Genomic DNA, 113,107 nt, shown 5'->3' with positions numbered 1-113,107 from the left:
AGCGTGCCGGTGGCTTCCTTGGACCAGCCGATGATGGACGGGCTAAGGAAGCCGCCGAGCAGGCCGATGCTGTTGATGAGGGCGATGCCGCCGGCTGCTGCCTCTCCTTTGAGGTACTGCGAAGGAATCGCCCAGAATACCGTGTACGAGGCCCACATGAAGCCCGTGGCGAGCGTGATGGCCGTCAGGGATAGCGCGAATTGCGTCGGCGCGGCGGTGGCGATGCAGAGCGACACGCCGGCCAGCAGGGCGGGCACCAGGGTGTGCCAGCGCCGTTCCTGCATGCGGTCCGAGCTGCGCGCGAACCACAGCATGAAGGCGGCCGCCGCGATGTACGGAACGGCGGAATAAAGGCCGATTTCCATAGTGTCCTGCACGCCGGCCAGCTTGAGCAGCGTGGGCAGCCAGAAGCTGACGGCATAGATGCCGCAGATCAGGCAGAAGTACGTCAACGCCATGCGGTAGATGGCGGGATCGCGCAGCACCTGCTTGAAGGCATGCTTCTGCTGCGCGCCGCGGGTTTCCAGGTCGGCGGCCAGCAGCGCCTTTTCGTCGGCGCTGAGCCATTTGGCCTCGGCGGGTTTGTCGTCCAGGTAGCGGTAGGCGATCACGCCCAGCAGCACGCAGGGCAGGCCTTCCAGCAGGAACATCCATTGCCAGCCGTCCAGGCCGTGCGCGCCCGAGAACGCGGTCATGATCCAGGCGGATACCGGACCGCCGACGATGCCGCCGATGGGGCCGGCCAGCATCACCACCGCCATGACGCCGGCCATGCGCGACTGCGAATACCAGTAGGTCAGGTAGAAGATCATGCCGGGCGCGAAGCCGGCTTCGAACACGCCCAGCATGAAGCGCAGGATGTAGAAGCTCCATTCGCCCTGCACGAACAGCATCGAGGCGGAGGTCAGGCCCCACAGCACCATGATGCGGCTGATCGTGCGGCGCGCGCCGATGCGGGTCAGCAACAGGTTGCTGGGCACTTCGAAGATGACGTAGCCCAGGAAGAAGATGCCGGCGCCCAGGCCGTAGACGGCGTCGGAGATGCCGATGTCCTGTTGCATCTGCAGCTTGGCGAAGCCGATGTTGATGCGGTCCAGGTAGGCAAAGACGTAACAGAGCAGCAAGAAGGGCAGCAGGCGCCACGTGATCTTGCGATAGAGCGGGGCCAGGCGCGGGTCCGCGCCCGGCGTGGTCGGATGGGGCATTGCATGTCTCCTCGCGCGGGTCTGGCGCCCGCGGTGGCTGGGGTTGGGCCGGAATCCTCATGGCTTCCGGGCCGCCATATTGGAAGACTGCGGCGTTCCGAACAATGACCGGGGTGATAAATTATCGTTGCCCTATGGGCAACACGCGAATCACTTTCAACTGGCGCGGCATAGCGCCCCAGGAACGCGGGATATGCAGGAAATCAGCCAGGTCCGCCTGAAGTACTTCAACGAGGTCATGGCCTGCGGCTCGATACGGGGCGCGGCCGACAAGCTGGATACGGCGGCCTCAGTCATCAGCCGGCAGATCCAGCTGCTGGAAAAGGAGCTGGGCGTGCAACTGTTCGAGCGGCGCTCGCGCGGACTGACGCCCACCGAGGCCGCCGACATGCTGCTGGAGTACCACCGCGGCTGCCGCGCCCAGCAGGAACACCTGAACGCGCGCCTGCAGGAATTGCGCGGCATGCAGCGCGGCAACGTGCAGCTGATGATCAGCGAAGGCTTCATCGACGGCTTGATGGAGCACGTGGTCGGACCGTTCTGCATCGAATATCCGCAGATCAACATCAGCGTCAACGTCGGTTCGGTCAACGAGGTGGTCGAGGCGGTGGCTTCGGACGCGGCCCACATCGGGCTGGCCTACAACCCGCCGGTGGACCCGCGGCTGCGCTGCCGCGCCAGCCGCAAGCATCCGGTCTGCCTGCTGGCGGGGCGCGGCCACGCCTTGGCCTCGCGTCCAGGGCCGCTGACCATCGCCGACATCATGCCGTATCCCTTCGCGCTGATGTCCGCGCCCTACGGGCTGCGCCAGGCGGTGGACCTGCTGGAATTCACCGAGCGCATCCACCTGACGCCCAGCCTCACCACCAATTCGCTGCGCGTACTGAAGCAGTACGCAATGACGGGGGCCGGCGTGACGCTGATGCCGAACCTGGGCGTGCATCATGAGCTGGCCAGCGGCGAACTGGTGGCGATTCCGATCGCGCATCCCATCCTGAGCGCGCCCGAATGCCAGGCGCTCCTGCGGCTGGGAAGGCCGCTGTCGTCCGCCGCCAATGAGGTCATGCGGCGCATCGAACAACGCCTGCCGGCGTTCTCGGGCGGCTGAGCGCCAGCGCGTCGGGCCGCGCCCGCTTACAATGGGCGCACTTTCGGAGGTATCACCATGTCGGTCACAACCGATATCAAAATACGCCCCCTGGAGCGTGGCGACCTGCACTTCGTGCACAAGATCAACAATAACGACGTCATCATGCGTTATTGGTTCGAAGAGCCCTACGAGGCCTACGACGAACTGGTCGCCCTGTATGACCGCCACTTGCACGACCAGAACGAGCGGCGCTTCATCATCGAGCACGACACCGGGCAGCCCGCCGGCCTGGTCGAGCTGGTGGAAATCGACTACATCCACCGCCGCGCCGAATTCCAGATCATCATCGCGCCCAGCTATCAGGGCCGGGGCTACGCCAAGGCGGCGACGCGCATCGCGGTGGGCTATGCCTTTCGCGTGCTGAACCTGCACAAGGTCTATCTGGTGGTGGACAAGGACAACACCGCCGCCGTGCACATCTACGAGCGCTGCGGCTTCCAGATCGAAGGGCTGTTGAAGGAAGAGTTCTTTTCCAACGGCGGCTACCGCGACGCCTACCGCATGGCCCTGCTGCAGCACGACCATCTGCGCGACGTGGGGCCTGGCGCGCCGGATGCGCCGGTGCTGCGCGACTGGCCGCAGGAAGAGCAGGCGGGCTGAGGCGGGCATGGTTGCCAGCAAAGCGTCGGGCAGAGTTGCCCGGCGCTTGTTCCTTGCCGGCTGGGCGGCTTCAGCCTTCCCGGCCCGAAACGCTTTCCCAGTTCAAGCCGAATTTCAGCAGATATTTGCGCAGGCGGTCAGCATCGTTGACCACGGTGCGTTGCGCGCGCGAGCGGTTGTACAGCTTGCGTCCCGCCTCGGACAGCGAGTCTGATTGCCGGCACACGCCGATGACGGCTTGGAGCTGCAGGCGATCGAACAGGTCGAGGCCATCGACAGCGTCGGCGGGCAGCAGCGCGTCTAGGCGCGTCCTGTCGCCGTCGCGGTCCGCGGGCGCGCCGCGCTGCCATAGCCAGTTCAGACGCTGGATCTCGGCTTCCACCAGTTCCAGCGGGATCCGGCCGCCGTCCGCCAGCGTCGCCAGCCGCGTGATACTGGCCGACAGGTCGCGGAAGTTGCCGATCCATTTGGCCTCGGACGATCTGGCGAACTTCAGGTAGCGCGTGCGCGCTTCGGCGTTGAATCGGACCACGGCGCCGGTTTCCTCGGCGGACCGCATGAGCAGGTGGTCGACGTTGGGCTCGATGTCCTCGGGCCGCTGCGCCAGTCCGGGCAGGTCATAGGACCACAGGTTGATGCGCGCATACAGGTCTTCGCGGAAGCGCCCCTGCGCGACGTCCACGCGCAGGTCGCGGAGGGTGCCGGCGATCAGCTGGAAGTCGCTGCTGGTCTCGCGGTCGCTGCCCATGGGCAGGAAGCGCTTTTCTTCCACGGCCTTGAGCAGCATGGCCTGCTCGTCCAGGCCGAGTTCGCCGATTTCGTCCAGGAACAGCACGCCCTGGTGGGCCGTGCGCAGCAGGCCTGCCCGGTCCGCGGCCGCGCCGGTGAAAGCGCCTTTCTTGTGGCCGAACAGCGTCGAGGCGGCGCCGTCGCCGCGCAGCGTGGCGCAATTGACCTCGACGAATTCGCCCTGGACCTGGTGACGGGACTTCTTCAATTCGTACATGCGGCGCGCCAGGTGCGACTTGCCCGCGCCGGTGGGGCCGGTCAGCAGGATGGGCGCCTGCGAGCGCACCGCCACCCGTTCTATCTCTTCGATCAGCGTATTGAACGCCTTGTTGCGCGTGGCAATGCCGCTCTTGAGGAATTGCAGCGCGTCCTCGCGCGCCTGGCTGAAGCGGCGGGCCAGCACGTCGTAGCGCGACAGGTCCAGATCGATCAGTGTGTACTTGCCGGGACCTTCGCCCGCCTGCTTCCTGGGCGGCGCGGTCTGCAGCAGCACGCCAGGAATGGCGCGCGACTCCACCATCAGGAACATGCAGATCTGCGCGACGTGCGTGCCGGTGGTGATGTGCGCCCAGTACTGCTCGCGCTCCGGGTCGAAACGATAGCCGCGCGTCCAGTCGTAGAGCGCCCCGTACATTTCGCCAAAATCCCAGGGATCGGCGAAGTCCATCGGGATCAGGTTCACGATGGTGTCGGGCGACAGGTTGGCGATGTCCTGCTGCATCACCTGGGCCAGCGCCTTGTAGCGCGTCGGATAGAACAGCTCGAGCCTGTGGATCAGCGTGTCTTCGTGCTGGACCAGCGATACCGTGGGCCGCCATTTCGCCCAGCGGCCTGCACCCTGGCCGGCATCCAGCTGGGTGCCGAGGAAGCCGATGACGACGTTCTTCTTTTGCATAGTTTTTTGGATAAATGACTAGCTAATATTCTATATAAATCCTAGAGACGATGAGATGAGATTTTCTTTCTGCCCGTTTTGGAAATTAATTAATAGTTAAGAATCAATGGCTTGAGAAAAATTTCCGAGCGATCTGGCAAAGTTGGCACGCCCTTTGCATAAGGAGATGCATAGACAACGAATCGCATGCAAGAAGGAGAACGCTCCATGGTCAACACGCAACTCTTCCAATCCCTGCGCGGCGCGCTGCTGCCGGCAGCCTTGGACGCCAATCAGGAACGGGCGCCGGCCTATGAATTCGGCCCGCGCCATCAACTGGCCCAGCTTGCCGTTACCGGCTGCCTGCGCCAGACGTTCTACGCCCAGGCGCAGGATCAGCTGGATCGCGTGCTGGCACTGGCCGCGAGCGTAGATCCGGCCTTCGTGGCCAAGACGGCGATCCATGCCCGCGAATCCGGCTACATGAAGGACATGCCGGCGCTGCTGGCCGCAATCCTGGCCGTGCGCGACCTCAGCCTGCTGGCCCAGGTGTTCCCGCGGGTGGTGGACAACGGCAAGATGCTGCGCAACTTCGTGCAGATCCTGCGCAGCGGGGCCGTGGGCCGCAAGTCGCTGGGCACTCGGCCGAAAAAGCTGGTGCAGCGCTGGTTGCTGCAAGCCACGGAAAAACAGTTGCTTAACGCGGCCGTGGGCAATGCGCCGTCGCTCGCCGACGTGGTGAAGATGGTGCATCCCAAGCCTGCCGAGGCATGGCGCGCGGCCTGGTTCGCCTGGCTGATCGGCAAGCCCTATGACGAAGCCGCGTTGCCGCCCGCGACGCAGGCGTTTGAGCGCTACAAGCGCGATGCCACGGGCGTGCCGCCGGATGTGCCGTTCCAGATGCTGACCTCGCTCGAGATTGGGCCGGCGCAGTGGGCCCAGGTCGCGCGGGCCGGGTCCTGGCAGATGGTGCGCCAGAACCTGAATACCTTTGCGCGCCACGGGGTGTTCGAACTGCCGGGCATGGCGAAGGCCATTGCCGCCAAGCTGCGCGATCCGCAGGCCGTGACCCAGGCGCGGGTGTTGCCGTACCAGCTCATGTCGGCCTTCAAGGCGACGGGCGAGGCGGTTCCGGCGGTGGTGCGGGATGCGCTGCAGGACGCGATGGAGCTGGCGATCGCCAACGTGCCCCGCTTCAGCGGTCGTGTGGTCGTGTGTCCCGACGTGTCGGGTTCGATGCAGTCCGCGGTAACGGGCTGGGCCGGGTCGGCGACGTCGGCGGTGCGCTGCATCGACGTGGCGGCCTTGGTGGCGGCCGCCGTGCTGCGCAAGAACGGCCGCGCCCGGGTGCTGCCGTTCGAGTGCGACGTGGTCGATGTGCGGCTGAACCCGCGCGATTCAGTCATGACCAACGCCCAGAAGCTGGCTGAAGTCGGCGGAGGCGGCACCAGCTGCAGCGCACCGCTGGCTTGCCTGAACCGGGAACGGGCCAAGGTGGACCTGGTGATCCTGGTCTCGGACAACGAGTCCTGGATGGATGCGCGGCGCCAGGGAGCGACCGAAACCATGCGCCAGTGGGAGGCGCTGAAACAGCGCAACCCGCGCGCGCGGCTGGTGTGTATCGATATCCAGCCGCAGGCGACCACGCAGGCGGCGGAGCGTTCCGACATTCTGAACGTGGGCGGTTTTTCCGACGCCGTGTTCGAGATGGTGGCAAGCTTCGCCGAAGGACGGATGGGCGCCGAGCACTGGATCGGCGAGATCGAGGCCGTGTCGCTGGGAGTCCAGTAGGCGGCCAGGCCGCCGCAGGAAATTGATGTACCGATTACGCGCGAATGCCGGCAGGACTACATCGGATGCCACGGGGTTCAAATCCCCAGGCCGGGAAACCGGAGCAGGCTACGTCTTGCCAATCTGGTCGCGCATTGTCTTGCTCCGGAGGAGGTTCCTCCGGGGCGAGTTGGACGAATGCGGGCGGGACTACATTCCAAATTGTCCGTCTCGCCCACGAACTAGTCGTCCGTTGCTTGCCTTATGCAACAGTATTGTTCAATAGAAAAGAAGAAGATCAACATGTCGAATCAGAACTACAACGTCGAGGAAATCGCTGGCGGCGTGCCGGTGAAAATGTGGACCAAGGGCGTGCCCGTCGAAGACGACGCCAAGCGCCAGCTGGCGAACGCCGCCCGTCTGCCCATCGTGTTCAAGCACATCGCGGCCATGCCGGACGTGCACTTGGGCATCGGCGCGACCGTGGGATCGGTGATCCCGACGGTCAAGGCCATCATCCCGGCGGCGGTGGGCGTGGACATCGGTTGCGGCATGATGGCCGCCAAGACCACGCTGCGCGCCGAGGACCTGCCCGACAACCTGGGCCCGCTGCGTGCGGCCATCGAGCAGGCCGTGCCGCACGGCTCGGCGCCGCGCGGACGCCGCGACACGGGCAGCTGGGAGAACCCGCCCGTGTCGGTGGACCAGGTCTGGGCCACGCTGGCAGACGAGTTCGATGCCTTGTGCGAGCTGCATCCGCGTCTGCGCAACACCAACAACCGCAAGCACCTGGGCACGCTGGGCACGGGCAATCACTTCATCGAGGTTTGCCTGGATGAGGCGGGCTTTGTGTGGTTCATGCTGCACTCGGGTTCGCGCGGCGTGGGCAACGCCATCGGCACGCATTTCATCGAGCTGGCCAAGAAGGACGCGCAGCGCCACCAGAGCAATCTGCCGGACGAGAACCTGGCCTACTTCGAGGAAGGCGCCCAGTATTTCGGCCACTATGTGCGCGCCGTGTCGTGGGCGCAGCAGTTCGCGCTGCGCAACCGCGAGGTGATGATGGCCAACCTGATCGCGACGGTGCGCAAGGTCATCGCCAAGCCCTTCGAGTCGCACGTGGAGGCGGTGAACTGCCACCACAACTACGTGCAGCGCGAACGCCACTTTGGCGAGGACGTGTTCGTGACCCGCAAGGGCGCGGTCAGCGCCAAGCGCGGCGAACTGGGCATCATCCCGGGCAGCATGGGGGCGCGCAGCTACATCGTGCGCGGCCTGGGCAACCCGGAGAGCTTCGAGAGCTGCAGCCACGGCGCGGGCCGCGTCATGAGCCGCACCAAGGCAAAGAAGATGTACACGGTGCAAGACCAGGTCCGCGCAACAGAAGGCGTGGAATGCCGCAAGGACGCCAATGTCATCGACGAAATTCCGATGGCCTACAAGGACATCGACGCCGTCATGGCGGCGCAGCGCGACCTGGTGGAAGTGGTGCACACCCTGAAGCAGGTGGTGTGCGTGAAAGGCTGACGGAGCGGGGCGCGGGCCCCATTCCCCAAGGAGAAGAACATGAAGCAGGAAAGCGTCATGAGCGCGCATCCGGTGTCGGACGACATGCGCGCGCTCATCGCCGAGAAACTCGCCGACATCGAGCGCCAGCACCAGGTGACGGTGCTGTACGCCTGCGAGTCGGGCAGCCGGGGCTGGGGTTTCGCCTCGCCCGATAGCGACTACGACGTGCGTTTCGTCTACGTGCACCGGCTGTCCTGGTACCTGACCGTGCTGCCGGGGCGCGACGTCATCGAACAACCCATCAGCGGCGACCTGGACATCAACGGCTGGGACCTGCGCAAGACCCTGGGACTGCTGCGCGATTCCAATCCGACGCTGCTGGAATGGCTGCGTTCGCCTATCGTCTATCGCGCCGTCGAGCCCTGGGCGCCGCGCCTGCGGGCGCTGGCCGAAGAGGAGTTCTCGCTGGTCCGCGGCTATCACCATTACGTGTCCATGGCCCGCAAGAATCTGCGCGAGCACCTGCTGGGCGAGGTCGTGCGCTACAAGAAGTACCTGTACGTGCTGCGGCCGCTGCTGGCGGCGCGCTGGATCAGGGACGGACGCGGCGCGCCGCCCATGCGCTTTGCCGAGCTGGCGAGCGCGACGCTGACCGACCAGGCGCTGCTCGATGAACTCAACGCCTTGCTGGCGGTGAAGATGCGCGCGGGAGAGGCCGCGACCAGCCCGCGCTGGCCGGGCCTGCATGACTTCATCCTGCGCGAGTTGGAAACGGCGCAGGCGCACGTTCCGGTTGCGGGCGACAGGCCGGACCTGTCGCGGCTGGATCAGTACCTGCACGATGCCGTCCTGCATTTCGATGCCGGACTCGAGTGAAACAGAATTGGATGTGTATGAAAGTGATAGAAATCGACGGGGCCGCCGGAGAGGGCGGCGGCCAACTCCTGCGGACGTCGCTGGCGCTGTCCATGTGCACGGGCCAGCCGTTCGCCATGACCCGCATCCGGGCGGGGCGGGCCAAGCCCGGGCTGATGCGGCAGCATCTGGGCTGCGTCAACGCCGCGGCCGAGATCAGCGGCGCGCGCACGCAGGGCGCGGAATTGAACTCGCAGTCGCTGAGCTTCGCGCCAGGCAAACCGCGGGCGGGTGACTACCGTTTCCATCTGGGCACGGCGGGCAGTTGCGGACTGCTGCTGCAGACGCTGTGGCCGGCCCTGATGATGGCGGACGCGCCCAGCCGCCTGTCGCTGGGCGGCGGCACCCATAACCCGGCCGCGCCGCCGTTCCATTTCCTGGCGCGCAGCTATGCGCCCCTGCTGGGGCGGCTCGGCGCGCGGGCGGAACTGAACCTGCGCCGATTGGGCTTCTACCCCGCAGGCGGCGGCGAGATCGACGTCTCGATCTGGCCTGCCGCCGACGCGCTGGAGCCGTTCGACCTGACCGAGCGCGGCGCGCCCGCCGCGCGCTACGCCGAGTGTTATGCGCCAGCCCTGCCGCGCGCGGTCGCGCGGCGCGAACTGGAGCATCTGGGCGAGGCGCTGGGCTGGACCGCGGAGCAGTTGCGCGTCGCGCCCGCGCGCCAGCACGAGGGGCCGGGCAACGCGCTGCTGGCGACGCTGGAGCATGAGCACGTTTGCGAGGTCTACACCCGTTTTGGCGCCAAGGGCGTGGGCGCTGAGCAGGTGGCCCAGGAGCTGGCGCAGGACCTGCGCGGCTACCTGGACAGTGACGCGGCGCTGGGGCCGTACCTGGCGGATCAGTGGGCCTTGCCGCTGGCCCTGGCCGTCTGGCGCCGTGGCCGGCCCGCGTGCTACACCTGTACCGAACTGACCGCGCATGCGCACAGCAACTTCGCGGTCATCCAGCAGTTTTTGCCGGTGAAGTTCGCCGCCGTCCCGCAAGGCGCGGGCTGGCGCGTATCGGTCGAGCCCGCCTAGGGCGGGCTGGTCCTAGTGGGCGGCAGGCGCCGCCCGCAACAGCCGCAAGCCGTTCGCCACCACCAGCAGGCTGGCGCCCACGTCGGCGAACACCGCCATCCACAGCGTGGCGTTGCCGGTCATGGCCAAGGTCAGGAACACGGCCTTGATGCCCAGCGCCAGCGCGATGTTCTGCACCAGCACGCGATGCGTGGCGTGGGACAGCCGCAGGAAGGTGCCGATCTTGCGCAGGTCGTCGTCCATCAGGGCGACGTCGGCCGTTTCGATGGCGGTGCCGGTGCCGGCCGCGCCCATGGCGAAGCCGATGTCGGCGCGGGCCAGGGCGGGGGCGTCGTTGATGCCGTCGCCCACCATGCCGACGCGGCCGCCCGACGCCAGCTTGCTTTCGATGGCGGTCAGCTTGTCTTCGGGCAACTGGTCGCCGCGGGCTTCGTCGATGCCGACCTGTTGCGCGATGGCTTGCGCCGTGGGCGTGTTGTCGCCCGTCAGCATCAGGGTGCGCACGCCCAGGGCGTGCAGGTCCGCGATGGCGGCGGCGCTGGTCGGCTTGACCGTGTCGGCCACGGCGGCCACGGCCAGCACGCGGCTGCCGTCGGTCAGCGCGATGGCGCTCTTGCCCTGGCGTTCCAGTTCATCCAGGCGCGCTTCCAGCTTGGGGCTGGAGACGCCCAGTTCGCGCATCAGGCGGCGGTTGCCCAGCTGGAAGGTCACGCCGTCCAGCGTGGCGCTGACGCCGCGGCCGGGCAGGGCGGTGAAGTCCCGCACGTCCAGCAAGGCCGTGCCGGCGTCGCGCGCGGCATTGGCCACGGCCAGCGACACCGGGTGGTCGGAGCGGGCGGCCAGGCTGGCGGCGACCAGCGCGGCCGGTTGGCGGCTTTGGTCGGACACGTCCCAATCCTGGATGTCGGTCTGCACCGGCTTGCCGTGGGTCAGCGTGCCGGTCTTGTCCAGCGCCAGCCATTTCAGGTTGCGGCCTTCTTCGAGATACACGCCGCCCTTGACCAGGATGCCGCGGCGCGAGGCCGCGGTCAGGCCGCTGACGATGCTGACCGGGGTGGAAATGACCAGCGCGCAGGGGCAGGCGATGATCAACAGCGCCAGGGCGCGGTAGATCGCGTCGAACCAGGGCTGGCTCCAGAACAGCGGGGGCAGCACCGCCACCAGCACCGCGATGCCCACCACGGTCGGCGTATAGATGCGCGAGAAGCGGTCGATGAAGCGCTGGGTCGGCGCGCGCGCGCCTTGCGCCTGTTCGACGGCGTGGATGATGCGCGCCAGCGTGGTGTTGCCCGCCGCTGCGGTGACGCGGTATTCGAAGGAACCCGCGGCGTTCACGGTAGCCGCGTAGACCGGGTCGTTCTGTGTCTTTTCCACCGGCAGGCTTTCACCGGTGATGGGGGACTGGTCCACCGCCGAGCTGCCGCTGACGATGATGCCATCGGCCGCGATGCGTTCGCCCGGGCGCACCCGCACGATGTCGCCCACCTGCAATTTGGCGGCGGGCACTTCCAGCCAGTCGCCATTGGCCTGGCGCACGGTGGCGGTTTCCGGCGCCAGGTCGAGCAGGCCGCGGATGGCGTTGCGCGCCCGGTCCAGGGAGCGGGCTTCGATCAGTTCGGCCACGTTGAACAGGAACATCACCATGGCCGCTTCGGGCCATTGGCCGATCAGCACGGCGCCAGTGACGGCGATGCTCATCAGGGCATTGATGTTGAGGTTGCCGTTGCGCACGGCGATCCAGCCCTTGCGGTAGGTGCTGACGCCGCAGGCCAGGATGGCGGCCACGGCCAGGGCCGCGGTGACGCCCAGCGGCCAGCCGGCGAAATGCGACAGTTCCGACAGCGCCGCCAGGACGCCGGCGCCGCCGATCAGCCACCAGTTCACCGGCTTGGCGGCGGGGGCGGGTGTGCCGGGGGCGTTGTCGGCCAGGGGCTCGGGCGTCATGTCCAGCGACTTGATGGCGGCCATGACGCGGTCCAGCGCGCCTTCGGCATGCACCACCGTCAGGACGCGCTGCATCAGGTTGAAGTCCAACGCGTGCACGTCGGCCATGTTGTCGAGCTTCTTGCGGATCAGCGTTTCCTCGGTGGGGCAGTCCATCTGTCCGATGCGCAGGCGCGCCAGCGACTGGCCGGGGCCGGCGGTAAGCGCGGCCGCGCCGGCGCCCGAGACGCTGAAGGGCTGGCCGTCGCCGTGGCCGCAGCAAGCGTCGCCGCCGTGGTCGTGCTTGCGACCGTGGGCGTGATCGTGGCCGGCGTGGTCGTGGCTGTGATCGTGGCCCGCGTGGCTGTGATCCGCGTGATCATGCCCCGCATGATCGTGTCCGGCATGCGCCTGGGCGTTCTTGGCGGGAGCGTCGCATGCGTCATGCGCGCAGCAGGCGCCGCCTTGCCCGGCGGGCATATGTTCGTGTTTTTTGACCGGAGGTAAAGACATCGTCCTCTGCCTTGAAATAAGCTGGTGACGCTATTCCACACCTTGGAGTTACTATAGGGTCAACCCCCTATATCAATCGGATGCGATCCGGGAGGCAGCGATGCGTATCGGCGAATTGGCCACGGCGGCCGGGACCACGGTCGAGACCGTCAGGTATTACGAGAAAGAAGGGCTGTTGCCGGCCCCGGAACGGGGGCTGAACAATTACCGCAGCTACGGCCAGCCCCATCTGGAGCGGCTGCGGCTGATTCGCAATTGCCGGGCGCTGGACATGACGCAGGACGAGATCCGCGCCATTCTGTCGCTGGCGGACAACCATCAAAGCGGTTGCGGCCCCATCAATGAACTGTTCGACGAGCACATCTCCCACGTGGACGAGCGCATCGCCGAGCTGACCCAGCTCAAGACCCAGCTCACCGAACTGCGCCAGCGCTGCCTGTCGGCCCGGCCCGACACGGAAGACTGCGGCATCCTGCATGGCCTGAGCGAAATGCAGGTCGAAGAGCGCCAGGAACGCCACACCCACCTGGGCTGACACCGGCCCTGCAAAGGGCGGCATCACGGAATACAGGCCTGATGGCCTAGGGAAAACCCGCCGCGCAAAAAGCGCGGCGGCGTCTTGTTGCGCCCAAAATCAACATATAAGATGTCCAACATCCAACAAATAATGACAAGGCGGCGCGGTTCACCCCCCAGCGACGCCGAACAGAGAGGCAGACAAGCATGGATTCCAAGCCCTTGGGCCGATTCACCGTCCTGGACCTGACGCGAGTGCGCTCGGGACCCGCCGCCGTGCGCCAGTTCGCGGACTGGGGCGCCACCGTCATCAAGATCGAAGAGCCGGGTGACGAGCAGGACGACAAGCCGGGCGGTTCCGCCCAGTTCGCCGACTACCAGAACACCCACCGCAACAAGCGCAGCGTCACGCTGAATCTGAAGCACCCGCAGGGCCGGGCGCTGTTCCTGGACCTGGTGCGCCAGGCCGACGTGGTGGTGGAAAACTACCGGCCCAACGTCAAGTTCAAGTTGGGCATCGACTACGAGACGTTGCGCCAGGTGAACCCGCGCATCGTCTACGCCAGCGTGTCCGGCTTCGGGCAGGACGGCCCCTACGCCGGACGGCCAGGGCTGGACCAGATCGCACAGGGCATAGGCGGGCTGATGTCGGTGACGGGCGAGCCCGGCCGTGGCCCCATGCGGGCCGGGATCCCGGTGGCGGACCTGACTTCCGGCCTGTTCTGCGCCATCGGCATCTTCATCGCGCTGCTGGAGCGCGAGGTGTCGGGGCAGGGGCAGTGGGTGCAGACCTCGTTGCTGCAATCGCAGGTCTGGATGATGGATTTCCAGGCGATGCGCTGGCTGATGAACGGCGAGGTGCCGGGCCAGAGCGGCAACGACCATCCCACCAGCAGCCCGACCGGCGTGTTTCCCACCAGTGACGGCTATATGAACATCGCGGCCATGGGCAACGATATCTATGCGCGCCTGTGCCGCGTGCTGGAACTGCCGGAACTGATCGAGGACGAGCGCTTCCTGACCGTGCCGCTGCGGGCGCGCAACCGTCCGGCGCTGAACGCGGCCATCGGCGCGCGCACCGCGACCCGACGCACCGCCGAATGGATCGCGTTGATGAACAAGGAAGGCGTGCCTTGCGGTCCGATCCTGGGCATGGACCAGACCTTCGAGGATCCGCAGGTGCGCCACCTGGGACTCAGCCGCGAGATCCGCCATCCCGCGCTGGGGCCGATCTCGGTGGTGGGGCAGCCGATGATCCTGAGCCGCTCGAGCGCTGGGGAAATGGCGCCCGCGCCCGAGCGCGGCCAGCACAATGGCGACGTCTACGGCGGCATGCTGGGCTTGGCGCCCGCCGACTTGCAGCAGCTGGCCCGCGAAGGCGTCATTTAAGGGATCCGTCCAGGCACCGAGCATAAAATCGCCGCCAAGGCCGCCCGCGTATCCGGCGGCCCAGACGGAGACAGCCCCCATGAACGCACCATCCACCGCCGCCGACCAGGTCTTTTCCAGCCTGGGACGCCCCGACAACCTGCCGGACGAGATCGCTTCGCAGATCCGCCAGAAGATCGTGGCGCGCGAATTCGAGCCCGGCCAGCGTCTGCCCACGGAGTTCGAGCTGGCGCAGATGTTCGCCGTCAGCCGCAACGTGGTGCGCGAGGCGATCGCGCGGCTGAAGCTGTCGGGGTACGTGGATACGCGGCGCGGCGTGGGTTCCTTCGTGGCGCAGGACGTGGGCACGCGCAATTTCGAGATCGCGCCCGAAGACCTGCTGCAGCCCGAGCCGCTGGCGCACATCTTCCAACTGCGCGTGGAGCTGGAATCCGGCGCGGCCGCGCAGGCGGCCTTGCACCGCACCCCCGAACAGATCGAAACCCTGCGCCAGGCCCTGCAACGGGTAGACGCGGCTGGCAACGACTGGCAGGCCGGCGCCGACCACGCGCTGGACTTCCACATGGCCGTGGGCGAGGCCACCAACAACCCTTACTTCGTGCGCCTGTTGGCGCACCTGCGCCACGTGTTCCGCGGCGCCGTGCGCACGCTGCGCTACACCAGCGCGGGCACCGAGCGCGTGCCGGAAATCGAACGCGAACATCACCGCATCTTCGATGCCATCGTGGCTGGCGACAGCGAGGCCGCGCGCCTTGCCATGCGCGCCCACCTGACCAATGGCATTCAACGGCACCAGACAGTCATACAAGGAAAGCAACCGTGACCATACAACGCATCCTGCAGGGCGATATCACCGACAGCATCGTGGCCGAAAAGCGCGGCGCGGTGGGCTGGCTGACCTTCAACGATCCGCAGCGGCACAACGCCGTGTCGTTCGCCATGTGGGAGGCGGTGCCGGTGGTGCTGGAAGCCTTCCGCCAGGACCCGGAGATCCGGGCGGTGGTGCTGCAGGGCGCGGGCGGCAAGGCCTTCGTCAGCGGCGCCAACATCTCGCAGTTCGACAAGCTGCGCAGCGGCGAAGACGCCGTGGTGGAATACGAACGCGTGGCCGAAACCGCGCAGCTGGCGCTGTACGACTACGACAAGCCCACGATTGCGTACATCCAGGGCTATTGCATCGGCGGCGGCCTGAACATCGCCCTGTGCTGCGACATCCGCATCGCCTCGGACAACAGCAGCTTCGCCATTCCCGCCGGCAAGCTGGGCCTGGGCTACCGCCTGACCGCGATCCGCAACCTGGTGACGGCGGTCGGTCCGGCCAACGCGTTGGAGATTTTCCTTACGGCGGCGCGTTACGACGCCCATCAGGCCAAGGAACTGGGCCTGATCCGCAGGGTGGCCCCGGCGGACGAACTGCCGCAGGTGCTGGAGACCATGCTGGCGCAGATCCAGGCCAACGCGCCGCTGACGCTGCGCGCCGGCAAGAAGATGATCCGGCAGCTCCAGCAGCTGGGGCCGGAAGTCGACGTGGAGGGCATGCGCCGCCTGGTGCTGGAGTGTTTCGAAAGCAATGACTACCGCGAAGGCCGCAAGGCGTTCGCGGAAAAGAGAGCGCCGGTGTTCACCGGCACCTGATCTCCGGCCGCGGGCCGGATTCCCTACGCGGCTTGCAGGTCCGCGCCGTCGCCGGCGCGGCCCGGGGGAGGCTTGCGTCCTGAATCCGTCGCGGACCGGATCAACCCGGCCACCGATCCCACCGGGGACGGCCAGGCCATAGACCGCGCAGCAGAAGCGCGGCGACGAGGAGACAGACATGAAAGCGGTTCATCTGAGGGCAGGCCTGGCGGGTTTGGCGGCGTGGCTGTGCGCGGCGCCGCTGCACGCGCAGGGGGCGTACCCTAGCCAGCCGGTGCGCATCGTGGTGGGCTACGCCGCCGGCGGCACCACGGACATCCTGGCGCGGGCGCTGGGCGAGCAGTTGAGCAAGGAGCTCAAGCAGCCCGTCATCATCGAAAACAAGGCCGGCGCCGCCGGCAACATCGCCGCGGCCTCCGTGCAGCAGGCCGCGCCCGATGGCTACACCTTGTTCATGGCCACCGTGTCCAGCCATGGCATCAATCCGGTCGTGTACAAGAAGTCGCTGGGCTACGACCCGGTGAGCGGCTTCACGCCGGTCAGCATGATCGCGTCCATCCCGCTGGTGCTGGTCGCCAATCCCAAGCTGCCGGTCGCCTCGGTGGCCGATCTGGTCAAGCTGGCGCGCGAGAAGCCGGGCGACCTGAACTATTCCTCCAGCGGCAATGGCTCGCCGGTGCACGTGGCTGGCGCCATGTTCGCCTCGGAGGCCAAGGTGCAGATCCAGCACGTGCCGTACCGGGGCGGGTCGCTGGCCAATTCCTCGGTCATGAGCGGCGAGACCCAGTTCAGCTTCGCCACCTTGCCTGCGGCCTTGCCGCAGGTTCGCGCGGGCGCCTTGCGCGCCCTGGCCGTGACCACGCGTGACCGTTCGGCAGAACTGCCCGACGTGCCGACGGTGGCCGAGGACCCGATGTTCAAGGGCTACGAGATCAACACCTGGAATGCGTTGATGGCCCCCAAGGGCACGCCCGACGCGGTGGTGGCGGTGCTGAACCAGGCGGTGGCGCGCTCGCTGGCGGTGCCGGCCCTGCAGACCCGCTTCAAGGGCGAGGGCGCCACGCCCGGCGCCAGCAGCCCGTCCGAGCTGGGCCAGTTCGTCAACGCGGAGCTGGCGCGCTGGGCGGGCGTCATCAAAGAGGTCGGCATCCAGATCGAATGACCTCTGGCGGTCCGGGGGGATGACGGCCCGTGGCGGCGGAGTGGCGTAATATGAATTGTGTTTCTTTCTCATTGACGCCTGATCCGATGACCACTAGCCAGAACGCCACCCCGACCGCCACCCCGTTGCACGCCCTGAATACGCGCCGTTCCTTCAAGTTCCTCCGCGCCCCGGCGCCCAAGCCCGAGGAACTCGAACAGATCCTGCAGGCGGCCATGTCGGCGCCCGACCATGGCGCCTTGCGCCCGTGGCGTTTCGTGGTGATCCAGGGCGAGGCCATCGGCAAGCTGGCCGATCTGGCGCTGGACGCCGTCAAGCGCAGCGGCGATCCGCGCATGACGCCGGAAAAGGAAAAGTCGGTGCGCGAATGGATGGCCGGCGTGCCGCTCTTCGTCGCGGTGGCGCAGAAGATCGCGCACGACAACACCAAGATTCCGGAGCAGGAACAGCTGCTGGCCACCGGCGCCGCCACCATGAACCTGCTGAACGCCGTGCACATGCTGGGCTACGGCGCGTTCTGGAGCACCGGTATCGGCACCTACGTCGAAGACGTGCAGAACGCGCTGGGCCTGGACGCGCTGGACTACCGTTTCCTGGGCTTCTTGGCCATTGGCACGCCGGCTTGCGCGGTGCCGCCGGCCAACCGCCCGGACTACCGGGAATTCGTCACGGAGTGGACCGGTCCGGTCTGAGTCCGCTGTGTTTCTCCCTGGCTGCCCGAGACGGGCGTACGCTGAAGCAGCAGCGAAGCCAGGGCAGAGACGATGCTGAGCAGCCCCGCGATCAGGAATGCCGCGTGATACCCGGCCAGTTCAGCCACTTGCGGTAATTCGCCGCCGGCCAGGTGAGCCGTCGTCACGCCATGGGCCACAGAAGCCAGAATGGCAATGCCGACGGCGCCGCCCAATTGGCGTGAGGTGTTTTGCAGACCTGCCGCCAATCCAGAATCCTGGCGGGGTACCCCGGCCAGCACGGCCTGGGTCGCGCTCATCATCACCAGGCCGTTACCTGCGCCGACCAGCAGGGTTGGTAGCAGAAGTTCGGTCGCATGCGCTGGATGCATGGGCAGCCAATAGAGCCAGATCAACCCGCCCGCAGCGATTAAGCCGCCGGTCAAAGGCAAGCGGGTGAAACCGGCATCGCGCAAAGAGCGGGAAGCCATTGCCGCGATTGCCAGGGCGAGGGCCATTGGCAACAGTGCCAAGCCTGTTTCCAGCGGGTTGCGTCCATCAATGCGCTGCAGCGCCAAAGACAGGAAGAACGCCGAGGCCGTGAGAATTGCGCCGAGCCCCGAGACCATAACCATCCCGATGGGAACATTGCGCAATCGGAAGATGCCGAATCGGACCAGCGGCTGCTTGGCGCGAAATTCCCGGAACACGAACGCCAGGAACATGATCAGTGCAAAAGCCATTGCATTGAATACGAGCGTGTCGCTCCAGCCTGCATGAGCCGATTGCGATATGGCGTACAGAAATGATGCCAAGGACAGCGTCACCGTGATGGCTCCCGGTATGTCCAGCTTGGCCCTTGGCGTATCCGGATGCAGCGGACTCAGGCTGAGCATGACCGCTACGAACAGAATCAGGCCCAGCGGCACATTGACGAACATGACCCAGCGCCAATCGACCAGACTGGTCAGCACGCCGCCGATCACCACGCCGAAAGCAGAGCCCATCGCGGCACACGCTGCCCAACAACCAATCGCGCGATCTTGGCCGGCTCCAGGGGGATGAGCAGCCACGATCACAGCCAGCGGCGATGTTGCCAGCGCTGCGGCGCCAAATCCTTGCACTGCGCGAGCAACCAGCAGGATCGCTCCTGATTGCGCCAAGCCACCCATCAGGCTGGCGCCAGTGAACAACGCCAATCCCCATAGCAACACGTTTCGCCGGCCATAGATGTCGCTGGCGCGAGCCGCCAGCAGCATGAAGCCACCCAGCAGCAAAAGATAGATATCGACCACCCATTGAAGCTGTACCGCAGATAGCCCCAGGTCGTCCCGCATCGCCGGGAGCGCGACACTCACGATGGCGCCATCCATCACGACCATGAAGGCGCACAGGCTGGCGACCAGGGTGGCAACCCAAGTTGAAATTCCATCGCGTAAAAGCGGTGGGGGCATGACTGGCGTAGAGGTGGAAGACATGTGTACTTGATCCCGAATGAACAATGGTCAATCTATCGTTGTGAAACCTGCAGATAGGCCATTGTGGTTGGCGGGAGCTAAACTGATATAACGGCAAATGGACTAAAAATAGTGAAAAATGGCCAATACGCCCGAACCGGCCCGAGTCTCTCCAACCGTTGATCTCAGCGAGTGGCTCGAAGGACCTTTCCTGATCGCGCTGAGAGGCAATGACAATCCCGACAATGAATTCCAGCTCGGGACGCGGGAGTACGACTGGCATCAGCATGCGAGAGGCCAGGTCTTCTGTGTCGAAGCGGGGATGATTCAGGTCAGGACACAGCATGGCTCGTGGCTGCTGCCCCCGCACCGTGCAGGCTGGATACCGCCGAACATTCCGCATCAGGTGCGGGTAAGTGGCGCGCTGACGGGCTGGAGCCTGCTGATCACTCCTCATGGAGGCAGACGGCTACCGAAACAGCCGTGCGTCATCGGCATTTCGGAGGTCTTGCATGCTCTGGTGCGGCGTGCCGAGAATTGGGATAAGCATGCGCTGCTGGCACCGGAGCAGGTTCGCATCGCCGCGGTCATCCTCGACGAAATCCGCCGAGCGCCGCATGAGTCGCTTCACATCCCCATGCCTTCCGACCTGCGGCTGGCCCGTGTGGCGCAGGCGATTCTGGAAAACCCTGGCAATCCGCGCACGTTGGAGGACTGGGCGCAGTGGGGAGCCATGTCGGCCCGAACCTTGAGGCGGCTGATCCTGTCGGAAACAGGCTTGAGCTTCGCCCAATGGCGCCAGCAGGCGCAATTGGGACATGCGCTGGAAATGCTGGCGCGCGGTGCATCAGTAACGGATGTTTCCGATCAATTGGGTTACGCCTCGCCAAGCAACTTCATTGCCATGTTCCGCCGCGCCTTCGGAGATTCGCCAGCGCATTACTTCTTGACCAAAAAAGGAAGCTAGAGATGGCAATGTCCTTCGCGGACTAGGCCACTGACCGCCGCGCGGCTTCAGGGCTAGTCATCGCGGTGCATTCATACTGCCCATGGTCGGCAATGCGAGGAAGACCGGCAATCGCAAGAACCAAGCCTGACCCATGGCCCCGCATGGCCTGTCTTGCTGTTGCGCGCGCAAGGAAAAACCGGGCGGCGGCAATTCTTCATGGGCGGCGTGCCTGGCGCCGGTCCCCGAACGGCCGGAAGGCCAGGCGCACGAGCCGCTCCAGGCTCCAGCCCGCGAAGTAGAAGAGGGCCAGCGTGGGCAGTCCGATCAGCAGGTAGCCGCCGACCCAGGACAGGCCTTCCAGCAAACGGTCCAAGTTCAGTTCATGCAGTAGCGCCAGTTGCAGCGCCAGCGGCAATTGCAGCAGCACGAAACGCCCCTTGTCGTCGCCGCCGGCCGACAGCGCGGCGGCAACGCAGAGGATGACGATGGCGAGGTACAGCGCGGCGAACACGATGCCGGTCCAGCTGAACCATTTCGAGGCGGTCAATCGGGGCACGTCGGTTTCCAGCGGATCAGGGACAGGCAGTATATGACGTCGCCGGCCGCCGCCACCGCGACCCCGCCAGCGCCGCATGGCCCGCGACCGGCGCGGGCAACGAGGCCCGGCGCGGCCCCTGTTTCGGGGCTGCGCCCTGTGCTACTCTGGCTGCCGGTCGTGCATGTTCATCCCTTTGCACCGGCCGACGATGGCAATGTCCGAGGTCACCCCCTTGGGCAGTGTCTTGGTAAGAAGAATGCGCATGACACGATCAAGCGTGGAGACAATACATGAGCCAATATGGGCCGTTGAAGTTGCACGTCCCGGAGCCTACAGGGCGCCCGGGTTGCAAGACCGATTTTTCCTACCTGCACCTGTCGCCGCCCGGCGATGTGCCCAAACCCCCCATTGATGTTGCCGCGGTCGATACCGGCGGACTGGCCTACAGCCTGGTCCGGGTGATCGCGGACGACGGCAGCGCCGTCGGACCGTGGGCGCCGGAACTCAGCCATGAGCAGCTGCGCGCCGGCATGCGCAACATGCTGAAGACGCGTCTGTTCGATGCGCGCATGCTGACCGCCCAGCGCAAGAAGAAGATCTCGTTCTACATGCAGAGCCTGGGCGAAGAGGCCATCGGCACGGCCCACGCCATGGCGCTGGAGCAGGGCGACATGTGCTTTCCGACCTACCGCCAGCAGAGCATCCTGCTGGCGCGCGACGCCTCGCTGGTCACCATGATGTGCCAGCTGATGTCCAACGAACGCGATCCGCTCAAGGGGCGCCAACTGCCGGTCATGTATTCCGACCGCGAACGGGGCTTCTTCAGCATCTCCGGCAACCTGGCCACGCAATTCATCCAGGCGGTGGGCTGGGGCATGGCCTCGGCCATCAAGGGCGATACCCGCATCGCTTCTGGCTGGATCGGCGACGGCGCCACCGCCGAGGCCGACTTCCACACCGCACTGACCTTCGCCCACGTCTACCGCGCGCCGGTCATCCTGAACGTGGTCAACAACCAGTGGGCCATCTCCACCTTCCAGGCCATCGCCGGCGGCGAAGGCGCGACCTTCGCGGGCCGCGGCGTGGGCTGCGGCATCGCTTCGCTGCGGGTGGACGGCAACGATTTCCTGGCGGTCTACTCCGCCTCGCGCTGGGCCGCCGAACGCGCCCGCAGCAATCTGGGGCCGACCCTGATCGAATGGGTGACCTACCGCGCCGGGCCGCACTCGACGTCCGACGATCCCTCCAAGTACCGTCCCGGCGACGATTGGAGCCACTTCCCGCTGGGCGATCCGATCGCGCGTTTCAAGAAGCACCTGATCCTGCTGGGCATCTGGTCCGACGAAGAGCATGAAGCCGTCAAGGCCGAGCTCGACGCCGAGATCCTGGCGGCGCAGAAGGAAGCGGAAAGCTACGGCACCCTGGTGGACGGCCACGTCCCCAGCGCCGCCAGCATCTTTGAAGACGTGTACAAGGACATGCCGGAGCATCTGCGCCGGCAGCGTCAGCAGCTCGGAGTCTGATCATGGCTATCGATAACAACGCTGGTCCGGCCTCCGCGCCGATGACCATGATCCAGGCTTTGCGCTCGGCCATGGATGTGATGCTGGAGCGCGACAACAACGTGGTGGTGTTCGGGCAGGACGTCGGCTATTTCGGCGGCGTGTTCCGCTGCACCGAAGGCCTGCAGGCCAAGTACGGCAGCTCGCGCGTGTTCGACACGCCCATCTCCGAAGGCGGCATCGTCGGCGTGGCGGTGGGCATGGGCGCCTACGGCTTGCGCCCCGTCTGCGAGATCCAGTTCGCCGATTATTTCTATCCCGCTTCGGACCAGATCGTGTCCGAGGCCGCGCGCCTGCGCTACCGCTCGGTCAACGAATTCGTCGCGCCCATGACCATCCGCATGCCTTGCGGCGGCGGCATCTACGGCGGCCAGACGCACAGCCAGAGCCCCGAGGCCATGTTCACGCAGGTCTGCGGGCTGCGCACGGTGATGCCGTCCAATCCGTACGATGCCAAGGGCCTGCTGATCGCGTCCATCGAGAACGACGACCCGGTCATCTTCCTGGAGCCCAAGCGGCTCTACAACGGCCCGTTCGATGGCCACCATGACCGGCCCGTCACGCCCTGGACCGGGCGGCCGGGCAGCGTGGTGCCCACCGGCTACTACACCGTGCCGCTGGACTCGGCCGCCATCGTGCGGCCCGGCAACGCGCTGACCGTGCTGACCTACGGCACCACCGTGCACGTGTCGCTGACGGCCGCCGAGGAAACCGGCATCGACGCCGAGATCATCGACCTGCGCAGCCTGTGGCCGCTGGACCTGGACGCCATCGTCAACTCGGTCAAGAAGACCGGCCGCTGCGTGGTGGTGCACGAAGCCACGCGCACCTGCGGCTTCGGCGCCGAGCTGATCGCGCTGGTGCAGGAACACTGCTTCCATCATCTGGAGGCGCCCGTGGAACGCGTGACCGGCTGGGATACGCCGTATCCCCACGCGCAGGAATGGGCGTACTTCCCCGGCCCGCGCCGGGTCGGCGAAGCGTTCAAGCGCGCGATGGAGGGTTGAGAGATGGGTATTCATGTCATCAAGATGCCCGACATCGGCGAAGGCATCGCGGAAGTGGAACTGGTCGCCTGGCACGTGAAGATCGGCGACATGGTGGCCGAGGACCAGCCCCTGGCCGACGTCATGACGGACAAGGCCACGGTCGAGATTCCCGCGCCGGTGGTCGGCCGCGTGGTCGCGCTGGGCGGGGACGTGGGCCAGGTCATGGCGGTGGGCGGCGAGCTGATCCGCCTGGAAGTCGAAGGCGAGGGCAACCTGAAGCCCGGCGCCGATGCGCCGCCGGCCAAGGCGGCTGCGGCTCCCGCGGCGGCACAACCTGCCGCCGCAGCGCCTGCTCCGCAGCCCGCGCCTGCGCCTGCGCCGAAGGCAGAGGCCGCCGCGCCCGCGAAGCCGGCCGCGCCGCCAGCCGCGCCGGTCAAGCCCGCGCGCCAGGCGACCGCCGTCCTGGCGCGCCAGCCCGGCGACAAGCCGCTGGCGTCGCCCGCGGTGCGCAAGCGCGCCTGGGACCTGGGCGTCGAACTGCGCTACGTGCACGGCAGCGGCCCGGCCGGCCGCATCCTGCACGAAGACCTGGACGCCTACCTGCAAGGGCAGGGCGGGGGCGCCCAAGCCCGCGGCGGCGTGGCCTACGCCGAGCGCAACGACGAGGAAAACGTGCCGGTCATCGGCCTGCGCCGCAAGATCGCGCAGAAGATGGCGGAGTCCAAACGCCGCATTCCGCACTTCAGCTACGTCGAGGAAATCGACGTGACCGAACTGGAAGAACTGCGCGCCAGCCTCAACCAGAAGTGGGGCGCGACGCGCGGCAAGCTCACGCTATTGCCGCTGCTGGCGCGCGCCATGGTGGTGGCGCTGCGCGATTTTCCGCAGATCAACGCGCGCTACGACGACGAGGGCGGCGTGGTCACGCGCTACGGCGGGGTCCACATCGGCATCGCCACGCAGAGCGACGGCGGCCTGATGGTGCCGGTCATGCGCCACGCCGAGGCGCGCGACCTCTGGTCCATGGCGGCCGAGATCGTCCGCCTGGCCGAGGCGGTGCGCACGGGCAGCGCCAGCCGCGACGAGCTGTCGGGGTCGACCATCACCATTACCAGCCTGGGGCCTTTGGGCGGCATCGTCACCACGCCGGTGATCAACCATCCCGAGGTCGGCATCGTGGGCGTGAACCGCATCGTCGAGCGGCCCGCTATCCGCAATGGCGCCGTGGTGGCGCGCAAGCTGATGAACCTGTCGTCGTCCTTCGACCACCGCGTGGTGGACGGCATGGACGCGGCGCGCTTCATCCAGGCGGTGCGCGCGCTGCTGGAACAACCCGCGCTGCTTTTCGTGGAGTAAGCATGAGCCAGATCACTAAGACTACGACTTTGCTGGTGATCGGCGGCGGCCCCGGCGGCTACGTCGCCGCCATCCGCGCCGGCCAGCTGGGCGTACCGACCATCCTGGTCGAAGGCGCCCAGCTGGGCGGCACCTGCCTGAACATCGGCTGCATCCCCTCCAAGGCGCTGATCCACGCGGCCGAGGAATTTGACAAGGCGCGCCACTACGCGGGCAAGTCGGCGCTGGGCATTTCCGTGTCGGCGCCCGCCATCGACCTGGCCCAGACCGTGGCCTGGAAGGACGGCATCGTCGGCAAGCTGACCGGCGGCGTGGCCGCGTTGCTGAAGAAGAACGGCGTGGAAGTGGTGCGCGGCTGGGCCCGGTTGCTGGACGGCAAGACCGTGGAAGTGGAAGGCGGCGAGTCCGGCGCCATCCGCATCCAGTGCGAACATCTGCTGCTGGCGGCGGGATCCGAACCGACGCCGCTGCCGTCCATGCCTTTCGGCGGCATGGTGGTGTCGTCCACCGAAGCCTTGTCGCCTGCCAGCATCCCCAGGCAATTGGTGGTGGTGGGCGGCGGCTACATCGGCCTGGAACTCGGCACCGTGTACCGCAAGCTGGGCGCCGAAGTGGCCGTGGTGGAAGCGCAGGACCGCATCCTGCCGACCTACGACGCCGAACTTACCAAGCCGGTGGCGGCGGCGCTAGGCAAAATGGGCGTGGACCTGCACCTGGGCCGCAAGGTGCTGGGCCTGAACGGCGCCGGCAATGCAGTGCGCGTGCAGGACGCGGCGGGCGTCGAAACCCTGCTGCCGGCCGACCGCGTGCTGATCGCGGTGGGACGGCGTCCGCGCACGCAGGATTGGGGGCTGGAAAGCCTGCAGCTGGACCGCAAGGGCAACGCGCTGCGCATCGACGACCAGTGCCGCACCTCCATGCGCGACGTCTGGGCCATCGGCGACATCGCCGGCGAACCCATGTTGGCGCACCGCGCCATGGCGCAGGGCGAGATGGTGGCCGAGCTGGTTTCGGGCAAGCGCCGCCATTTCCAGCCTGCCTCCATCCCGGCGGTCTGCTTCACCGACCCCGAGGTCGTGGTGGCGGGCCTGTCGCCCGCGGAGGCGGAAAGCGCGGGGCTGGACTGCCTGACGGCGTCCTTCCCGTTCGCCGCCAACGGCCGCTCGATGACGCTGGAATCCACCGACGGCTTCGTGCGCGTGGTCGCGCGCCGCGACAACCACCTGATCGTGGGCTGGCAGGCAGTGGGACGCGGCGTGTCCGAGCTGTCGACGGCCTTCGGCCAGTCGCTGGAAATGGGCGCCACGCTGGAAGACGTGGCGGGCACCATTCACGCGCATCCGACGCTGGGCGAAGCGGTGCAGGAAGCGGCGCTCAAGGCGCTGGGCCACGCGCTGCACATCTAGGCGCAATGGAACGCCGCGCTTGCGCGGCGTTCCAACGCAAGCCCGGACAAGTGCCTAGCGAGGGGTTACGGCTTGCGCCAATGCGGCGCTGAATCCTTCCACCGCAGGATTGCCTTGGTCGCGCAACGCCGCCAGCACCACCTGGGCCGTGGCTCCCGCCACAGCGCGCAAAGGCAGGAAGCGCAATGAATCCGAGCGCATGCGGGACAATGATTGGGGTACCAGTGCAGGGCCGACGCCGGCTTCCACCAGCGTCAGCAAAGTCGGAATGACGCTTTCCTGCGCAATTTCCGGCTTCAGCTGCGCGCGCGCGTACAGCGCCTGGATCATGCTGCGGAAGTACGGCGAGACGTCCTGGCGGTAACCCACCAAGGGATATTCCAGCAGTTCTTCCAGCGAAACATCACGCTGATGCGCCAGCGCATGATCATGGCGCAGCGCCACGCGCAGGGGCTCTTCGTAGATGACGCGGGTCACGATATCCGCATCCAGCGGATGCGGTCGCATCAGCGCCACATCGACGGCGCGCGACCGCAGCGCCGGCTCCATGTCGACGGAATTCATTTCGCGCAGATCGATGCGGACTTCCGGGTGTGCATCGCGGTAATGGCTGAGCGCCGACACCAGCGGCGAGCTTGCCGCGCTGGGCGTGATGCCTATCACCAGCGACCCGGTCTCGCCGCGGGCCGTGCGCCGCGCCTGCCGCAGCATCAGCTGGGTGTCGGCTGCGATCTTGCGCGCTCGTTCATACATGATTTCGCCAGCAGGCGTCAGCTTTACCGAGCGCGTGGTGCGTACGAACAGCGGCACGCCGACGATCGCTTCCAGCCGCTTGATCTGCTGCGTGAGGGGCGGTTGGGTCATGAACAGGCGCGCCGCCGCCCGCGCGAAGTGCAGTTCTTCCGCCAGCGCGCAGAACAGGACCAGCAAGCGACCGTCCAGGAAGATTAATTCGGATTTCGACATAATCAGGGCGAAATTACATATTGGACATAGATTAGTCGAGTTCCTAAGATGCCGCATCGCTACACACCGCCGGCATTCCGGATTCGCACATGTCCCTCGCTTCCATTCCTGCCTCAGTCGCCGCCATCGCTCAAAGCGTGAGGGAAGGCGAGGTGGCGGCGTTCGCGGCGGCGCGCCAGAGCCTGGCGGCCATTGCGCGGCAAGACCCGGCAATCCGCGCCTGGAGCCATGTGCTGCCCGCCGCGGCGCTGGAGCAGATGGACCCGGCGCAGCACGCCGTTGGCGCGCTGGCCGGCGTGCCTATCGGCATCAAGGATGTGATCGACGTAGCGGACATGCCCACAGGTTTCGGCGCGCCTGGCTTGATTACCGGCAAGGCGGCGTTCGACGCCTGCAGCGTCGGCATGCTGCGGGCGGTCGGCGCGATCCCCGTGGGCAAGACCGTGACAGCCGAGTTCGCGTTCAGGACACCGGGCCCCACCCGCAATCCCCATGCCCTGGCGCATACGCCCGGCGGCTCCTCCAGCGGCTCCGCCGCCGCGGTGGCGGCCGGCATGGTGCCGGCCGCGTTGGGCACGCAGACGGGGGGCTCCATGATCCGTCCGGCGGCCTATTGCGGCGTTGTCGGGTTCAAACCCAGCGCCGGCCGAGTGTTCCGGGACGGCATGAAGCTCACTTGCGAATCGTTGGACACCATAGGCTGGTACGCGAACAGCGTGGCGGACGCCCAGCTCATCGCGGACGTGCTCGTGGGCGGCGCGCATGCGCCCGTACCATCCGGTCGCCAACTGACCGTCGCGGTGCAATTGAACAATCCGAAAGCCGGATTGTGTGTCGAGAGCCGTGCCGAGATCGATCGCGCCCTTGCGGTGCTGGCCGCGCATGGCGTGCAGTGCGTGACCGTGCAAGCCGAACGCGAGACGGCGCTTTTGCTCCAGGCGCACGATGTGATCATGCACTACGAGTTCGCACGCAGTCTGGCGCCGGTAGTGGAGCGCCAAGGCCATGCCCTGAGCGCCGTCTTGCGCCAGGCGGTGACGCGTGGCCTGGCCATCGGGGCTGGGGAGTACCACGAGATGCTTGGGATGCAGGCAGCGCTGCGCCAGGGCTGGGGCGCGCTCTATGGCGGCGCCGACTTGGTGCTTACGCCCAGCACGCCGGGGCCGGCGCCCCTTGGGCTGGAGCACACCGGCGACGCTTCATACAACAAGATCTGGTCGGTGCTGGGGTGGCCATGCCTGCACCTGCCGACCGGATTCAGCCGCGCGGGACTGCCCATGGGTATGCAATTGGTCGGCGATCTGGGCAAGGACCTGGCCTTGCTCGCCATCGGCCGGGATTTACATCATCTGCTGAAACAGCAAGGGGAATGAAATGGGATTCAAGAAACTGAGGCAGGGCGTGCTGGCCCTGTGCGCCGCCGCAGCGGTGACAGGATTGGGGCAGGCCCACGCCGCCTTTCCCGACCGTCCGATCAATGTCGTCGTGCCCACGGCGGCCGGCGGCACGGTGGATATCGTTGCGCGCATCATGGCGGAAAAACTCGGCGCCGAGCTGGGACAGCCCGTGGTTGTCATCAACAAGCCTGGCGCCGGCGGCGTCGTCGGCACGCAGGCGTTCCTGCGCGAGCCGCAGGATGGCTACACCGTGCTGTTCACGGCGAACAGCAACCAGCTGATCGTGCCTTGGGTCTACAAAGATGCGAAGTTCGATCCGATCAAGGACTTCGCGCCGATCGCCGCGGTGGGCGAAGTGCCCAACGTGCTGTGCGTGAACCCGGCCTTTCCCGCGAAGGACATGAAGGAGTTCATGGCCTTGATCAAGGCCCACCCGGAAAAGTACCAGTACGCCTCGGCCGGCGCGGGGACCTTGAACCATCTGCTGGGCGTCATGCTGGACCAGATGGGCGGGCTGCGCATGCAGCACATTCCCTATCGCGGCGTGTCGCCGGCCATGGCGGATGTGATGGGCAATCAGGTGCCGATGCTGTTCGCCAGCCTGCCCTCGGCGGTGGAAGGCATCAAGGCCGGCAAGCTGCGCGCGCTGGGCGTCAGCAGCGAAAAGCGCAACGCCTTGCTGCCCGATGTTCCTGCCATCAACGAAGCCATACCAGGATTCCGCGGCGACCTGTGGGTAGCGTTCTATGGCGCAAAGGAGGCGCCCCGCGCGACTATCGAGACCTTGCATCAGGCCATCCGCAAAGTCCTGGCCGACCAGGCGCTGCAACAGAAGTTCGACCAGCTGGGGGTCACCATGATGCATGACGGGCCGGCCGAGCTGGCGGCGCGCCAGCAGGCCGAGTTCATGCAGTGGAAGCAGGTCGTGCAGGCCTCGGGAGCGAGTCCGGATTAAGGCCTAACGGCTGCCGTCGATGTACGGCCGGGCCTGCAGGATCAGGATGTCGTCACCCTGCACGGCCCATTCGATATCCTGGTCCGCGCCGCCCAGGCGCTGCTTGACCTGGCTGCCCACGGCAGCCAGGCGCGCCACCAGGGCATCGTTCAACACCTGGCGCGCGCCCTCGATCGGCACTTCGCGCACGCCGCCCGCGGCGTCCGCCACCAGTTGGGTGTCTTCGGCGGAGCGGGTCAGCACCTGCACCGCCTTGGACCAGCTGGAGTACATCAGCTGTTCGGCCTGCCGCTTGCCTTCCACCACCTTGATGCCCAGGCCGCGCTTGGCCGAGATGTAGGTGACGTAGCGGCGCGAGGCGTCGAAGGGATCGCGGGTGATCATGACGCCCGAGCTGTCCGATGCCGCCGCCTGTTGCACCAGCACCGCCATCACCACGCCGTCCTGGCCGATGCCGGCCGCGCGCCGGGCTTCGTATGCTTCGTAGTTGTAGACCGAGGCCCACACGGTCTGCACGGCTTGCGCCAGCGCGTCGGCCTGCGTCACGTTGGGCACGGTGGTGTAGAGCCCCGCGCCGCTGAATCCCGGCAGGTCCTCGGAATTGGACGAGCTGCGCACGAACACGCCGCGGCCCTGCAACTGCTTTTGCCAGCGTTCGCGCCAGGCGGCGGCCAAGGCCGGATCCGGTTGGGCCTGGATGATGTCCTGGCGTAGCGCGGCCAGTTCGGCGCGGCGCACGTTGGCATCGCTGGCGAAGTCCGCCCGCTGCTCCAGCGCGGCCATGCGCTGCGGCACGCCCAGCTGCGCCATGAAGGCCGCGTACTGCGCGAAGGGGATGCAGAAGCCGTCCGGCACGGTGGCCGCAGGCGGCAGCGTGGACTTCAGCGCGCCCAGGTTGGCCGCCTTCACGCCGCAATGGCGGCTGTCGCGCGTGACCATGCCGGAGAGCGGCTTGATCGCCTTGACCGTCAGGTCGGGCTTGGGCAGCGGCTGGGCAGCCCTGGGCGGCGGGGCTTCAGGCTTGGCGATGCGTTGCACCTGATAGCCGCTGCTGGTGACGGTCAGCTCGACCCATTGGCCGTCGTGCTCGCGCAGTGCGGCGACGGCATCGCGCACATAGGCGTTGGGAATGCGCCAGCCCTTTGCCAGCAGATTGACGTGGGACAGCAGGGTGGAGGGGCGCTGCGTGACCAGGCCGGCCACGGGCGGCAGCGCCACCGGAACCTCGTCCAGCACCAGGATGTCGGTCGGCGCCAGGTCCGGCGTGTCGTCCACCGAAGCCACGATGCGCAGCCGGCCTTGCGCCTGGCCGGTGTTCAGCGGCAGGAAGGTCTGTTCGCGCAGCAGCGATTCCTGCGTCACGGGCTTCAGGCCAGAATTCTGCGCGACCTGTTCGTGCAGCGTGGAATTGGCCTTGAAGCGCACGGGTTCGTAGAAGCTGGCCTGCAGTTTTTCCTCGGTCAGCTTCAACAGCTCCGGGGTGAGCCGGTCGCCTTCCCAGAATTCATAGGTGTAGCCGGGCAGGTCGCGCTGCCAACTGAGCGTGCCGAACAGCAGGCGCCGCTGCGGCTCCTTGTACTGCGCGATCAGCGTGGCCTTGTCGTTGGCGGGCAAGAGGCGACGTTCACGCGCGAAGTTCTCGTGCAGCGAGTAGCGCGGTGTATTGACGTAGTAGATCTTGCCGCCCTGTTTCCGGTCGATCACGAACAGCACGTGGGGGATCTCCAACGGCGTGCCAGGGTTGTAGACCCGGGCAAGCTGCTGGAATTCGGCCTGGGTCTGGATTTTCCCCAGGAAGGCGGGGCCGGTTTTCCTGGCGTCTTCCGCCTGCTGCGCCGCGCGCTCGTCGGCGGTCAACGGCCGCGAGTTTTCATAGGGCGAAGGCTTGCGGGCGGTTTGCGACTGGACGGGCGGGCCAAAGCTGGCCGCCGCCGCGCCCAGCGCGGCCAGGACGATCAGGCGGGTCAGGTGGCGGGACGAAAGGCGGCGGGCGGAAGATGGACTCATGAACGGGCGGGCGGGGCGCAGGGAGCCGCGATGATATCGGAGTGCCGCCGGCGTTTGTTTCTGGATGTGGCCAACTATGCGTTGACGTTGCTGCGGGGCGCAAAATACCCAATTTCAGTGATGTGCCTGGGGCCAGGAATGGCGTCTAATTCCGCCCAGGCTTGATCGCGCCCGCCGGCGCCGCGAGAAACCGGCCATCTCCGTACGAGAGGATGGAGACGGTTTTTCCGCAAGGTCTTTTTTAAGGAGCAGCTATCGCTGCTCTTTTTTTTCGCCTGCTCGGGAAATTCCCTAGCTGCTGAGGGCGTGCCGCCCGTTGACAGCGGCCTGCAGTGACTCGATACTCGGATCCAGTACGTATACGTACAAAATAATGGGCCTCGCAGCATCGGTCGACATCGGGTTCCCACTGCTCTCGCAAAGGAGTAAGCAATGAAGGACGGCGAAATTCTTTCCGGATTCCTGGCTCCCCATCCGCCGCACCTGGTGTACGGCGAGAACCCGCCGCAGAACGAGCCGCGCTCGCGCGGCGGCTGGGAAACCTTGCGCTGGGCCTACGATCATGTGCGCGAGAGCATCGAACGCCTGCGGCCCGATGTGCTGCTGGTGCATTCGCCGCACTGGATCACGCAGGTGGGCCACCATTTTCTGGGCGTGCCGCGCCTGGCGGGCCGCTCGGTGGACCCGATCTTTCCCGACCTGTTCCGCTACGACTTCGGCATGGACGTGGACGTAGAGCTGGCCGAAGCCTGCTGCGAGGAAGGCCGCAAGCTGGGCCTGGTCACCAAGATGATGCGCAACCCGAAGTTCAGGGTGGACTACGGCACCATCACCACGCTGCACATGGTGCGGCCGCAATGGGACATTCCGGTGGTGGGGCTGTCGGCGAACAACACGCCGTACTACCTCAACACCAAAGAGGGGCTCAAGGAAATGGACCTGCTGGGCCGGGCCACGCGCGAAGCCATACGCAAGAGCGGGCGGCGCGCGGTGCTGCTGGCCAGCAATACGCTGTCACACTGGCATTTTCATGAACAGCCCGAGGTGCCCGAGGACATGTCCAAGGAGCATCCGGCGCGCTACGACGGCTATCTGTGGGACATCCGCATGATCGAGCTGATGCGCAAGGGCAGGATGGGCGAGGTGTTCTAGCTGCTGCCGCAGTTCATCGACGAAGCCTTCGCTGAAGTGAAATCCGGCGCCTTCACCTGGATGCACGCGGCCATGGGCTATCCGCAGCTGGCGGGCAAGTTCCACGGCTACGGCACCGTGATCGGCACCGGTAACGCGGTGATGGAATGGAATCTTCAGGAGGCCGGGTTGTCCCGCCTCGAAGCATCCGCCGGTGCGACCGCCTAGCCCTCGAAGGACACATGCCATGACCCTCGTTTCCGCATTTCTCGTTCCCGGCAGCCCGCTGCCGCAATTGCGCAGCGACGTGGCGCCCTGGGGGCGGCTGAACCAGGCGCTGCGCGCGGCCGGCAAGTCGCTGGCGGCTTCCCGGCCCGACGTGGTGCTGGTGTATTCGACCCAGTGGATGGCAGTGCTGGACCAGCTATGGATCACCCGCGCGCGCAGCACTGGCGTGCACGTGGATGAGAACTGGCACGAGTATGGCGAGCTGCCCTTCGACATCGCCAGCGACACGGTTCTGGCCGAAGCCTGTGTGCAGGGCTGCCGCGATGCCGGCATCCATGCGCGCGGCGTGGACTACGACCACTTTCCCATCGACACGGGCACCATCACGGTCAGCACGCTGATGGGCTTCGGCACCGATCAGCTACCGGTGACGCTGGCGGCCAACAACCTCTACCACGATCATGCGCAGACGGAGCAGCTCAGCCGCATCGCCCTGCAGGCGGCCGCGCTCCAGAACAAGCGGGCAGCGGTCATCGGCATAGGCGGACTGTCCAACACCATGTTCCGCGAGCCGGTGGCGCCGGACTCGGATTGTGTGATCTCGCCGGCCGACGACGAGTGGAACCGCCGCATGCTGGCGTTGCTGGAAAGCGGCGATGCCGGACAACTGCGTGAACTCATGCCCGAGTACGCCGGGCAGGCCAAGGCGGAGATGGGCTTCAAGCACATGTCCTGGCTGCTGGGCGCGTTGGGCGAGCAGTTCCGCGGCGCCAAGGTGCTGGAATATGCGCCGCTGTATGGCAGCGGCGGGGCGGTGGTGGAATTCAAGGTGGGTTGAGGGCGCGCCGGGGCGCGGCGGGATCCAGGCTGCCCCTACCAGGACGGCTTCGACCTTCGTCGTCAGGCGGTCCCCGTCGACGCCACCGGTATTTCCCTGGCCCCCGCCGTCCGGCGCCACTGCGCCGGCCCCGACACATGCAGGTTGCCGCCTTCGGCGTCCACCGCCACGGTCACGGGCATGTCCTGGACTTCGAACTCATGGATCGCTTCCATGCCCAGGTCCTCGAAGGCGACCACGCGTGCGCTGCGGATGGCGCGGGACACGAGATAGGCGGCGCCGCCCACGGCGATCAGGTAGGCCGCCCGGTGGCGCCGGATCGCCTCGACCGCCTGGGGACCGCGCTCCGCCTTGCCTATCATCGCCAGCAGTCCCGTGCGCTCCAGCATCATGCCGGTGTAGCCGTCCATGCGCGTCGACGTGGTGGGGCCGGCGGGTCCGACGGCTTCGTCGCGCACGGCGTCCACCGGCCCCACGTAGTAGATGGCGCGGCCGCGAAAGTCGGCCGGCAGTGGTTCGCCGCGCGCCAGCATTTCGCGGATGCGCTGGTGCGCGGCATCGCGTCCGGTCAGCATGCGGCCATTGAGCAACAGGGTTTCGCCCGCGCGCCAGGATGCGACTTCCTCGCGGGTGAGCGTGTCCAGGTGCACGCGCCGGCCGGCGCTGGATCCGCGCGCGGCTCCCAGGTCGGGCCACAGGTCCAGCGACGGCGGGGCCAGGTGCGCGGGGCCGGAACCGTCCAGCACGAAGCGGGCATGGCGCGTGGCCGCGCAATTGGGGATCAGCGCGACGGGCTTGGCGGCGGCGTGCGTGGGGTAGGTCTTGATCTTCACGTCCAGCACGGTGGTGAGGCCGCCCAGGCCCTGCGCGCCCACGCCCAGCGCGTTGATGCGTTCGTGCAGTTCCAGCCGCAGCGCGTCCTCGGGCGCCAGCGCGTCGCCGCGCCGAGCCCGCGCCTGCAGTTCATGCATGTCCAGCGGCTGCATCAGGCTTTCCTTGGCCAGCAGCACCGCCTTTTCGGCCGTGCCGCCCACGCCTATGCCCAGCATGCCGGGCGGACACCAGCCGGCGCCCATGGCGGGTATCTGCGCCAGCACCCAGTCGACGATGCTGTCGGCCGGGTTCAGCATGGCCAGCCGCGCCTTGTTTTCCGAGCCGCCGCCCTTGGCCGCGACCGTGACGGCCACGCTGGCGCCCGGCACGATGCGCGTGCTGATGACGGCGGGCGTGTTGTCGCGGGTGTTGCCGCGGCCGAACAGCGGGTCGGACACCACCGAGGCCCGCAACGGATTGTCCGGGTCCAGGTAGGCGCGCCGCACGCCGGCGTTGACGGCGTCTTCCAGGCTGGCGGTAAAGCCCTCCCAGCGCACGTCCATGCCGACTTCCAGGAAGACGTTGACGATGCCGGTGTCCTGGCAGATCGGCCGGCGGCCGATGGCGGCCATGCGCGAGCTGGCCAGGATCTGCGCCATGGCGTCGCGCGCCGGCGCGCTGGCCTCGCATTCGTAGGCGCGGGCCAGGTGCGCGATGTAATCGGCCGGATGGTAGTGGCTGATGTACTGCAGCGCGCTGGCGATGGATTCGATCAGGTCGTCCTGGCGGATGAAGGTGCTCATGGCATGCGTGGGTAGGTGGCGTCAGCAGAGGATCAAGTTCAGTCGGCGTGCAGCGTGACGCCGGGCCGGTCCTTGACCAGGCTCACGGCCACGAAGGACACCAAGGCCATGGCGATGACGTAGACACCCACATGCCAGGACTGTCCGGTGGCGGTGATGATGGACTGCGCGATCATCGCGGCGAAGGCGCCGCCCAGGATGGAGCCCAGCGCGTAGCCCGCCGACACGCCCGAGTAGCGCACGTCGGCCGGAAACATCTCGGCGTACAGCGCGGCCTGCGGGCCATAGGTCAGGCCCAGCGGCACCGACAGCACGGCCAGGGCGAAGGCGAATTGCATGACGTCGCCGGAGTCGACGAAGGACCACATCGGCACCGCCCACAGCGCCAGCAGCACGTAGCCGAGCTGGAAGGTGCGCACGCGGCCGATGCGGTCGCCGAGCCAGCCGCCCAGCAGCGTGGTGCCCAGCCAGCAGGCCGCGGCCAGCGTGCAGATCATCAGCACCTGCTGCGGCGGCATGCGCAGCGCCCGGCTGCCGTAGCTGATGAAGAAGCCGACCAGCAGGTAGCCGGCCGTGCTGTTGCCCACGAAGATCAGCGTGGTCAGCAGGATCTGGCGCGGATGCTTGCGCAACAGCGTGCCCAGCGGCGCAGAGGAATGGCTGCGGCGCGACTGCATCTCCAGGAACACGGGGGATTCCTCGACCGCGCGGCGGATGAAGACGCCGACGACGATGAGCGCGATGGACAGCAGGAAGGACACCCGCCAGCCCCAGGCCATGAAATTGTCGGGGCCGACCAACGAGGTAATGCACCACAGCACGCCGGTGGCGACGATCATGCCCAGCGGCACGCCGATCTGCGGAAAGGCGCCGAACAGCGAACGCCGGTCGCGGGGCGCGTGCTCGACCGCCATGAGGGCCGCGCCGCCCCATTCGCCGCCAGCGGAGAAGCCTTGCAGCACGCGCAGCGTCACCAGCATCACCGGCGCCCAGATGCCGATCTGCGCATAGGTGGGCAGCACGCCGATCAGCGCCGTGGACACGCCCATCAGGATCAGCGTGGCCGCCAGCACCCGCTTGCGGCCGTAGCGGTCGCCCAGATGGCCGCAGACGATGGCGCCCAGCGGCCGGAACAGGAAGGCCACGCCCACGGTCGCGAACGACAGGATCAACGACAGTTCCGGGTTCTCCTTGGCGAAAGGCGCGAAGAACAGCGAGCCCAGCACCAGGCCGGCCGCCTGGACGTAGATGAAATAGTCGTACCACTCGATGGCCGAGCCGACCAGCGTGGCGGCCAGCACCTTGCGGTCGTCGGCGCTGACCAGCGGGCCGGACGCGGAACGGCCGGGGGCTGCGACGGCGGCGCCGTCGGCGGGGATTTCTGTCTGCATGATTGTCTCCGTGGGGGGAATGCGGCGGTTCAGCTTCTTATTCGGGGGTGTTGCCTAGGCCGCCGCGCTCTGCGGCGCGTCGGGTTGGTTTTCCGGACGGGCCGCTACGAACGCGGGCAGGCCGGCGCAGGCCTGGACGATGGCGCGGACCCGCTCGAAGGGCGTCAGGTCCGCGCCGTAGCGCAAGGCGTTGTAGACCTGCGGGATCAGGTAGCACTCGACCAGCGTGGGCGCGGCGCCCAGCGCGTAGCGGCCGTCCTGCGCCGAGGGCAGCGCCGCCTCGAAGGCCTGGAAGCCTTCGGCGCACCAGTGGCGGTACCAGTCCTGGATCTGTTCGTCATCCGCGCCGAACTGGGCGCGCAGGCGCTTGAGCGCACGCAGGTTGTTGAGCGGATGCATTTCGCAGGCGATCAATTGCGCCAGTGCGCGGGCTTGCGCGCGCAGCGCCGGATCGGCCGGCAGCAGCGGCGCGCCGGGATGGCGCTCGTCCAGGTACTCGATGATGGCCAGCGACTGCTGCAGGCGCAGGCCGTCGATTTCCAGCATGGGCACCAGGCCGAAGGGCGCCAGCGATCGGTAGGCGGGCTGCTGGTGTTCGCCCTTGACCATGTGCCAGGTGACCTGCCGGTAAGGCAGGTCCTTCAAGGCCAGGGCGATGCGGACCCGGTAGGCCGCGGAACTGCGCCAGTAGCTGTGCAGGGTGAGGGCAGGCGTATCGGCCACGGCGGTCTCCGGTCAGGCGGCGGCAGTTTCGGGCGTACCGGCCGATACGGCGCCAGGCATTGGGCGCGTGCCGGGAATGCGCACCTGCTGGTCGATGTCGCCGAACAGGCTTGCGCCCGCGTCGTCGCGCATGCCGATGCGCACCCGGTCGCCGTGCTTGAGGAAGGGCGTGCGCATTTCGCCGTCGCGCAGCTTTTCCCGCACGCGCGCCTCGACCAGGCAGCACACGCCGGCGGCGTCGCTGGCATTCGAAATGGTGCCGCTGCCCACCAGGGTGCCGGCGCCCAGGCGGCGCGTGCGGGCCGCGTGCGCGATCAGTTCGCCGAAATGGAATTGCATTTCCTCGCCCGCCTGGGGCTGGCCGATCTGCCGGCCGTTTAGCCACACCTGCATGGCGCGGTGCAGCTTGCCGCCGCGCCAGTAGGGCGCGAGCTCGTCGGGTGTGACCAGCACGGGCGACAGCGCCGAGGCCGGCTTGCCCTGCAGGAAGCCGAAGCCCTTGGACAGCTCGGGCAGCACCACGTTGCGCAGGGTCACGTCGTTGACCAGGCCCAGCAGCACGACGTGTTCGAGCGCCGCGTCCGGGTCCACGCCCAGCGGCACGTCGTCGGTCACGACCACGATCTCCGCCTCCAGGTCCACGCCCAGTTCCTCGCTGGCGGCGGTGATGTCTTCGCAAGGGCCCATGAAGTCATCCGAGGCGCCCTGGTACATCAGCGGATCGGTCAGGAACGAAGGCGGCATCTCGCCGCCGCGGGCGCGGCGCGTCAATTCCACGTGGTTCAGGTAGGCCGACGCGTCCAGCCATTGGTAGGCGCGCGGCAGGGGGGCGGCGCAGCGGGCAGGGTCGAAGGGGAGGCTGGCGCCGTCGCCTGCGTTCAACGACTCGTATTCGGCCTGCAACAGCGGCGCGGCGCGGGCCCAGTCGTCCAGCGCCTGCTGCAAGGTGGCGGCGATGTGCGGCACGGTGCGCATGCGGGTCAGGTTGCGGTCGACGACGGCCAGGGCGCCGTCGCGGGCGCCGTTGGTCAGGGTGGCGAGTTTCATCTTCAGGTGCTCCGTATCGGAAAGGCAGGCCCGCGGCGGGGCCTCGTCGTGCGGGGATCAGGCGGTGAGTTCCGCCCACATGTCGCGGTCGCGCTGGGCGGTCCAGACGCGCGGATCGGCGATGCCGCTGGCCTCGTCATAAGCGCGCGAAACGTCGAAGGGAATGGCGTGTTCGTAGATGACGACGTGGCCAAACTCGGGGTCCATGACGCGGCGCGTGTCTTCATAGACCTGCTTCAGGCTCTTGCCTTGCTCCACGCCCTGGCGGGCGCAGCCGTACAGCGTTTCGACCCAGCTGCGCGTGTAGCCGATGGCCTCGCGGCAGGCGGCGGGCGTGGTCAGGGCGGGACCGCGGCCCGGCACCATCTGGCGCGGTTGCAGCGCTTGCAACGCGTCCAGCGTGGCGGGCCAGTCCGACAGGTAGGCATCGCCCGTGTACACGCCCGCGTTGAATTCCACCAGGTCGCCGGAGAAACAGATGCCCTGCGACGGAATCCAGACGATGGAGTCGCCCCGGGTGTGGCCGGCGCCCAGGTGCAGCATGCGCACTTCGAGGCTGCCCAGGAACACGGTCAGCTCGCGCTCGAACACCACGGTGGGCCAGGTCAGCCCGGGGATGGTCTCGGCGGACTGGAACAGCCGCGGGAAGCGGCCGATCTCCGAGTCCATGTCGGCCTGGCCGCGTTCGACGATGAGCTCATGCGTGCCGCGGCTGGCGTACACGTTGGCCGCGCCCTCGGCCACGAAGGCGGACGCGCCCAGCACGCGCACGGCGTGGTAGTGCGTCAGCGCCACGTGGCGGATGGGCTTGTCGGTGACGCCGCGGATGGCTTGGATCAGCGCCTGCGCCATGGCCGGGGTGGCGGTCGCGTCGACCACCATCACGCTGTCGTCGCCGATGATCACGCCCGAGTTGGGGTCGCCGTCGGCCACGTAGGCGTAGGCGTTGTCGGACAGGCGCTCGAAGGAGATCTTCTTTTCCGCCAGGTCGGCCTGGGAGGCGAAGGGTTTGCTCATGGTGTTCCTTTGATGAATGGAAAGTGGGCGTTTCAGCTGGCGTGGGCCTGGCCGCGCTGCTGGCTGCTGGTGCCGCTGGCGCCGGGCATCAGCCCGGCGGCCTTGTCGCGGGTCCAGGCGGCCAGGTCGTCATGGGCGCTGCGGCGCTTGCGAGCCACGTAGTCGTCCACGGGCAGGCGCAGGGTCAGTTCGAGCCGGATGCCGTTGGGGTCGAAGAAATAGATCGAGCGGATGAAGTGGTGGTCGGTCGGCCCCACCACGTCGACGCCGTGGGACAGCAGCCGCTGGCGCATCCGTTCCAGCTCGGCTTCGCCGCCGATTTCCATGGCGAAGTGGTTGACCCAGCGCGGCGTGGCGGGATCGGGCTGGCTCAGTCCGTTGTCGCCCAGGTCGAAGAAGGCGATGTGGGAGCCGTCGGCGAATTCGAAGAACAGGTGCACGAAGGGACAGTGTTCGCCGGTGGAGGGCACGCGTTCTTCCTTGACCACATGCACCAGTGGCAGGCCCAGGATGTCTTCGTAGAAATGCCGGGTTTCCTCCGCGTCGCGGCAGCGCCAGGCGAAGTGATGCAGGCCCTGGATGGCGGGGCAGGCGGGGGGGGATTGCAGCGTCATGGCGCCGTCTCCGTGGTTCATGGAATGTTCAAGGCGGGCGAACCGGGTTGGCTCGCCAGCATCTCGTCGACCGCCGCCTGCACCCGGGCCGCGTCGTCCACGGCTTCGATGAGCAGCAGCGACAGCCGGGCCAGGCTGTCGCGCTGGGCCGCGGGGTCGGGCACGTTGGTCAGCGCGATAAGGCGCTCGAGCAGGTCGTCAAGCTGTTGCTGGGATAGCGGCATGGCTGGCGCCTCCGGTTGAGCGGTAGAGGCCGCGGGCCTCGGGCAGGGGTTCGGGACAGGCACCGGGGGCATCCAGCGCCGCGTTGATCCAGGCCTGCACGGCCTCGGGATCGCGCGTCTCGGGCGTGGCCGCGGCCATGACATGCTGGTCGGGGCGCAGCAGCCAGGCCTCGCCGTCCAGCGTCTGGCCGAGCTGGTGCGCCAGGGCGGCGCGTCCGCGCTCATCGCAAAGCGGGCCGACGGCGATCCAGCGCAGCAGGCCGTCGCCGTCCTCCGCGCCGGCGGGCAGGGCATCGCCGAACACCAGCACGGTGAACCAGGGGCCGAGCAGCCCATGCAGGGTCAGGCCGTCGCTTTGCCGCAGCACCACGTTGGGCAGCGCGCGCCCGGCCAGGGCGTGCGCGCCCCGCGCCAACGCCGACGCCGGATAGACGGCCGGCATGCACAGGCGGCCGGTGTTGATCATGCGGGCGGCGGTGGCGTGGCGCGGCGCCAGGTCGATGATGGCGTCGCGCCACAGCGCGGCCGAGGGGGCCGCGCCCGGGTAGACGAAGCGCGAGGAGCGGCGCGCCTGGCGGATGTTCTCCATCGCCGCGTGCTTGCGCTCCACGCTGTAGGTGTCCAGCAGTGAGTCGCCCGCGCGGCATTGCAGCAGCAGGGCCAGCTTCCAGCCCAGGTTGTCGGCGTCCTGGATGCCGCCGTTGCCGCCGCGCGCACCGAACGGCGCGACCAGGTGGGCCGAGTCGCCCGCGAACAGCACGCGGCCGTGGCGCAGGCTGTCCAGGCATTCATGGCGGTAGGCCCAGACGCCGTGCCAGGCGATGTCGAATTCCACGCGTTCGCCCAGCAGGTCCCAGACGCGCTGGCGCATGGCCGCGTCGGTGGCCGCCTCGGCCGGGTCTTCGTCCGCGCGCAGCTGGAAATCCAGCCGCCAGGTATCGTCGGCCATCTTGTGGCGCCAGACCGCGCGGCCATGGTTGCTGCGCGCGTCCAGCCAGGTCCAGCGTTCCTCCGGCCAGGTGGTGTCGCGCAGCACGATGTCGATGATGATCCAGCGGTCCTCGGTCTGGTCGTACACCCGCGGGCTGAGGCCCAGCATGCCGCGCACCGCGCTCTTGGCGCCGTCGCAGGCGACGACCCATTGCGCGCGGCACGGGTAGGGGCCGTCGGGCGTCTCCACCTGCAGCGTCGCCGGGCCGTCCGCTTGCGGTTCGATGCCGGCGACGCGGTTCAGCCAGCGCAGCTCGGCCAGCGGCTCGCGCATCAGCGCGTCCACCAGGAAGGCTTCCAGGTAGTACTGCTGCAGGTTGACGAAGCCGTTGTGGCGCATGTCGGGCTGGTCCTGCAGCGTGAAGGACGCCACCGCCATGTCGCGGCACAGCACGCGGCCCACGTTCCAGCGCACGCCCTTGCCGACCACGTCGCCGGCCATGCCGAGCCGGTCGAAGATGTCCAGCGTGCGCTGCGCCCAGACCATGCCGCGCGAGGCCAGGCCGCGCACGCCGACGGTGTTGTCGTCGTCCAGCACGACTACGGGGATGCCCCGCCGCACCAGGTCCAGCGCCAGCGTCAGCCCGGTCAATCCGGCCCCCACGACCGCCACCGGATGCGGATCGCGGCGCGGGCGGTCCATTTCCTCGGGCCTGACGTATGGATAGATGGGAAGCTCTTTCATCGTTTTCCCTAGTTCGATGTGGTTTGTTGCAGGCCCCACTCTAGGAGCGCCGCGCGGGCCCGTCATGTCCTCACGGAAGAGGACATCGCGGCGGCGGGGGATGACCTTAGAATCGGGAAAACACGCGCAAGCGGGGGAAAACGACACCATGGAAGAGACAAACAACCCTATGCCCGCGGGCGGGGGGCCGGACCGTTGGGCCGAGTCCGCCGTCATGGACCTGGGCGGTCCGATGTTCCATGCCGCGCTGCTGCTGGCGCTGCGCGAAACCGTGGCCGCCGACCACGTGTCGCACGTGTTCTACGGCCAGGAAGGCTCGGTGCAGTATTCGTCGGCCGCCAGCCTGCTGAACCAGTCCCTGATCGAATGGACCACCAACGTATTCGTGGACAACGAGTTCTACCGGCGCGACCCCAATTACGGCCTGCTGCGCGACATGGCCTGCCGGCCCGGCCATCATCCCGACCTGGTCGTCCAGACCGCGTCGCCCGAACGCATCGCGGATGACGAGTACCGCCGCCTGCTGTTCGAGCGCCCGGGCTTCGCCAGCAAGATCTCGCTCATCGGCTGCCGCGACGAGGGCATCAGCTACCTGAACCTGTATTTCTCGCACGCCCATTCGCCGAACGTGGCCGAGCTGATGCGCGGGCGTGCGCCCTTGCTGATCGCGCTGGCGCGGCGCCATCACCAGTTGTGCCGCGTGCAAGCGGACGCGCCGCGCGCGCCGTCCTGGTGCAGCGGACTGTCGCTGCGCGAGATCCAGGTGGCGGACCTGCTGCGCCAGGGCCATACCGCGAAGGAAGTGGGGCGCGAGCTGGGCCTGTCGCCCACCACCGTGGTCACCTACAAGAACCGCATCTTCAAGAAGAACAACGTGGCCAGCCTGAAGGAGTTCCTGATCAAGGCGCCGGCCGCATGCGCCGTGCCGGCCTGTATGCCGGAGGCGGGCAGGCGCTGAGCAACACGCCTGCGTTCGGGGTTGCAGCTGCTGCTGCCGGGTTTCCAGCCTCCGGGCGCCCGGTGGCCGCTCGTGCGATTCGGGATCAGACCTTGACGGATGGCCGCGGACGGGCGACGGCAGGAACCGCCAGGGCCGCCAGCAGCGCCACGGCCCCGGCGATATAGCCCACGCTGCCCAGCCCCCATTGCGCGATCGCCCATCCGCCCAGCATGGCGCCGGCGCCAATGCCGGCATTGGCTGCCGACACGTTCAGCGTCCCCGCCATGGCCTGGGCTTGCGGCGCGACCTGCATCACGCGCACCTGGCACACCGGATACAGCGCGGTATTGGCGATGCTCCAGGCGGCCAGCGCCGGCAGCAGCCCGGCTGGCGTCGACGCCAGCGGCACGGCGGCCATCATGCCCAGGCCCAGCAGCAGCGTGAACGCCAGGGTCGCGGCCAGCGGATTGCGGTCCGCCGCCAGTCCGCCCAGCCAGTTGCCCGCCAGGCCCGCCGCGCCAAACCCCATCAGCCACCAACCCACCTGCGCCGGCGGCACGCCGGCGATACGTTCCAGCACATCGGCGAGATAGGTGTAGGCAGTGAACATCGCGGTGAACACCGCGACGGACAGGGCGATGTGGGCCAGCATGCGAGGGTCGCGCAGTATCCGCGCCTGCTCGCGCAGGCCCGCGCGCGGCGGGCGCGGCAAGGTCGGCATGCAGGCCCACATCAAGGCGGCCAGCGCCAGGGACAGCGCTGCCAGTCCCCAGAAACTGCCGCGCCAGCCTATGGACGCGGCCGCCAGGGTGCCTAGCGGAATGCCGAACAGCAGCGCGGCGGAAATGCCCAGGTAGACGCGCGCCACCGCCTGTCCGGCACGGCGGGGGCCGGCCAGTTGCGCCGCGGCTTCGCTGGCCGTGCCCCAGAACACCGGCAGGGCCAGCGCGGGTATGAAGCGCGCCACTGCCAGCACCCAGATGTTGGGCGCGGCAGCGGCCAGCGCATTGGCGGCGGCGAAGACCAGCAGGATCGCGACGAACAGGCGCTTGCGCTCCACGTGCGATAGCGCCGCCGTCAGCAAGGGCCCCGACAGCATCACGGTGAATGCGAACAGGGTTACAAGCTGGCCCGCAGCGGATACGGAGATGGACAGGTCGCGGGCCAGTTCGGGCAGCAGTCCCACGATCAGGAACTCCGTGGAAACGATGACGAAGGCCGCGACGGCGAGGATGGCGATGGATAGCGTGGCGGAGCGGGCGGGGACGGATGGAGATGCCAGGGAGGTTTCGAGCATGGATGGGTTCAAGAGCAAGACGGTCTTGAACGATATTGGAGATAGAATTTCTTATCTCAGGTATTTATTCCTTGGATTAAGGAATCTGATTCATTAATAATCGCCGCCATGATCCCGTCCGAACGCCTGAAAGGCATCGAAGCTTTCGTCGCCACCGCGGACGCGGGCAGCTTCACCGCCGCCGCTGACCGGCTCCACCTCACCGCGTCGGCGGTGGGCAAGAGCGTCGCGCGGCTGGAAGCCCGCCTGCGCACCCGCCTGTTCGAACGCAGCACCCGCCGCCTGGCGCTGACGGATGCGGGCAGCGCCTACTACCGCACCTGCGTGCGCGTACTGGCCGAATTGCAGGACGCCGAAGCGGTGCTGGCGGCGCAGCGCCAGGAACCGGCCGGCCGCCTGCGCCTGGACCTGCCCGCGACCTTCGGCCGCAGGGTCGCGCTGCCGCTGCTGTTGCAGTTCGCCAAGCGCCATCCGCTGTTGCGGGCGCAAGTGTCGTTCACGGACCGTCATGTGGATCTGGCCGCCGAAGGCATAGACGTGGCCGTGCGCATCGGCGGGCCGCAGCAGTGGGCGCCCGGCCTGGGCCATCGTTACCTGGGTTCGGAACGCGTGATTTTCTGCGCTTCGCCGCAATACTTGGCGCAACGCGGCACGCCGCTCACCGCCGACGACCTGGCGCAGCATGACGCGGTGGCCTACGGCCGCGCGGACGGGGAGTCCCCGGTGTGGCGCATCGCGCAGGACGCCGGACCCGCCAGCCTGCGGCCGATCGACGGCGTGATGCTGCTTGACAGCGCCGAAGCCCAGGTCGACGCCGTCGCCGCCGGCTTCGGCATCGCGCAACTGGCGACCTGGCTGGCGGCCGACGCCTTGCGCGATGGGCGGGTGGTCGAAGTGCTGCCGCAATTGGCCACCGAAGGCCTGCCGCTGTACCTGGCGTGGCCGCTGGGCAAGCAGTTGTTGCCCAAGGTGGATGCGGTGGTGGAGATGCTGGGGGAGTCGCTCAGTATCGTCTAGCGGGTGGCCGCAATATCGTTCGGTCCGAGAAAGTGACACCTCTACGCCGCGTTGTCCCTACGTCTTCTACGCTCATAGCGGGAGGAGAACGGCTCAAGTAAACACTTCTGTTTATTTATTCAACATTTTTGTTTATGCTCAATCAAGCCGTGGCCATTGGTCATGAAGTACAGCGAGTTCAAGAGATGGCTGGAACGACAAGGGGCTGTGTTTGTGCCGCACAAGTCAGGCAGCAGCCATTACCGGGTTACCTTGAACGGCGTGACCACGATCTTTCCACATCACGGGTCCAAGGAAATGGGCAAGCATCTGGAAAGCGAAATCAAGAAACAGCTCGGTTTGAAATGACGTTGTGCGTTCAGCACGCCGGATGCGCGTCACGCAAACGGTCTTGCCTGGCACTCTCATCGAACAGGAAGCCTGAATGCTGACCTATCCCTACACCCTGACTCGCGACACCAACGATACGTGGCTAGTCCAGTTTCCTGATATTCCAGAAGCGCTCACCGTGGGACAGGACGCCGATGAGGCGGCGATCAACGCCGAAGAGGCGCTCGAAGCTGCGCTGGAGATCTACTTCGAGGCGCGCCGCCCCATTCCCATGCCCTCCAAGCCTGCCAAGGGTCAGGCGTCAGTAACCTTGCCCGCCTTGGTCACCAGCAAGGTCTTTCTGTCGAACGAGATGATTCTTCAGGGGGTGCGCAAGGCCGAGTTGGCGAGGCGCATGGGGGTTCACATGCCGCAAGTGGACCGCTTGCTCAACGTGCGGCACGCATCCCGGATCGAGCAAGTCGAATCTGCCCTTGGGCAGCTAGGGCGCCGTCTGGACGTGTCGATTGCCTGAGGCTGGCACACCTGCAAGTCCCGCGCTCCAATGAAAATCGGCCCCGATAACGGGGCCGATCATCTTGCATCGAAAAGCCAGGCTTATTCCGCCGTTTCCTGCAGCACGCGGCGGGCTTCCTCGGCAACGCGCTCCGGGGCGGTGCCGCCCACGTGCTTGCGGGCCGCGACCGAGCCTTCCAGGGTCAGGACCTGGTGCACGTCGTCGCCGATGCTGGCGTGGTAGGCCTTGAGTTCGTCCAGCGACAGGTCGGCCAGGTCGCAGCCGCGCTGTTCGCAGTCGCGCACCGCGTGGGCCACCACTTCGTGGGCGTCGCGGAACGGCACGCCGCGCTTGACCAGGTAGTCGGCCAGGTCGGTGGCGGTGGCGAAGCCCTGCAGGGCGGCGGCGCGCATGTTGTCGGCCTTGACCTTGATGCCGCCGGCCATGTCCGCGAAGATCGTCAGCGTGTCGCGCACGGTGTCGACGGTGTCGAACAGGCCTTCCTTGTCTTCCTGGTTGTCCTTGTTGTAGGCCAGGGGCTGGCCTTTCATCAGGGTCAGCAGGGCGACCAGGTGGCCGTTGACGCGGCCGGTCTTGCCGCGGGCCAGCTCGGGCACGTCGGGGTTCTTTTTCTGCGGCATGATCGAGCTGCCGGTGCAGAAGCGGTCGGCCAGGTCGATGAAGCCCACGCGCGGGCTCATCCAGAGCACCAGCTCTTCGGACAGGCGCGAGACGTGCGTCATGATCAGCGCGCCGGCGGCGCAGAATTCGATGGCGAAGTCGCGGTCGGACACGGCGTCCAGCGAATTGCGGCACACGCCGTCAAAGCCCAGGGTCTTGGCGACGCGCTCGCGGTCGATCGGGTAGGACGTGCCGGCCAGGGCGGCGGCGCCCAGCGGCAGGCGGTTCACGCGGCGGCGGCAGTCGGCCAGGCGCTCGGCGTCGCGGCCGAACATTTCGGCATAGGCCAGCAGGTGATGGCCGAAGGTGACGGGCTGGGCGACCTGCAGGTGCGTGAAGCCGGGCATGATGGTGCCGGCGTTGTCCAGCGCCACCGTGGCCAGGGCGTGGCGCAGCTGGCGCAGCAGGTCCAGCAGGTTGTCGATTTCGGCGCGCAGCCACAGGCGGATGTCGGTGGCGACCTGGTCGTTGCGCGAACGACCGGTGTGCAGGCGCTTGCCCGCGTCGCCCACCAGTTCCACCAGGCGCTTTTCGATGTTCAGGTGCACGTCTTCGAGGTCGAGCAGCCATTGGAAGCTGCCGGCGTCGATTTCGGACAGGATCTGCGTCATGCCGCGCTGGATGTCGGCCAGGTCCTGGGCGCCGATGATGCCCTGGGCGGCCAGCATGTCCGCGTGCGCGAGCGAACCTTGAATGTCGTAGCGCGCCAGGCGCTTGTCGAAATCCACGGACGCCGTATAGCGCTTGACGAGTTCGGAAACCGGTTCCGAGAACCGGGCGGACCAGGCCTGCGCCTTGTTGGCGAACTGGTTTTGATCGGGGGAGGGAGTGTTTGCCATGATGGACAGAATTATAGGGCCTGGCGCGCAAGGCCGGCGGCGCCGGCCGCAGGTTCCGCGGGGGCGAACCCTCGAGCCTGGCCTTTGTCGGATAATCCTGGATTAGTTTCAAGACCTTAGAGCAGGAAGAGAGTCTATGCCCCTGGAATGGGAAGAACTGGTCACCCAATTGGATACCCATCTGCCGCGCGAAGCCTGGGCGCAGACCTTGATCGGGATCGGCGCGCTGATCCTGGCCGCGTTGTTCGTGCAGTGGGTGGTGGCGCGGGTCGTGTTGCTGCTGGCGCACCGCGTGCTGGTGCTGAGCGGCCGCGGCGACTGGGACAAGGCCCTGCAACGCCGCCGCGCCTACCAGAACCTCTGGTATGCGGTGCCGTTCGCGGTGGTGTCGCTGGGTATAGACCTGGTGCCGCATGTCGAGCGGGCGGTGACCATCGTCGGGCGGCTGGCGCATGCCGGCGCCTGGATCTGCGTGTTCATGGCGTTTTCCGGGGTGCTGAGCGCCTGGCAGGATACCTATTCCGCCACCACCCGGGCGCAGACCCGCTCCATCAAGGGCTATATCCAGATCGGCAAGCTGATCCTGATGGCGGTATGCACCGTTTTGGTGCTTTCCATCCTGATCGACCGCTCGCCGCTCTGGATGATTTCCGGCCTGGGCGCGCTGTCCGCCGTGCTGCTGCTGGTGTTCAAGGACACGCTGCTGTCGCTGGTGGCCAGCACCCAGCTGACCAGCAACGACATGCTGCGCATCGGCGACTGGATCGAAATGCCGCAGTCCAACGCCGACGGCTTCGTCAAGGACATCGCGCTGCACACGGTCAAGGTGCAGAACTGGGACAACACCGTCACCACGGTGCCCACCTACAAGCTGTTCTCGGAGAGCTACCGCAACTACCGCCACATGTTCGAATCGGGCGGACGGCGCATCAAGCGCACCGTCCGCATCGACTCGGCCAGCGTGCGCTTCCTGACCGACGACGAGGCGCAGCGGCTGATGCGTTTTCGCCTCTTGCACGACTACCTGCAGGCCAAGACCCACGATATCGCCCAGGCCAACCAGACCATGGGCGAACTGGCCAGCGTGCCGGCCAACCGCCGCCGCCTGACCAATATCGGCACCTTGCGCGCCTATGCGCTGGCCTACCTGAAGCAGAATCCCGAGGTCCGCCAGGACATGGCGATGATGGTGCGCATGATGGAGCCCACCTCCGAGGGCATCCCGGTCGAGGTCTATTGCTTTACCGCCGTCACCGCCTGGGTCGAGTACGAGCGCATCCAGGGCGACATCTTCGACCATCTGCTGGCCATCCTGCCCGAACTGGGCCTGCGCCTGTACCAGCAGCCGTCCGGCGCCGACATCGGCGCGATGGGCGTCCACCTGCGCGAAGGCGCCTTGCAGGCTGCGCTGGCCGGTGAAGGCGGCCGTCCGGGCCTGGCCGCGCCGTCGGAACGCGGACTGACCGACGAGAAGATGCCGCGCTAGCGGACAGCGGGCGCGGCAAGGCGCCGGGGCGGGGCCGGCGGGTGGCCCCGTGAGATAATCCAGGCGTTGAAATCCCAGGCGATAGACCCGATGTCGAACCCGTTCTTCAACCTGTATTCCCACGGCTTTGCCCGGGTGGCCGTCGGCGTGCCCGAATGCAAGGTCGCGGACCCCGCGTTCAATGCCGCCCAGACCATCGCGCTGGCGCAGCAGGCCGCCCAGGGCGGCGCGGTGCTGGCGGCGTTTCCCGAGCTGGGCCTGTCCGCCTATACCTGCGACGACCTGTTCCACCAGAAGGTCTTGCTGGACGAATGCGAGGCCGCGCTGGCCCAGGTGGTGGCGGCAACCGCGGAAATGGACATCGCCGTCGTGGTCGGCGCGCCGCTGCGCGTGGCCCACCAGCTGTTCAATTGCGCCGTGGTCGCCGCCGGCGGCCGCGTGCTGGGCGTGGTGCCCAAGAGCTACCTGCCCAACTACGGCGAATTCTACGAAGCGCGCCAGTTCAGCGCCGGGGATTGCGCAGCCGTGTCCGAGATCAGCCTGCTGGGGCAGACCGTGCCGTTCGGCTCCGAGCTGGTCTTCCAGATGGAAAAGCTGCCGCTGTTCCAGTTCCACGTCGAAATCTGCGAAGACGTCTGGGTGCCGATCCCGCCGTCTTCCTACGCCGCGCTGGCGGGCGCCACCGTGTTGGTGAACCTGTCGGCCTCCAATATCGTGGTCGGCAAGTCCGAATATCGCCACCAACTGGTGGCGCAGCAGTCGGCGCGCTGCCTGTCGGCCTACATGTACACCTCCGCCGGGCGGGGCGAGTCCTCCACCGACATGGCCTGGGACGGCCAGGCGCTGATCTACGAAAACGGCGAACTGCTGGGCGAATCCGAACGTTTCCTCGGTCATTCCCATCTGCTGTTCGCGGACGTGGACCTCGAACGCCTGTCGCGCGAACGCATGCGCCAGACCACCTTCGGCCAGTCCGTGCGCCGCCATCAGGACGAAGTCCGCAAATTCCGCAGTGTGGCGGTGCCCGTGAATCCGCCGCTGGAAGACGCCGAGCTGCCGCTGGAGCGGCGCGTGGCGCGCTTTCCCTATGTGCCGGCCGACCCGCAGCGCCGCGATGCCCGCTGCAAGGAGGTCTACAGCATCCAGGTGCAGGCCCTGGTCCAGCGCCTGTCGGCCAGCCGCATGTCCAAGGTCGTCATCGGCATTTCCGGCGGGCTGGATTCCACCCATGCGCTGCTGGTCTGCGCCAAGGCCATGGACGCGCTGGACCTGCCGCGCGCCAATATCCTGGCCGTCACCATGCCGGGCTTTGCCACCAGCTCGCGCACGCTGCAGCAGGCGCGCAAGCTGATGGAGGTGGTGGGGTGCACGGCTTCCGAGATCGACATCCGGCCCAGCTGCCTGCAGATGCTCAAGGACCTGGGCCATCCTTATGCCGACGGCAAGCCGGTCTATGACATCACCTTCGAGAACGTGCAGGCCGGCGAACGCACCAACCACCTGTTCCGCATCGCGAATTTCAACAACGCCATCGTCATCGGCACAGGCGACCTGAGCGAGCTGGCCCTGGGCTGGTGCACCTACGGCGTGGGCGACCACATGTCGCACTACAGCGTCAACGCCAGCGTACCCAAGACGCTCATCACCCACCTGGTGCGCTGGGTCGCCGAATCCGGCCGCCTGGGCGAGGAGGGGGCGCAGGTGCTGCTGGACGTGCTGGGCACCGACGTCAGTCCCGAACTGGTGCCGGGCGGAGCCGACGACAAGCCGGTGCAAAAGAGCGAAGACTCCATCGGCCCCTACGAACTGCAGGACTTCAACCTGTACTACACGCTGCGCTACGGCTTTGCGCCGACCAAGGTGGCGTTTCTGGCGCTGGCGGCCTGGCGCGACCGCGAGGCCGGCGCCTGGCCCGAGGGCGGCCACGTGGCCCGCAACCAGTACGATCTGACGGCCATCAAGCGCAACCTTAAGATTTTCCTGGACCGTTTCTTCCGCCTCAGCCAGTTCAAGCGCACCTGCGTGCCCAACGCGCCCAAGGTCGGCTCCGGCGGTTCGCTGTCGCCGCGCGGCGACTGGCGCGCGCCCAGCGACTCCGAGTCGGCGGTGTGGATGCGCGACGCCGAACGCATTCCCGACGAGGCCTGACCGGGATTTCCCGCCCAAGGGGGACCCGGCGTCCGGGTCCCCGCGGGTGGTATTCTCTTATCCGATGCGCCCTGCAGCCATACCTAGCCAGGGCGCCGCAACAGATCAAAACCCAGGACGACCAACGTGAAACAAGTCACCGCCATCATCAAACCCTTCAAGCTCGACGAAGTCCGCGAAGCGCTGGCCGAAGTCGGCGTCAGCGGCCTGACCGTTACCGAAGTCAAGGGTTTTGGCCGCCAGAAAGGCCATACCGAGCTTTACCGCGGCGCCGAGTACGTGGTGGACTTCCTGCCCAAGATCCGCGTGGAAGTGGTGCTGCCCGACAGCCAGGTCGAAGCCGCCATCGAGGCTGTGGTCAAGGCTGCCCGCACCGGCAAGATCGGCGACGGCAAGATCTTTGTCACTCCGGTCGAACAGGCCATCCGCATCCGCACGGGCGAGAGCGACGAAGAGGCGCTATAAGTTCCACGGGACTTGCGGCTGGCCGGATCCGCCGGCGGCCGCGAGACCGCGGCAGGATGTTGCGGGCTTGGCGCGGCGAGGATCCTGCCGCACCAAGCCCGCAACGCATTTTCCGGCCTAGCGGATGAGCTGGTTCATCTCCAGGATCGGGCTCATCACCGCCAGCACGATCAGCAGCACGAATCCCCCCATCAGCAATATCAGCGCCGGTTCCAGCAGCGCCGTCATGGCCATGGCGCGCCGCTCCAGATCGCGCGACAGGTTCTGCGCGCCGCGGTCCAGCAGTTCAGGCAGGCGGCCGGTCTTCTCGCCGCTGGCGATCAGATGCACCAGCAGCGAAGGAAACACCTTTTGCGCGCCCAAGGATGCCGATAGCGACGCGCCTTCGCGCACGCGCGCCGAGGCTTCGTCCACGGCCTGGCGCAGCACATCGTTGCCCAGGGTGCGGCGCGCCGCCTCCAGGGCCGTCAGCAACGCCACGCCGCTGCCCGAGAGGATCGCCAGCGTGGACGCGAAGCGCGCGGCATTCACGCCCAGTACGAAGCGCCCGGCCAAGGGCAGCTTCAGCACGCGCGCATGCCAGGCGCGCCGCGCGGCGGGCGCGCGCAACGCGTAGCGCCACAGCGCAACTGCGGCCGCCAGCGCCGCGCCGGTCGCGACGCCCCATTCGCGCACGTAGTCCGACAGCGCCAGCATGATGCGCGTCAGGAGCGGCAGCTCCTGCTTGGCCTGGCTGAACGCCGACACCACCTGCGGCACCACATAGCCCAGCAGGAAGATCACGATGATCACCGACACGCAGGCCACCACCGCCGGATAGATGAACGCGGTCAGCACCTTGCTGCGCAAGGCGTTGCGCTCCTCGATGTAGTCCGCCAGCTTCTCCATCACTTGCGCGAGATCGCCCGATTCTTCGCCGGCGCCGATCAGCGCGCGGTAGATCTCCGGGAAGTCGCGCGGCCGCGCGGCCAGGGCGGTCGACAGCTTGTGGCCCGCGCGCACATCGTCGCGCACGCCGCCCAGCGTAGCGGCGATGTGTTTTTTCTCGGCCTGCTCCAGCGTGGCGCTCAGGGCCGCGTCCAGCGGCAGGCTCGCGGCCAGCAGGCTGGCGAGCTGGCGGGTGAGCCAGGCCAGATCCGCATCCGACAGGCGCGTGCGCAGCGATGCGCCGAAGCCTTCGGCGCGCGCCGCGAGGGACGTGGACAGCGGCAGCAGGCCGCGGCCGCGCAGCTGGTTGCGGGCGCCGCGTTCGCTGTCGGCGTCGATCGTGCCGCGCACGATCTTCCCCAACGCGTCGGTGGCTTCGTAACGGAAGGAAGGCATCTGGAAAGCATGGCCAGCGCGCATGAAAAAAACGCGCAAAGCCCCGAATTTAAAGGGTTTCAAGGCCGCTACGATGCCTGCGAATTATGACCGTAGTGTTGCACTGTCACCCCGTATACTCCGACGCGCTTTCACGTTTTTTCACACGATTTCACGTTTCAGGCACCTATCCCGTCATGCGTCATATTGCGCAATTCAGCCTTGCGGTACTGCTCGCCGCAAGCCAGCTCGGACCCGCGGCCAGCACAGTCCATGCTCAACAGACCGACAATCGCGTCAGTCTGAATTTCGTCGACACCGACATCCCCGCCGTGCTGCGCGCGCTGTCGCTGTTCACGCAGCGCAACTTCCTGGTGGATCCGCGCGTCAAGGGCAAGCTGACGCTGGTGTCGGACCGTCCCGTGGACAGCGCGCAGGCGTTGTCGATGCTGACGGGCGCGCTGCGCATGCAGGGCTTTGCCATCGTCGATGTGGACGGCGTGACGCGCGTGGTGCCCGAGGCCGACGGCAAGCTGCAAGGCAGCGTGGTGGCGGGCAGCGCACGTCCCGCGCAAGCCGTGGGCGGCGCGCCTGCCGGCGGCGCGGGCCGTGGTCCCGTGCCGGTGTCCGCGTTCGCCAAGGGCAGCAGTGGCGAAATGCTGACCCGCGTGTTCCCCCTGAAGTACGAGAACGCCGCCAACCTGGTGCCGGTGCTGCGCCCCATGGTGCCGCCCAATAACCCGATCAACGCCTATCCCGGCAACAACACGCTGGTGGTGACGGACTACGCCGATAACCTGGAACGGATCGCGCAGGTCATTGCGCGCATCGACGTGCCCAGCTCGATCGACACGGACGTGGTGCCGGTGCGTTCGGCCGTCGCCACCGACCTCGCCATCCTGGCCTCGCAACTGCTGGATACGCAAAGCAGCGATCCGACGCAGCGCATCGCCGTGGTGGCCGATCCGCGCAGCAACAGCGTGCTGGTGCGTTCCGGCAGCCCGGCGCGCACCCGGCTGGCGCGCGATCTCATCATGAAGCTGGACGCGCAGCAGAACCGCGCCGGCAATCTGCACGTGGTCTACATGCGCAACGCGCAGGCCACGCGCATCGCCGAGGTGCTGGGCGGGCTATTGACCGGGCAGGCGAATTCCGCGCCTGGCGCCACGGGTGGCGCCAGCGGCGGCGCAGGGCGGAGCGCGCACGCAGAACGCCGCGCCAGGCATGGCTGCCCAGGCGGCGGGCATGGCCGGCATGTCGGGTTCGAACAAAGGCGGATTGTCGGGCGAGCAGGAACGCATCTCGCGCGAAGACAACAGCACGCAGGCCGTGTCGTATTCGGCCGGCGGCGCCACCATCCAGGCCGACCCGGCCACCAACTCGCTCATCATCTCCGCGCCCGAGCCGCTGTACCGCAGCCTGCGTGAAGTCATCGACCAGCTCGACCAGCGTCGCGCGCAGGTGCTGGTGGAAAGCCTGATCGTGGAAGTCAGCGAGGCCAAGGCGGCGGAGTTCGGCATCCAGTGGATGACGGGCGCCGGCAACATCAACAGCGACGGCACCAGCTTCATCGGCGGCACCAACCTGGGCGGCAGCGGCATCACCGGCAAGGGGCCGACCACCATCGACGGCATCGGCAGCGGCCTGAGCCTGGGGGTGGTCAAGGGCACGGTCGACGTGCTGGGCAACAAGGTGATCAACCTGGGCGTGCTGGCGCGCGCCATGGAGAACACCGGCGAAGCCAACATCCTGTCCACGCCCAACCTGCTGACCCTGGACAACCAATCGGCCAGCATCCTGGTGGGCAAGACCGTGCCGTTCGTGACCGGGCAGTACGTGACGTCGGGCAGCAACGGCAGCACCAATCCGTTCCAGACCATCGAACGCGAGGACGTGGGCCTGAAGCTGAACATCCGGCCGCAGATTTCCGAGGGCGGCGCGGTAAAGCTGGACATCTACCAGGAAGTCAGCAGCATCGACGAAAGCCGCTCCAACTCCACCACTGGCATCGTGACCAACAAGCGCGCCATCGACACCAGCGTGCTGATCGACGACGGCCAGATCATCGTGCTGGGCGGCCTGTTGGAAGACAACGTCACGCTCTCCACCAACAGCGTGCCGCTCCTGGGATCCTTGCCCGTGATCGGCTCGTTGTTCCGCTACGATTCGCGCAAGCGCACCAAGACCAACCTGATGGTGTTCCTGCGTCCCTACGTGGTGCGCGACGCCAATCGCACGGCGGGCGTCACCATGGACCGCTACGACTACATGCGCCGCGCGCAGGCGGCGGTGCAGCCAGGCCAGCACTGGGCGCTGCCCGACATGCAGGCGCCGATGCTGCCGGCGCCGGGCTCCGCGCCTTCGGTGTCGAACAACGCCTATGACCTGCGCCCGGAACATCAGGCCGAAACGTTGCGCCGGCCGGCGCCGGTCACGGCCCAGTCCTTCGCGGTGCGCCAGTATCCCGGCACGGAGTCTGCGCGCGACGCTTCGGACGCCATCCGCGTGTCGCGCACGCTGATGCACAGCGTGGCCGTGGACCCCGATACGCTGCTATGAGCGCGCATCCCTTGCCTTATGCCTGGGCCCGGGCGCAGCGCGCGATGTTGTCGCTGCGCGGCGGCCAGGCCCGCCTGACCGTCAGCCCGCGCACGCCGGAATGGGCGGTGCGCGAGATCCGCCGCTGCCACGGCGACATCGAACTGGCGCAGGTCGACGACCAGGCGCTGGAAACCCTGCTGACCGCGGCCTACAGCCACTCGGAAGACGCGGCTTCGGTCATGGGCGTGGCCGAGAACGAGATCGACCTGGACCGCCTGATGCAGGACATGCCCGAGGTGGCTGACCTGCTGGAGGCCCAGGACGACGCGCCCGTGATCCGCATGATCAACGCGCTGTTCGCCCAGGCGGCGCGCGACGGCGCCAGCGACATCCACATCGAACCCTTCGAGACCCACTCGGTGGTGCGCTACCGGGTCGACGGCACCCTGCGCGACGTGGTGTCGCCGCGCAAGGCGCTGCATGCCGCGCTGATCTCGCGCATCAAGATCATGGCGCACCTGGACATCGCCGAAAAGCGCTTGCCGCAGGACGGCCGTATTGCGCTGCGCGTGGGCGGACGGCCCATCGACGTGCGCGTGTCCACCTTGCCCACCGGACACGGCGAACGCGCGGTGCTGCGCCTGCTGGACAAGGAAGCGGGGCGCCTGCAGCTGGAAAAGCTGGGCATGGATGCGGGCGTGCTGGGCCAGCTGGACCGGTTGATCCGCCAGCCGCACGGCATCGTGCTGGTGACCGGACCCACCGGCAGCGGCAAGACCACCACGCTGTACGCGGCGCTCAGCCGCCTGGACGCCTCTACGAGCAACATCCTCACGGTCGAGGACCCGATCGAGTACGACCTGGCCGGCATCAGCCAGACGCAGGTCAACGCCAAGATCGACATGAGCTTCGCGCTGGCCCTGCGCGCGATCCTGCGGCAGGACCCCGACGTCATCATGATCGGCGAAATCCGCGACCTGGAGACCGCGCAGATCGCGGTGCAGGCCTCGCTCACCGGCCACCTGGTGCTGGCCACGCTGCACACCAACGACTCGGTGTCCGCCGTGACCCGGCTCACGGACATGGGGGTCGAACCCTTCCTGCTGGCGTCGTCGCTATTGGGCGTACTGGCCCAACGCCTGGTGCGCAAGCTGTGCCCGGCGTGCAAGCAGCCCGCCATGCAGGACGGCGCTCGCGTGTTCCGTCCCGTGGGCTGCGACGCCTGCAACCATACCGGCTACAGCGGGCGTTCCGGCATCCACGAACTCTTCACGGTGGACGACGAGGCGCGCCGGCTGATCCACGAAGGACGCGACGAACGCGAACTGCGGCGCGCGGCGGCCGCGTCAGGCATGCGCACCATGCGCGAGGACGGACAGCGCTGGGTCGACAGCGGGCAGACTTCGCCCGAGGAAATCCTGCGGGTGACGCGGGATGCCTAGTGTCTATACCCGCCAGCGGTCTGGAAAGTCGAAGGAAAGCTGGCGGTGCTTGAGGGCCGACACCGCGCTTAGCGCGTCCTTGAGCTTGCCGGCCGCAACATCGGACAAGCTCCGGCTAGCATCGTCGATCAACAGCAGGTGGATGCGTTCCTGTTCCAGTCGCTGGTAGTGGTCCAGCCGCTCGGCGTCGATCAGCGCGACGTAGCTTTCACCTTTCTTGGTGATGATCTTCTCACCTCCGGACTTGACCTGATCAGCGAACTGGGACAAATTGGCTCGAGCTTGGGACAACGGAATCACATTGGCGGACGAGATGCTCATGACAGGCTCCGTGGGCTAATTACTTGTACCTAACAACGCATAGTCTAGTGCCGAGCTTGCCTTCTCTGGTTCATGTCCCGAAGGTCGTAACATCCCCCGAACGCCGCCCCAGCGCCGACAACAGTCCATCCAGCGCCGCCCGGTCCGCTTCACGCGCGGCGTCGGCGTAGGTCGCCTGGCCCCGGAACTTCAGGCCGCCGCGCCCGCCTGCGCTGCCCTGGCCGGTGACCTCGAGCAGGCCGCTTTCCGTGCTCAGGGCCAGCGTGGCGCCTGACTTGCCGCCTTGCACCCGCAGCAGATACGAGCCCACGGGCGCCACCGGCGTCAGCGCGGTGCTGGCGTTGCGCCAGCGCAGTTCGGCCACCGGGCCTGCGGGCAGGGCCGCGCCCAGCCGCAGCGGCTGCCAGCGGATTTCCAGCGTGCCCTGCGGGGCGATGGTGTTCCACGGCGCGCCCAGCGCGGACAGGATGGAGGCGGGCGCGCGCAGCGACTGGGCCGGCACCGACACGCCGTTCCAGGCGGGCGTCGCGCGCAAGGGACCTTGCAGCCAGGGGTGGGAGATATCCAGCGCGAGCGCGTCCCAGCGCCATTGCCACTGCACCGGTTGCGGCAACATGCGGCGCGCGCCGGGAGGTCCCAGCGCGATCCAGGCGCTGCCGCGCCACAAGGTGCCGCTGGCGTCGGCCAGCGTGACCGGCGCCTTGTCCGGCAGCACGGCCAGCAGCCAGCGCGCGGGCAGTACGGTGATGGCGGCTGCGGCGGCACAGACGGTGCCGGCCAGGAGCAGCGCGGCGGAACGTTTGGAAAGTCGGACGCCAGACATCTCAGCCACGCTCCGACGCTTGCGGCGCGATCAGGCTCACCTTGCCATTGACCAGGCCGGGCAGCGGCCGCCCGTTGACATTGGCGGCACGGGTGAGCTGCACCTCCTTGACGGCCAGGCCCCAGTCGCGCGCCGCACCGTCCAGCCAGCGTAGCAAGGCCGAAGAGGGCGCCTGCTTCAGCGTCAGCAGCATGCCCGATCCCTGCTCGGGCTCGCCCAGCGTCCATAGCTCCGCGGCGAGTCCGGCGCGTTCCAGCGAGGCGCCCAGCTCCGCGGCGCTGGGCATGGCGCCGGCGGGCGCGGCCGACTTGTGCCGCAATGCCGTGGCTTGCGCGGTCAGGTCGGCGACCGTGGCGGCCTGGCCGCGCAGCGCGGGTAATTCCGCCTGCAGCTTGCGCAGCGTGTTCAAGGGCGGTTCGATCAGGGTGACGAAGACCAGCGCGCCGCCCAGCAGCAGGCCGGCCGCGGTCACCAGCCGGCGCTCGCGCGGCGCCAGCGCCCGATAGCGTTGCCCGGCGCGCGTCAGCGCGGGCGTGAGGGTCTTGGCCAGCGACTGCCTGGCCGCATGCAGGGCTTGCGGGAGTTTCATGGTTGTGCGCGCACGATGCGCCAGGTGTTGTCGTTATCGCCGCGTTCGAGCTTCAGGCCCAGGGCGGCGGCTTGCTGGATCAGCGCGGGGGTTTCCGCGACGCGTTGCGACTGCTCGCCGACGTCGGCCAGCTGCAGCGTCAGCGCCTGTTCGGCGTAGCCCAGGCGGGCCACCTTGTCGGCGGCGAAGGGCAGGGCCTGGGCCGCGGCGCGCGCCAGGGGCAGGAAGTCGGCGGCATTGGCCGCGCCGCGGTTCGCTTGCAGCGCGTCCAGGCCTTGCTGCGCCTGGCGCGGCGGGTCCAGGATCACCGGCAGGTCGGGGAACGCGGCCAGGACCTGCGCGTGCATGCCATTGCGCAACGCGTCGGCTTCGGCTTGCAGCTGCGAGGCGTACAGATTCAGCCCGCCTATCCAGACGACTGCCGCGGCCGCGGCCCAGCGCCAGGCGGGGCGCCAGGCCGAAACGCGGGCCGGCGCCAGCTGGGGCATGGCCAGCGACCACGAAGGCGAGGGCGCCAGCCAGCGGGGATCGGCAGGGTCGCGCAATGGTTCCGTGGTCTCGGCGCTCAGCGCTTGCGGCGCGATGAGCGCCTGCGTGCGCAAGCCCTGCGCATTCAGCAGGCTCCAGCCGCGGCGCACGGGTTCGCGCGCGGCCCAGGCCAGCGGCACCGTGCCGTCGGCCGAGCGCGGGCCGTGGCCGATGGCCAGCGCGTCCAGGTCGCTGAGCACCAGCGGCTCCAGCGCGCTGTGCACCGCGGCCGCAAAGCGGGCGCGCGCCACCGCGGGGATCTGTACGCTGGCGGCGATCACGTCGGCAGGATGCAGCACGGCTTCGCAGGCGGCGTGGGGGTAGGCGTGTCCCAGGGCTTCAAGTGTGAGCTCGCCCTGGCGGGCGCAGCGTCCGCGCCGGTCGAACCAGGCATAGGGCAGGAGAGAGCCGGAGCCGAACTCGTCCAGCGGGGGCAGCGCGATGCGCAGGATGTTCTTCAAGGAATTTCTCTGGTCCATAAGGTGTCGGGGGCGGCGGGCGGCGAGCTGCGCAGCAGCGCCTGCATGGAGATGCGCGCCCGCTCATAGGCCACGGTGCCGCTGGCCAGGAACCAGCCGCTGGTGGTGGCGACGGCCGGCGCAGGCGTCTTCACGCCCGCGCCGGCCAGGCGGTTGGCGAAATCGCCGGAATTGTTGAACCAGTTGCCGCGGTCGCGTTCGCCCGCCATGGAACGGGCCTGGCTGAGCGACAGGCCGGGCACCAGCGCTGCAAGCACCTCCGCGGGCGCGGTGTTGACGTTGACGCTGGTGGCGACGGGCAGCACTGTCATCGTGCGGCGCAGCTCGTTGCGCGCCGACGGCTCCAGCGCCAGCAGGGCCGCCACTTCGTCCACGCCGCGCGGCAAAGGGGCGCGGGCGTCGGGCGCGGGCCGTCCCTGCGGCGCCGAAGCCGCATCCGCCGGCGGCGCCACGGGCTGCGCGGCCGACATAATGTCCACCATGCGCGCGGCCAGGGTGTCGGGCAGCTGCAGCGTGTTCAGCAGCCGGCGCAGCACCAGTTCCTGCTCGGGCTGCGGCACGCCATTGTTCGCCAGGTTATAGAGGTTGTACTTGCCTTGCTCGTCCTGCACGCGGCCGGAGAACACCGCAACGCGTTCGTCGCCGGGCCGTTCGATGCGCGTGTCCAGCACCGGGGTGGCCCATATCTGGTCGCCGCGGGTGATCGGTTCGCGCTTGCTGTGGTCGCGCACGATCAGGCGGGCCCAGTCTATGCCGCCGGCCAGCATGGCGCGCGCCTGCACCCGCGCCATCTCGTTTTCCACGCGCCGCGTGCTGGCGGTCTGGCGCTGGAACAGTCCGGTGGTCAGGGCGGCGACGATGGCGACGATGATGAGCGCGCTGATGACCGCCGCGCCGCGTTCTGCGTTGCGCGGACGGCTCATGGCAGCTCCAGCACGCGGGTGTAGCGCTCGGGGGATCCCGGCGCGCCGCGTTCCAGCGCGATCTCCAGGCCGCTCGGGGCCGCGGCCTGACCGCCTTCGCCATTCACCCAACCGGTCCCCGGCACCCAGGCGCGCAGCGTCAAGGCCCGCGTGCCGGGCAGCAGGAGGATGCCGTTGTCCGTCGCGGGCAGCGGACTGCGCGCCGCCGACGGTCCGCTGGCGCGCCACAGGCCGTCCTTGCGCACCTGCCATTGCACGCGCTGCCACAGGCCGTTGTCGTCCGGGTCGGGGCGCAGGATCTCGAACACGGGACCGCCGCCTGCGCGGCGCAGCAGGCGCAGGCCGCTGGTGTAAGCCTGCACATCCAGGCCCGCCGGCTCGAAGCCGGGACCGGTGTACGACAGTTCCACATCGCGCGCCATCTGGCCCAGCGTGCGGACGATGGCATCGATGTCCTCGGCCTGCGCCTCGATCCGCTCGCGCGCGCCGGATACGCTGGCCAGGCCGCGCCAGGCCATCAGGCTGACCAGCGCCATCAGGGCCAGGGCCACCAGCACTTCGATCAGCGTGAAGCCCGCTTGGGATCGGGGAGGGCGGCGCATGGCTATCGCAGGCTGGACAAGAGGCCGTCCAGCTGCAGCAGCACGGCGTCCGCCTGCGAGGCGCCAGCGTCGCGTACCTTGATCGACACCTGGCGGAAGCTGCGGTTCATCGAATTCGTAAACTCCATTTCGCACTGCAAAGCCCGGCCGCCCTGCGGACAGGGCGCGCTGCGCGTGCCCGCGCGCGGCAGCGCCTGTTCCAGCCGCAACTGGGCCAGCGCGTTCTGCGCGGCCAGCAGCGCCAGCGTCTTGTCCTGCAGGGCGCGGTTGTTCTCCGCCATGACGCCGGTCGCGCGCAGGGCGGCGCCCATGGCGACGGCGATGATGGCCAGGGCCACCAGCACTTCGATCAGCGTGAACCCGCGTTGCCGATCGGGCGGGCGGGGCGGTTCATTGAATTTCATAGCGGCCCGCGGCGTCGCGCCGCAAGGTGACGCGGGCATCGCCCGCGCTCAGCGTCAGCGTGACGGGCGCGGCGACCCATTCCGTGTTGAACACCAGCGGCCGGTCCGGATCGAGCCGCAGCGCCACCGGCGCCGTCGACCAGGATTGCGGGCGCAGCACCTCGTCGCGTTCCAGCCGGTCCGGCGGCAGCGGCCTGTCTTCCTCGGCGTTCGGGCCCGGCAGCCGCCCCTGGCGTTCGAACGACCAGCCCTGTCCATTGGCGAGCCAACGGATGGGACGGCCGTCGCTGCGGGCCTCGCTCTGGGCCACGGTGAAGGCGTCGGCCAGGCGCTGAGCGTCGCCGCGCAGACGGTTGTCGCCGCGGCCGACGGACAGGCTCACCATGCTGGCCGCGATCGCCACGATCACCAGGACCACCAGGACTTCGACCAGCGTGAAGCCGCGCTCAGAGTTCCCAGGAGCCGATGTCGGCATCGCCGCTTTCTCCACCGGGCTTGTTGTCGGCGCCGAACGAGAACACGTCGATATCGCCTTTGACGCCAGGGCTCAGGTATTGATAGGGATGGCCCCAGGGATCGTTGGGCAGCTTGTCCAGGTAGCCGCGCCAGTTGTTCGCGCCCTCGGGTTTCTGCACCAGCGCGCGCAAGCCCTGCGCGGTGCTGGGGTAGCGGCCATTGTCCAGGCGGTACAGCTTCAGCGCCTGCATGATGCCGGCGATGTCCTGACGCGCGGCGACCTGGCGGGCCTGGTCGGGGCGGTCCAGCACGCGGGGGACGATCAACGCCGCAAGTATCCCCATGATCACAATCACCACCATGATCTCGATGAGGGTGAAACCTTGCTGGCGGGCAAGCCCGCGCGGTAACTGACGCACTTGATGACTCCGGTCTTTCAGTAGGAGCGGAGGATTGTGGACATGAAATATGACAGCAATACTCACGCCGCCGCCAAATGCGCAAAGAGCCGGCCCGCGCGCGGCGCGGCCTACTCTTCGCGCGATATGCCGGCGGGCGCGGGCAGGGCGGCCGGCGCTGGCAGGCGGCTTGAGCGTCCGGCCTGTTCCACCGTCACCGCGTCCGCGGCGACTGCGCGCAGCACGATGCCGGGGGCCACTTCGCCGCCCGCGCGCCAGGCCAGCGGCGGGCCGCCGTCGACGCTGAGCACGGCGGCGCCGTCGGCGCCCGCGGCGATCACGCCCAGCACGGTGATCTGCGTGCGCATGGCTTCGTCCTTGCCGAACCACAGCGCCACGGGCGTGTTGTCGGCGGCGCGCGGCGCTCCCGCCGATACCGCCGCAGGCAAGGCGCCGGCCTTGGGCGCAAGCAGGATCGACGCCCATACGCCCAGGCCCGCGGCCAGGGCCAGCACGGCAAGAACGCGGAACGCGGCGGGCAGGTTCGGGCGCAGGGAGAAGGGCATGGAACAGGCGGGCAGGGCGGGTTGCGACGGGCCGACTATAGCGTCGCTACATGACAGGCTTGCGATGACCCGCGGTATCTGCCATCGCTCCTGTTGCGCGGGGCCTTCTGTCATCGTTCGTACATGCCCCATGTCTAGCATGCGCTGAAGTCCGGATGCCGCATCCGGGCAGACCTCCTTTCCAACAGGGAACCCGCATGCAAGACCTGAACCAAGCCAATCGCCGCCGACTCCTCAAAATGCTGGGAGGCGCGCCGATGCTGCCGCTGGGCGGCGTCAGCCTGGCCGCGCTGCTGGCCGGCTGTAATTCCAGCGATGACGATGACGACAGCACGCCGCCCGTCGCGCCGGTCACCTTCAAGTCCGCCTCCTTCAGGTCCATGGCCGCGCCCTCGCTGTCCCAGCCTGAACTGATGGCGCGTACCACCGTCGCCTCGGCGCTGGAGCTGACGTTCAGCGACGGCTCCAAGCGCAGCGTCGAGCTGGGCTACGAGCCTTTCTTCATGACGGGCGACGCCGTGCCGGACGGCAAGGGCGGCACCGTGGTCGCCGGCGGCTACTACAACCTGGCCGGCGCGCCCATCGTCGACAATTCGGTGCCCGCGAAGGCGCGGCAGTTCTTCTCGAACTGTCCGGACGGCATGTCGCTGCTGTCCTTGTCGGAACCGACCAAGGTGGCGGGCGTGGCCGGCAACGCGCTGTACGCGGTGGTGCAGTTCGAGTACCAGTCCATGGACCAGGCCGGCAAGGACATGTACGGCCTGCTGCCGTCGCAGATCGCGGTGCTGACGCTGTCGCAGGACCCCAACACCGGCAAGCTCAGCCTGGTGAAGTACCACACCGTGGACACGTCGTCGGTGCATGGCCTGTGGATCACCTGTGGCGCGAGCCTCTCGCCCTGGAACACCCATCTGTCCAGCGAAGAGTACGAGCCCGACGCCACCACGGCCAAGGCGTCGTCCTCGTTCCAGGCCTACAGCCAGAATCTCTACGGCGATCCGGCCAAGGCCAATCCCTACCACTACGGCCACATGCCCGAGGTCACCGTCAACCCGGACGGCACCGGCACTATCAAGAAGCACTATTGCATGGGCCGCATTTCGCACGAGCTGGTGCAGGTCATGCCGGACCAGCGCACCGCGCTGATGGGCGACGACGCCACCAACGGCGGCCTGTTCATGTTCGTGGCCGACCGCAAGGCCGATCTGTCGGCCGGCACGCTGTATGTCGCCAAGTGGAACCAGACCTCGGGCACCGGTCCCGGCGCCGGCACGCTGACCTGGATCAAGCTGGGCCACGCGACCAGCGCGGAAGTGCAGGCGCTGGCCGACCAGCTGAGCGCCGCCGACATCATGGACGTGCGCACCGCCGACCCGCTGGATGCCGCCTTCACCAAGATCCGCTATTCCGGCAAGGACAACTGGGTCAAGCTGCAGCCGGGGCGCAACGTGGCCGCGGCCTTTCTGGAAACCCACCGCTACGCCGCCATGGTGGGCGGCACGCTGGCCTTCTCCAAGATGGAGGGCACCACCGTCAACGCCAAGGACAAGATCGCCTACAGCGCGATGTCGCGCGTGGACAGCTCGATGACCGACGGCCTGTCGCCCGGCTTCAAGGTCGAAGGCCCGGCGGCGGGCGCGGTCTACCAGCTGCACATGAAGGAAGGCCAGGTCGACACCGACGGGAAGGCTATCGACAGCGCCTGGGTGCCGGTGGACATGGCCGCGGTGCCGGAACTGGTGGGCGAAGTGCTGGCCGCGCGCGATGCGCTGGGCAATACCCACGCCGCCGACAAGATCTCCAACCCCGACAACCTCAAGTTCTCGGAGAAGCTGCGCACGCTCTTCGTGGGCGAGGACAGCGGCGGCCACGTCAACAACTTCCTGTGGGCCTACAACGTCGACACCAGGCAGTTGTCGCGCCTGCTGTCCTGCCCGGTGGCCGCGGAATCCACCGGCCTGCAGGCCGTGGACGAGATCAACGGCTGGACCTACATCACCAGCAACTTCCAGCACGCGGCCGATTGGGGCAGCGTGCACTCGGTGGTGCGGCCCACGCTGGAACCCCTGGTCAAGGCCAACTACAAGGACGGCTTTGGCGCGTCGGTGGGTTATCTGACCGGCGTCAAGATCGGCGCCTAGGCTTGCGGCAGGCGCCAGCCTGCCTCCGGCTGTGCCGCGGCTTCCTTCGGGAAGCCGTTTTTTTTTGCGGATCGCGCGCAAAAGAATCCTGATCCGTCGATCAAGGTTTCTCTTCTTTGCTTCACGGGGCTTTCACCTTGGCTGGCCATCATGTAGCCCTGCATAAAACCCTGTTCATGACTAGAGAAGAGAAGCATGCAAGCATTGAATTGGAGAAGATGGTGCGCGGCCCTGCTGGCGACCAGCGCCCTGGCGGGCTGCGGAGGCAGCGACGATGACGACGACACCGAAGCGCCGCCGACCCAGCCGCCGGTGACCCAGCCGGACCCCACGCCCGCCGACAAGGTGCTGTTCATCGGCGTCGACGGCCTGACCTACGACGCGATGCGCCGCGGCGTGGCCGACAAGTTCCTGCCCAACATCGCGCAGTTCAATGCCACGCGCGCCTGGACCGGCGGCGTGACGGACGCGCCCACGCAGCAGCCGACGCTGCTGGCGCCGGGCTGGGCGACGTTGCTGACCGGGCAATGGGCCGACCAGCATGGCGTGCGCTACAGCGTGCAGGGCGAAACGCTGCAATCGCCGACCCTGTTCCAGCGCGTCAAGCAGGCGCGTCCCGAAGCGCGCAGCGCCGCCGCCTTCAATTCGACGGTGCTGGCCGGGTTGATCGCCGGTCAACGCGACGCGGGCTATCTGCAGTCGCTGACCGACTGTGCAGGCGCGGACGATTGCGTCGCCGCCCAGGCGCGCGACCGCATTACCGAAGGCTATGACGTGGTGGTGGCGCAGTTCGGCGCGCCGGAACGCGTGGCCTCGGAGAACGGCTTCGGCTCGGCCTATGACAGCGCGATCCGCCAGGCCGATGCCGCCATCGGCGCGCTGGCCAAGCAGATCGCCGACCGCAAGGCGGAGCATCCGGGCGAGAAGTGGCTGGTGATCGTGGCTTCCAGCCACGGCCTGGGCAAGACCGGCGCCAGCGACGGCCGTCCCATGTCCTCGAACAAGACCATCCTGTTGGCCGCCAACCAGCCTGCGCTGCTGGGCGGCAGCGCCGACGATGCATCGTTTGACGGCCTGTGGGACAACAACTGGTACGCGCTGCCCAGCGCGGCCGATGTGACGCCGACGGTGCTGGACCATCTGAAGGCGCTGCCGGCCGCCGCCAAGTACGACATGGCGGGCACGTCGCTTGCCGGCAAGCTGGCGTTGCGCCACACCGCGGCCCGCACCTCCACCGACAACAAGAGCGTGACGCTGAGCTGGGTGCGCGTGGGCGAACCCGCCGGCGACATCGTGGTCAGCCGCGACGGCGTGGAGATCGCGCGCGTGCCCGGCACGGCCGCCGAGTACGTCGACAAGGGTTTCAAGTTCGAGACCGAGGGCGTGCACACCTTGAACTACAGCGTGGCGGTCGGCAACGCGGTCAGCGCGGCGCGCACTACCGTGGCCTACACCAAGCCGCTGCCGCTGCTGGCTTCGCTGCGCACCGGCCTGACGATGCTGTTCCCGTTCGAAGGCAACATGACCGACCTCGCCGCCGGCGGCGGAGCCATCACGCCGTTCGACGGCACGCAGGCGCCGGCCTACGCGGATGCAGGCGTGTTCGGCAAGATGTTCAAGAACGACCGCAGCGCGGCGGCCCTGGGCGGCTTCAAGCTGGACTATCCGGCCGGCATGCTGGACGCGGCCCAGGCTTTCACCATCGGCTTCTGGTATCAGTCCGATGGCACCGCCAATGACCGTTCCATCCTGGGCAACAAGGACTACAACTCCGGCGGCAACCCCGGTATCACCATCGCGCAGTGGGCCGGTCCGGTGCTGTATTTCAACCTGGCTGGCGGCGGCTCGCGGGTAGACATCAACAACGTCAAGTTCACCCCGAACAAGCCGGTCTACGTCGCGATGACCGTGAACAAGACGGCCAAGACCCTGACGGCGTCCGTCTACGACAGCGAACTGGGCTTCTCCCAGCGCACCATCGGCACGGGCTCGGTCGACCTGACCAAGATCGCCGGCGTCTACGGTCCGCACCTGGGCCTGAATGAAGACGGACGCGGCACCTATGGCGTCTGCTGCGCCGGCACCAAGGGTCCCTACACGATGTACTTCGACGACCTGGCGTACTGGTCGCGCGCGCTCACCGAAGCTGAAGTGAAGTCGCTCGCCCTTTCCGGCAAGTCCGTTTCCGAACTGTTTCCCTGATGTATCGAGGATAAAAAAATGAGCATGTCCATGATCTTGCGCGGTTTCCTGCGCCTGGGCGCGGTGCTGATGCTGAGCGCCACGCTGGCTGCCTGCGGCGGCGATGACGGCGACAGCGACGGCGGCAAAGACCCCGGCACGGGCCAACCCGAGACGCCGAAGCCCGAGCCCGTCAAACCCGAATTGCGTTGCGCGCCTTGAGCCGCGCGTCCACCCGATCCATAGGAATAGAATCCGTGACGTTCGATAAAGACCAGGTCCACGCCGGCAAGCGCCGTTTCTTGCGCAACGCGGCCGCCTCGACCGCAGGCTTGACCGCGCTGTCGATGTTCCCGCCGGCGATCCGCCGCGCGCTGGCCATCCCCGCCAACAACCGCACCGGCACCATCAACGACGTCGAGCACGTGGTCATCCTGATGCAGGAAAACCGCTCCTTCGACATGTACTTCGGCACGTTCAAGGGCGTGCGCGGCTTCGGCGACCGCATCACCATCCCGCTGCCTGAAAAGCGCTCGGTCTGGGAGCAGAGCAACGGCACGCGCGTTGTCATGCCGTATCACCTGGACAGCACGCAGGGCAACGCCCAGCGCGTGGCCGGCACGCCGCACGACTACATGGACGCGCAGATGGCCTGGGACGGCGGCCGCATGGACCACTGGCCGCGCTACAAGCAGAACCAGTCCATGGGCTACTACAAGAAGAAGGAGGTGGAGTTCCAGTTCGCGCTGGCCGAAGCCTTCACGCTGTGCGATGCCTACCATTGCTCGACCCACGGCGGCACCAACACCAACCGCCTGTTCCTCTGGACCGGCACCAACGACCCGCTGTCCCTGGGCAACGGTCCTTCGACCCGCAACCAGTGGGACAGCCTGGGCGCCTCGTCCACCGGCTGGACCTGGAAGACCTATCCCGAACGCCTGCAGGAAGCGGGCGTCACCTGGAAGGTTTACCAAAACCTGCCGGAGAACTTCGGCGACAACTCGCTGGCCGGCTTCAAGCAGTACCGCCGCGCCAACGAGCTGGCCGGCAACAGCGCCAACGGCGCGCCGTACCCGGCCTGGACCCCGTCCATGGACGCCGCCAACCCGCTCTACAAGGGCACGGCCAACACCATGCCCGACGGCGGCTTCCTGAAGGCGCTGCGCGAGGACGCCCTCAACGGCACGCTGCCGCAGGTGTCGTGGATCGTGGCGCCCGCCACGTATTCCGAGCACCCCGGTCCGTCCAGCCCGATCCAGGGCGCCTGGTACATCCAGGAAGCGCTGGACGCGCTGACGGCCAATCCCGAGGTCTGGAGCAAGACCGTGCTGCTCATCAACTTCGACGAGAACGACGGCTATTTCGACCACGTGCCGCCGCCCGCCGCGCCCTCGCTGAATCCGGACGGCTCGATGGCCGGCGCCTCCACCGTCAACACCGACCTGGAGCGCCACACCCATGCCTCGGCCCAGGATGCCGCCGACGACCGCGTCTATGGCCCCGGCCCGCGCGTCCCCATGTACGTGGTGTCGCCCTGGAGCCGTGGCGGCTGGGTCAATTCCCAGGCCTTCGACCACACCTCGGTGCTGCGCTTCCTGGAAGCCCGCTTCGGCGTGGCCGAGGACAACATCAGCCCCTGGCGCCGCGCGGTGCTGGGCGACCTGACCTCGGCCTTCAACTTCGCCACGCCCAATAACGAAAAGCTGCCCGACCTGAATCTGCTGACCCGCGCGGGTTCCGACAGTGAGCGCAGCGCGCAGGAAGCGCTGCAGGCCGTGCCGCTGCCCGACCCCAGCACCCAGGCCAAGCCGGTGCAGGAGCAGGGCGTGCGCTATTCCCGCGCCTTGCCCTACGAACTGCACACCAGCGGCCGCGCCCAGCCCGACACGGGCGCCATGCGCCTGGTGTTCTCCAATACGGGCAAGCAGGCGGCGGTGTTCCATGTCTATGACCGCCTGCACCTGGACCGCCTGCCGCGCCGCTACACGGTGGAGCCGGACAAGCAGCTCGAAGGCAGCTGGGACGCGGCGGCCGACGGCGGCAAGTACGACCTCTGGGTGCTGGGCCCCAACGGCTACCACCGTCATTTCGCGGGCGACCTGGCCTTGGCCCGCACGTCGGCGCTGGCGGCGGAAATCCGGGTCTGCTATGAAATCGCCAAGGGCGACGTCTACGTCAGCTTCATCAACGGCGGCCAGAATCCCTGCACCTTCGAAGTCGCGCCCAATGCCTATTACGCCAACCACGAGCGCTGGAAGTTCACCGTGCCCGCGGGCGGCCAGGTCGAACAGCACTGGGCGCTGGAAGGCAGCCAGGGCTGGTACGACTTCACCGTGCGCCTGGCCGAGGATCCGGCCTATCTGCGCCGCTACGCCGGCCGCGTGGAAACCGGTCGTTCGTCGGTGACGGATCCGGCGATGGGGCTGTAAGCCGTCTTCACGGCCATTGAGAGGTTTGCCGCCAGCGGCTCAGACCAACCAGGCCCGGTGCTTATACAGGCATCGGGCCTGGCGCGCTACGGCGTCGTCGGGTGAAGGCGCAAATCATTCGTCGCCGTTCGATTGCACGCCGTACACCCATCTTAGGCCGCTTTTCCAGGCTTTCTGCGCTAGGTCCGCTCTGTATCATCGTGCGCATTCCCGTATTCCCACAATCACGCACGAATCATGTCCACGACACCTATTGCCACCTTGCCCAGCCTGGATCGACTGCGCGCAGCCGCCTATCTGTATGGCATCGATGCCCCGGCAATAGATCAGGCGCGCGTGCTGTGCATCGGCATGGGACCCGAGCCGGCGTTGGCGCCGCTCGCCCTGGCGTACCCGCGGGCGCAATTCCTGGTCGTGAGCATCGGCGGGTCTGAACACGCCACGGCTCAGGCCACGCCGGACAACCTGCAGTATCTGTCCACCAGCCTGGACCAGATCGACGGGAACCTGGGCCGGTTCGACTACATCCTCGTCCCGGGCCTGTACGGCTACCTTCCGGCCGAAGCGGCCACCTACCTGCTGCAGACCTGCGAAAGCCTGCTCTCGCCCTCCGGCCTGGCCTGCATCGGCTATCCGGTCTATCCCGGCGCCAAGACATTCGAGATCGTCCGCGACGCGATCCTGCTGCATCTGCACAACATCTCCGCAGACACGTCGCCCGAGTCGCTGCGTGATCAGGCCTTGGCCGCCTTGAGCCTGTTCGAAGATGGCCTGGCCAACGCCAATCCGCTGGCGCCGGCGCTGCGCGAAGCCGCTGGCGTCATGAAAGCCGACATCCAGCGAGGCCATCTGGACGTCATCCTCAATAGCCCCACTGTCGCGGGCAGCTATTTCGTGGAATTCGCGCAACGCGCCCTGCAGGCTGGCCTGGCCTGCGTGGGCGATGCCCGTCCTCAGCTGGATGTGGCGCGGCATTGGGGCGATGGCGTGCGGGCCACCAACAGCTTGCTGGGTCTCGGTCAGGCCGAGGCCACCCGCTTGCAGTACCTGGATTTCGCCAGCGGGCGCGCCCAGCGCCACGCATTGCTGGCGCGCGCGGATCGTGGCACCGGCATCCGGACTCAACCCGACCTGGAACGCCTGGCCGACCTGCGCTGGGCGGGTTACGCCGAACCTAGTGATTGGCGGCCGGCGCAGGCGGGCCAGATTTACCGGAATGAGCAGGGACGCTTCTGGACGATTGCCGGCGCCAATGACGCCCGGCTGTTGGACACGTTGGCCGCCCATTGGCCGCGTAGTCTGTCGGTTGAGCAGTGGTCGAATGCTGCCGGGCTTTCCCGCGATGAAGTCCAATCCTTCCTGCGCCTGCTGTTCGCCGAGGACATGCTGCATTACTGCCTGGGCGCCGGTCCTTGCGACGGGCTGGAAGACGGCCACCTGTATTTGGCGCCTTCGCTGACGCAACCGCGCCCGTCCCCAGCCGGCGACCAGGCTGAGGGCAGTGGCGGTCCGACGCAGGCCGTGGTGCAGTGGAACTTCTGGGGCGTCGCGGTCGATCCCGAATTGACGGGCCCTGAACGAGAGTTCGTGGCCTACCAGACTGTCCGGAACGACGCAGACGCATTCCTTGCCCAGACCCTCGATAGGGTTCAGCAGAGCGCCCACGACTTGTCTGATTTAGCAAGTGCCCAAGAAGTGGTGCACATCGGCGTCCTGTCCAAACTCTGGAAATTCGGGCTGTTAACCGGTTCGAAGACTGCATGGCTGGACTTGCTTGGGCGGAATCTCGATAGACACCACGGGAAGTCCGCGTGCTGGTCGCTCTATGTCCAGGCAGCCCTGGTCGATAACACGCCGGTGGTTTCTTCCGGACTTGGCACGCCGCAGGAACAGGCGCGGCTGGATCATCTGCAAAGACTCCTGGATGAATTGGCCTACGGCCAGGTGGAACCGCTGGCCCGCCGTGAGATTGAAAGACAGCCTGCTCGCATGGAAGGCTGGACGGCGCTGGTGCGCAGCCTCTCGGGGCTGGGACGGCACGACGAAGCGCTTGGTGTCCTCAGCCAGATGCGCGACCGCTTTCGGGCTGATCCAGCCTATGCCGAGCAACTCGCTATTGCGTTGTCGCAGGCTGGGCATAACGAGGAAGCCATCCGCGTGGGCCGCCTTGCAATGTATGGCCGGCCCGGATCGGGACAGCTGATCAATGCGGTCGCGCTGGCTTGCCTGCACTCGGCCCGTATTGCGGCGGCGGAGCAGTATCTGACCTATGGAATGGCCGCCGATCCGGCATTTCGTACCATGGGGGTCAATTTGGTTTCCGTCTATACACGCCAGGGCAAGATCCGCGAGGGCATCGCCCTTTGCCGCGAGCTACTGAGTCGTGCCGACGCGGTTGGCGATTACCGGGCAGCGATTTATCACAATCTCCTGTTCTTTGCGAACTACGATCCCGACCGCAGCGCCGACCAGATTTTCCAGGACTTCCAGGCATTCGAAAACGAATTGTGCCGACCGCATTACGCGAACTGGAAAGCGCACAGAAATTCGCGCAACCTGAAAAGAAAGCTTAAGGTCGGCTACGTATCCGCGGATTTCAAGGAGCACGCCGTGTCCCGTTTCCTGGAGCCGGTCTTCGCGCGTCACGACAAATCGGCTTTCGAGATCTATGCCTACGCCAACATGGCGGTTGAAGATTCTGCTACCACGCGCTATCGCCAGCGCGCTGATCATTGGGTGCCTCTGTATGGTATGACGGACGACGAGGCCGCCCGGCGCGTACGAGACGACGGCATTGATATTCTGGTGGATTTGTCTGGGCATACGGGTGGCCACAGATTAGGGGTTTTTGCGCGCAAGCCCGCCCCTGTTTCGCTTGCGTGGCTTGGCTGTGGCTACACCACGGGCGTATCGGCCATCGATTATTTCTTGGGCAACGAAGTGTTGTGCCCTACAGGGTCGGAGCACCTGTTCGCCGAAAAGCCGTGGCGGCTCGAGGGCAGTTGGGGCGTTTACCAGCCGCACTGGGCCGATGTTCCCAAACCGGGTTCGCTGCCGGCATTGGAAGAAGGTTTTATTACTTTTGTTAGCCTGTCGCGCGTTGTCCGTATTAATGATCGGGTGATCCGCACTTGGGCTCGCATCCTGGCAGGCGTTCCACGTTCGAGATTGGTCCTCAACAGCTTTGATTTTGCCGACGCTGAAACCTGTGCCTCATTGCAAGCAAAGTTCGCCGAACAGGGAATCGCTGCACATCGGCTAATGATGGGTTACACCAGCCCTCCTTGGCATTCCTTGCGCCACGCCGACATCGGTCTCGATTGCTTTCCACATAATTCGGGTACTACCTTGCTTGACATGCTCTGTGTCGGGATTCCGTTCATTACGCTGATGGACCGACCGAGTGTTGGGCGCTTAGGTTCATCTCCGCTGCACAGCCTGGGACATACGGAATGGATCGCGGATGATGAGGCGGACTACGTGGAAAAGGCTGTTGCCCTGGCGTCCGACGTGGAAGCGTTGGCGGCGATCCGGAAGGCCCTGCCGGATCGCTTCATGCGCAGTGATTTCATGGATCAGGAGGCATTCATAACGAAGCTTGAAGCCGCCTATCGCGAAATGTTCTCCAGCTGGGCGGTGGGACGGGGCTGACTGCACCGGGATGGCAGTTGCGGGCGCCGGTGGCAAGCCGGCGTTTGTGTCCGCAGTCCACGGGAACACGTCCTCTGGGTTGCTGACTGTTCCCGCCTTAGAACGTCCTTCGCGGAGTTCTACTTTTCACCGTCTGGCTTTTGCGCGGCCGCGCATTCGTGGTCGACTTCGATATACTCATACGCATTGTTGGACATGGCTCTAATCTCGTCTAGGTAATTGGAATTCATGACATAGATCACTGAGCCCGATGGCAGTTCGGACAAAGCTTGCTTGGGCGAGCGCACTTGTACCCCTGTTGCCGCCAGATACTGTCCTTGCTTGGCTGGATTGATGTCGATGACGGTATGGATCGCTTGTCCCGCCCGATTTTTGAGCAGGGTAAAGATGAGGCCCTTTGATGCGCCCCCCCAAACGGCGGCCGGTCGCCCTTGCGGCAAATCCACTGCAATTCGGCTAGTGAAGTTCTCCGGAAACGCAGCAGCATGCGCGGCTTGGTATGTTGGAGCGCGCAAGGACGCCAGTTCGGCCACGATGTAGATATATTGCCCGCCGAAAAGTCTGCCACTTTCGATTACCTGGCCAAACATGCGCTCGAAATCCGTCAGTCGGAAATAGTTCACATGTTCGTAGAACACGTCAAACCAGGCATTGCGCGCGCATATCCAGTCGAAGCAGGGTACTTCGATATAGATCCGGCCATGGCCGCCATTGGCTTGTTTGAGTTGCCCGAGAAAGGAGAGGGGGTCCTGAACATGTTCGAGCACATGGCGTAGGACAATTCCCTTACCCCGGATGCCGGTGCCAGGTTGGAAATAGTGCTTCTTGATATCTGGGTTGTCGCCCTCATAGGCGGGGTCAAAGCCAGTGATACCAATCCCTCTATTCCGCAGTTTTTCCAGAAAATAACCCTTGCCGCATCCCACCTCAACCAAATCACTTCTGCCTAGCCCACGTTCCACGACCTCCGCGACAGACGCGAGGTGCGCTTGGAACTTGGGGCTGTGGGCCTGCTCGTTCTGGTAATGCTCATCATAGGTCATGAGCGTGGGATCGAAGGCCGCGTTGTAAATCAGGCCGGTTTCTAGGTCTTCCACCAGCACCACGTCGCCCTTTGGGCAGGTCAAGGCTTCATGCCGCGAGGTGTACATGCGATTCTGGAAGGTTGGCAGTTGCCGCTGTTCGTAGAGCACGCGGTGGCGATTCATTCGGTCTTTCATCATGTGTCGTTTCTTACTCCAACTACGCAAGGCGGATCGACGTCATTACCAGCCCTCATCCCAAAGGCGAGCAGATCCTGTCGTCCATACTCATTGGCAATGCGTTCCGCCAAGGCTCTCACGGTGACGGGTACGCCTGAACAGACATTGATCGGGCCCTGCCTAGCACTCAGAGCGACATTGACCACCACCTCGGCGGCTTCGCCGACATCCATGAAATCTCGGATCTGATCGCCGCTGCCCAGACTGACGGTCTGTCCGGCTGCAAGGCTCTTGTGCAAATACGGCACCAGACGTCGCTCGTCCTCGCCTTCACCATAGAGATAGAACAGCCGACACCAGGCAAACTCCACGCCCACTTCTTTCAGATACTGTGATAGCGCCAAGAACGCTGCAGCCTTCGCGCTCCCATACGGCGTGACGGGCGCGAGGGGCGTATCCACGGATAGGCGGCCCGGGCCCAGGTCATATTCGAAGCAAGTCCCTATGCCGACGAACCGGCGCACTCCGGCTTCGCCACAGGCTTTCGCCAGTGCTAGGGTTCCGATCAGGCAATCCAGGTTCCTGGGCGATTTCAAGTACTTGCCTGGTTCCGCAAACCAGGCCGCGTGGATGACGGTATCAATGCCCTGACACGCGGAAACCCACCAGTCGTGGGGTTCGTTGAACAAATCGTCGGTCGTCAGGATTTTCTCGACGGGTGCATCCGCAGGTATTTGCTTTTCCTTGCCGGCACGTACGACCAGGCGCACTCCTATGGACTGCGCTGTCAGCGACTTAAGGATCTGACGGCCCACAAAACCCGTGCCGCCCGTCAGTAGAACCGTCTGGTTCATAAGCGTCTCAACTCCGGTACTGCCACCACGAATTTCGTTCCCTGCTCGGCAAGGCCCCGGTTTTGTTCCTTGACCTCCGCCGCGATGTTCCACGGCAGGATCAGCACATAGTCCGGCCGCTGCGAGGCCAACGCCTGCGGCGCAAGTATGGGGATGTGGCTGCCTGGCAGGTACAGGCCTTGCTTGGCCGGCGCCGCATCGCAGACGAATGGCAGCAGGTCGGGTTTGACGCCGGCGTAGTTCAGCAGCGTATTGCCCTTGGCTGCCGCGCCGTAGGCCGCTACGGTCTTGCCCAAACGCTTTTGCTCGATCAGGAAGGCCAGCAGATCGTTCTTGACGCGGTCGGCGCGCGCCTGAAAGGCCTGGTACGTGGCCAGGTCCAGCAGGCCTCCTTCCTTTTCCAGCCGCAGCACGCGCTCGACGTCGGGCTGTTGTTCGAGCGCCGCCTCGGCGTGGCAGCCGTGGATCCGCACGCTGCCGCCGTGCGTGGGCAGCTCCTCGATGTCGTAGACGCGCAGCCCGCAGGCTTCGAAGATCCGCCGCACTGCATGCACGGAAAGGTAAGAGAAATGCTCGTGATAGATGGTGTCGAACTGGTTGTTCTGGATCAGGTGCAGCAGGTGCGGGAACTCGAGCGTGATGGTGCCTTCGGGCTTCAGGGCCGCAGCCAAGCCCCGCGTGAAGTCGTTGATGTCGGGCACGTGCGCGTAGACGTTGTTGCCCGCGATCAGGTCGGCCTGACGGCCCTCGCTGGCCAATTGGCGGCCCAATGATTCGCCGAAGAACTCGCGCAGCACTGGTACGCCGATGCTTTCAGCCGCGGCCGCGGTGCTGGCCGTCGGTTCGATGCCCAGGCAGGGAACGCCGTCCGCGACGAAGTTCTTCAGCAGATAGCCGTCGTTGGAGGCGACCTCGATCACGAAGCTCTCTTGATGCAGTCCGAGACGTCGGGTCATGGCCTGCGCATACTGGCGCGCATGGGCCAGCCATCCGCTGGACGTGCTGGAAAAGTAGGCGTATTCCGGGCCGAACAGTTCGTCTGCCTGCGCGTAATCCTCGGTTTGCACCAGCCAGCACTGGTCGCAGACGCGGGTGCTCAGCGGATAGTAGGTCTCGGGCTGTGCGAGATCCTCGGCTTTCAAGTAGGCGTTGGAGGGCGGAGCGTAGCCCAGGTTGAGGAATGCATGACGCAGCAAGGCGCCGCAATGACGGCAATTCATTGATTCAGGTCCAATCCGGTAAAGTCCTCGGGCAGCCTGGGAAACGCTCGATCGCGCTCAGATTGCAGGGCGAGGGGCAGGGGCCATTCGATCGCGAGCGCCGGGTCGGTGGCTGATATGCCGCCTTCGGCCTGGGCGGCATAGGGGGCGGAGTGCAGGTACAGCAGTTCGCAGTCCTCGCTCAGCGCTTGAAAACCGTGCGCGAACCCCTCGGGAATCAGCAGGGCGCGGGCGTTGTCGGCCGATAGCTCGACGGCGTGCCATTGCAGGAAGGTGGGTGACCCGGCCCGCAGGTCCAGGGCCACATCCCATACCGCGCCGCGCACGCAGCTCACGAGCTTCATCTCGGCGTGCGGCGGGCGTTGGAAATGCATGCCCCGCACCGTGCCTTTGGTGCGGGTCCAGGTGTGATTGATTTGCGCAATGGGTTTGTGCCAGCCGGCCGCGGCCAGTTCCTCGGCGCAGAACAGCCGCGACAGGAATCCTCGCTCATCGCCCAGGCGCTGGCGCTCGACGACATGCAAGCCTTCGATGCCGATTTCTGTGACCGCAAAACGGCTCATGGCGCTGCTCCCAGCGCCTCGAAAGCCTGAATGTCGACCTCGCATAGCGCACGGGCATCTGCACCCGCGCGCTGGTTGCGGTACCAAGTCATGGTTCTGCGGATCGACGTCTCCAGGTCCCAGCGCGGGTGCACGTTCAGCGTTTCGCGCGCCCGGGCGATCTCCAGCGCCAGCCAGCCGGCCTCATGCGGCCCTTCGGTGCCGTCGCCCCACTGGATGTCTCCGTGGCCGTAGGCCTGCCGCGCCAAGGCGATGACCTGACGCACCGTGGCGGCCTCGTGCGTGTGGGGGCCGAAGTTGTATGCGGCGGCGGGCGCCGACCGGGCATGCAGGGCTTGAGCCAGGCGCAGATAGGCGCTTACCGGTTCCAATACGTGTTGCCAGGGCCGGATGGCCTGGGGGCGGCGTATCGGCAAGGGGTGACCTGATTGCCAGCAACGGATCGCATCGGGAATCAGCCTGTCGGCCGCCCAATCGCCCCCGCCGATCACATTGCCCGCCCGCGCTGACGCCATGGCCAGGCCCTGCGGGGAAAGCCAGGTGTCGCGGTAGCTGGCTATTACGAGTTCGCTGGCCGCCTTGCTGGCGCTGTAGGGGTCATGCCCGCCCAGCGCATCGTCCTCGCGGTAAGGATAGGCGTGTTCCAGGTTGCGGTAGACCTTGTCCGTCGTCACCATCACTGCGGCCGCTACGCTGTCCAGGCCACGCAGCGCATCGAGCACATGCGCGGTGCCCATGACGTTGGCGGCGTAAGTTCCCAGGGGATCCGCATATCCGGTGCGCACCAGCGCTTGCGCGGCCAGGTGGAAAACGATTTCGGGCCTGGACCGGCGGATTTGGTCAGCCAAGCCGTGCGCGTCGCGGATGTCGATGTAGTGGCTGTCGCAGAGATCGCCGACCCGCGCCAACTCGTACAGATTCGGTTCGCCGGCTGGCGCCAGCGCGATACCCGTTACCTGGGCGCCCAGGCGATGCAGCCATAGGGCGAGCCAGCTTCCCTTGAAACCGGTGTGCCCGGTCAGCAGCACCCGTCGGCCTTGCCAGAAGGCGGGATCGGGATTGGCCAGGACAGTGTCGTCCGGCTGTTTCACGCCCAGACCTTCCACGGCGCTTGACCCGACGCCCATAGGTCTTCCAGCAGGTTCTTTTCCCGCAAGGTGTCCATGGGTTGCCAGAAACCCTCATGTTCGAATGACATCAATTGGCCGTCGCGCGCAAGCGAAGTCAGCGGATCGCCCTCCCAACTGGTCTGGTCGCCCTCGATACGGTCCAGGCAAGCGGGCGAAAGCACAAAAAAGCCGCCATTGATCAGGCCGCCGTCACCGCGGGGTTTCTCGGTGAAGCCCGTCACCTGATTGCCCTCGCGCTTGAGCGCGCCGTAACGTCCCGGCGGCTGCACCGCCGTTACCGTCGCCAGGCGGCCGGCCTCGCGGTGAAAGCGGATCGACGCGCCGATGTCCACGTCGCTCAGGCCGTCTCCGTAGGTGAAGCAGAAAGCGTCGTCATTCTTGACGTAGTCGCGCACGCGCTTCAGGCGTCCGCCCGTCAAGGTGCTTTCGCCCGTGTCGACCAGCGTCACCCGCCAGGGTTCGGCGTGCCGCTGGTGAACTTCCATGCGATTGGTGCTCATGTCGAACGTGACGTCCGACATATGCAGGAAGTAGTTGGCGAAGTACTCCTTGATGACATATCCCTTGTAGCCGCAACAGATCACGAAGTCGTGAATGCCATGATGCGAATACATCTTCAGGATGTGCCACAGGATGGGCTTGCCGCCTATTTCCACCATGGGCTTGGGCTTCAGGTGCGTTTCTTCGGAGATCCGGGTGCCCAGACCCCCGGCCAAAATGACTGCCTTCACGTCGATGCCTTTGAAGAAGGAATCCCGTCCTCCTATCAGATCGCGCGGCATCTGGAAGGGCCGGGAAACGGCTCTAAATTTCGTGATGCAGTATAGGAAAAGCTACCCCCAGTCAATCTATGGAAAAAGGGGTGGAAAACCCAGATTGATGGAGCGCATGGAGCCTTGGGTTTCCCTGCTGGAGCCCGGGCCCGATCGGTGCCAGGCCCCCGGCGTTCCTGGGCCGGCAACACTGGCTGGCAGTCCCCGTCCAGCGGGGTCAGGCGGCAGTCTGCCCGTCGCGTTCGCGGAACGCCGCGGCGCAGCTTGCGCAGATCGCCGCCGTGATGCCCTGGCGCGCATGCTCGCGCCGCTCCAGCATGCCGATGGCGCGCGCCATCGGCCCCAGGTCCTGCGGCAGCGTGAGAATCCGCAGTTCCGGACTGTGCTGCCAGTTGGAGCCGTTGATCAGCGGCAACAGCGTCACGCCGACTTCCTGGCGCACCAGTTCGACCAGGGTCTCGATCGCGTTGAGTTCCAGGAATTCATTCAGCGGCACCGCCAGGCGGCGCAGCAGCCGGTCTATCTGCAGGCCGGTGCGCTGGGTGCGGTCAAAGCGCAGGAAGGGGTTCTGCGCCAGCACCTGGCGCGCGTCTTCGCCTGGCGCCGAGCGCGGCGCGATCACCACCAGTTGCTCTTCATATAGCGCGGTCCAGCGCGTGCTGGCCATCTTGCGCCCGGCCTCCACCAGGAAGGCCGCGTCCAGCTCGCCGTCCTCGACCTTGCCCGCCAGCTCGCTGGCCTTGCCCGACAGGATGCGCACGTCCAGCTTGGGGTGCTGCTTCTTCATGCCCGATACGACCTTGGACAGGGTGCCCATGCAGGACACGATGCTGCCCACGGCGACTGACCCGGCCAGCTCGCCCGGTACGGTGCGCGGCAGCCGCATGCGGTCGTAAAGGTCCAGCAAGTGCTTGATTTCAGGGAGTAATTCCCGGCCGGCGGCGTTCAGGATGGCGAGCCGGCCGCTGCGGTCGAAGAGTTCGCGGCCCAGTTCCGCTTCCAGGGAGCGCATCTGGAAGCTGACGGCGGCCTGCGTCAGCGCCACCTGTTCAGCCGCTTCCGAAAAGGAACCGTGGTGTGCGACCGCCAGGAAAGTGCGCAGAAAGCGGATGGTACTCACAAAAATCTCTTTTATGACGGAACAAAATTTCAAATTGATTTAATTAAACCACGGGAGTAACTTCGGCCGCTTACCCGTTATGAGACTAGCCACATGAAATCCTTCGACTGGGGCAACCCGTATCCTTCCGTCCGCATTCCGCTGTTCGCCCGCAATGTGGTGTCCACGTCGCATCCGCTGGCGGCCCAGGCAGGGTTGCGCATGCTGCTCAAGGGCGGCAATGCCGTGGACGCCGCCATCGCCGCGGCCGCCACCATCGTCCTGGTCGAACCCGTGTCCTGCGGCCTGGGCGGCGACTGTTTCGCCATCGTCTGGGACGGCAAGGAATTGCACGGCCTGAACTCCTCGGGCGTGGCACCGGCGGCCTGGAGCACCGAATACTTCAAGCGCAAGCACGGCGTGGGCGCCAACGGCCTGGCGATCCAGCCCAAGCGCGGCTGGGACGCCGTGACGGTGCCGGGCGTGGTGGCTGGCTGGGCCGCGCTGCATGAAAAGCTGGGCAAGCTGCCGTTCGAGCAACTGTTCGAACCCGCCATCGAAATCGCCGAGCGCGGCTACGCCGTGCCGCCGGTGGTGGCGCACAAGTGGGCCGCCGCGGCCGAGGAACTGAAATCGCAGCCGGGCTACGCCCAGGCCTTCCTGCCCGAAGGCCGCGCGCCCAAGGTCGGCGAACACTTCCGCTTCCCGGACGCTGCCAATACGTTGCGCCGCATCGCCGCCTCCAAGGGCCGCGACTTCTATGAAGGCGAACTGGCCGAGCGCATCGCCGCTTTCAGCCAGGAATGCGGCGGCGCCATGACCCTGGAAGACCTGCGCAACTACCGCCCGGAATGGGTCAAGCCCATTTCCAAGTCCTATCGCGGCTACGAGCTGCACGAGATCCCGCCGAACGGGCAGGGCATTGCCGCGCTGATCGCGCTGGGCATCGTCGAACGCTTCGACATGGCCGACATCCCGGTGGACTCGGTGCAGTCGCAGCACATCCAGATCGAAGCCATGAAGCTGGCTTTCGCCGACCTGTACAAGTACGTGGCGGATCCGCGTTCCATGCAGGTGACGCCGGAGCAGATGCTGTCGGACGCCTACCTGGACAGCCGCGCCAAACTGATCCGCCTGGACCGCGCCACCCATTTCGAGGCGGGCCGTCCGCACGCCGGCGGCACCATCTACCTGACCGCCGCCGATGAAAACGGCATGATGATCTCGTTCATCCAGTCCAACTACATGGGCTTCGGCTCGGGCGTGGTGGTGCCGGGCACCGGCATCAGCATGCAGAATCGCGGCGTGGGCTTCTCGATGGACCCGAAGTCGGCCAACGTGGTCGAAGGCGGCAAGCGTCCCTTCCACACCATCATCCCGGGCTTCCTGACCCGCGGCGGCAAGCCGGTCATGAGCTTTGGCGTGATGGGCGGCGACATGCAGCCGCAAGGCCACATGCAGACCGTGGTGCGCATGCTGGACTATCACCAGAATCCGCAGGCCGCCTGCTGCGCGCCGCGCTGGAAGGTCAACCGCGATTTCACGCTGGACATCGAGACCAATATGAAGGCTTCCACCATTGCGGGCCTGAAAGACCTCGGGCATGCTTTGAAGTCGGTCGACGATCCGTACATGGATTTCGGCGCGGGCCAGTTCATCTGGCGCATGTCCGAAAACGACAACGAGCTTGGCTACGTCGCCGCCAGCGACAGCCGGCGCGATGGTCAGGCGGTCGGCTTCTAATACGCAATAGCGCAGCCACAAGGGGAATTTAAATAATGAAACGCTTGACCTTGACCTTCGGCGCCAGCCTGCTGGCGCTGGCCGCGGGCGCGGCTTCCGCCCAGAACATCCGGATCGGCCTGCAGGAAGATCCGGACGTGCTGGACCCGCACCGGGCGCGCACGTACGTGGGCCGCATCGTCTTCACCTCGCTGTGCGACAAGCTGATCGACATCGATCCCAAGCTGCACTTCGTGCCGCAGCTGGCCACCTCGTGGTCGTTCAGTCCCGACAACAAGGTGCTGACCTTCAAGCTGCGCGAAGACGCGCTGTTCCATGACGGCTCCAAGTTCGACGCCGCCGCGGCCAAGGCCAACCTGGAACGGGCCATGTCCTTGCCGGACAGCCTGCGCAAGGGCGAACTGGCCTCGGTCGAAAAGGTCGACGCGCCTGATGCCGCGACGCTGGTGCTGACGCTGAAAAAGCCCGACGCCACCTTGCTGGCGCAACTGTCCGACCGCGCCGGCATGATGCTGTCGCCCAAGACCTTCACCGACGACGTCGCCGCCGTGGGCCGCAAGCCGGTGTGCTCCGGTCCCTACAAGTTCGTCGAACGCATCCAGAACGACCGCATCGTGCTGGAAAAATTCGACCAGTACTACGACGCCAAGGATTTCGCCTTCAAGCGCGTGACCTTCCTGCCGATCCCGGACACCACCGTGCGCCTGTCCAACCTGCGCGCGGGCGACCTGGACATGCTGGAACGCCTGAATCCCTCCGACGTGCCGCAGGTCAAGAGCGACGCCAGCCTGACTTTCGCGCCGGTGGCCGGCCTGGGCTTCCAGCAGTTCATGTTCAACGTCGCCAACGGCAAGCGCGCCGAGGACAATCCGTTCAAGAACAAGCTGGTGCGCCAGGCGTTCCAGTACGCCATCGACCGCAACGCCATCAGCGAAGTGGCCGGCGGCGGCATCTTCGATCCGGCGCAGCAGCCGTTCCCGCCCGCCAGCCCCTACCACAGCGACAAGTTCCCGCCGACCAAGCGCGACGTCGCCAAGGCCAAGGCGCTGCTCAAGCAGGCGGGCTTCGACCGCGTGAAGGCCGAGGTCATGTTCGGCAACAACACCACCACGTCCTCGATCGCCGAGATCGTGCAGGCCATGGCGTCCGAGGCGGGCTTCGACCTGTCGCTGCGCCCGACCGAGTACGCGGCCCTGCAGAAGGAATCGGCCGGCGGCAACTTCCAGGTCGTGATGCTGGGCTGGTCGGGCCGGGTCGATCCGGACGGCAACATCCACGCCTTCGTCACCTGCAAGGGCGCGCTGAACGACGGCCACTACTGCAACCCGGAAGTGGACAAGCTGCTGAACGAGGCCCGTACCGTGCCCGACGAAGCCAAGCGCAAGGCCATCTACGACCAGGCGCAGACCATCATCCAGGACGAATTGCCCGGGGTGTATAACTACTATCAGCCCTGGCCCTTCGCCATGGCCAAGAAGGTCAAGGGCTTCACGCCTTATCCTGACGGCATGATCCGCCTGAAAGGCGTGACGTTCGCGCAGAAGTGATCGCGGCGCGGCAGTCAAGCGCCGCGCCAGCCGGACGCGCTTCGCGCGTCCGGTTGTCGTTTGCGGCGGCAGGGCGCCGCGGTTTATCTTCCGCGCCCCGTCCGCCGTTCCTGTCTTACGGTTTCTCATATGCTTAAACTCATCTTGCGCCGCGTGCTCGTCGCGATACCGACACTGATACTGGTGTCGATGATCGTCTTCATGCTGCAGAAAATCCTGCCCGGCGACCCGGTGCTGACACTGGCCGGCGAAGAACGCGATCCGGCCGTCCTGGACTACTTGCGCGACAAGTACCGCCTCAACGATCCGCTGCCCGTGCAGTACGCCGCCTGGGCCGGACAGGTCCTGCAAGGCGACCTGGGCAAATCGCTGCGCACCGACGTTCCCGTCACCACGCTGATCGGCCAGAAGCTGCCGGTCACGCTGCAACTGGCCGCCATGGCCATGTTCTTCGCGCTGCTGATCGGCATTCCCATGGGGATCGTCGCCGCGGTGCGCAAGGGCAAGCCCATCGAAATGGGCGCCAACATCGCCGCGCTGTCAGGCATGTCCATCCCCAACTTCTGGCTCGGCATCATCCTCATCATGGTGGTGTCGGTGCAGTGGAAACTGCTGCCGGCCTCGGGCTACGTGTCGCCGTCCGAGGACTTCTGGCTGTCGATCAAGACCATGCTGATGCCGTCCCTGGTGCTGTCCACGGCCATCGCGGCCTACCTCATGCGCCATACCCGTTCGGCCATGCTGGAAGCCCTGTCGGCCGACTATGTGCGTACCGCGCGCGCCAAGGGCGTGTCGCCGCGCAGCGTGGTGCTGCGCCACGCCCTGCGCAATGCGCTCATGCCGATCGTCACGCTGGTGACGCTGCTGTTCGGCGAACTGCTGGCCGGCGCCGTGCTGACCGAGCAGGTCTTCACGATTCCGGGCTTCGGCAAGCTGGTGGTCGACGCGGTCTTTACGCGCGACTACGCGGTGGTGCAGGGCGTGGTGCTCTGCGTGGCGGTGGGTTTCATCATCATGAACCTGCTGGCCGACATCCTGTACATCCTGGTCAATCCCCGCCTGAGGCACTCATGAGCGCAATTCCTGCAACGGCCGCAGCCGTCACGCCGCCCCGCAGCCGCAACCGCGCCTGGGGCAAATTCAAGCGCAACCACATCGCCATGCTGGGCCTGGGGATCGTGCTGTTCTTTGTCGTGATCGCCATCCTGGCGCCGCTGATCGCCAGCCACGATCCCTTCCAGACCAGCTTCACCACCATCCGCAAGGCGCCCTCGGCGTCCTACTGGCTGGGCACGGACGAGCTGGGCCGCGACATCTTCAGCCGCATGGTCTATGGCGCCCGCGCCTCGCTGATGGCGGGCCTGGTGTCGGTCCTGATCGCGCTGGCGGTGGGCGTGCCCTTCGGCCTGGCCGCCGGCTACTTCGGCGGCTGGACCGACAGCATCATCTCCCGCGCCACCGAAGCGCTGCTGGCGATTCCCTTCCTGATCCTGGCCATCGCGCTGGCCGCGTTCCTTGGACCCAGCCTGACCAACGCCATGATCGCCATCGGCGTCTCGGCCGCGCCCAAATTCATCCGCCTCACGCGCGGACAGGTGCTGGCGGTCAAGAACGAGGACTACGTGCAGAGCGCGCGCGCGCTGGGCGCGTCCGACCTGCGCATCATCGGCCGGCACGTGTTCCCCAATGTGATGCCGCCCTTGATCGTGCAGGCCACCATCACCATCGCCACGGCCATCATCGCCGAGGCCAGCCTGTCGTTCCTGGGCCTGGGGCTGCAACCGCCGAATCCGTCCTGGGGTTCGATGCTGAACACCGCCAAGAACTTCATGACCCAGGCGCCCTGGATGTCCATCTTCCCCGGATCGGCCATTTTCCTGGTGGTGCTGGGCTTCAATCTGCTGGGCGACGGCCTGCGCGACGCGCTCGATCCGCGTCAGGAAAAGTAATCACCATGGCAACAACAATGGACCCCAAGCGCGTCGTCCAGGTCAACGACCTGACCGTGCGCTTCAAGACTCCCGAGCGCACCGTGGAAGCGGTGCGCAAAGTCTCCTTCCACGTCGACCGCGGCGAAACCCTGGCCATCGTCGGCGAATCCGGCTCGGGCAAGTCGGTGACCTCGCTTGCGCTGATGCGCCTGGTCGAGTATGGCGGCGGCCGTATCGTCAATGGCGGCATGCTGCTGCGCCGGCGCAGCGGTGAAGTGCTGGACCTGCTCAACGCGCCCGACAGCACGCTGCAGCGCGTGCGCGGCGCGGACGTGGCCATGATCTTCCAGGAGCCCATGACGTCCCTGAACCCCAGCTTCACGGCCGGCAACCAGATTGCCGAAGCCCTGCAGCTGCACCAGGGGCTGGACGCCGCCGCGGCCCGCGCCGAGACGCTGCGCATGCTGGAGCGGGTGCGCATCCCCGAGGCCCGCGCCATCCTGGACCGCTATCCGCACCAGCTATCGGGCGGCATGCGCCAGCGCGTCATGATCGCCATGGCGCTGTCGTGCAAGCCCCAGCTGCTGATCGCCGACGAGCCGACCACGGCCCTGGACGTGACCATCCAGGCCCAGATCCTGCAGCTGATCCGCCAGTTGCAGGAAGAAATGGACATGGGCGTGATCTTCATCACGCACGACATGGGCGTGGTGGCGGAAGTGGCCGACCGCGTGCTGGTCATGTATCGCGGCGACAAGGTGGAAGAGGGCAGCTCGGACGAGGTCTTCGCCCGTCCGCAGCACGCCTACACGCGCGCGCTGCTGTCGGCGGTGCCGCGGCTGGGCGCCATGCAGGGCACGGACGAGCCCGCGCCGTTCCCGCTGCTGCGCGTGGACGACGCCACGGCGCGACCGCAAGCCGCCGCGCCCGTCGCGGCCGCGTCCACCGTGCGCCGCGAAAACGGCCCCGTGCTGAAGGTGCGCGACCTGACCACCAGCTTCGACATCACCGGCGGCATCCTGGGCCGGGTGCAGAAGCGCGTGCACGCGGTTGAGAAGGTCAGTTTCGACCTGTATCCGGGCGAGACGCTGTCGCTGGTGGGCGAGTCCGGCTGCGGCAAGACCACCACCGGCCGTTCGCTGCTGCAGCTGGTCAAGAGCAAGGCCGGCAGCATCGAATTCGACGGCAAGAACATCGGCGCGCTGCGCGGCAGCGCCATGCAGACCCTGCGCCAGCACATCCAGTTCATCTTCCAGGATCCGTTCGCCTCGCTGGATCCGCGCATGACGGTGGGCTACTCCATCATGGAGCCGCTGCTGATCCACGGCGTGGCGCGCGGCAAGGCGGCGCAGGACCGGGTGCGCTGGCTGATGGACAAGTGCGGCCTGTTGCCGGAAATGATCGACCGCTATCCGCACGAGTTCTCGGGCGGCCAGCGCCAGCGCATCTGCATTGCGCGCGCCCTGGCGCTGAACCCCAAGGTGGTGATCGCCGACGAATCCGTGTCGGCGCTGGACGTGTCGATCCAGGCGCAGATCGTCAATCTGTTGCTGGACCTGCAGCGTGAACTGGGCGTGTCGTTCCTGTTCATCTCGCATGACATGGCGGTGGTCGAGCGCGTCAGCCACCGGGTGGCGGTGATGTATCTGGGCCAGATCGTCGAGATCGGCCCGCGCCGGGCCATCTTCGAGAACCCGCAGCATCCCTACACCAAGAAGCTGATGGCGGCGGTGCCCATCGCCGACCCGCAGCGCCGCCACCGCGAGCGCTCGCTGCTGGTCGACGAGATCCCCAGCCCGATGCGCAAGCTGGGCGACGATCCGCTGGTCGAGCCCCTGGTCGCCGTGGGCGAAGGCCACTTCGTGGCCCGCCATTCGATCGGGGTCTATTGAGGCAGAAGGCCGCCGGCTGGCAGCCGGCGGCATCCCCCCCGCTGCGTGCAGGGGGAGCCGAAACTAGCGCTTTTCGAGCGCCAGCTTCAGACCGAAGGCGATGAAGACCGCGCCCGTCATGCGGTCCAGCCCGCGCATCACGGCAGGCCGCGACAGCCAGCGCGCCAGCGGGCGCGTCGCCGCCACCAGCACGCCAAACCATACTATCCCCAGCATCGCGTGTATGCCTGCCAGCAGCAGGCTGAAGCGCAGCACGTCCGCGCCCGCGGGGATGAACTGCGGCAGGAAGGTGATGTAGAAGATCCCGATCTTCGGATTGAGGGCATTGGTCAGGCAGCCGCGCATGAACCAGCCGCCGGCGCTGGCCGCCGCGGCGGGGGCGGGCGGCGCGGAATCGGGGGCGGCTTGCTTGCCTCGCCGGGCGCCCCACAGCAGCTTCACCCCCAGATAGAACAGGTATAGCGCGGCGCAGATGCGCAGCGCGTCGTAGGCCAGGGTCGATACCAGCAGCAGCGATCCCAGGCCGAATGCCGCCACCACGCCCCAGGCCAGGCATCCGGCGGCGATACCCAGGCCAGCCATGAGCGCGCGGCGGCCGCCCTCGACGGCGGCGGTGCGCAGCACCAGGGCGGTATCCATGCCGGGCGTGACGGTCAGGATGGCGGCGGCCAGGGTAAAGGCGAGCAGGGCGGCGGTGGCGGTCATGGGCGGGGTCCGGTAGCGGGCGTGGCAAGGCGGAGCTGGCCAGTGTAGCGCCGCCGGGCCGGCGTCCGCGGCCGTCCGTCGCCGTGGCGCAGCGCCGCAGGCGTTATCATGGCGGCCTTCAGCAATTCGCTACATTCACCGGATTTACGCCATGGCCCTGCGCGCCACCATCTACAAGGCCGAGCTCAACGTCGCCGACACCGACCGCCACTACTACGGCAGCCACTCGCTGACGGTCGCCCGCCATCCCTCGGAAACCGACGAGCGCATGATGGTGCGGCTGGTCGCCTACGCCCTGCACGCGCAGGAGGAACTGGCCTTCACCAAGGGCCTGAGCGACACCGACGAGCCCGACCTGTGGGTCAAGGACCTGACCGGCGCGGTCAAGCTCTGGATCGAAGTCGGCCAGCCCGAAGAGCGCCGCATCCTGCGCGCCTGCGGCCGCGCCGACGAAGTCATCGTCTATTGCTATGGCGGTTCCGCCAGCAAGATCTGGTGGGACGGCGTGAAGAACAAGCTGGAACGCACGCGCAACCTCAAGATCGTGAACCTGCCGTCCGACCAGACCCGCGCCTTGGCCCAGCTGGCCGAGCGCACCATGCGTCTGAACGCCAACATTTCGGACGGCGTGGTGTATTTCTCGGCCGACAAGGGCGAGGTCAGCGTCGAGCCGGAAACCTGGCGCTAGGCTCCCGGCGGGCACGCTATTCGCGCTTGATGCCGGCTTGCTTGACCAGGGCCGGCCAGCGTTGGCGTTCCATGGCTATGAGCTTGGACAGCGCCGCGCCATCGGTGAGCTCCGGTACCGTGCCCATATTCTTCAGCGCGTCCAGAAAGGCCGTGTTTCCAGACATGCCGCGGATGGCCGCGCCGATTTCCGCGACCGCCGCCGGGTCCATGGCGGCCGGTCCGAACAAGGCGAACCAGGCATCGACCTGAAAATTGTCGATGCCGGCCTCCTGCATGGTTTGCACGTCGGGCAGGATGGCCGCGCGGTGGGCGCTGGTGACGGCCAGGGCGCGCAATTTTCCAGATTGGATGAACGGCAGCGCAGACGGCAGGTTGTCGAACAGCAGGTCGACCTCGCCGCCGAGCAGCGCGGTGATGGCCGGCGCGCCTCCCTGGTAGGGCACGTGGGTCAGGTTGAGGCTGGTGCGCGCCTTGAACAGTTCGCCCGTGAGATGCGGGCCGTTACCCGTGCCGGTAGAGGCGAAAAAGCCGCCGCCCTTCTTGTTTTTCAAGTAGGCGATCAGTTCCGGCACGGTCTTGGCCGGCGTGGCGGGATTGACCACCAGCACGTTCGGCACGCTGGCCACCAGGCTCAGCGCGGTCAGGTCCTTCTGCGAGTCATAGGGGATATTGGCGTAGGTGGCGTAATTCAGCGCCAGGTTGCCCGCGCTGCCCACGCCCAGCGTATAGCCGTCAGGCTCGGCGCGGGCAACCTGGTTCGCTCCCAGCCCGCCGCCCGCGCCGGGCTTGTTTTCGACCGCGACCGGCTGTTTCAGCGCCTGCATCAATTGCTGTCCCAGCGCGCGCGCCAGCAGGTCCGTCGTGCCTCCCGGCGGATACCCCACCAGCAGTCTGATCGGTTTGGAGGGGTAATCCGGCGGCGCCGCCGTGGCGCCAGCGGCGAGGATGGACAGCGCCAGGCCCAGCAGCGTTTTTCCCAGTGGTATGCCTTTCATGGTTTGTCTCCGTGTGGCGGGGCTATTGTTGTTTGAATACGGTCCAGAGCTTGCCGTCGGCGCTGTCGCCGCCGTCGTTTTCCAGGTCCACGGCCAGGCGCAGTATGGCGGCATTGAAGCGGAAAGGGGGACGGTAGGCCTCGGTCAGCGGCACGCCCGCCAACCCGCAGGTCAGACCGGCGGTGGTGCTGTAGGTCCACCAGGTTTTCGGCAGCTCAAGTTCTCCCATCAGTTCGCCGTTGACGCGTAGCGCGATGCGTCCGGCATTCTGGCCAGTGCGCGTGAATTGCAGCGTGACGGTGGCGGTGCCTTGCGGCAGCGGGACCGCCAGGCGATGGGCGACGGTTTCCGTATAGATGTACTCGTAGACCAGTTCACCGCCCAGGGCGTACAAGGCAAAGCCGGCGAATCTGCTGCCCCAGGAAAAGACCACACCTTCGGTGGCGCTCGACAGGTCCGCCAATTCCGCCGTGATGCAGTAGCTGCGGTCGCTGATTTCCGGAACCATGAAGCGGTCGATGCGCGCCATGTCCGGCTGGAATTCGTAGTGCGTGCGGGTTTGCGTGCCCAGGAAGTCGCGGGCGCGCTCGGCCTCGCGGTCGTCCAGCGGCAGCACGCCGAACTCGTCCGCCTGCTGCCACCACAGGTCCAGCAGTTCCCGCAGCTTGTCGGGATGGGACTGGGCCAGATCGCGCGTTTCGGTGAAATCGTCGTCCAGCTTGTAGAGTTCCCAGCGGTCCTCGGTGTCGTAGTCCTGGCCCTTGACGTGGCGCGCCACGGCTTTCCAGCCGCGATCCCAGATGGCGCGGTCGCCCAGCAGTTCGAAATACTGGGTGGTCTTGGCGGTGGGGGCATCGGGCTCGGCAAAGCTGTAGCGCATGCTCACGCCATGCAGCGGCAGCTGCTTGTAGCCCTGGTGGACGGATGGCGGCTCCACGCCCAGGCAGTCGAGCACCGTCGGGACGACGTCGATCACATGATGAAACTGGGTGCGCAGCCCGCCGGCCTGCTTGATGCGTTCCGGCCAGTGCATGATCAGCGGGGCGCGCACGCCGCCGCCATGGGTGTCCTTCTTGAACCACTTGAGCGGAGTGTTGGAAACCTGCGCCCATCCCATCGGGTAATGGCTGAATGAATGCTCGCTGCCAATCAGGTCGATATGGGGCAGGGCGGAGGCCACGGTTTCCTGTTCGTGGGTCATGTGCTTGCGCATATTGATCGCGCCCGTGGGGCCGCCCTCGGCGCTGGCGCCGTTATCCGACAGCAGCACGATCAGCGTGTTGTCCAGCTGTCCGATGGACCGCAGATAATCCACCAGGCGGCCGATCTCGGCATCGGTATGGTCCAGGAACGCCGCGTAGGTTTCCTGCAGACGGCAGCCCAGGCGCCGCATGTCTTCCGACAGATCTTCCCATGCGCCTATGCCGGGATTGCGGGGAGCCATCTCCGCATTCTGCGGAACCACGCCCATGGCCTTTTGCCGGGCGAAACGTTCGGCGCGCACGGCGTCCCAACCCTGGTCGTAACGGCCCTTGTACTTCTGGATGTAGTTGGCGGGAACCTGGTGCGGCCAGTGGCAGGCGCCAAAAGCCAGGTAGCTGAAAAATGGCCGGTTGTCGGACGAGGTCACGTGATCGCGGATCTGCGAGATGGTCTTGTCGACCAGGTCGGATGACAGGTGGTATCCCGGTTGCGGCGCGATATGAATGGGGTGGTTGTCCTCGTAGAGCTCGGGATTCCATTGGTCGATCAGGGCGCCATGAAAGCCGTACCAGCGGGAGAACCCGCGGCCCAGCGGCCAGTCGCCGTGCGGCCCCGATGCACCGTAATCGGCGAGATTGGTCAGATGCCATTTGCCGGTGGCGTAGCAGCCATAGGCATAGTCGCCCAGGATCTCCGGCAAGGTGGCGGCCTGGCGGGTGATCCGCCCTTGATAAGAGGGATAGCCGTTGGCCCATTCCGAAATGATGCCCACGCCGACCGAATGCGCGTTGCGCCCGGTCATGAGGCAGGCCCGGGTGGGCGAACACATGGCGGTGACATGGAAGTTGGTATAGCGCAGCCCGCCCGCAGCCAGCCGGTCCATGTTCGGGGTGTGGATCTCGGAGCCGTAGCAGCCCAGGTCGGAGAAGCCTACGTCGTCGAGCACCAGGAAGAGGACGTTCGGCGCCTGTTCGGGAGCTGCTGGCTTGCGCGGCCAGTCCGGCGTCGAATCGCGGTAGGTCTTGCCGATGACGCCGTTGAACGAGTGGTCGTTGGGGTGAGGCATTGCGCGGTCTCCGTGGGTATCGATTCGTTGTGCCTGCATCGTAGGCCGCTGTACCGCAAAGCCAGTGGTACAGTTGGCCGCTACAGTTGGATATCCGCCATGGCCACCCATTTCCCGCCGGACCTTCTTTCCGAGCAGATCGCCAACCAGATCAAGCTGCAGATACGGCAGGGTGATCTGGCCCCAGGCGCCAAGCTGCCCTCGCTGCGGCACTACTCGCAGATCAAGGGGGTCGCCAAGAACACGGTGGTGCAGGCCTATGAACTGCTGGTGGCGGATGGCTATGTGGAGCCTCGCCATGGTTCGGGGTTCTACGTGGTGGGCGTGCCGCAGGCGCCGGTTTCGGCGGAGCGCTGGGCGCCGGCCCTGGATCACGCGCTGGCGGGCATCGGCATAGACCGGTCGGCGTTTCATCTGGCTGGAGGCGGCCATTCGGTGGGCGAGGGCCTGCCGCCCTCGGCCTGGCTGGAGAACTGCCGGCTCGACCGCTACATGCACAAGATCGGGCGCAGCGGGCTGGGCAGCGTGTTCCGCTACGGCGACCCCTACGGCTATCTGCCGTTGCGCCAGAGCATTTCGCAAAAGCTCGGCGCCTATGGCATCGAGGCGCGTTCGGACCAGATCATCCTCACCCAGGGCGCCTACCAGGCGGTCGATATCCTGATCCGCCACATGGTCCGGCCGGGAGACACCGTGCTGGTCGACGCGCCCGGCTTTTATCCCACCTTCAACAAGCTCAGCCTGCAAGGCGCAAGAATCATTGGGGTGCCCCGAACGCCGCTAGGGCCCGATCTGGTTTTTCTGAAGCGGGCGCTGCGGGCCAGCCGGGCCAAGCTGTTCTTCACGCAGTCCGTGGGCCATAACCCGACGGGCAGCGACATTTCTGCGGAAACAGCGCGCGAGCTGCTGGCGCTGGCGGCTTCGGCGGGGCTGACGATCGTCGACGATGATGCGCTGGCGGACTACAAGCCGGGGCATTGCGCGCGCCTGGCCTCGCTGGACCAGCTGGAAAACACGATATATGTGGGGAGTTTTTCCAAGTCGCTGTCCAGCGTGGTGCGCGTCGGCTTCCTGGCCTGTGCGCCGCGGCATGTCAGGGAACTGGTGTCGGTCAAGACCGTGCTGTCGCTCAACAGCTCCCCGTTCGCCGAGCGCACGGTTCATGCGGTGATCACTGAAGGACGATTCCACAAGCACGTGCTGGACCTGCAACAGCGGACCCGGCGCGCCGTGAAGGATGCGCTCAGGCAGTTTGGCAAGCATGGCGCGACCGTGTTCTGCACGCCCGAACATTCGCTCTTTCTCTGGGTCAAGCTGCCTGGCGTGGAGGACGCGGCGGCATGCACCCGTGCTCTGTTGGAACGCGGCTTCGCGCTGACGCCCGGGGCCATATTCCTGCCCGAGCCCGGAGCCGTCTCGCCGTGGTTCCGGTTCAATGTGGGCTTCATGCAGGATGCGGAGCGGATGTCCGCGTTGTGGCGAGCGATCGCGACGCAGCAGCGCGGAGCGTGAGGCCCGGGCCGCGCCGCGCGCCTCAGCCGCAGGCGTCGGCGGCCTGATTCCCGGGATCGGCGCAGGCGCGCCAGCGGGCCTCGTCCATGGCGGGCAGCAGCAGCACCCGGCTCATCAGGTCCGAATACCAGAAGATCCTGCCAGGCTTGTCGCGCATGGCCTGCCAGACGCGCGCCTGCGCGTCCGCCGAGAGCGGCGCGCGGCCTTGCGCATCGGTCACGCCCTGGGCCAGGATGGTTTGCGTGTCCGGATTCCAGGACTGCATGTCCGGATCGTCCAGCGCCACCTCGTCGGCGATGCTGACGATGCGCCAGTCATTGCCCGGAACCTCGGTGGATAGCTGGTTCAACTCTGCCTGGTGCACCGGATAAGGGCGGGAGTCCGGGGAGGCGTGCGCGACGGAGGCGTAGGATTTGGCGCCATCCCCGGGGGAATAGCGGCGCACATAACGTTGTTTTGGCTGGCCCTCGGCATCATAGGTCTGGACCTGGAATGCGCCGCCTTGGGCGGCGGTATCGATGGCGCGCAGCAGGCGGCCTGCGGCGTCGCGTGCGTAGAACCGGCCGGCGGCCGGCTCTTGCCTGGCGTCGCAAGCTCCATCGCTGAAGGCGGTCAGTGCGCCCCGGGCATCGCGTTTCAGGCAGGCCTGGCCGCTTGCCTCGTAGGTGGCCGGCCGGCGCACCGCGGTCTGTTCGTACTCGACCACGCGCGTCAGGGCGCCGTTGCCGTCGTATTCCAGCGTGTAACCGCCCGACAGGAAGGGGGCGGCGTCGCCGCGCCGGGGCAGGTCGTAGGACTCCGCGCGGCACAGCCGGCCATCGTCGTCGAAGTACAACCTCGTGGGCGCCCGCGAGGCGCTCTCCAGCCGGTAGGCGGACCAATCGACCTTGTCCATCCAGGTCCGGGGCAGAGGATCGCCGGTTTCGTCGACCCATACCGGCTTGTTGCGGGCGGCAACGCGTTCGCCCTGGCGGCCCAGCAGGACACGGTCGCCGCCCAGGCCGACCGAGACGGGCACCGCCTTCAGCGCCACGGGCGCGGCGAAATCGACGGCGGCCGGGCCGCAGGCCGCCAGGGCAGGGCCGGCATGCGCGATGGCCGCCAGCAGCAGGACCAGTCGCTTACGCATATTGCTGCGTATCCATGAACTTCACCAGATCCCAGAATTCCTTGGACACGCCGCCCAGCCGCAGCTTGCCCTCATGTTCCTCGAACAGCAGGAAGGGGTAGGCGTCGCGCTCCAGGGTGCCGGGCGCGGGCAGGCGGTAGGGCTTGAAGTTTTCGGGGTCGTTGAAAAAAGACTCCAGCCGGCCGCCGCCGTCCACGTGCATGTAACGCACGCGCAATACTTGTTTCTGATACTTGGCCTGCGTTTCGGGGTAGTTGCCGCCGTCGCCCGCCACCACGGCGTTGGCCAGGGCGGCCAGGAAGACGCGTTGCAAGCCTGCGTAGTGGACCTCGCCGCTGGTGGAGTCGCCGGGCGCCTCCACCAGTGTCCTGACCAGCTGGGTGCCGCGGGAAGCCGGCACGATGGTCTTCGCGAACAGGCTGTCGATGTCGGCCTTGGCCGGATCGGGCGATTGCCGCAGGCGCTGCAGGTCGGCGCGGAAGTTCTCCAGCCATTGCCGGTAACGGGCGTTCTCCGCCTGGCGGTCGAACGCCTGGGCGTGGGCCAGGCCGCCGTGGAGGGTGATCAGGATGGCCAGTAGCAGGAGCCAGGCGCGTTGCAGCAGGCGGGTAGGGTGTTCCATAGGCCGGTGATCATATCGTTCAAAATGATGCTATTTTGGTGCAGAGCGTGACAAAATGTCAGTCATGGCCACCGGCATGGCCATGTCTATGAATCTCGTGTTGAGTCAGGTCCAGACATGCCAGCAACAGGTGACGTTCCCCCTGCATGCGCGCCCGCCGGCGGCGCGGAGAATGTGCAAACCGGGCTCGACGGCCCCCTGGACCGGCTCGTCCGCTTGGCCAGGCGGCAGTTCGGCGTGGACATGGCGCTGGTCGCCTGCAGCGACGCCGACGGCGTCTGGCAGGCCCAGGCAGGCGCCTTGCCTGCCGCCGCGGCCGGCACGCTTCCTTTCTCCGTGGATTGCCCGCTGCACGCCTGCGACGGCCGCCGGCTGGGTACGTTCCGGCTGCTGCACGGCCAGCCGCGGGACTTCGGCGACGAAGACCTGGATGCCTTGCACGATTTCGCCAAACTGGCCGTCGCGGCCGTCGAGAAGCGCGAGGCCCTGGCGGCGGAACGGGCGGCGGAAGACGGCTGGCGCACCGAGGCGCGCAATCTGTCCATGGCCATTGCAGGCAGCGGCACGGGCATCTGGGACCGCAATGTCGTAACCGGCGAAATCACCTATTCGCCGGGCTGGAAGGCCCTGCTGGGCTACGCCGAATCCGAAGTCACCAACCGCATCGAGGACTCCTACAAACGCCTGCACCCCGACGACGCCGACTATGTGCGCGCCGCCATGCAGGCGCATTTCGAGGGCAAGACCGAGAGCTACGAAGTCGAGCACCGCATCCTTTGCAAGGACGGCAGCTACAAGTGGATCTGCAGCCGCGGCAAGGTCGTCAGCCGCGACGCGCAGGGGCGGGCCTTGCGCATGATGGGCACCACCACCGACATCAGCGCGATGCGCGCGATGTCGGAACGCCTGCGGCGCACGGCGGACCTGCTGGTCAACCTGACCGACGCCGTGCCGGGCATGGTGTTCCAGTGCGGCCAGCGGCCCGGGGGCGGGTCGCGCTTCCTGTATGTCAGCGCGGGCATCTGGGACATGTTCGAACTCACGCCTTACGAGGTGCGCACCAACCCCGCGGCGATCGAGCTGCGCGTCCATCCCGAGGACCTGGCCACCTATCACGCCTCGCTGCAGGCCGCGGCCGCGGCGCAGACCCCTTGGCACCTGGAGTTCCGCGTCTGCCTGCCGCAGCAGGGCCTGCGCTGGCGCCAGGGCGACGCCAGTCCGCGCAAGGCGGCCGACGGCAGCGTGGTCTGGCACGGTTTCGTGACCGACATCACCGACCGCAAGCGCGCCGACTTCGAACTGCGCGAACTTGCCGCCACCGACGCCCTGACCACGCTGCCGAACCGCCGCCATTTCATGTCGCGCATCGCCGCGGAACTGGCCCGGATCAAGCGCCAGGGCAGCGATTGCGCCGCCGTGCTGATGTGCGACCTGGACCATTTCAAGCGCATCAACGACACCTGGGGCCACGCCATCGGCGACGGCGTGCTGCAGCACTTCGCCAATACGCTGCGGGCCCAACTGCGGGCGGTCGACCTGGTGGGGCGCATCGGCGGCGAGGAATTCGCCGTGGTGCTGCCGGATACCGACATCGAGCGCGCGCACGCCTTCGCCACGCGCGTGCAGCAGCGCATTGCGGCCGCGCCATTTTCGCTGGGCGACGACCGGCATATTCCGCTGACGGTCAGCATCGGCATCTCGACCATGCACACCATGGACGCGGACGCCGAGCTGGCGCTCAGCCGCAGCGACCGCGCCCTGTATTACGCCAAGCAGCGCGGGCGCAACCGGATCGAGTCCGCGCCCTCAGTGTTTTCCCGATAGAACAACCGTCCAAGCCATTTGTTCCATTGACGGTACATTAGGACACTCCTAGAGTTCCCGTCATGGGAACCTCATTACCTCTGCCGAAGTACCACCAGATCTACCTCGTCCTGCGCGAACAGGTGCAGGAAGGGCGCTTCGATCAGGACGGCGTGCCAGGCGAGCACGCGCTGGCCCACCAGTTCGACGTGGCCCGCATCACCATCCGCAAGGCCATGGAGATGCTGGTGGCAGACGGACTGGTGTCGCGCCGGCCCGGCCTGGGCACCTGGCCGCTGCGCGCGCCGGCGAATCCGGCCAGCGCGCCCAAGGCCAATCCGCCGCAGAAGGCGCACCTCACCGGCCTGCTGGAGAACATCGTCAACATGGGCCTGCGCACCTCGGTGCAGGTGCTGGACAGCGCCCTGGTGTCGGCGCCGCCCGTGGTGGCCGAGGCGCTGGACCTGGCGCCCGGCGCGCCCGTGCACAAGAGCCTGCGCGTGCGCAGCACCGAGGCCGGGCCGCTGTCCCACATCACGACCTACGTGCCGCAGGCCGTGGCCGATTTCACGCGCGCAGACCTGGAGCGCGAACCCCTGCTGATGTTGCTGGAAGCGGCCGGCGTGGAGTTCGGCGGCGCGACCCAGACCATTTCGGCGCGGCTGGCCGATGCGCAGGTGGCGCGCCACCTGGACGTGGCCGTGGGCTCCGCGCTGCTGGCCGTGACGCGCATCGTGCGCGACGTGAACGAGCGGCCGGTGCAGCTGCTGCAAGGCCTGTACCGCCCCGATCGCTATCAGTACCAGTTGCAGCTGTCACGCGTCGGCAGCATCGACGCCAAGGTATGGGTCAGCGAAGAGCTGTCCGCCCAATTCCATTGAACTCTCGGAGATCGCCCATGAATTCGCGCCGCACTTTCCTCTATCAATCCGCCGCCGCAGCTGCCCTGGTGTCGGCGCCATGGGTGGCCCGCGCCCAGGGCGCCAAACCCGTGAAGGTCGGCATCCTGCATCCGGTGACGGGGGCGCTGGCCTATTCGGGCCAGCAATGCCGCTTGGGCGCGCTGCTGGCGATCGAGGACATCAACAAGGCCGGCGGCATCAAGTCGCTGGGCGGCGCGCCGCTGGAAGCCATGCTGGGCGACGCGCAGTCGCGCCCCGAGGCGGGTTCGGCCGAGGTCGAGAAAATGAACGAGGCGGGCGTGTCGGCCATCGTCGGCGCCTATGCGTCGGCGATCTGCCTGGCCACCACGCAGACCGCGGCCAAGTACAACCTGCCGCACGTGGTGGACGTGGGCGTGGCCGACCAGATCGTCGAGCGGGGCCTGAAGAACACTTTCCGTTTCGGCCCGGGCTACCGCGCCTGTAGCGAACGCGCCATCACCGACCTGGCCGCGCTCAACGACGCGGCGGGCAAGCCGGCCAAGACCGTGATGATCGTGCACGAGGATTCGCTGTTCGGCACCGGCACCGCGGCGCTGCTGTCCAAGGCCCTGCCGCAGCATGGCTTCGAGGTCAAGGACGTGGTCAAGCATCCGAACCCGACCCGCGATTTCAACAACATCGTGCTGCGCATGAAGTCCCTCAATCCGGACATCGTGATCCCGGCCAACTACTACAACGAATACGCCTTGCTGCTGCGCGCCATGAAGCAGCAGAAGGTGCAGCCCAAGGCGATCTACTCGGTGCTGGGCGGCGCGGCCTCCAGCTACAAGTTCCTGAAGGAATTTCCCGACATCGCCAACGGCATCCTCGACTGCAACCACTGGTTCAACCCCAAGGACGCGCGCGTTGCCCCGCTGAAGGCGCGCGTGGAAGAGAAGGGCGCCTACTTCAGCTACGAGGTCTTCATGACCTATACCTCGGTGCTGCTGCTGGCCGACGCGCTGGAACGCGCCAAGTCCGCCGACCGCGCGGCCATCACCGAGGCGCTGGCCTCCAGCACCTTCTCGGACCACATCATGCCCTACGGCCCGACCAAGTTCGTGGACGGCCAGAACACCGGCGCGCAGCCTCTGCTGACGCAAGTGATCGGCGGCGACATCAAGGTCGTCATCCCGGCCGACTACCGCCAGGCCGATGCCATCTTCCCGCTGAAGGCCTGAGCGTGCTCGATCCCGCCATCCTCTTTTCCTCGGTGCTCAACGGCCTGACCACGGGCGCGGTGTACGCGCTGATCGCCCTGGGCCTGACCTTGATCTACGGCGTGCTGCACATCATCAACTTCGCCCATGGGGCGGCGTTGATGGTGGCGCTGTACGCCGTGTATCTGCTGAAGGACCGCCTCGGCATCGACCCCTACGCCGCCTTGCCGCTGGTGGTGGCGGGCATGTTCGCGCTGGGCTATGCCCTGCAGCGCTACGTGATCAACCGTGCCAGCCACGGCAAGGACGAGAACATCCTGCTGGTGACGCTGGGCCTGGCCATCGTGCTGGAGAACCTGGCGCTGGTGTGGTTCAAGTCGGACACGCGTACCATCGACACGGCCTACACGCTGTCCACGGTGGAGATCGGGCCGGCCATGATCGCCTTGCCCAAGATCATCGCCTTCTGGGGCGCGCTGGCGGTGGCGGCGGTGCTGTTCTGGATCATCCGCAGCACCGACCTGGGCCGGGCGATCCGCGCGGTGGCCAAGGAAAAGCAGGGCGCCAAGCTCATGGGCATAGACGTGGAAAAGGTCTACGCGCTGTCGTTCGGCATCGGCATGGCCTGCCTGGGCGCGGCGGCCTGCTTCCTGCTGCCGGCGTACTACGTGAATCCGCAGGTCGGCGGCGGCTTCGTGCTGGTGGCCTTCACCATCGTGGTGCTGGGCGGCATGGGCAGCTTCGTGGGCGCGCTGGTCGGCGGCCTGCTGATTGGCGTGGTGGAGTCCATCGGGGGCCTGTTCCTGGGCGACTCTCTGGGCCAGATGGGCATATTCGCGATCTTCATCGCGGTGCTGCTGTTTCGCCCGCAGGGGCTGTTCGGGGCGAGGGGCTGAGCATGGGCAAGGATCTTTTGACTATCGCGCTGTTCGGCGCGGCGCTGGCGGCCGCCGCCGCGCTGACGGAGTCGGGCGTCGCCCTGACCTTCGTGATGATGTCGCTGTACGCGGCGCTGCTGTCGCAGGCCTGGAACATCCTGGGCGGCTACGGCGGCCAGCTGTCGTTCGGCCATGCGCTGTTCTTCGGCGTGGGCGCTTATGCCCAGGCGCTGGGCCAGCTCAACCTGGGCATCAACCCCTGGCTGGCGCTGCCCATGGCCATCGCGCTGGGCGCGCTGGTCGGGCTGGCGGTGGGCGGGCTGACGTTCCGCTATGGCCTGAAAGGCTCCTATTTCGCGCTGGTGACGCTGGCGTTTGCGGAAGTGTTCCGCATCCTGGCGCTGTCGGTGTCGTTCACCGGGGGCGGCGTGGGTCTGATGGTGCCGTTGCAGGAGGGCGTGGCGAACATGCAGTTCGCTTCGCGCCGCGGCTACATCTACCTGCTGTTGGGCTTCGTGCTGCTGGCGCTGGTGGTTACGGCATGGCTGCGGCATTCGCGCTTCGGCGCCTATCTGCAGGCGGTGCGCGACAACGAGGACGCGGCGCGCGCCATCGGCGTGAATCCGCTGCGGGTCAAGCTCGGCGGCATCGCGCTGTCGGCCGCCTTCATGAGCGCGGCTGGGGCCTTCTACGTGCAGGTGTTCCAGTACATCGATCCGGGCATCGCCTTCGGCTCGGCCGTGTCGGTGGAGGCGCTGGTCGGCGCCATCGTCGGCGGCCTGGGCACTCTGTGGGGACCGCTGCTGGGGGCGGTCACGCTGCATGCGCTGAGCGACCTGACGCGCAACCTGTTCGGCGAGCTGCCGGGCATCAGCATGGTCATCTACGGCGTGGTGCTCATCGTGATCGTGATGTTCCTGCCCCGCGGCATCACCGGCAGCGGTCAGGCTTTGAGCCGGCTGTTCAATGCCAAGGAGCGCGCCCGTGTCTGAGATCCTGCTGCAAGCGCGCAATCTTTCCATCACTTTCGGCGGCCTGAAGGCAGTCCAGGACGTGAGCCTGGACGTACGCCAGGGCTCGCTGACGGCCCTGGTCGGCCCCAACGGCGCGGGCAAGACCACGCTGTTCGGCCTTTTGTCCGGATTCCTCAAGCCCGGTTCCGGTTCGGTGCATTTCGCCGGCGCGGACATCACCGGCCGCCCGCCGCATGAGTCGGCGCGGCTCGGGCTGACCCGCACCTTCCAGATCGTGCAGCCCTTCGGCGCGCAGACGGTGCGCCAGAACATCGCCGTGGGCGCGCACTTGCGCCTGGGCAACCGCCGCGAGGCGCTGGAAGCGGCCGAAGAGGTGGCCGCCCGTGTGAACCTGCAAGCCTTGCTGGACCGGCCGGCGGCGGACCTGACCGTGGCCGGACGCAAGCGACTGGAGCTGGCGCGCGCGCTGGCCACGCGGCCGCGCCTGCTGCTGCTGGACGAAGTATTGGCGGGGCTCAACCCCAGCGAGATCGACGAGATGATACCGGTGGTGAAGAAGCTGGCCGACGACGGCGTGACCGTGTTGATGATCGAACACGTGATGCGCGCGGTGATGAGCCTGGCCGAGCACGTCTGGGTGCTGGCGCAGGGCCGCCTGATCGCTTCGGGCACGCCGGGCGAGGTCACGCGCGATCCGGCGGTGGTCGAGGCCTATCTGGGCCAGGGCGCGGCGGCCAGGCTGGCCGCGCAGGGAGCGCCGGCATGAGCGCGCTGCTGGAAGTCCAGGGATTGCGCGCCGGCTACGGCCGCATGGAAGTGCTGCGCGGCGTCGACCTGCGGGTGGACCAGGGCGAGATCGTGGTGCTGTTGGGCAGCAACGGCGCCGGCAAGTCCACGCTGAACAACACGGTCTGCGGGCTGTGCCGGCCTTGGGGCGGCACGGTGCGCTTCGAAGGCCAGGACCTGACCGGCCGCCATTACCGCGACGTGGTCAAGGCCGGACTGATCCAGGTGCCCGAAGGCCGCCGCGTGTTCCCCAACCTGAGCGTGCGCGAGAACCTTGAACTGGGTTCGTTCACCCGGGCCCGCGAGCGCCGCGCGGCCAACCTGGAGAAAGTGCTGCACATCTTCCCGCGCCTGCGCGAGCGCCTGGCCCAGCTGGCCGGCACCATGTCCGGCGGTGAACAGCAGATGCTGGCCATCGGCCGCGGCCTGATGGCCGAGCCGCGCCTCCTGATCCTGGACGAGCCGTCGCTGGGCCTGTCGCCGCTGATGGTCGAAGAGCTGTTCGGCTTGATCGCGCGCCTGCATGGCGAGGGGCTGGCGATCCTGCTGGTGGAGCAGAACGTGGGCCAGTCGCTGGAAACGGGACAGCGCGCCTACGTGCTGGAAAACGGGGCGGTGCGCTATAGCGGCGCCTGCCCGGAATTGATGGCCAGCGACGACGTGCGCCGGGCCTATCTCGGGATGTAGCCATGGCCGAGCCTCAAACACTGGCGCAGAAGCTGATCGCGGCGGCCTGTGGCCGCGCTTGCGTCGCCGAGGGCGAAATCGTCACCTGCGCGGTCGACCTGGCCATGTTCCATGATTCCAGCGGCCCGCGCCGCCTGCAGCCCATGCTGCAGGAACTGGGCGCCACGCTGTGGGATCCGTCCAGGATCGTGCTGGTCATCGACCACTACGTGCCCGAATCCGACGACGAATCGCGCCGCATCGTGCGCATCGCGCGCGACTGGGCGGCCGAACAGCAGCTGCCCAACGTCTATGACTCGCTCGGCATCTGCCACGTGGTGGTGCCGCAGCACGGGCATATCCGTCCCGGCATGTTCTGCGTAGGCGGGGACTCGCATTCGCCCACGGGCGGCGCGTTCGGCGCCTACATGTTCGGCATCGGCAGCACCGAGATGCTGGGCGTGGCCGTCACCGGGCAGATCTGGGTGAAGGTGCCGCAGACCCTGATGATGCGCTGGAACGGCCGGCTGTCGGCTGGCGTGACCGCCAAGGACATGATGCTGCACATGATAGGCCGCTATGGCATGAACGGCGGCCGCTACCAGGCGGTGGAATTCTGCGGCGAGGCGGTGCGCGCCTTGTCGATGCAGGAACGCATGACCTTGTCCAACATGAGCGCGGAGCTGGGCTCGCAGGTCGGCCTGATTGCGCCGGATGCCACCACGGTTGCCTACCTGCGCGAGGCAGGCGTCACGGACGAGATCGATCTGGCGCGCTGGCGCAGCGACGAAGGCGCGCAGGCCGAGTGGCACGAATTCGACGCCGCGGCGCTGGCGCCGCAGGTTGCCGCGCCGCACAGCCCGGCCAATGCGCGCGACGTGGATCAGTATGGCGACGTGCCGCTGCAGGTGGCCTACATCGGCGCCTGCACCGGCGCCAAGCTGGAGGACCTGCGCGCCGCGGCCAGCGTGCTGCGCGGCCGCCGGCTGGCCGCCGGCATGCGCCTGATGGTGGCGCCGGCCAGCCAGCAGGACCAGCGCCAGGCCGAGGCGGAAGGGGTGATGCAGACGCTGCGCGAGGCCGGCGCCGATGTGCTGGCCACCTCCTGCGGCGCCTGTGCGGGCTATGGCGGGTCCATCCCGGACGGCGCCAGCGTCATCGCCACCACGGCGCGCAATTTCAAGGGGCGCATGGGCTCGGAGACGGCCCAGGTCTATCTGGCCTCGCCCTATACGGTGGCGGCATCGGCGGTAGCCGGCCGCATCGTCGATCCCCGGGAGTTCATGGCATGACCGAGCAGTCCGTGACGCACCGCGTCTGGCGCGTGGGCGCAGATATCGACACCGACGCGTTGGCGCCGGGCGCCTATATGAAGTTCGGCATCGACGAGATCGCGCGCCATTGCCTGCAGCGCGTGCGGCCCGAGTTCGCCGCCGGCGCGCGGCCGGGCGACGTGCTGGTGGCCGGCCCCAACTTCGGCATCGGCTCCTCGCGCGAGCAGGCGGCCGCGGCGCTGGTGCGCCTGGGCATCGCCGCGGTGGTCGCGCCATCCTTCAACGGCCTGTATTTCCGCAACGCCTTCAACGTGGGCCTGCTGCTGTTGACCTGCCCACAGGCCGAAACCCTGCAAGAGGGCGAGCGCATCGCCCTGGACCCCGCCGCCGGCCGCATCCGCCGCGCCGCGGGGCAACCCGCGGAACTGCATTGCGACACCGTGCCCGCCTTCCTGCTGGAAATGGTGCAGGCCGGCGGACTGCTGAATTTGCTGAAACAGCGCAAGACTCATTAGGAACCACATCATGCTTGATCCCGTCACACTCGCGGTCCTGAAAGGCCGCCTGGAACAGATCGCCGACGAGATGGACGCCACGCTGTACCGCAGCGCGTTCAATCCCATCATCGCCGAGGCCCATGACGCCTGCCACGGCATGTACGATGCCGCCACCGGCGCCACGCTGGTGCAGGGCAAGTCCGGCCTGCCGGTATTCGTGGGCGCGATGGCCTTTGCCGTCAAGGCCGCGGCCAAGGCGGCCGCCGAGCGCGGCGGCATGGTCGACGGCGACGTCTGGCTGTTCAACGATCCCTACGAAGGCGGCACCCACGCCAATGACTTCAAGCTGGTGCGTCCGGTGTTCCGCGACGGCAAGCTGTTCTGCTTCCTGGCCTCGGCGGCCCATTGGCATGACGTCGGCGGCGCGGTGCCGGGCAACTACAACCCCGCCGCCACCGAATGCTGGCAGGAAGCCGTGCAGATTCCGCCGGTGCGCATCGTGCGCGCGGGCGTGCTGGACCTGGACGTGCTGGCCATCCTGAAGGCCAACACGCGCCTGCCGGACAGCCTTTGGGGCGACCTGAACGGGCAGCTGGCGGCGCTCGAACTGGGCGCGGGCCGGCTGGACGGCCTGCTCGACGAATACGGCGACGCCACCGTGCTGGAATCGCTGGACACCTTGCGGGAGCGGGCGCGCCGCCTGATGCGCGACCACATCTCGCGCCTGCCCGACGGCGAGTACGCCTTCGAGGACATGCTGGACAACGACGGCGTGCGCGACCAGCCGCTGCGCATCGCGCTCAAGCTCATCGTCCAGGGCGACCGCCTGACGCTGGATTTCACCGGCACTTCGCCTGCCTGCGCCGGGCCGGTGAATATCTCCCGCGCCACGGCGATCGCGGCCTGCTATGTGGCCCTGAAACACCTGTTCCCGGACGTGCCGGCCAATGCCGGCGTGCTGGACGCGGTGGACGTGGTGCTTCCGGACGGCCTGGTGATCTCGGCGGACCGCCCGCGACCGGTCGGAGGCTACACGGAAACCATTCTGCGCATGATCGACGTGATCTTCTGCGCCATGGCCCAGGCCGAGCCAGCGCGCGCGCTGGCGCAGGCCTACGGCACCATCAATGCCTTGTCGATCGCCGGCTACCGTAGCGACCCCGCCCGGCGCGGCCAGCGCTGGGTGATGTTCAGCTTCTTTGGCGGCGGCCATGGCGGCCACTCGGACGGCGACGGGCTCAGCCATGGCAACGCGCCCATCTCCACGGCCACCATTCCGCCGCTGGAAATCCTGGAAGCGGCCTATCCCGTGCGTTTCACGCAATGGGCGCTGCGGCCCGATTCGGCGGGCGACGGCCAGCACCGCGGCGGGCTGGGCGCCATCTATGAAATCGAACTTCTGGAAGACAGCGCCGAGGCCTTCATCTTCGGCGAACGCGGCAAGAGCGCGCCCAAGGGTATCGCCGGCGGCAGGGAAGCGGCGCTGAACGTCTTCCGCTATCAGCAGGACGGCGGCTGGCAGACGCCACCCATGCGTTCAAAGATGCTGGGCATCCAGCTCAAGCGCGGCGACCGGGTGCGCCTGGAAACACCGGGAGGAGGCGGTTATGGCGAGCCTGCCGCGCGCACGCAGGCGGCGCGCGAGCATGACCGCAAGATGGGTTACGTGAGCGGAAATCTGAAGGAGCAGTCGGCATGAGCGCGGCACAAGGTTTGGTCGTAGGCGTGGACGTGGGCGGTACGTTCACCGATATATTCGTGCTGGACGAGGCGGGCGGCAGCGCCCGCGTGGTGAAGGTGCCTTCCACTCGCGGCGAGGAAGCGCGCGGCTTCATGAACGGCATCGCCCGAGTGGCCGACGGCGCGGACGCCATCGCCACCATCGTGCACGGCACGACGGTAGGCACCAACGCGCTGCTGGAGCGCAAGGTGGCGCGCACCGGCATCATCACCACGGCCGGCTTTCGCGACGTGCTGGAAATGCGCCGGCGCGACCGGCCCCAGACCTGGGGCCTGCGCGGCAACTATGAGCCGGTGGTCCCGCGCGACCTGCGTCTGGAAGTCGAAGAGCGCGTGCTGGCCGACGGCACCTTGCATACGCCAGTGAACCTGGCCCAGGTCGAGGCCGCGGCCCGCCAATTGCTGGAGCAGGGCTGCGAGGCGGTCTGCCTCTTTTTCGTCAACGCCTATGCCAATCCGGCCAACGAGGCGCAGGCCGCGGCCTGCGTGCGCGCGCTGTGGCCCAACGGCAACGTCACCGCCGCCACCGAGGTGCTGCCCGAGATCCGCGAATTCGAGCGCTGCTCCACGGCCGTGCTCAACGCCGCGCTGCAGCCGGTGGTCGGCGGCTATCTGACCCGGCTGGAAGCGGACCTGAAGGACAACGGCTTCGGCGGCGAACTGCTGGTGGTGCAGAGCAACGGCGGCGTGATGTCGCGCCAGACGGCCTGCGACGTGCCGGTGCGCACCGCGCTGTCCGGTCCGGCCGCGGGTGTCATCGCCTGCGCCGCCATCGCGCGCGCCGCGGGCTTTCCCAACGTGGTCAGCGGCGACATGGGCGGCACTTCCTTCGACGTGTCGCTGGTGGCCGACGGCGAGGCCTCGCTGTCGGCGCAGACCGCCATCGACTTCGGCATGGTGGTGCGCGCGCCCATGATCCAGATCGAGACCATCGGCGCGGGCGGCGGCTCTATCGCCAGCGTGGACGCGGGCGGCCTGTTGCAGGTGGGTCCCGAATCCGCCGGCAGCGTGCCGGGGCCGGCCTGCTATGGCCGGGGCAATACCCGTCCCACCGTGACCGACGCCAACGTGCTGCTGGGCCGCATCGCGGCCGAACGCCCGCTGGGCGGCGGGCTGCTTGCCACCATGGACGTGGCGCTGGCGCGCGCCGCCATCGAAGAGCATGTAGCCAAGCCGCTCGGCCTGGACGTGCATGCCGCGGCCGAGGCCATCCTGACCGTGGCCAATGCCAAGATGGCGGGCGCGATCCGCGTCGTGTCCATCGAGCGCGGCCATGACCCGCGCAAGTTCGCCTACATGCCGTTTGGCGGCGGCGGCGCGCTGCACGTCTGCGCCATGATGAACGAAGTGGACGCGGCCCGCGGCATCGTGCCGCGCTATCCCGGCGTGACCTCGGCCTTGGGCTGCGTCATGGCCGACATGCGGCATGACGGCGTGCAGACCTTGAACGTGGCGCTGGCCGCGCTGGACGCCGACGACCTGCTGGCCCGCATAGACGGCCTGGCGCTGGCCTGCCAGGAGCGGCTGGATTCCGCGGGCGTGGGCTTTCAGGGCATACGCGAGAGCATCGAGCTGGACATGCTGTATGTCGGGCAGAGCCATACGGTGCGGGTGGAAGTCGGGCGTGATGAACTGAACCGCGCCGGCATCGGCGCAGCCTTCGAGCGTGCCTACCGCGCCGCCTTCGGCCGCAGCCTGGACGGCATCGCGGTGCGCATCCTGAACCTGCGCTATGCGCGCATCGGCCAGCGGCCCAAGTTCGATCTGGCGCTGCTGGCGCCGACCAGCACCGCGATGCCGGACGCGCTGGGCACGCAACCCGTCTTCCACGGCGGGCAATGGCATGACGCCATGCGCTACGCGCGGCTGGATCTGCCGGTGGGCGCGGAGGTGGCGGGGCCCGCCATCCTGGAGCAGCCGGACACCACGATCTGGATCGAGCCCGGCTTTGCCGGCCAGGTCGATTCCCTGGGCAATCTGCTGATCGCCCGCCAGGTTTCCTAGGAGCAGAGCCCATGTCAGCCTTCGATCCCCGCAGCACCGCGCTGGTCGTCATCGATCTGCAGAACGATTTCCTCGCGCCCGGCGGCGCCTATGACCGCGGCGGCGCCGTCAGCCCGCAGGCGCGGGCCTTGCCCGCCCGGGTCGCGCCCGTGGCCCGCGCGCTCAAGGCGCGAGGCGGCTTCGTGGCGGCTAGCCAGTTCACGCTATGGCCGGACGCCCACGGCGAACCCATGATTTCGCCGCATCTGCGGCAGTTGCGCCCATTCCTGCGCAAGGGCGATTTCGTCGCCGGCTCCAAGGGGCAGGCCAACGTGGCCGAGCTGGATGGGCTGGTGGACGTGTCGGTCTGGAAGGTGGCGTACTCCGCCTTCTTCAATACCCAGCTGGACTGGGTGCTGCGGCGCGCGGGCATCTCCAACGTGGTGATCGCCGGCATCGTCACCAATGGCGGCGTGGCCAGCACGGCGCGCGATGCCCACATGCGGGACTATCACGTAGCGGTGCTGGCCGACGGCTGCGCCGCGCCCACGCCGGCCATGCACGATGCCGCGCTGGCGGATTTGCGCACCGTGGCCGACGTGCTGTCCTGCCAGGACTTCCTGGGCAGGCTGGCTTCGTGAGCGCGCCGCAAGTCCTGCGGGGCTTGGCTCCCGGCGCGGACGCGATGCATGTGTCGGTGGCCATCATCGGCGCCGGTGCTTGCGGCCTGACCGCCGCGCTGCGCCTGGCCGATGCCGGCATCGAGACCGTGCTGATCGAGCGCGATGCCGCGCCCAGCGGCTCCACCGCCTTGTCGTCCGGCTTCATTCCGGCGGCGGGATCGGCGGTACAGCGGGCCGCTGGCATCGAGGACGACGCGCAGCGCTTTGCCGCGGACATCCAGGCCAAGGCGGGCGGCACGGCCGCGCCGCAGTTGGTCGATGCCTACACGGCCGCGGCAGCTGCCGCAGTGGACAATCTTGCCCGCCACGGCCTGGATTTCCAGGTGCTGGACGGCTTCCTGTATCCGGGCCACAGCGCCCGCCGCATGCACACCTTGCCCGAGCGCACGGGCGCGGCCCTGGTTGCCGCGCTGGAGCGCGCCGCCACCGGGGCCGGCGCCTATCTGCTGACCCGCGCCCTGGCACGGCCGATCTGGACGGACGAGGGCGGCCGCGTCACCGCGGTGGGCTGCGAACGTCCGGACGGCTCCATCGACGTGATCGGCTGCGACGTGCTGATCCTGGCCTGCAACGGCTTTGGCGGCAATGCCGCGATGGTGGGCGCACATCTGCCGGCCATGCGGGGGGCTGTCTACGGCGGCCATGTCGGCAACGACGGCAGCGCGATCGAATGGGGAGTGCAACTGGGCGCGCGCCTGGCCGACCTGGGCGGCTACCAGGGGCACGGCTCCTGGGCCACGCCGCAGGGCGCACTGATCTCCTGGGCCGTGATGATGGACGGCGGCGTGCAGGTCAATGGCGCGGGGCGGCGCTTTCATGACGAGACCCACGGCTATTCCGAGGCCGCGGTCCATGTGCTGGCGCAACCCGGCGGAGTGGCCTGGAACGTATTCGACGACCGCACGCTGGCGCTGGCGCGCGGCTTTCCGGACTTCGTCCAGGCAGAGATGGGCCAGGCGCTGAAGACTTGCGCCGACGTCGGGGCGCTGGCGGCCCTGATCGGCTGCGACGAAGCCACGCTGCGCGCGACGCTGGCGGGGGTGTCGCCCGGCGCCGCCGACGCCCTCGGCCGGCGCTTCGAGCGCGCGCTGCAAGCGCCGTACCACGCCATCAAAGTGACGGGCGCGCTGTTCCATACGCAGGGCGGCCTGGACATCGACGCGCATTGCCGCGTGCTGGACCAGATGGGCAACCCCTTGCCCAACCTGCTGGCGGCAGGCGGCGCGGCGCGCGGCGTGTCGGGCAACGACGTGTCCGGCTACCTGTCCGGCAACGGCCTGCTCAGCGCGGTGGCGGGCGGCCATATCGCCGCGGCGACGGCCGCATCCCTGCTGGGCCGCGAGCTTTCCTAGGACTTTCCAAACCATGCACAAACAGAATCTGCAAGCACAGCTGGCCGGCGGCGCCGTGCTGGCTCCCGGCGTCTACGACGCATTGTCCGCGCTCATCGCCGAACAGGCGGGTTTCGGCGCGCTATACCTGTCGGGCGCGTCCATAGCCTACACGCGGCTGGGCCGCTCGGATATCGGCCTCACCACGTACAGCGAGGTCGAGGACACGCTGGCCCGCATCACCGAGCGGGTGGCCACGCCCGTCATCGTGGACGCCGACACGGGCTTCGGCAATGCCTTGAACACGCAACGCACCGTACGCGGACTGGAGCGCGCCGGCGCCGCCATGATCCAGCTGGAAGACCAGACCTTCCCCAAGCGCTGCGGCCACCTGGACGGCAAGTCCGTGATCCCGGCCGCCGAAATGTGCGGCAAGCTGCGCGCCGCGGTGGATGCGCGCGCGCAGGCGTCCACCTTGATCCTGGCGCGCACCGACGCGCTGGCCGTGGAAGGGCTGGAAGCCGCCCTGGACCGCGCCGACTCGTATCTGGAAGCGGGCGCGGACGCGCTGTTCATCGAGGCGTTGCGCACGCCGGAGCAGATGCAGGCGGCGTGCAGCCGTTTTGCGCATCGCGTGCCGCTGCTGGCCAATATGGTCGAAGGCGGCAAGACTCCGGTGCAAAGCGCCGATGCGCTGACCGCGCTGGGATTCCGCATCGTCATCTTTCCTGGCGGCACGGCGCGCGCGGTGGCGCACACGCTGCAGGGTTACTACGCCAGCCTGCGCCAGCATGGCACGACCGCGCCGTGGCGCGAGGGCATGCTGGACTTCGACGGTCTGAACGCCGTGATCGGCACGCCCGAACTGTTGAAGCGCGGGCGCCGCTACGAAGGCTGAGGCCGGGGTGTCAGCGCGGCGTGCGCTGATGCGGCACCAGCGGCGGCACGGGTTGATCAGAAACCAGCTCCCAGAACGCCGGCAGGAAGCACTCGGCCACCAGCAGCGGCTGGCCCTGGCGCCAGAACACCGAGCGGCGCGCCCAGATGCGCCCGCCATCGCGGTCGCGCTGCCCGGTCGGCAATACCCCCAGCGCGGTGGCATGAAACGGCACCGGCGAGGCCAGCCGGCGGCAGGCAAACGGCGAACGCACCACCGTGCTGTCGTGGTAAAGCATGTCCGCCAATGGCCGGGTCAGGAGGCGGCGCATGCCTTGCCAGGCGCCGTGGGACGCGCGCAGCGGCGTCAGGCTGCGGGCGGGCACGCTGTCCACGCCGTCCACCGACATCAGCACCTCACGGATCCATACCGGCGCGCCGGGCGCGATGCCCATCGCCCGGGCTTCATCCAGCGGCGCGCCATCCGCGTATTCGGCCAGCACGCGCAGGCGCACCTGGCCAACCTGGCGCAAGCCGGCGGTCAGCGCGCCGGGGCGGAACAGCCAGTGGCGCGGGGCAGGAGGCAGGATGGGAGGCGCGCTGGCCAGCCAGCCTGCGGCAAGGGGAGGGTGGTGTGCTGCGGGTTTGCTCATGGCTGCGTATTATGCCAAGCCGGGTGGGACGACCCAATGCGTCGCAATGACGCAGCGCCGGAACGCGCGTTTTGGCGGACCGTCCTGCCGTCCGGGAAAGCACTTATTGTCCCAGGAACCCGCGTCTCCCTATCATTCGCACACGGTCAACATTGACCTGAACGGCTTGCAGTACCCCGCAGCAATGATTGCTGCCTGAACATACAGTCTTGGCTATAGAAGCCCCCGACTTGCACGCAATGCGTGGTCGGGGGCTTTTTCGTTTTCAATTTCTGAATATGGAGCTCGCATGCAAGCGTCGGAACCGCAACGTTCTCCCGCCGCCGTGACCTGGGTGGCCAGCGTGCAAATGGAGCCCGCGATCGGCGAAACCGCCGCCAACATCGCGCGTTCCATCGAACTGGTGGAGCAGGCCGCGGCCCAGGGCGCGCGGCTGGTGGTGCTGCCTGAACTGGCCAACACGGGATACATGTTCGATAGCCGCGAGGAGGCCTACGCCCTGGCCGAAGCCGTGCCGGAAGGCCCCAGCTCGCAGGCCTGGATCGCGTTGGCGCAGCGCCTGGGCATCTACCTGGTGGCGGGCATTGCGGAACGCGCCGGCGGACGCCTCTACAACTCCGCGCTGGTCGCGGGCCCGGATGGCTATCTGGGGACCTATCGCAAGCTGCACCTCTGGGGCGACGAGAACCTGTACTTCGAGGCGGGCGACCTGGGATTGCCGGTATTCGACACCGAGCTGGGCCGCATCGGCGTGGCCATCTGCTACGACGGCTGGTTTCCTGAAGTCTACCGGCTGCTGGCGGTGCGCGGCGCGGACATCGTGGCGGTGCCGACCAATTGGGTGCCGATGCCGGGGCAGACCCGCGACGGGCCGGTCATGGCCCATGCGCTGACCATGAGCGGCGCCCACAGCAACGGCTTGACGGTGGTGTGCGCCGACCGGGTCGGCACCGAGCGCGGCCAGCCCTTCGTGGGCCGCAGCCTGATCGTGGGGTCCCAGGGTTGGACGGCGGCAGGACCCGCCAGCATCGACCAGGAGGAGGTGCTGCTGGCGCCCATAGACCTGAAGGCCTCGCGCCGCGCGCGCCAGTTGAATGATTTCAACCATGTGCTGCGCGACAGGCGCCGCGACATCTATGACGAGCAGTTGGGCGCCGCCGCAGGCCTGCGGCAACGCTGAACGACGGTCCACGGCCGTTCCCCCCAAGGAGAAAACCCATGAAGAGCCTATTGAATAGCTGCCGGATCCGCCTGTCGTTTGTCGCATTGCTGGCTGGCGCTGCCAGCGCGCATGCCGCCGAACCGTTGCGCATCGGCGTGCCCGTCGGCCTGTCCGGCGCAAACAGCGTGGTCGCGCCGGGCGTGGTGCAGGCCTCGCAACTGGCTGCCGACGAGATCAATGCGGCCGGCGGCATCCTGGGCCGCCAGATCGTGCTGGAGATCGCCGATGACGCCTCCGGCGCGGTCGGGGCGCAGAAGGCGTATGACACCCTGGTGTTCCAGAAAAAGGTGGATGCGATCATCGCCATGGAAACCAGCGCGGCGCGCAATGCCGCGCTGCCCATCGTGTCGCGCGGCAAGGTGCCCTATATCTACACGTCATTCTATGAAGGCCGTTCCTGCAACCGCTGGTTGCACGTGAATGGCTGGGTGCCGGAACAGCAGGTCGCGCCGGTGGTGGACCACTTCATGCAGGACCGCAAGGCCAAGACCTTCTTCCTGGTGGGCAGCGACTACGCCTTCGGCCGCGGCATGCTCAAGTTCACGCGGGAATATATCGAAAAGCAGGGCGGACGCGTG

General features: G+C 67.2%; 98 protein-coding genes and 2 pseudogenes (2 of these 100 running past the window's edge). 58 read left to right on the top strand and 42 right to left on the bottom strand.

Features of this window, described 5'->3' with window-relative positions:
• On the bottom strand, window positions 1–1,205 hold the 5' portion of the coding sequence (locus tag NGK62_RS23725) for an MFS transporter (RefSeq protein ID WP_118933024.1). The gene continues 97 nt to the left of window position 1, outside the view; the window shows 1,205 of its 1,302 coding nt (coding positions 1–1,205); its start codon is at window positions 1,203–1,205; its stop codon lies off the left edge, out of view.
• A 193-nt stretch (window positions 1,206–1,398) separates the two neighbouring features.
• Here NGK62_RS23725 and NGK62_RS23720 point away from each other — a divergent pair, with 193 nt between their 5' ends.
• A complete protein-coding gene (locus NGK62_RS23720) occupies window positions 1,399–2,313 on the top strand; it encodes a LysR family transcriptional regulator (protein ID WP_251880631.1) in 915 nt (304 codons plus the stop codon).
• Between the two features lie 57 nt (window positions 2,314–2,370).
• Window positions 2,371–2,955, top strand: a complete 585-nt coding sequence (speG, locus tag NGK62_RS23715; protein WP_013393257.1) for a spermidine N1-acetyltransferase — start codon at window positions 2,371–2,373, stop codon at window positions 2,953–2,955.
• 70 nt (window positions 2,956–3,025) lie between these two features.
• On the opposite strand, the gene rtcR is transcribed toward speG, so the two are convergent.
• Window positions 3,026–4,639, bottom strand: a complete 1,614-nt coding sequence (rtcR, locus tag NGK62_RS23710) for an RNA repair transcriptional activator RtcR (RefSeq protein WP_251880630.1) — start codon at window positions 4,637–4,639, stop codon at window positions 3,026–3,028.
• A gap of 207 nt (window positions 4,640–4,846) precedes the next feature.
• Between rtcR and NGK62_RS23705 the strand changes: the two genes are divergently transcribed.
• From NGK62_RS23705 to rtcA, 4 genes are all read left to right on the top strand, one after another.
• A complete protein-coding gene (locus tag NGK62_RS23705) occupies window positions 4,847–6,409 on the top strand; it encodes a vWA domain-containing protein (RefSeq protein ID WP_251880629.1) in 1,563 nt (520 codons plus the stop codon).
• Window positions 6,410–6,691: 282 nt separating this feature from the next.
• Window positions 6,692–7,915, top strand: a complete 1,224-nt coding sequence (locus NGK62_RS23700; RefSeq protein WP_059374487.1) for an RtcB family protein — start codon at window positions 6,692–6,694, stop codon at window positions 7,913–7,915.
• 39 nt (window positions 7,916–7,954) lie between these two features.
• Complete coding sequence (locus tag NGK62_RS23695; protein WP_251880628.1) at window positions 7,955–8,773, top strand: nucleotidyltransferase domain-containing protein; 819 nt, start codon at window positions 7,955–7,957, stop codon at window positions 8,771–8,773.
• 17 nt (window positions 8,774–8,790) lie between these two features.
• A complete protein-coding gene (rtcA, locus tag NGK62_RS23690; protein WP_251880627.1) occupies window positions 8,791–9,834 on the top strand; it encodes an RNA 3'-terminal phosphate cyclase in 1,044 nt (347 codons plus the stop codon).
• Between the two features lie 12 nt (window positions 9,835–9,846).
• Here rtcA and NGK62_RS23685 read toward each other — a convergent pair whose 3' ends face one another.
• Window positions 9,847–12,237: a heavy metal translocating P-type ATPase gene (locus tag NGK62_RS23685; protein WP_251880626.1), complete on the bottom strand. Its 2,391-nt coding sequence runs from the start codon at window positions 12,235–12,237 to the stop codon at window positions 9,847–9,849.
• Between the two features lie 133 nt (window positions 12,238–12,370).
• Between NGK62_RS23685 and cadR the strand changes: the two genes are divergently transcribed.
• The 6 genes from cadR (at window position 12,371) to NGK62_RS23655 (ending at window position 17,664) form a co-directional block, all read left to right on the top strand.
• Window positions 12,371–12,805: a Cd(II)/Pb(II)-responsive transcriptional regulator gene (gene cadR, locus NGK62_RS23680; protein WP_054456564.1), complete on the top strand. Its 435-nt coding sequence runs from the start codon at window positions 12,371–12,373 to the stop codon at window positions 12,803–12,805.
• Between the two features lie 188 nt (window positions 12,806–12,993).
• Entirely contained in the window at window positions 12,994–14,175 is a 1,182-nt protein-coding gene (locus NGK62_RS23675; protein WP_059374286.1) for a CaiB/BaiF CoA transferase family protein, read from the top strand.
• A gap of 79 nt (window positions 14,176–14,254) precedes the next feature.
• Window positions 14,255–14,998 carry a FadR/GntR family transcriptional regulator gene (locus NGK62_RS23670; RefSeq protein WP_251880625.1) on the top strand — a complete coding sequence of 248 codons (744 nt, stop codon included), beginning with the start codon at window positions 14,255–14,257 and terminating at the stop codon, window positions 14,996–14,998.
• Window positions 14,995–15,810 (top strand): enoyl-CoA hydratase, encoded by an 816-nt coding sequence (locus tag NGK62_RS23665; protein ID WP_059374288.1) that lies wholly within the window; start codon window positions 14,995–14,997, stop codon window positions 15,808–15,810. Before NGK62_RS23670 ends, NGK62_RS23665 begins: the two co-directional genes overlap by 4 nt.
• A gap of 178 nt (window positions 15,811–15,988) precedes the next feature.
• The gene (locus NGK62_RS23660) at window positions 15,989–16,972 is read left to right on the top strand and encodes a Bug family tripartite tricarboxylate transporter substrate binding protein (protein ID WP_251880624.1); all 984 of its coding nucleotides are present in this window, start codon (window positions 15,989–15,991) and stop codon (window positions 16,970–16,972) included.
• 86 nt (window positions 16,973–17,058) lie between these two features.
• Window positions 17,059–17,664, top strand: a complete 606-nt coding sequence (locus NGK62_RS23655; protein ID WP_251880623.1) for a nitroreductase family protein — start codon at window positions 17,059–17,061, stop codon at window positions 17,662–17,664.
• Here NGK62_RS23655 and NGK62_RS23650 read toward each other — a convergent pair.
• Entirely contained in the window at window positions 17,625–19,121 is a 1,497-nt protein-coding gene (locus tag NGK62_RS23650) for an MFS transporter (protein WP_251880622.1), read from the bottom strand. The genes NGK62_RS23655 and NGK62_RS23650 overlap by 40 nt on opposite strands.
• A 118-nt stretch (window positions 19,122–19,239) precedes the next feature.
• Here NGK62_RS23650 and NGK62_RS23645 point away from each other — a divergent pair, with 118 nt between their 5' ends.
• A complete protein-coding gene (locus tag NGK62_RS23645) occupies window positions 19,240–20,067 on the top strand; it encodes an AraC family transcriptional regulator (RefSeq protein WP_251880621.1) in 828 nt (275 codons plus the stop codon).
• A 196-nt stretch (window positions 20,068–20,263) separates the two neighbouring features.
• Here the strand turns inward: NGK62_RS23645 and NGK62_RS23640 are convergent, their stop codons facing one another.
• A complete protein-coding gene (locus NGK62_RS23640; RefSeq protein WP_059374290.1) occupies window positions 20,264–20,605 on the bottom strand; it encodes a hypothetical protein in 342 nt (113 codons plus the stop codon).
• Window positions 20,606–20,877: 272 nt separating this feature from the next.
• On the opposite strand from NGK62_RS23640, the gene NGK62_RS23635 reads away from it, so the two are divergent.
• The 4 genes from NGK62_RS23635 to lpdA are packed head-to-tail and all read left to right on the top strand — an operon-like array spanning window position 20,878 to window position 25,900.
• A complete protein-coding gene (locus NGK62_RS23635) occupies window positions 20,878–22,110 on the top strand; it encodes a 3-methyl-2-oxobutanoate dehydrogenase (2-methylpropanoyl-transferring) subunit alpha (protein ID WP_059374291.1) in 1,233 nt (410 codons plus the stop codon).
• 2 nt (window positions 22,111–22,112) lie between these two features.
• Window positions 22,113–23,156 carry an alpha-ketoacid dehydrogenase subunit beta gene (locus NGK62_RS23630; RefSeq protein ID WP_059374292.1) on the top strand — a complete coding sequence of 348 codons (1,044 nt, stop codon included), beginning with the start codon at window positions 22,113–22,115 and terminating at the stop codon, window positions 23,154–23,156.
• A gap of 3 nt (window positions 23,157–23,159) precedes the next feature.
• Entirely contained in the window at window positions 23,160–24,494 is a 1,335-nt protein-coding gene (locus NGK62_RS23625; protein ID WP_251880620.1) for a dihydrolipoamide acetyltransferase family protein, read from the top strand.
• 2 nt (window positions 24,495–24,496) lie between these two features.
• Window positions 24,497–25,900: a dihydrolipoyl dehydrogenase gene (gene lpdA, locus NGK62_RS23620; protein WP_118934635.1), complete on the top strand. Its 1,404-nt coding sequence runs from the start codon at window positions 24,497–24,499 to the stop codon at window positions 25,898–25,900.
• Between the two features lie 54 nt (window positions 25,901–25,954).
• On the opposite strand, the gene NGK62_RS23615 is transcribed toward lpdA, so the two are convergent.
• Window positions 25,955–26,866 carry a LysR substrate-binding domain-containing protein gene (locus tag NGK62_RS23615; RefSeq protein WP_251880619.1) on the bottom strand — a complete coding sequence of 304 codons (912 nt, stop codon included), beginning with the start codon at window positions 26,864–26,866 and terminating at the stop codon, window positions 25,955–25,957.
• 89 nt (window positions 26,867–26,955) lie between these two features.
• Between NGK62_RS23615 and NGK62_RS23610 the strand changes: the two genes are divergently transcribed.
• Complete coding sequence (locus NGK62_RS23610; protein WP_251880618.1) at window positions 26,956–28,239, top strand: amidase; 1,284 nt, start codon at window positions 26,956–26,958, stop codon at window positions 28,237–28,239.
• A 1-nt stretch (window position 28,240) separates the two neighbouring features.
• The gene (locus NGK62_RS23605; protein ID WP_251880617.1) at window positions 28,241–29,218 is read left to right on the top strand and encodes a Bug family tripartite tricarboxylate transporter substrate binding protein; all 978 of its coding nucleotides are present in this window, start codon (window positions 28,241–28,243) and stop codon (window positions 29,216–29,218) included.
• Window positions 29,219–29,221: 3 nt separating this feature from the next.
• Here the strand turns inward: NGK62_RS23605 and NGK62_RS23600 are convergent, their stop codons facing one another.
• Entirely contained in the window at window positions 29,222–31,225 is a 2,004-nt protein-coding gene (locus tag NGK62_RS23600) for a PEP/pyruvate-binding domain-containing protein (RefSeq protein WP_251880616.1), read from the bottom strand.
• Between the two features lie 432 nt (window positions 31,226–31,657).
• Here NGK62_RS23600 and cnbCb point away from each other — a divergent pair.
• Both cnbCb and NGK62_RS23590 read left to right on the top strand, forming a co-directional pair.
• Window positions 31,658–32,584 (top strand): annotated as a pseudogene (cnbCb, locus tag NGK62_RS23595) (2-aminophenol 1,6-dioxygenase subunit beta).
• 19 nt (window positions 32,585–32,603) lie between these two features.
• Window positions 32,604–33,422, top strand: a complete 819-nt coding sequence (locus tag NGK62_RS23590) for a DODA-type extradiol aromatic ring-opening family dioxygenase (protein ID WP_251880615.1) — start codon at window positions 32,604–32,606, stop codon at window positions 33,420–33,422.
• A gap of 62 nt (window positions 33,423–33,484) precedes the next feature.
• Here NGK62_RS23590 and NGK62_RS23585 read toward each other — a convergent pair whose 3' ends face one another.
• Genes NGK62_RS23585 through NGK62_RS23550 form a run of 8 tightly spaced genes read right to left on the bottom strand, consistent with a single transcriptional unit; the run spans window position 33,485 to window position 41,729 of the window.
• Window positions 33,485–35,038 (bottom strand): fumarate hydratase, encoded by a 1,554-nt coding sequence (locus NGK62_RS23585; protein WP_251880614.1) that lies wholly within the window; start codon window positions 35,036–35,038, stop codon window positions 33,485–33,487.
• 38 nt (window positions 35,039–35,076) lie between these two features.
• A complete protein-coding gene (locus NGK62_RS23580; protein ID WP_187524041.1) occupies window positions 35,077–36,429 on the bottom strand; it encodes an MFS transporter in 1,353 nt (450 codons plus the stop codon).
• A gap of 54 nt (window positions 36,430–36,483) precedes the next feature.
• On the bottom strand, window positions 36,484–37,152 hold the full coding sequence (gene maiA / locus NGK62_RS23575) for a maleylacetoacetate isomerase (RefSeq protein WP_251880613.1): 669 nt from the start codon (window positions 37,150–37,152) through the stop codon (window positions 36,484–36,486).
• A 12-nt stretch (window positions 37,153–37,164) separates the two neighbouring features.
• Window positions 37,165–38,199 (bottom strand): fumarylacetoacetate hydrolase family protein, encoded by a 1,035-nt coding sequence (locus tag NGK62_RS23570; RefSeq protein ID WP_251880612.1) that lies wholly within the window; start codon window positions 38,197–38,199, stop codon window positions 37,165–37,167.
• A gap of 57 nt (window positions 38,200–38,256) precedes the next feature.
• Window positions 38,257–39,216 (bottom strand): MBL fold metallo-hydrolase, encoded by a 960-nt coding sequence (locus NGK62_RS23565; protein WP_059374304.1) that lies wholly within the window; start codon window positions 39,214–39,216, stop codon window positions 38,257–38,259.
• 32 nt (window positions 39,217–39,248) lie between these two features.
• Window positions 39,249–39,851, bottom strand: a complete 603-nt coding sequence (locus NGK62_RS23560) for a VOC family protein (RefSeq protein WP_251880611.1) — start codon at window positions 39,849–39,851, stop codon at window positions 39,249–39,251.
• Complete coding sequence (locus NGK62_RS23555; RefSeq protein WP_054456585.1) at window positions 39,848–40,054, bottom strand: hypothetical protein; 207 nt, start codon at window positions 40,052–40,054, stop codon at window positions 39,848–39,850. Before NGK62_RS23555 ends, NGK62_RS23560 begins: the two co-directional genes overlap by 4 nt.
• A complete protein-coding gene (locus tag NGK62_RS23550) occupies window positions 40,029–41,729 on the bottom strand; it encodes an FAD-dependent oxidoreductase (protein ID WP_251880610.1) in 1,701 nt (566 codons plus the stop codon). Before NGK62_RS23550 ends, NGK62_RS23555 begins: the two co-directional genes overlap by 26 nt.
• Before the next feature lie 148 nt (window positions 41,730–41,877).
• Between NGK62_RS23550 and NGK62_RS23545 the strand changes: the two genes are divergently transcribed.
• Window positions 41,878–42,687, top strand: coding sequence for a helix-turn-helix transcriptional regulator (locus NGK62_RS23545; RefSeq protein ID WP_118934660.1), 810 nt, complete (start codon window positions 41,878–41,880; stop codon window positions 42,685–42,687).
• Window positions 42,688–42,772: 85 nt separating this feature from the next.
• On the opposite strand, the gene NGK62_RS23540 is transcribed toward NGK62_RS23545, so the two are convergent.
• Window positions 42,773–43,966: an MFS transporter gene (locus NGK62_RS23540; RefSeq protein WP_251880609.1), complete on the bottom strand. Its 1,194-nt coding sequence runs from the start codon at window positions 43,964–43,966 to the stop codon at window positions 42,773–42,775.
• A 108-nt stretch (window positions 43,967–44,074) separates the two neighbouring features.
• On the opposite strand from NGK62_RS23540, the gene NGK62_RS23535 reads away from it, so the two are divergent.
• The 3 genes from NGK62_RS23535 (at window position 44,075) to NGK62_RS23525 (ending at window position 45,827) form a co-directional block, all read left to right on the top strand.
• On the top strand, window positions 44,075–44,983 hold the full coding sequence (locus NGK62_RS23535) for a LysR family transcriptional regulator (RefSeq protein WP_251880608.1): 909 nt from the start codon (window positions 44,075–44,077) through the stop codon (window positions 44,981–44,983).
• 162 nt (window positions 44,984–45,145) lie between these two features.
• Window positions 45,146–45,331 (top strand): type II toxin-antitoxin system HicA family toxin, encoded by a 186-nt coding sequence (locus NGK62_RS23530; RefSeq protein ID WP_119449491.1) that lies wholly within the window; start codon window positions 45,146–45,148, stop codon window positions 45,329–45,331.
• 76 nt (window positions 45,332–45,407) lie between these two features.
• A complete protein-coding gene (locus tag NGK62_RS23525; RefSeq protein WP_173149634.1) occupies window positions 45,408–45,827 on the top strand; it encodes a type II toxin-antitoxin system HicB family antitoxin in 420 nt (139 codons plus the stop codon).
• 83 nt (window positions 45,828–45,910) lie between these two features.
• On the opposite strand, the gene argH is transcribed toward NGK62_RS23525, so the two are convergent.
• Window positions 45,911–47,329 (bottom strand): argininosuccinate lyase, encoded by a 1,419-nt coding sequence (gene argH, locus NGK62_RS23520; RefSeq protein ID WP_054456589.1) that lies wholly within the window; start codon window positions 47,327–47,329, stop codon window positions 45,911–45,913.
• Window positions 47,330–47,465: 136 nt separating this feature from the next.
• Between argH and NGK62_RS23515 the strand changes: the two genes are divergently transcribed.
• The 3 genes from NGK62_RS23515 (at window position 47,466) to NGK62_RS23505 (ending at window position 51,428) form a co-directional block, all read left to right on the top strand.
• Window positions 47,466–48,815 carry a mechanosensitive ion channel family protein gene (locus tag NGK62_RS23515; RefSeq protein ID WP_118934652.1) on the top strand — a complete coding sequence of 450 codons (1,350 nt, stop codon included), beginning with the start codon at window positions 47,466–47,468 and terminating at the stop codon, window positions 48,813–48,815.
• Between the two features lie 90 nt (window positions 48,816–48,905).
• On the top strand, window positions 48,906–50,963 hold the full coding sequence (locus NGK62_RS23510; RefSeq protein ID WP_251880607.1) for an NAD(+) synthase: 2,058 nt from the start codon (window positions 48,906–48,908) through the stop codon (window positions 50,961–50,963).
• Window positions 50,964–51,089: 126 nt separating this feature from the next.
• Complete coding sequence (locus NGK62_RS23505) at window positions 51,090–51,428, top strand: P-II family nitrogen regulator (RefSeq protein ID WP_013393295.1); 339 nt, start codon at window positions 51,090–51,092, stop codon at window positions 51,426–51,428.
• A gap of 117 nt (window positions 51,429–51,545) precedes the next feature.
• On the opposite strand, the gene gspF is transcribed toward NGK62_RS23505, so the two are convergent.
• Window positions 51,546–52,751, bottom strand: a complete 1,206-nt coding sequence (gspF, locus tag NGK62_RS23500) for a type II secretion system inner membrane protein GspF (protein ID WP_059374497.1) — start codon at window positions 52,749–52,751, stop codon at window positions 51,546–51,548.
• A 176-nt stretch (window positions 52,752–52,927) separates the two neighbouring features.
• On the opposite strand from gspF, the pseudogene gspD reads away from it, so the two are divergent.
• Together gspD and gspE are read left to right on the top strand one after the other, a co-directional pair.
• Window positions 52,928–55,289 (top strand): annotated as a pseudogene (gspD, locus tag NGK62_RS23495) (type II secretion system secretin GspD).
• Window positions 55,286–56,713: a type II secretion system ATPase GspE gene (gene gspE / locus NGK62_RS23490; protein ID WP_251880606.1), complete on the top strand. Its 1,428-nt coding sequence runs from the start codon at window positions 55,286–55,288 to the stop codon at window positions 56,711–56,713. Before gspD ends, gspE begins: the two are co-directional and overlap by 4 nt.
• A 3-nt stretch (window positions 56,714–56,716) precedes the next feature.
• On the opposite strand, the gene NGK62_RS23485 is transcribed toward gspE, so the two are convergent.
• From NGK62_RS23485 to NGK62_RS23440, 10 genes are all read right to left on the bottom strand, one after another.
• Window positions 56,717–57,034: a type II toxin-antitoxin system Phd/YefM family antitoxin gene (locus NGK62_RS23485; protein WP_251880604.1), complete on the bottom strand. Its 318-nt coding sequence runs from the start codon at window positions 57,032–57,034 to the stop codon at window positions 56,717–56,719.
• A gap of 70 nt (window positions 57,035–57,104) precedes the next feature.
• Window positions 57,105–57,857, bottom strand: a complete 753-nt coding sequence (gspN, locus tag NGK62_RS23480) for a type II secretion system protein N (protein WP_251880601.1) — start codon at window positions 57,855–57,857, stop codon at window positions 57,105–57,107.
• Between the two features lies 1 nt (window position 57,858).
• Window positions 57,859–58,446: a type II secretion system protein M gene (locus NGK62_RS23475; RefSeq protein ID WP_251880599.1), complete on the bottom strand. Its 588-nt coding sequence runs from the start codon at window positions 58,444–58,446 to the stop codon at window positions 57,859–57,861.
• Window positions 58,443–59,435: a type II secretion system protein GspL gene (gene gspL, locus NGK62_RS23470; protein ID WP_251880597.1), complete on the bottom strand. Its 993-nt coding sequence runs from the start codon at window positions 59,433–59,435 to the stop codon at window positions 58,443–58,445. Before gspL ends, NGK62_RS23475 begins: the two co-directional genes overlap by 4 nt.
• On the bottom strand, window positions 59,432–60,376 hold the full coding sequence (gene gspK, locus NGK62_RS23465) for a type II secretion system minor pseudopilin GspK (RefSeq protein ID WP_251880595.1): 945 nt from the start codon (window positions 60,374–60,376) through the stop codon (window positions 59,432–59,434). Before gspK ends, gspL begins: the two co-directional genes overlap by 4 nt.
• The gene (locus NGK62_RS23460; RefSeq protein ID WP_251880592.1) at window positions 60,373–60,978 is read right to left on the bottom strand and encodes a PulJ/GspJ family protein; all 606 of its coding nucleotides are present in this window, start codon (window positions 60,976–60,978) and stop codon (window positions 60,373–60,375) included. Before NGK62_RS23460 ends, gspK begins: the two co-directional genes overlap by 4 nt.
• Before the next feature lie 2 nt (window positions 60,979–60,980).
• A complete protein-coding gene (gspI, locus tag NGK62_RS23455; protein WP_059374318.1) occupies window positions 60,981–61,382 on the bottom strand; it encodes a type II secretion system minor pseudopilin GspI in 402 nt (133 codons plus the stop codon).
• Complete coding sequence (gspH, locus tag NGK62_RS23450) at window positions 61,369–61,857, bottom strand: type II secretion system minor pseudopilin GspH (RefSeq protein WP_118935116.1); 489 nt, start codon at window positions 61,855–61,857, stop codon at window positions 61,369–61,371. The genes gspI and gspH overlap by 14 nt, the downstream gene beginning before the upstream one ends.
• Window positions 61,829–62,257, bottom strand: a complete 429-nt coding sequence (gspG, locus tag NGK62_RS23445) for a type II secretion system major pseudopilin GspG (RefSeq protein ID WP_059374320.1) — start codon at window positions 62,255–62,257, stop codon at window positions 61,829–61,831. Before gspG ends, gspH begins: the two co-directional genes overlap by 29 nt.
• 110 nt (window positions 62,258–62,367) lie before the next feature.
• Window positions 62,368–62,802, bottom strand: a complete 435-nt coding sequence (locus tag NGK62_RS23440) for a general secretion pathway protein GspC (protein WP_251880590.1) — start codon at window positions 62,800–62,802, stop codon at window positions 62,368–62,370.
• A 197-nt stretch (window positions 62,803–62,999) separates the two neighbouring features.
• On the opposite strand from NGK62_RS23440, the gene NGK62_RS23435 reads away from it, so the two are divergent.
• Entirely contained in the window at window positions 63,000–64,943 is a 1,944-nt protein-coding gene (locus tag NGK62_RS23435; RefSeq protein WP_251880588.1) for a PhoX family protein, read from the top strand.
• Here NGK62_RS23435 and NGK62_RS23430 read toward each other — a convergent pair.
• Window positions 64,940–65,140 (bottom strand): hypothetical protein, encoded by a 201-nt coding sequence (locus NGK62_RS23430; RefSeq protein ID WP_251880586.1) that lies wholly within the window; start codon window positions 65,138–65,140, stop codon window positions 64,940–64,942. The two genes, NGK62_RS23435 and NGK62_RS23430, sit on opposite strands and share 4 nt — an antisense overlap.
• Here NGK62_RS23430 and NGK62_RS23425 point away from each other — a divergent pair.
• The 4 genes from NGK62_RS23425 (at window position 65,139) to NGK62_RS23410 (ending at window position 73,204) form a co-directional block, all read left to right on the top strand.
• Window positions 65,139–67,145 (top strand): alkaline phosphatase family protein, encoded by a 2,007-nt coding sequence (locus NGK62_RS23425; RefSeq protein ID WP_251880584.1) that lies wholly within the window; start codon window positions 65,139–65,141, stop codon window positions 67,143–67,145. The genes NGK62_RS23430 and NGK62_RS23425 overlap by 2 nt on opposite strands.
• Before the next feature lie 18 nt (window positions 67,146–67,163).
• Entirely contained in the window at window positions 67,164–67,346 is a 183-nt protein-coding gene (locus NGK62_RS23420) for a hypothetical protein (RefSeq protein ID WP_059374323.1), read from the top strand.
• A gap of 35 nt (window positions 67,347–67,381) precedes the next feature.
• The gene (locus tag NGK62_RS23415; RefSeq protein ID WP_251880582.1) at window positions 67,382–69,553 is read left to right on the top strand and encodes a phosphocholine-specific phospholipase C; all 2,172 of its coding nucleotides are present in this window, start codon (window positions 67,382–67,384) and stop codon (window positions 69,551–69,553) included.
• A gap of 237 nt (window positions 69,554–69,790) precedes the next feature.
• On the top strand, window positions 69,791–73,204 hold the full coding sequence (locus NGK62_RS23410) for an O-linked N-acetylglucosamine transferase family protein (protein ID WP_251880580.1): 3,414 nt from the start codon (window positions 69,791–69,793) through the stop codon (window positions 73,202–73,204).
• Window positions 73,205–73,323: 119 nt separating this feature from the next.
• Here the strand turns inward: NGK62_RS23410 and NGK62_RS23405 are convergent, their stop codons facing one another.
• From NGK62_RS23405 to NGK62_RS23375, 7 genes are all read right to left on the bottom strand, one after another.
• Window positions 73,324–74,427 (bottom strand): class I SAM-dependent methyltransferase, encoded by a 1,104-nt coding sequence (locus NGK62_RS23405; RefSeq protein WP_251880578.1) that lies wholly within the window; start codon window positions 74,425–74,427, stop codon window positions 73,324–73,326.
• Window positions 74,424–75,260, bottom strand: coding sequence for an NAD-dependent epimerase/dehydratase family protein (locus NGK62_RS23400; RefSeq protein ID WP_251880576.1), 837 nt, complete (start codon window positions 75,258–75,260; stop codon window positions 74,424–74,426). Before NGK62_RS23400 ends, NGK62_RS23405 begins: the two co-directional genes overlap by 4 nt.
• Window positions 75,257–76,480, bottom strand: a complete 1,224-nt coding sequence (locus NGK62_RS23395) for a class I SAM-dependent methyltransferase (protein WP_251880574.1) — start codon at window positions 76,478–76,480, stop codon at window positions 75,257–75,259. The genes NGK62_RS23400 and NGK62_RS23395 overlap by 4 nt, the downstream gene beginning before the upstream one ends.
• On the bottom strand, window positions 76,477–77,043 hold the full coding sequence (gene rfbC / locus NGK62_RS23390; protein ID WP_251880572.1) for a dTDP-4-dehydrorhamnose 3,5-epimerase: 567 nt from the start codon (window positions 77,041–77,043) through the stop codon (window positions 76,477–76,479). Before rfbC ends, NGK62_RS23395 begins: the two co-directional genes overlap by 4 nt.
• Complete coding sequence (rfbG, locus tag NGK62_RS23385) at window positions 77,040–78,170, bottom strand: CDP-glucose 4,6-dehydratase (RefSeq protein WP_251880570.1); 1,131 nt, start codon at window positions 78,168–78,170, stop codon at window positions 77,040–77,042. The genes rfbC and rfbG overlap by 4 nt, the downstream gene beginning before the upstream one ends.
• Window positions 78,131–78,904, bottom strand: coding sequence for a glucose-1-phosphate cytidylyltransferase (gene rfbF / locus NGK62_RS23380; RefSeq protein ID WP_059374507.1), 774 nt, complete (start codon window positions 78,902–78,904; stop codon window positions 78,131–78,133). The genes rfbG and rfbF overlap by 40 nt, the downstream gene beginning before the upstream one ends.
• Window positions 78,905–79,163: 259 nt before the next feature.
• On the bottom strand, window positions 79,164–80,066 hold the full coding sequence (locus NGK62_RS23375) for a LysR family transcriptional regulator (RefSeq protein WP_059374329.1): 903 nt from the start codon (window positions 80,064–80,066) through the stop codon (window positions 79,164–79,166).
• Window positions 80,067–80,159: 93 nt separating this feature from the next.
• Here NGK62_RS23375 and ggt point away from each other — a divergent pair, with 93 nt between their 5' ends.
• The 5 genes from ggt to NGK62_RS23350 all read left to right on the top strand — a co-directional run bounded on the left by ggt (window position 80,160) and on the right by NGK62_RS23350 (window position 87,158).
• Window positions 80,160–81,788 carry a gamma-glutamyltransferase gene (ggt, locus tag NGK62_RS23370; RefSeq protein WP_059374330.1) on the top strand — a complete coding sequence of 543 codons (1,629 nt, stop codon included), beginning with the start codon at window positions 80,160–80,162 and terminating at the stop codon, window positions 81,786–81,788.
• A gap of 35 nt (window positions 81,789–81,823) precedes the next feature.
• Window positions 81,824–83,335 (top strand): ABC transporter substrate-binding protein, encoded by a 1,512-nt coding sequence (locus NGK62_RS23365; RefSeq protein ID WP_059374331.1) that lies wholly within the window; start codon window positions 81,824–81,826, stop codon window positions 83,333–83,335.
• A 129-nt stretch (window positions 83,336–83,464) separates the two neighbouring features.
• Window positions 83,465–84,409: an ABC transporter permease gene (locus tag NGK62_RS23360; protein WP_059374332.1), complete on the top strand. Its 945-nt coding sequence runs from the start codon at window positions 83,465–83,467 to the stop codon at window positions 84,407–84,409.
• The gene (locus NGK62_RS23355; RefSeq protein ID WP_054456608.1) at window positions 84,406–85,284 is read left to right on the top strand and encodes an ABC transporter permease; all 879 of its coding nucleotides are present in this window, start codon (window positions 84,406–84,408) and stop codon (window positions 85,282–85,284) included. The genes NGK62_RS23360 and NGK62_RS23355 overlap by 4 nt, the downstream gene beginning before the upstream one ends.
• A gap of 17 nt (window positions 85,285–85,301) precedes the next feature.
• Window positions 85,302–87,158 carry a dipeptide ABC transporter ATP-binding protein gene (locus NGK62_RS23350; RefSeq protein WP_118933543.1) on the top strand — a complete coding sequence of 619 codons (1,857 nt, stop codon included), beginning with the start codon at window positions 85,302–85,304 and terminating at the stop codon, window positions 87,156–87,158.
• A 63-nt stretch (window positions 87,159–87,221) separates the two neighbouring features.
• On the opposite strand, the gene NGK62_RS23345 is transcribed toward NGK62_RS23350, so the two are convergent.
• The gene (locus NGK62_RS23345; protein ID WP_118933544.1) at window positions 87,222–87,863 is read right to left on the bottom strand and encodes a LysE family translocator; all 642 of its coding nucleotides are present in this window, start codon (window positions 87,861–87,863) and stop codon (window positions 87,222–87,224) included.
• A 151-nt stretch (window positions 87,864–88,014) separates the two neighbouring features.
• Between NGK62_RS23345 and NGK62_RS23340 the strand changes: the two genes are divergently transcribed.
• The gene (locus NGK62_RS23340) at window positions 88,015–88,551 is read left to right on the top strand and encodes a YaeQ family protein (RefSeq protein ID WP_059374335.1); all 537 of its coding nucleotides are present in this window, start codon (window positions 88,015–88,017) and stop codon (window positions 88,549–88,551) included.
• 16 nt (window positions 88,552–88,567) lie between these two features.
• On the opposite strand, the gene NGK62_RS23335 is transcribed toward NGK62_RS23340, so the two are convergent.
• Together NGK62_RS23335 and NGK62_RS23330 are read right to left on the bottom strand one after the other, a co-directional pair.
• Window positions 88,568–89,548, bottom strand: coding sequence for a Bug family tripartite tricarboxylate transporter substrate binding protein (locus NGK62_RS23335; RefSeq protein WP_165867902.1), 981 nt, complete (start codon window positions 89,546–89,548; stop codon window positions 88,568–88,570).
• 22 nt (window positions 89,549–89,570) lie between these two features.
• Window positions 89,571–91,817 (bottom strand): arylsulfatase, encoded by a 2,247-nt coding sequence (locus NGK62_RS23330; protein ID WP_059374337.1) that lies wholly within the window; start codon window positions 91,815–91,817, stop codon window positions 89,571–89,573.
• 99 nt (window positions 91,818–91,916) lie between these two features.
• Here NGK62_RS23330 and NGK62_RS23325 point away from each other — a divergent pair, with 99 nt between their 5' ends.
• The gene (locus NGK62_RS23325) at window positions 91,917–93,329 is read left to right on the top strand and encodes an aminotransferase-like domain-containing protein (RefSeq protein WP_251880568.1); all 1,413 of its coding nucleotides are present in this window, start codon (window positions 91,917–91,919) and stop codon (window positions 93,327–93,329) included.
• A 22-nt stretch (window positions 93,330–93,351) separates the two neighbouring features.
• Here NGK62_RS23325 and NGK62_RS23320 read toward each other — a convergent pair whose 3' ends face one another.
• On the bottom strand, window positions 93,352–94,458 hold the full coding sequence (locus tag NGK62_RS23320; RefSeq protein WP_118933548.1) for a hypothetical protein: 1,107 nt from the start codon (window positions 94,456–94,458) through the stop codon (window positions 93,352–93,354).
• Window positions 94,451–95,080, bottom strand: coding sequence for a hypothetical protein (locus tag NGK62_RS23315; protein ID WP_251880566.1), 630 nt, complete (start codon window positions 95,078–95,080; stop codon window positions 94,451–94,453). The genes NGK62_RS23320 and NGK62_RS23315 overlap by 8 nt, the downstream gene beginning before the upstream one ends.
• A gap of 117 nt (window positions 95,081–95,197) precedes the next feature.
• Between NGK62_RS23315 and NGK62_RS23310 the strand changes: the two genes are divergently transcribed.
• The 14 genes from NGK62_RS23310 to NGK62_RS23245 all read left to right on the top strand — a co-directional run bounded on the left by NGK62_RS23310 (window position 95,198) and on the right by NGK62_RS23245 (window position 110,676).
• Window positions 95,198–96,904 carry a sensor domain-containing diguanylate cyclase gene (locus tag NGK62_RS23310; protein WP_118933550.1) on the top strand — a complete coding sequence of 569 codons (1,707 nt, stop codon included), beginning with the start codon at window positions 95,198–95,200 and terminating at the stop codon, window positions 96,902–96,904.
• Between the two features lie 62 nt (window positions 96,905–96,966).
• A complete protein-coding gene (locus NGK62_RS23305; RefSeq protein ID WP_059374342.1) occupies window positions 96,967–97,764 on the top strand; it encodes a GntR family transcriptional regulator in 798 nt (265 codons plus the stop codon).
• A 17-nt stretch (window positions 97,765–97,781) separates the two neighbouring features.
• Window positions 97,782–98,987, top strand: a complete 1,206-nt coding sequence (locus NGK62_RS23300) for an ABC transporter substrate-binding protein (protein WP_059374343.1) — start codon at window positions 97,782–97,784, stop codon at window positions 98,985–98,987.
• Window positions 98,988–98,989: 2 nt separating this feature from the next.
• Window positions 98,990–99,862: a branched-chain amino acid ABC transporter permease gene (locus NGK62_RS23295; RefSeq protein ID WP_251880564.1), complete on the top strand. Its 873-nt coding sequence runs from the start codon at window positions 98,990–98,992 to the stop codon at window positions 99,860–99,862.
• 2 nt (window positions 99,863–99,864) lie between these two features.
• The gene (locus NGK62_RS23290; protein ID WP_251880562.1) at window positions 99,865–100,836 is read left to right on the top strand and encodes a branched-chain amino acid ABC transporter permease; all 972 of its coding nucleotides are present in this window, start codon (window positions 99,865–99,867) and stop codon (window positions 100,834–100,836) included.
• Window positions 100,829–101,584: an ABC transporter ATP-binding protein gene (locus tag NGK62_RS23285; protein WP_059374346.1), complete on the top strand. Its 756-nt coding sequence runs from the start codon at window positions 100,829–100,831 to the stop codon at window positions 101,582–101,584. The genes NGK62_RS23290 and NGK62_RS23285 overlap by 8 nt, the downstream gene beginning before the upstream one ends.
• A complete protein-coding gene (locus NGK62_RS23280; protein WP_119449513.1) occupies window positions 101,581–102,291 on the top strand; it encodes an ABC transporter ATP-binding protein in 711 nt (236 codons plus the stop codon). Before NGK62_RS23285 ends, NGK62_RS23280 begins: the two co-directional genes overlap by 4 nt.
• 2 nt (window positions 102,292–102,293) lie before the next feature.
• Window positions 102,294–103,562 (top strand): 3-isopropylmalate dehydratase large subunit, encoded by a 1,269-nt coding sequence (locus NGK62_RS23275; protein ID WP_118933556.1) that lies wholly within the window; start codon window positions 102,294–102,296, stop codon window positions 103,560–103,562.
• On the top strand, window positions 103,559–104,059 hold the full coding sequence (locus tag NGK62_RS23270) for a LeuD/DmdB family oxidoreductase small subunit (RefSeq protein WP_059374354.1): 501 nt from the start codon (window positions 103,559–103,561) through the stop codon (window positions 104,057–104,059). Before NGK62_RS23275 ends, NGK62_RS23270 begins: the two co-directional genes overlap by 4 nt.
• A gap of 10 nt (window positions 104,060–104,069) precedes the next feature.
• Window positions 104,070–105,740, top strand: coding sequence for a hydantoinase B/oxoprolinase family protein (locus tag NGK62_RS23265; RefSeq protein ID WP_251880560.1), 1,671 nt, complete (start codon window positions 104,070–104,072; stop codon window positions 105,738–105,740).
• On the top strand, window positions 105,737–107,785 hold the full coding sequence (locus tag NGK62_RS23260; protein WP_118933558.1) for a hydantoinase/oxoprolinase family protein: 2,049 nt from the start codon (window positions 105,737–105,739) through the stop codon (window positions 107,783–107,785). Before NGK62_RS23265 ends, NGK62_RS23260 begins: the two co-directional genes overlap by 4 nt.
• Before the next feature lie 11 nt (window positions 107,786–107,796).
• Window positions 107,797–108,405, top strand: coding sequence for a cysteine hydrolase family protein (locus NGK62_RS23255; RefSeq protein ID WP_059374360.1), 609 nt, complete (start codon window positions 107,797–107,799; stop codon window positions 108,403–108,405).
• Window positions 108,402–109,799, top strand: coding sequence for an FAD-dependent oxidoreductase (locus NGK62_RS23250; protein WP_251880558.1), 1,398 nt, complete (start codon window positions 108,402–108,404; stop codon window positions 109,797–109,799). The genes NGK62_RS23255 and NGK62_RS23250 overlap by 4 nt, the downstream gene beginning before the upstream one ends.
• Window positions 109,800–109,812: 13 nt before the next feature.
• Window positions 109,813–110,676 (top strand): isocitrate lyase/PEP mutase family protein, encoded by an 864-nt coding sequence (locus tag NGK62_RS23245; protein WP_251880556.1) that lies wholly within the window; start codon window positions 109,813–109,815, stop codon window positions 110,674–110,676.
• Between the two features lie 10 nt (window positions 110,677–110,686).
• On the opposite strand, the gene NGK62_RS23240 is transcribed toward NGK62_RS23245, so the two are convergent.
• Complete coding sequence (locus NGK62_RS23240) at window positions 110,687–111,307, bottom strand: chorismate--pyruvate lyase family protein (RefSeq protein WP_118933561.1); 621 nt, start codon at window positions 111,305–111,307, stop codon at window positions 110,687–110,689.
• A 289-nt stretch (window positions 111,308–111,596) separates the two neighbouring features.
• On the opposite strand from NGK62_RS23240, the gene NGK62_RS23235 reads away from it, so the two are divergent.
• Window positions 111,597–112,487 (top strand): nitrilase family protein, encoded by an 891-nt coding sequence (locus tag NGK62_RS23235; RefSeq protein WP_251880554.1) that lies wholly within the window; start codon window positions 111,597–111,599, stop codon window positions 112,485–112,487.
• A 38-nt stretch (window positions 112,488–112,525) separates the two neighbouring features.
• Window positions 112,526–113,107, top strand: the 5' portion of a protein-coding gene (locus NGK62_RS23230) for a substrate-binding protein (protein ID WP_059374367.1). Its footprint extends 585 nt past the window's final position; the window shows 582 of its 1,167 coding nt (coding positions 1–582); its start codon is at window positions 112,526–112,528; its stop codon lies off the right edge, out of view.

Source organism: Achromobacter sp. Marseille-Q4954 (genome assembly GCF_943737025.1).
Taxonomy (GTDB): domain Bacteria; phylum Pseudomonadota; class Gammaproteobacteria; order Burkholderiales; family Burkholderiaceae_B; genus Achromobacter; species Achromobacter bronchisepticus_A.
Note: the sequence above shows the minus strand (reverse complement) of the source record. Positions and strands in the feature narration are given on the sequence as shown.

Excerpts from the sequence above, each read along its gene's own strand:
- NGK62_RS23720 (WP_251880631.1), top strand. The coding sequence starts at position 1,399 with ATGCAGGAAATCAGCCAGGTCCGCCTGAAGTACTTCAACGAGGTCATG.
- speG (WP_013393257.1), top strand. The coding sequence starts at position 2,371 with ATGTCGGTCACAACCGATATCAAAATACGCCCCCTGGAGCGTGGCGAC.
- rtcR (WP_251880630.1), bottom strand. The coding sequence starts at position 4,639 with ATGCAAAAGAAGAACGTCGTCATCGGCTTCCTCGGCACCCAGCTGGAT.
- NGK62_RS23705 (WP_251880629.1), top strand. The coding sequence starts at position 4,847 with ATGGTCAACACGCAACTCTTCCAATCCCTGCGCGGCGCGCTGCTGCCG.
- NGK62_RS23700 (WP_059374487.1), top strand. The coding sequence starts at position 6,692 with ATGTCGAATCAGAACTACAACGTCGAGGAAATCGCTGGCGGCGTGCCG.
- NGK62_RS23695 (WP_251880628.1), top strand. The coding sequence starts at position 7,955 with ATGAAGCAGGAAAGCGTCATGAGCGCGCATCCGGTGTCGGACGACATG.
- rtcA (WP_251880627.1), top strand. The coding sequence starts at position 8,791 with ATGAAAGTGATAGAAATCGACGGGGCCGCCGGAGAGGGCGGCGGCCAA.
- NGK62_RS23685 (WP_251880626.1), bottom strand. The coding sequence starts at position 12,237 with ATGCCCGCCGGGCAAGGCGGCGCCTGCTGCGCGCATGACGCATGCGAC.
- cadR (WP_054456564.1), top strand. The coding sequence starts at position 12,371 with ATGCGTATCGGCGAATTGGCCACGGCGGCCGGGACCACGGTCGAGACC.
- NGK62_RS23675 (WP_059374286.1), top strand. The coding sequence starts at position 12,994 with ATGGATTCCAAGCCCTTGGGCCGATTCACCGTCCTGGACCTGACGCGA.
- NGK62_RS23670 (WP_251880625.1), top strand. The coding sequence starts at position 14,255 with ATGAACGCACCATCCACCGCCGCCGACCAGGTCTTTTCCAGCCTGGGA.
- NGK62_RS23660 (WP_251880624.1), top strand. The coding sequence starts at position 15,989 with ATGAAAGCGGTTCATCTGAGGGCAGGCCTGGCGGGTTTGGCGGCGTGG.
- NGK62_RS23655 (WP_251880623.1), top strand. The coding sequence starts at position 17,059 with ATGACCACTAGCCAGAACGCCACCCCGACCGCCACCCCGTTGCACGCC.
- NGK62_RS23650 (WP_251880622.1), bottom strand. The coding sequence starts at position 19,121 with ATGTCTTCCACCTCTACGCCAGTCATGCCCCCACCGCTTTTACGCGAT.
- NGK62_RS23645 (WP_251880621.1), top strand. The coding sequence starts at position 19,240 with ATGGCCAATACGCCCGAACCGGCCCGAGTCTCTCCAACCGTTGATCTC.
- NGK62_RS23635 (WP_059374291.1), top strand. The coding sequence starts at position 20,878 with ATGAGCCAATATGGGCCGTTGAAGTTGCACGTCCCGGAGCCTACAGGG.
- NGK62_RS23630 (WP_059374292.1), top strand. The coding sequence starts at position 22,113 with ATGGCTATCGATAACAACGCTGGTCCGGCCTCCGCGCCGATGACCATG.
- NGK62_RS23625 (WP_251880620.1), top strand. The coding sequence starts at position 23,160 with ATGGGTATTCATGTCATCAAGATGCCCGACATCGGCGAAGGCATCGCG.
- lpdA (WP_118934635.1), top strand. The coding sequence starts at position 24,497 with ATGAGCCAGATCACTAAGACTACGACTTTGCTGGTGATCGGCGGCGGC.
- NGK62_RS23615 (WP_251880619.1), bottom strand. The coding sequence starts at position 26,866 with ATGTCGAAATCCGAATTAATCTTCCTGGACGGTCGCTTGCTGGTCCTG.
- NGK62_RS23610 (WP_251880618.1), top strand. The coding sequence starts at position 26,956 with ATGTCCCTCGCTTCCATTCCTGCCTCAGTCGCCGCCATCGCTCAAAGC.
- NGK62_RS23605 (WP_251880617.1), top strand. The coding sequence starts at position 28,241 with ATGGGATTCAAGAAACTGAGGCAGGGCGTGCTGGCCCTGTGCGCCGCC.
- NGK62_RS23600 (WP_251880616.1), bottom strand. The coding sequence starts at position 31,225 with ATGAGTCCATCTTCCGCCCGCCGCCTTTCGTCCCGCCACCTGACCCGC.
- NGK62_RS23590 (WP_251880615.1), top strand. The coding sequence starts at position 32,604 with ATGACCCTCGTTTCCGCATTTCTCGTTCCCGGCAGCCCGCTGCCGCAA.
- NGK62_RS23585 (WP_251880614.1), bottom strand. The coding sequence starts at position 35,038 with ATGAGCACCTTCATCCGCCAGGACGACCTGATCGAATCCATCGCCAGC.
- NGK62_RS23580 (WP_187524041.1), bottom strand. The coding sequence starts at position 36,429 with ATGCAGACAGAAATCCCCGCCGACGGCGCCGCCGTCGCAGCCCCCGGC.
- NGK62_RS23570 (WP_251880612.1), bottom strand. The coding sequence starts at position 38,199 with ATGAAACTCGCCACCCTGACCAACGGCGCCCGCGACGGCGCCCTGGCC.
- NGK62_RS23565 (WP_059374304.1), bottom strand. The coding sequence starts at position 39,216 with ATGAGCAAACCCTTCGCCTCCCAGGCCGACCTGGCGGAAAAGAAGATC.
- NGK62_RS23560 (WP_251880611.1), bottom strand. The coding sequence starts at position 39,851 with ATGAACCACGGAGACGGCGCCATGACGCTGCAATCCCCCCCCGCCTGC.
- NGK62_RS23555 (WP_054456585.1), bottom strand. The coding sequence starts at position 40,054 with ATGCCGCTATCCCAGCAACAGCTTGACGACCTGCTCGAGCGCCTTATC.
- NGK62_RS23550 (WP_251880610.1), bottom strand. The coding sequence starts at position 41,729 with ATGAAAGAGCTTCCCATCTATCCATACGTCAGGCCCGAGGAAATGGAC.
- NGK62_RS23545 (WP_118934660.1), top strand. The coding sequence starts at position 41,878 with ATGGAAGAGACAAACAACCCTATGCCCGCGGGCGGGGGGCCGGACCGT.
- NGK62_RS23540 (WP_251880609.1), bottom strand. The coding sequence starts at position 43,966 with ATGCTCGAAACCTCCCTGGCATCTCCATCCGTCCCCGCCCGCTCCGCC.
- NGK62_RS23535 (WP_251880608.1), top strand. The coding sequence starts at position 44,075 with ATGATCCCGTCCGAACGCCTGAAAGGCATCGAAGCTTTCGTCGCCACC.
- NGK62_RS23530 (WP_119449491.1), top strand. The coding sequence starts at position 45,146 with ATGAAGTACAGCGAGTTCAAGAGATGGCTGGAACGACAAGGGGCTGTG.
- NGK62_RS23525 (WP_173149634.1), top strand. The coding sequence starts at position 45,408 with ATGCTGACCTATCCCTACACCCTGACTCGCGACACCAACGATACGTGG.
- argH (WP_054456589.1), bottom strand. The coding sequence starts at position 47,329 with ATGGCAAACACTCCCTCCCCCGATCAAAACCAGTTCGCCAACAAGGCG.
- NGK62_RS23515 (WP_118934652.1), top strand. The coding sequence starts at position 47,466 with ATGCCCCTGGAATGGGAAGAACTGGTCACCCAATTGGATACCCATCTG.
- NGK62_RS23510 (WP_251880607.1), top strand. The coding sequence starts at position 48,906 with ATGTCGAACCCGTTCTTCAACCTGTATTCCCACGGCTTTGCCCGGGTG.
- gspF (WP_059374497.1), bottom strand. The coding sequence starts at position 52,751 with ATGCCTTCCTTCCGTTACGAAGCCACCGACGCGTTGGGGAAGATCGTG.
- gspE (WP_251880606.1), top strand. The coding sequence starts at position 55,286 with ATGAGCGCGCATCCCTTGCCTTATGCCTGGGCCCGGGCGCAGCGCGCG.
- NGK62_RS23485 (WP_251880604.1), bottom strand. The coding sequence starts at position 57,034 with ATGAGCATCTCGTCCGCCAATGTGATTCCGTTGTCCCAAGCTCGAGCC.
- gspN (WP_251880601.1), bottom strand. The coding sequence starts at position 57,857 with ATGTCTGGCGTCCGACTTTCCAAACGTTCCGCCGCGCTGCTCCTGGCC.
- NGK62_RS23475 (WP_251880599.1), bottom strand. The coding sequence starts at position 58,446 with ATGAAACTCCCGCAAGCCCTGCATGCGGCCAGGCAGTCGCTGGCCAAG.
- gspK (WP_251880595.1), bottom strand. The coding sequence starts at position 60,376 with ATGAGCCGTCCGCGCAACGCAGAACGCGGCGCGGCGGTCATCAGCGCG.
- NGK62_RS23460 (WP_251880592.1), bottom strand. The coding sequence starts at position 60,978 with ATGCGCCGCCCTCCCCGATCCCAAGCGGGCTTCACGCTGATCGAAGTG.
- gspI (WP_059374318.1), bottom strand. The coding sequence starts at position 61,382 with ATGAAATTCAATGAACCGCCCCGCCCGCCCGATCGGCAACGCGGGTTC.
- gspH (WP_118935116.1), bottom strand. The coding sequence starts at position 61,857 with ATGCCGACATCGGCTCCTGGGAACTCTGAGCGCGGCTTCACGCTGGTC.
- NGK62_RS23440 (WP_251880590.1), bottom strand. The coding sequence starts at position 62,802 with ATGCCCTTCTCCCTGCGCCCGAACCTGCCCGCCGCGTTCCGCGTTCTT.
- NGK62_RS23435 (WP_251880588.1), top strand. The coding sequence starts at position 63,000 with ATGCAAGACCTGAACCAAGCCAATCGCCGCCGACTCCTCAAAATGCTG.
- NGK62_RS23425 (WP_251880584.1), top strand. The coding sequence starts at position 65,139 with ATGCAAGCATTGAATTGGAGAAGATGGTGCGCGGCCCTGCTGGCGACC.
- NGK62_RS23430 (WP_251880586.1), bottom strand. The coding sequence starts at position 65,140 with ATGCTTCTCTTCTCTAGTCATGAACAGGGTTTTATGCAGGGCTACATG.
- NGK62_RS23420 (WP_059374323.1), top strand. The coding sequence starts at position 67,164 with ATGAGCATGTCCATGATCTTGCGCGGTTTCCTGCGCCTGGGCGCGGTG.
- NGK62_RS23410 (WP_251880580.1), top strand. The coding sequence starts at position 69,791 with ATGTCCACGACACCTATTGCCACCTTGCCCAGCCTGGATCGACTGCGC.
- NGK62_RS23405 (WP_251880578.1), bottom strand. The coding sequence starts at position 74,427 with ATGATGAAAGACCGAATGAATCGCCACCGCGTGCTCTACGAACAGCGG.
- NGK62_RS23400 (WP_251880576.1), bottom strand. The coding sequence starts at position 75,260 with ATGAACCAGACGGTTCTACTGACGGGCGGCACGGGTTTTGTGGGCCGT.
- NGK62_RS23395 (WP_251880574.1), bottom strand. The coding sequence starts at position 76,480 with ATGAATTGCCGTCATTGCGGCGCCTTGCTGCGTCATGCATTCCTCAAC.
- rfbC (WP_251880572.1), bottom strand. The coding sequence starts at position 77,043 with ATGAGCCGTTTTGCGGTCACAGAAATCGGCATCGAAGGCTTGCATGTC.
- rfbG (WP_251880570.1), bottom strand. The coding sequence starts at position 78,170 with ATGGGCGTCGGGTCAAGCGCCGTGGAAGGTCTGGGCGTGAAACAGCCG.
- ggt (WP_059374330.1), top strand. The coding sequence starts at position 80,160 with ATGAAATCCTTCGACTGGGGCAACCCGTATCCTTCCGTCCGCATTCCG.
- NGK62_RS23365 (WP_059374331.1), top strand. The coding sequence starts at position 81,824 with ATGAAACGCTTGACCTTGACCTTCGGCGCCAGCCTGCTGGCGCTGGCC.
- NGK62_RS23360 (WP_059374332.1), top strand. The coding sequence starts at position 83,465 with ATGCTTAAACTCATCTTGCGCCGCGTGCTCGTCGCGATACCGACACTG.
- NGK62_RS23355 (WP_054456608.1), top strand. The coding sequence starts at position 84,406 with ATGAGCGCAATTCCTGCAACGGCCGCAGCCGTCACGCCGCCCCGCAGC.
- NGK62_RS23350 (WP_118933543.1), top strand. The coding sequence starts at position 85,302 with ATGGACCCCAAGCGCGTCGTCCAGGTCAACGACCTGACCGTGCGCTTC.
- NGK62_RS23345 (WP_118933544.1), bottom strand. The coding sequence starts at position 87,863 with ATGACCGCCACCGCCGCCCTGCTCGCCTTTACCCTGGCCGCCGCCATC.
- NGK62_RS23340 (WP_059374335.1), top strand. The coding sequence starts at position 88,015 with ATGGCCCTGCGCGCCACCATCTACAAGGCCGAGCTCAACGTCGCCGAC.
- NGK62_RS23335 (WP_165867902.1), bottom strand. The coding sequence starts at position 89,548 with ATGAAAGGCATACCACTGGGAAAAACGCTGCTGGGCCTGGCGCTGTCC.
- NGK62_RS23330 (WP_059374337.1), bottom strand. The coding sequence starts at position 91,817 with ATGCCTCACCCCAACGACCACTCGTTCAACGGCGTCATCGGCAAGACC.
- NGK62_RS23325 (WP_251880568.1), top strand. The coding sequence starts at position 91,917 with ATGGCCACCCATTTCCCGCCGGACCTTCTTTCCGAGCAGATCGCCAAC.
- NGK62_RS23320 (WP_118933548.1), bottom strand. The coding sequence starts at position 94,458 with ATGCGTAAGCGACTGGTCCTGCTGCTGGCGGCCATCGCGCATGCCGGC.
- NGK62_RS23315 (WP_251880566.1), bottom strand. The coding sequence starts at position 95,080 with ATGGAACACCCTACCCGCCTGCTGCAACGCGCCTGGCTCCTGCTACTG.
- NGK62_RS23310 (WP_118933550.1), top strand. The coding sequence starts at position 95,198 with ATGCCAGCAACAGGTGACGTTCCCCCTGCATGCGCGCCCGCCGGCGGC.
- NGK62_RS23305 (WP_059374342.1), top strand. The coding sequence starts at position 96,967 with ATGGGAACCTCATTACCTCTGCCGAAGTACCACCAGATCTACCTCGTC.
- NGK62_RS23300 (WP_059374343.1), top strand. The coding sequence starts at position 97,782 with ATGAATTCGCGCCGCACTTTCCTCTATCAATCCGCCGCCGCAGCTGCC.
- NGK62_RS23290 (WP_251880562.1), top strand. The coding sequence starts at position 99,865 with ATGGGCAAGGATCTTTTGACTATCGCGCTGTTCGGCGCGGCGCTGGCG.
- NGK62_RS23280 (WP_119449513.1), top strand. The coding sequence starts at position 101,581 with ATGAGCGCGCTGCTGGAAGTCCAGGGATTGCGCGCCGGCTACGGCCGC.
- NGK62_RS23275 (WP_118933556.1), top strand. The coding sequence starts at position 102,294 with ATGGCCGAGCCTCAAACACTGGCGCAGAAGCTGATCGCGGCGGCCTGT.
- NGK62_RS23270 (WP_059374354.1), top strand. The coding sequence starts at position 103,559 with ATGACCGAGCAGTCCGTGACGCACCGCGTCTGGCGCGTGGGCGCAGAT.
- NGK62_RS23265 (WP_251880560.1), top strand. The coding sequence starts at position 104,070 with ATGCTTGATCCCGTCACACTCGCGGTCCTGAAAGGCCGCCTGGAACAG.
- NGK62_RS23260 (WP_118933558.1), top strand. The coding sequence starts at position 105,737 with ATGAGCGCGGCACAAGGTTTGGTCGTAGGCGTGGACGTGGGCGGTACG.
- NGK62_RS23255 (WP_059374360.1), top strand. The coding sequence starts at position 107,797 with ATGTCAGCCTTCGATCCCCGCAGCACCGCGCTGGTCGTCATCGATCTG.
- NGK62_RS23245 (WP_251880556.1), top strand. The coding sequence starts at position 109,813 with ATGCACAAACAGAATCTGCAAGCACAGCTGGCCGGCGGCGCCGTGCTG.
- NGK62_RS23240 (WP_118933561.1), bottom strand. The coding sequence starts at position 111,307 with ATGAGCAAACCCGCAGCACACCACCCTCCCCTTGCCGCAGGCTGGCTG.
- NGK62_RS23235 (WP_251880554.1), top strand. The coding sequence starts at position 111,597 with ATGCAAGCGTCGGAACCGCAACGTTCTCCCGCCGCCGTGACCTGGGTG.